Raw genomic sequence first — 110,025 nt, 5'->3', positions numbered from 1 at the left:
GCAGCACAATCCCATCCCGCAGACACTTACCGCTTAACCTGCAGAAACAGGATCACGCGAAGGTCAACTCATACACCACTTCGCTGGACGTGACCACGCGGCATCCCCAGACGTTCACCGGGAGCCCCCTGAGCAGCCTGAGCCGTCTGGGCTGCCTGCACTGCCTGCGCTGTCCGCGTCGTATGGGTCATTTGAAACGCCTGAACCGCCTGTGGCACCTGAGTCGCCTGGGTCCCGTCGGCCGCGTCAGACGTCCCAGCCGTCCTGGTCATTTCGGTCATCTCGGCTGTCTCAGTCATCTCAGTCGTCTCGGTCGTTCGGACCGCGTGCCGTCGGTCGCCGGGAGGGTTTCCTGTCATGGCCGCGACGCTAGGTCCGGACGCCCCGCGAGCACATCGAACGCGAGAGCGGCTTTCACCCCCCTCTCAAGACGGACCCCGGCCGCACCTCTCCCTCTTCGGACGGAGCCCTCTTCAAACAGAGCCCTCCTCGGACGGGGCCCGGTGCGGTCCCCCTCCGCGGGACCGGACACGACTCCACCCCAACGATCCCCCTGAATCCCCGGGACTCACCGGGCCGCTCATCCACGGACAGGTGATCCGTGGATAAGCGCGGCATGGATCCGTCCCGCGGCGTTTGCGACGCTTGATTTGACCGGAAATGCCATCTGACCAGGGAGTTAGTATGAAAGACGTGTCTGTGCCCGATCTGACCGGGAAGCTCGCCGTGGTGACCGGGGCGAGCGACGGTGTCGGCCTCGGTCTGGCCGTGCGCCTGGCCCAGGCGGGCGCCGATCTCGTGCTACCGGTCCGCAACCCCGTCAAGGGCGAGGCGGCCGTCGCGCGTGTCCGCGCGGCGGCTCCCGGGGCCGTGGTCTCCCTCCGTGAGCTCGACCTGGCCTCGCTGGACTCCGTGGCGGCGCTCGCGGAGAAGCTGAACGCCGAGGGGCGGCCGATCGACATCCTGATCAACAACGCGGGCGTCATGTCGCCGGCCACCCGGCACACCACGGCCGACGGCCTGGAGCTGCAGTTCGGCACGAACCACATCGGCCACGTCGCGCTGGTCGGCGGCGTCCTGCCGCTGCTGCGCGCCGGCCGGGCCCGTGTCACCACCATGTCGAGCAGCGCCGCCCGCACCGCCAAGATCGACTGGGACGACCTGCAGAGCGAGCGGAAGTACTCCCCGATCCGTTCGTACGGGCTGTCGAAGCTGGCCAACCTGATGTTCGGCCTGGAGCTCGACCGGCGCAGCCGGGCCGGCGGCTGGGGCCTCGTCAGCAACGTCGCGCACCCCGGCACGACCCTGACGAACCTCTACGCCTCGGGCCCCAACCTGGGCCGGACGCGTCCCTCGCCGCTTGAGGCGATCATGACGCGGCTCTCCCGCGTGGGCCTGTTCGTGCAGACCGTCGACAGGGGCGCGCTCCCCGCCCTGTACGCGGCCACCGACCCCCGGGCGCAGGGCGGCCGCTTCTACGGCCCCGACGGCTTCGGCCAGTTCACCGGGGGCCCGACCGAGCTGGCCGTCTACAAGCCGGCCCGTGACGAGGCCGCCGCCGCCCGGCTCTGGGACGTCTCCGAGCGGCTGGCCGGGGTCGGATTCGCCGCCTGAGGTCCGCACCGCGGCCGTTCCCGGAAAGGGGAGACTCACCACATGGACAGGGCTCAACTGGCCGAGTTCCTGCGCACCCGGCGGGAGGCGCTGCAGCCCGAGGACGTCGGGCTGCCTCGCGGGCGGCGGCGGCGCACCGGCGGGCTGCGGCGCGAGGAGGTCGCCGCGCTGTGCGGCATGTCCGCCGACTACTACAGCCGTATCGAGCAGCGGCGCGGGCCCAACCCCTCGGAGCAGATGCTCGCCGCGATCGCCCGGGGCCTGCACCTCTCCCTTGAGGAGCGCGACCACCTGTTCCGCCTCGCGGGCCACGCCACCCCGCGGCGGGTCCTTCGCGGCGACCACATCAACCCCGGGATGATGCGCATCTTCGACCGGCTGGAGGACACCCCCGCGCAGGTGATGAGCCATCTGGGCGAGACGCTCAGGCAGACCCGGCTCGCGGTGGCGCTGATGGGCGACGAGACCGTCCACACCGGGATGGCGCGCAGCACGCAGTACCGCTGGTTCACCGACCCGTCCTCGCGGCTGATCCATCCCGAGGAGGACCACCCGACACACAGCCGCCTCTTCACGGCCAGCCTGCGCGACGCGTACGCGCGGGGCGGCAAGGGGTCGCGCGCGGCCGCGCTGGTCGACGCGCTGCTGGCGGCCAGCCCGGAGTTCGCCGCGATCTGGCAGGAGCACCCCGTCCTGGGCCCGTTCTGCGCGTCGAAGCGCATCCTGCACCCGCGGCTCGGCCTGCTGGAACTGCACTGCCAGACCCTGGTCGATCCCGACCAGTCCCAGATGCTGCTGGTCTTCACCGCCGTACCCGGCAGCGAGAGCCACGAGAAGCTCCAGCTGCTCCCCGCCGCCGGCGACCTGCACGTCTGACCCGTCCCCCTGAAGAACCCGTCCCTCCGGGAGTGGGACGTGAGGCGACTCTCCGGATTTCTGTTGTCCCCGGCGCGCCCGCCGGTCTCCTGTACGGGAGCGAGCACGCCCGGACACCGGACACGACCGGTCCGGCACGCCTCCCGACACACCGACAACGTCCGATCCCCACTCCCCGTACGAAGGACCCCATCCATATGAGTGAGACTGTTCCGCGTGGTATCGCAGCAGGTCGCACGGCTGGTCGTCAGGTACGCCGGGCCGCGCTGGCGGGCGCGCTCGTGGCCGTCATGGGCGCCTCCGTGGTGTACGGCGCCCTGCCCGCGGGCGCGGCCGAGGCCCCCGTGTCGCAGGGCCGGGCGGCCGTCGCCTCCTCGGCCGAGCGGGGGGACCTGTCCGCCTCGGCCGCGGTCGACGGCAGGAGCGACACCCGCTGGTCCAGCAAGTTCAGTGACCCCCAGTGGCTGCAGGTGGACCTGGGCAGGTCCACCGCGATCAACAAGATCGTGCTGAACTGGGAGCGCGCCTACGCCACCGCGTTCCGGATCCAGACCTCCTCCGGCGGCGGCCAGTGGAAGACGATCCACAGCACGACCGCGGGCAAGGGCGGCACGCAGACCCTCAACGTCTCGGCCACCGGCCGCTACGTCCGGCTGCACGCCACCAAGCGGTCCAGCCAGTACGGTGTCTCGCTCTGGGAGTTCCAGGTCTTCGGCAAGGGCTCGGGCAACCCCGTCCCCAGCGCCACCCCGACCAGGCCTACGCCGAGTTCGAGCCCGAGCCGCACCCCGAGCGCCACCCCCAGCGCCACGCCGACCAGGCCGACGCCGAGCTCCACCCCGAGCACCACCCCGAGCGCGACCCCCAGCAAGACCCCGACCACGCCGGTCCCCGAGGTCCCTCCCACGGGAGACTCCGGTAAGAAGGGCGTGGGCGTGTGGCAGGCGCCCAACGTCAGCGCGGCCCTCGAAGCCTCCGGCGCCGACTGGTACTACACGTGGTCCACGAACCACAACAACATCACCACCCCCAAGGGGACGGAGTTCGTCCCGATGATCTGGGGAGCCGACAGCGTCACCGACCAGAACCTCGCCCAGGCGAAGAACTCCGGTTCCCCCTACCTGCTCGGTTTCAACGAGCCGGACTTCGCCGAGCAGTCCAACATGACCGTGGACAAGGCGCTGTCGCTGTGGCCGAGGCTCACCGCGACCGGCCTGAAGGTCGGCAGCCCGGCCGTGGCCTGGGGCGGCGACAGGGCGGGCGGCTGGCTGGACCGGTTCATGACCGGGGCGGCCCAGAAGAACTACCGCGTCGACTTCATCACGCTGCACTGGTACGGCGGCGACTTCCGCGCCGAGGCGGCGACCGGCCAGCTCAAGTCGTACATCCAGGCCGTGTACGAGCGCTACCGCAAGCCGATCTGGCTCACCGAGTACGCCCTGATCGACTTCTCCAACGGCGTCCGCTTCCCCACGGACGCGCAGCAGGCCGCCTTCGTCACCGAGTCCACCAAGATGCTGGCCTCCCTGCCGTACGTGCAGCGCTACGCCTGGTTCGGCCTGCCCTCCTCGGACACCGAGCCCAACAGCGGCCTGTTCCGGAGCAACGGCGTCGCCACCCCCGCGGGCCGCGCCTTCCAGGCGGCCGAGTGATCTAGGTCATCGCCAAGGACCCCGGCACGGGTCCGCGGCCTTCCCCCGGTCCGGCCCGCGCGAGTCCTGCTCTCGCGCGGGCCGGACCCGTTCGTACACCGACGCGAGCCCAGGCGGCGGCGGCCATGACCCGTGTACGCCCCCGCTCCCCTCGCCTCGCCCTCGCCTCGCCGGATCGGGGTCGGCGGGCGCACGGGTTGACGCAACCAGTTGATTGCCATAAGTTGAGTAGCAATCAACTGGTTGTGACAGGGAGACGACCATGACATTCCCCGACCGGATCGAACGCACGCTCCAGCTGCCCCACCCGCCGCAGCGGGTCTGGGAGGCGCTGACCACCGCCGAGGGCCTGGGCACCTGGTTCGGAAACCACGCCGAGATCGACCCGCGCGTCGGCGGCCAGGCCAAGCTCACCTGGGACAGCGGCGACACCGCCACCCTCACCATCGAACGCTTCGAACCGCCGCGCGTCTTCGGCTACACCTGGCCGATCAACGGCCTTCCCGGCGGCGACCCGCGACGCACCTACGTGGAGTTCACCCTGGAGCCCACCGGCACCGGCACCACGCTGACCATGGTCGAGAGCGGGTTCGCGCAACTGCCGGGCACCGGTGAGCACGAGGCCGCCTACTCGGGCAACACCAAGGGCTGGACGAACGAGCTGGGCGAGCTGGTCGCCTACCTCGATGGACGAGCCTGACCTGGAGGCGGTGGCGCAGGAGGTCTTCGCCGCCCTGGCCGATCCGAGCAGGCGGGGCATCCTCGCCGCACTCGCGGCCGGGGGGCCGGCCACCGCGACCGACCTGGCCGCCCAGCTGCCGATCACCCGGCAGGCCATCGCCAAGCACCTCGCCCTGCTGGCCGAGGCGGGGCTGGTGGTGGCCGAGCCGGGAGAGCGGCGCCGGGTCCGCTACCGCCTGGACTCCGCGCCCATGAAGGTGGCACAGCAGTTCCTCGCCGCGCTCGCCCGCGACTGGGACGGCCCGCTGGACGCCCTGCGGGACCGGCTGAGGTGAGAGCACGCTCCGGCGCGACTCCACCGGCCGGCCCCGCGTGACGCCGGGTCGCCCCGCCCGCCGGACCCGCCGTCCGGGCCCGGACCGCCCGCGGCGCCGACATCTCCGCGCCGACATTCTCGCGTCGGCGCCGTAACCGTTGGGAGAGATCGAGATGACGATGACCGGAAACCTGCCGGAAGTGGTGTCGCGCGAGGAGTGGCTCGCCGCCCGCAAGGAACTGCTGGTCAAGGAGAAGGAACTCACCCGGGCCCGTGACCGGGTCAACGCCGACCGCCGCCGGTTGCCGATGGTCCGCGTGGACGAGCCGTACGCCCTGGAGGGCCCGAAGGGGGCGGTGAGCCTGCTCGACCTGTTCGAGGGCCGGCGGCAGTTGGTGATGCACCACTTCATGTTCAGCCCCGAATGGGACGCGGGCTGCCCAAGCTGCTCCTCCGCCGCCGACGGGATCGGCGGGCTGCGGCGACTGCACGTGCGCGACACCACGCTCGTCGCGGTGTCGCGGGCGCCGTACGCCAAGATCGCCGCGTTCCGCGAGCGGATGGGCTGGACGTTTCCCTGGTACTCCTCGTACGGCAGCGATTTCAACCACGACTTCCACGCCACCCTCGACGACCGGGTCGTGCCGGTGCTGCTCCACTTCCGCACCGAAACCGAACTCGCCGAGGCCGGGACACCCTGGACGGGTGGACCGTGGACGGAGGGCATGCGCGGCGAGGAACTGCCGGGCATCAGCGCGTTCCTGCGGGTAGGCACGGAGGTCTTCCACACCTACTCCACGTACGGGCGCGGCATCGAGGAGTTCCACAACGGCTACCCGTACCTCGACCTCACCGCCCTCGGCCGGCAGGAGGCGTGGGAGGAACCCAGGGGACGCGCGGTCCCCCTCGGGCTGCAGGCCGGAGGCCCCAACATGCGCCTGCCCGACGAATACGACATCTGACACCGCGGCGGGAGCGGCGGGCCGACGTCGGCGGCTTCGGCCGGCGCTCTTCCCGGGTTCGGCCGGGGACACCACGACCGCACCCTCGCCCGGCATGGAGAACGTGGAACACCAAGAGCCCTTAACACGGAAAATCCGGATAAAAGGCCTATTTGGGTATGATTCACGAGATCAGATGCCACGATATTCGCATTCACCCCACTCTCCGTTGAGAGGATCATCCCCATGGACACCCCCTCCCGGACCGCTCGGCCCACCTTCCGCACGGCCACCGTCGCGGACGCGCCCGCCCTGGCGCTCCTGGTCGACTCGGCGTACCGGGGAGAGTCGAGCCGCGCCGGATGGACGACCGAGGCCGACCTGCTGAGCGGGCGGCGGACGAACCCCGAGAGCGTCGCCGCCGAGCTGGGGAAGCCGGGAAGCCACATGATCGTCATGGAGGCGGAGGAGGGGATCGTCGCCTGCTGCCAGGTGGAGCACCGGGGCGGGTACGCCTACTTCGGGATGTTCGCCGTACGCCCCACCCTGCAGGGCGGCGGTTTCGGCAAGGCGGTCCTCGCCGAGGCCGAGCGCTTCTCCCGCGACACCTGGGGGGTCGGCGAGATGCGCATGACGGTGATCTCGGCGCGCGAGGAACTCCTGGCCTGGTACGTGCGCCGCGGCTACACCCGCACCGGCGAGATGATCCCCTTCCCCTACGACGACGAGAGCGTCGGCGTACCGGCCAGGGACGACCTGGAAATGGAACTCCTGGTCAAGAAACTCGGCTGAGCGGGGGGCGCCGCCGTCGGATCCGCCCGTGACCGGCGGTCGCGGAGGTAGCGTGGCGAAGATGAGCGAGCCCTATCCCGACCCCGCCGCCTGGTACGCCACCCTGCCCAGCGTGTTCGTCTCGGCCTGCATGCTGCTCACCGACGCGGAGGACCGCGTCCTGCTGGTCAAGCCCAACTACCGGCCCGGCTGGAACTTCCCCGGCGGGATCGTCGAGGAGGGCGAGGCGCCCCACGACGCCGCCACGCGCGAGGTGGCCGAGGAGCTCGGCCTGTCCGTCAAGGCGGGCGAGCTGCTCGTGGTCCACTGGGCGCCGCCGACGAGGGAGCGCCCCCGAGCGATCATCAACTTCATGTTCGACGGTGGCGTCCTGGAGGATCCAAGCCTCGTACGGCTGCAGGTGGAGGAGCTCGACGAGGTGGCGTTCCTCCCCTGGGACGCCGCCGCCCCCCTCCTGCCCGCGCACATGGCGCCCCGCCTCGCCGCCGGGCGCCTGGCCCGCGAGAACCGGTCTCCCGTCTATCTGCCGGGCGAGCCCCTGGAGACCGACGGCTGAGGTCGTCCGGCCACGAATCCCACGGAGGCGCGACGGAGACCTGACCTGGGATTTAAGGCGATAAAACGGGTAGGGCGGCGGTATGACCGAAACACCCCCAGACCGCGAGGGTCTGAGCGACGAGCAGGCGATCGAGGTCGAGGAGTGGACCGACGACCTCGGCCTCAACCACGAGATCGTCGAACACGACGACGGGCACCAGGACAGCCTCGACGAGCGCCTCCGGCGCGAGGCCCCGGAGCGCGAGCGGGTCCCGCGCGACGGAACCCGCCTGGTGGCACCGGACGAGGGGCTGAGCCCCGACGAGACCTCCGAGGAGTACGCCTCGGAGGCGGGTTTCGACGGCGGCGACCTGTCCGCCGAGGAGCGCGCCGTCCACATCGAGCCCGACATCGAGTACCGCGAGACCTGAGAACCCCTCCGGGGCCGAGGATCCCGGCCCCTCGGCGAACCGAGCACGGATCACCGGCCGCGCCCCCGGACCTCACCGGCACGACGAGGTCCGGGGCGACCGGTCCGTGCGCTCCTCGACGACCTGCCTCACCGCCCCAACAGCACGACGAAGCCCGGGGCGACCGGTCCCCCGCGACACGCAGCACACCGGACCGGCTCACCACCCAGGCCCCCGCGCACCGGACACCGGACCAGCTCACCCCCGCGCACCCGCACACCGGGACCGGCTCACCACCCAAGCCCCCGCACACGGACACCGGACCGGCCCACCCCCCTGGTCCCCCTACGCCGGGATGATCCCCGCCCGCCGACCCGGGCCCGCGCCTGCACCCGCAACCGCGCCTCCCACCGGCGATCCCGGAGCATTGACAGAAACTTGTTGGAAACATAAACTCGGGCCCGTCTGGAAAGCGCTTTCCTAGCGCCTCGCCGGGAAGCGCCCCACCCGCTGGAAGGTGGTGATGCCATAGCCGCGCACTGACCCGAGCCCTCCCTTCTCCCGAGTGCGGTGACCACTCCCGCCTCACCTCCCACGCGCGCCGCGCGGCCTCACCCCGCGGACGAACCGGCCCGGCGAGACGACGACCGCCGCGCGATGGGAAAGCACCGCCCTCCACGCGACCGGCGCACCTTTTCCGTACCGGAGATCCGACCGCAGATCCGACCGAGGATCCGTACCGGAAACCGGGGCCGTCGCGCCGATGAGCCGCGCACCGCGGACGTCCCGTACTCCTCTCCCGGCTTCACGCTGCCGCCTGACCGCACGCCGCCGCGACCGCGACCGCGCGCAGAGAGCAGAGAACACGTGTCCCCCAGATCCGCCCTCCCCCCGATCCTCCCCCCTGGGACCCCGCGTCCCGTGCCCGGAAGCACCTGGCGCACGGCCCCCGTCCTCGTGGCCGTCGCCCTCCTGATCTCCGCCCTGATCGGCCCCGCCGTGGCCGAGACCAGGGCCGGGACCGGGGCCGCGCGGCTCGCGGACCCGGTCAACGCCCAGATCGGTTTCTCCACCGTCAACGCCCTCGGCCAGAACGGCACCACCGGCGGCCTCGGAGGCCCCACGGTCACCGCGACCACGACCGCGCAGTTCCTCGACTACATCTCCCGCCCCGGGCCGTACGTCATCCAGGTCACCGGCCGGATCACCCTGCCCACCGGCTCCAGCGACGGCATGCACAACGTCACGTCGGACAAGTCGATCATCGGGGTCGGCCCGAACGCCGCGCTGGTCGGCGGCGGGCTGAACATCGGCCTGCCGGTCAGCGACTCCGTCACCTCGCCGCCCGCGAACGCCGTGCACAACATCATCATCCGCAACATCGCGTTCTCCGGCGCCACCGACGACATGATCAACGTGCAGATGTTCAGCCACCACGTCTGGATCGACCACAACGACTTCTCCAACGGGGACGACGGGGCGGTCGACATCAAGCGCGGCTCGGACTACGTGACCGTCTCCTGGAACAGGTTCCACGACCACGACAAGACCCTGCTGCTCTCCCACGACGAGGACGCGGGCCCGCAGGACATCGGACGACTGCGCGTCACCTACCACCACAACTTCTTCGACGCCTCCGACCAGCGCCACCCCCGGGTCCGCTTCGCGAACGTCGTGCACGTCTACAACAACTACTACCGGGACAACAGCTACGGCATCGCGTCCACCTACAACGCCGGGGTGCTGGTCGAGAACAACTACTTCTACAGCGTCAACAACCCCGGACGGGTCGAGTTCAGCGGGGACCTCGGGCGCCTGGTCGAGCGCGGCAACATCCTGGTCGACTGCAACCACGCCATCGAGACGCGGGGCACCGTGACCGAGCCGCGCACCTACTACTCCTACAGCGCGGACCAGGCCTCCGCGGTGCCGACCATCGTGCCCGCCGGTGCGGGCGTCGGGAAGATCTGATGGAGACGACGATGAACCCCGGAAACCACCCCCGCCCCCGCCGCCGCTCGGCCGTCACCGCGCTGCTCCTGGTCGCCGCGCTCGCCTGCGCGGGTGGCGCCGCCAGCGCCGACACCACCGCCTCGGGTACGGCCGCCCCGCCGGCCGCGACCACCGGAGGGAAGCTCGCCGCGGCCTGCACCGGTACCCCGACCGGCTTCGCCACCGTCAACGCCCTCGGCCAGAACGGCACCACCGGCGGCCTCGGGGGCCCCGTCGTCACCGTGACCACGGCCGCGGCCCTGAAGGACTACGTCGGCCGGCCCGGCCCGTACGTGATCCAGGTCTCCGGCCGCATCCAGGTGTCCGGCATGCTCACCGTGGTCGCGAACAAGAGCATCCTGGGCGTGGGCACGACCGCCGAGATCACCGGCGGCGGGCTCCAGCTCGGCTCGACGACCCGGCCGGGCAACAACGTGATCATCAGGAACATCCGGTTCACCGGCGCCGAGGACGACTCGATCAGCGTCACGAACAAGGCCCACCACGTGTGGATCGACCACAACGACCTCTCCGACGGCTACGACGGCCTGCTCGACATCAAGCGGGAGTCGGACTTCGTCACGGTCTCGTGGAACCACTTCCACCACCACAGCAAGGCGGCGCTGCTGGGCCACTCGGACAACTACCCCGCCGACGTCGGGAAGCTGCGCGTCACCTACCACCACAACTTCTTCGACGGCACCGACCAGCGCCACCCCAGGGTGCGCTTCGCCGAGCCGGTCCACGTCCTCAACAACTACTACCGGAACAACGCGCTGTACGGCGTCGCCTCCACCGAGAACGCCGGGGTGCTCGTCGAGGGCAACTACTTCGAGAACGTCGCCCACCCGATCTACGTGGGCTACGACAAGAGCGGCCCCGGCCGGGTGGTCGAGCGCAACAACCGCTACGTCGGCTCCGGCACCCCGCAGACGGCCGGCACCGTCGTCGAGCCGCGCACGTACTACCAGTACACCGTCGACGACCCCGCGACCGTCCCGGCGACCGTGTCCGCCGGCGCGGGCGTCGGGAAGATCGGCTGCTAGCCCTCCCCCCGGATCGCCGCCCGCCGGCCTCCCCCCACCGGCGGGCGGCGCCCTCCCCTGAACGCTTTTTCGAGACGCCCTTCCCGGAACGCCCACGAGGGCGCCTCCCGGAATCCCCGCGAACGTTCCCGCACCAGGAAGGCAGACACCATGCCCCAGAAGATCATCGATCACGCGACCCGGCGGGGTACGGCCCTCCGCGCCGCCGCGGCCGCCGTGCTGGCCGCCGCCCTCGCCGTGACACCGGCCGCCGCGGGCACCGCCACCGGGACCGCCGCGGCGTTGCCCGCCCCGGTCGGCTTCGCGTCGGTCAACGCCCTCGGCCAGAACGGCACCACCGGCGGCGCGGGCGGGCGGACGGTCACCGTGACCGACGCCGACGCGTTCCTGGAGTACATCGACAGCAAGGAGACGCTCGTCATCCGGGTCGCGGGCACCATCGCGATCACCAGCAAGCAGGGGGTCCGGCCGAACAAGACCATCATCGGGGTGGGCACCTCGGGCCACATCACCGGCGGCGGCCTGGACTTCTACCGGTCCTACAACGTGATCGTGCGCAACCTCCGGTTCACCGAGGCCGAGGACGACGCGATCAACGTCGGCCAGCAGTCACACCACATCTGGATCGACCACAACACCTTCTCTGGCGCGGTCGACGGCTCGATCGACGTGGTGCGCGGCGCCGACTACGTCACCGTGTCGTGGAACCACTTCGACCACTCCGACAAGAGCATGCTGATCAGCCACTCCGACGGCGCCTCGGGCACCGACGTCGGCCGCCTCAAGGTGACGATCCACCACAACTTCTTCGACAACAGCCGCCAGCGCCACCCGCGCATCCGCTTCGGCGAGCCGGTGCACGTCTTCAACAACTACTTCCTGGGCAACGAGCTGTACGGGGTGGCCTCGACGGAGAACGCCGGGGTGGTCGTGGAGGGCAACTACTTCCAGGACGTGCCCCACCCGCTCTTCTCCGCGAGCGGCTACGCCGACAGCGGCCCGGGACGGGCGGTGCAGCGCAACAACGTCTACGTGAACTCGGGAACCCCCGAGACCTCGGGCACCGTCGTCGAGCCGCGCACCTTCTACGCGTACACGGTCGACGCCCCCTCCGGCGTCCCGTCGTCGGTACGCGCCGGCGCCGGCATCGGCGCGCAGTGGGGGAATCCCTGACCTTCCCCGTACGGCATCCGTGCGACAGACGACGGTCAGCGGGTGAGGGCGGCGACCAGGGCGTGCAGGTCGTCGACGACGTGGTCCGCCTCGGCGGCCTGGGGGCGCTCCGCGTGGAGGTGCCCCCAGGGACCCCGTCTGATCAGGGCGGTCCGCATGCCCGCCGCCCGCGCGGGGAGCACGTCGTTGTCCAGCCGGTCGCCCACGTAGAGGATCTCGCCGGGCTCGCGCCCCGACACCGCGACGACCTTGGCGAAGAACTCCGGGGCGGGCTTGGAGACACCCCAGCCGTCGGAGGTGTGTACCGCGTCGACGGGCAGGTCCATCGCGACGAGCGCGTCGCGCGCCTGCGGCGGCTGGTTGCCCGCGATGATCAGCTCGTGGCCGAGGTCGCGCAGCGCCGCCAGGGCGGGCCGCACGTCCGGATAGAGGTCGTCGGCGTCGAAGTCGACCCGCAACCCGTCCGGTTCGTCGCGCTTCCACGCCTCCTGCTCGGCCTCGACGTCGAAACCGGGCCGCAGGAGCCGGAAGGCGTCCTCGAACGACCTGTCGAGCGCGGCCATGCCGCCGAGCACACCGAGCATGGTGAACCGGGTGACACCCAGCCTGTCGGCCCAGCGCGACCAGATGCGCGTCTCGTCGATCAGCGTCTCGCCCACGTCGAACACCAGCGCCCGGACCACGGTGTCTCCCCTCTCCCCAAACCCGTCGATCCTAGCCCCGCCGACCGGGACGGCACCGGCCGGGCCCGCACGAGCGCGCCCGCTCACGGAAGAGCCGCACGCACCCGGACACCCCTCTCCATCGGCCCGTCCCATAACCGCAGGACATGCGCTTCGCCCCCGGACACGCTCGCGTGCGACACTCAGAGTGCTTGTCCGGACACGAAGGGATACAGGTCGATGGTGACAACGGCACGGGGACGCCCCTCCCGGCACGCCCCCTCCGAGAAGACGCCCCCCGCCCGCACGGCGCGGGATCTTCTCGAAACCCTGCCCCCCACCCCCGGCTTCCGCGCCGAAGTCATCGACGGGAACCTGATCGTGAGCCCTGTGGGCACCCCCGAGCACAGCTGGAGCGCGACACTCCTGTCCTACGCGCTGCAGCCGATCGTCATGGAGCGGAAGTGGCGCGCCCACGTGGGCGGGGTGAACGTCTGCATCGACGGCCCCCGAGACAGCCTCATCCCCGACTTCGTGCTCGCCCCCGCCGACTGCCCGCGCCGGGGCACCCTGGAACTGCGCTCCTCTGGGTTGATCATGGTCACCGAGATCGTCTCCCCGGGGAGCGCGCGGATCGACCGTGACGACAAGCCCCGCATCTACGCCGCGGGCGGAGTGCCCATCATGCTGATCGTCGGCCCGATCGCCACACCTCCGGCGGTCACCGTCCTCAGCGACCCCGGGGAGGGCGGCTACCGCGCCGTCACACGCGTCCAGCTGGGCAAGCCGCTCCGCATCCCCTCCCCCGTCGACTTCGACCTCGACACCTCGATCTTCCTGTAACACGACAACCGCCCGCCGGGCACCGGTCTCGGCACGCGCCCACTCCCCGGAAGGCCCACGCTCCGGCGCCGCTTCGCGGCCGGAGCCTGTTCTCCCCCGGCCCGCAGGGCTCCGTGAAACACTGCGAGTGCATGTTCGGACACGAAGGGATACAGGTCGATGGTGATGACAGCGTCTCAGCGATCCGCCCGGCGCACCGCGCCCCAGCCGCCCGCCCAGCCCGCGGTCCCCGACGACCGGCCACTCCCCCGGACCCCGAGGGAGATCTTCGAGTCCCTTCCCCCCATCCGTGGCCTCCGGGCCGAAGTCATCGACGGGAACCTGATCGTGAGTCCTTCCGCGACCCCCCGGCACGCACGCATCGCCAGATGTCTCAGCAGGGCTCTGATCCCCGTGGAGGACGAGAACGGCTGGGAAAGCTTCTCCGGTGACGTGGACATCTGTGTCGAAGGCCCCCGTGACACGATCGTCCCCGACTACTGCCTGGTCCCCGTAGACGCTCCGCTCTGGGGTGACCGCGAGATCCTCTCCTCCGGCCTCGTCCTGGTGGCGGAGATCGTCTCACCCGGGAGCATGGAGATCGACCGCGCCACGAAGCCCAGGATCTACGCGGGCTGTGGTGTCCCGATCATGCTGATCGTCGACCCGGTCGCCTCCCCGCCGGCGGTCACGGTCCTCAGCGACCCGGAGGAGGGCAGCTACCGGACCATGACCCACACCGAGATGGGCAAGCCGCTCCGCATCCCCTCCCCCGTCGACTTCGACCTCGACACCTCGATCTTCCTGTAGTCCCGGAGCTCAGAGCTTCTCCATCGCCTTGCGGATGCGCTTGTCGGAGATGGAGTACGGGGTCCCGAGGGTCTGGGCGAAGTAGCTCACCCTGAGCTCCTCGATCATCCAGCGGATCTGGCGGACGTCGTCGTCGGAGCGGCGGGCCGGGGGAAGCTTCTCGACCAGCTCGTGATAGTCGTCCTCGATGTCGTGCACCTTGTCCATCCGCTCCCCGTCGCGGAACGCGTCGTCGTGGACCTTCTCCAGCCGCCGCTCGGCCCCCTTGAGATAGCGGAGCAGGTCGGGCAGGCGTTTGTAGCCGGTGTCGGTGACGAAACCCGGGTAGACGAGGTTCGCCACCTGGTCGCGGATGTCCTCGATCGCGGGGGTGGAGCGCGACTCCGGCAGCAGGGTCGAGACGGTGTGCCAGACCCGAAGGATGCTCTCGACCCTGGCGACGACCTCGGCGGTGGTGTCGAACAGCTCGGCCCGGACCTTGTCGTGGAGCGTGGCGAAGGCGGACTCGTCCCAGACCGGGCCGCCGTACTCGATCATGAGGTGGTCGGCGGCGCAGGCGATGCAGTCGTCGAACAGCGCGGTGGCACCGGCGTGCGGGCTGCGGCTCAACGCGAGCTTGGCCTGGTTGCCGAGGCGGCCGAGCACCCACTTGGCCGGTGACGGGGTGTTGAGCAGCAGCAGCCTGCGGGTGCCCTCCCACATGGCCCGGCGCTGCTCGGCCTCGGTCTCGAACATCCGCACGGCCACGGTGGCGCCCTCGTCGGCGAGCGCCGGGTAGGCCTTCATCCTGCGCTGCTCGAACGTCCTGGGCAGCGCGCCCACGGTCCATCCCGTCAGGCCGGACTTCTCCAGGCCGTCGGCGGCCTTGGACAGCGTCTGGCGGAGCTTGGGGGCGAGCCTTCGTTTCAGCCCGGCCAGGTCCTTGCTCTCGGCCAGCTTCTGCTTGCGGCCGTCGACCACCCGGAAGGTGATCTTGAGGTGGTCGGGGACGAGGTCGGGCTGCCAGGCCTCGCGCGGCACCTGGACGCCGGTCAGGTTCAGCAGCTCGCGTTCCAGCACCGCGAGCAGCGGCTCCTGGGTGGGCTCGGCCCGCTCCAGGGCCTTCTTGGCGTAGTTGGGGGCGGGGACGAAGTTACGCCGGATGGGCTTGGGCAGACTCCGGATGAGCGCGGTGAGCAGTTCCTCGCGCAGCCCGGGGATCTGCCAGTCGAAGCCCTCGACGTTGACCTGGTTGAGCAGCGCGAGCGGGATGTGCGCGGTGACGCCGTCGGCGTCGGTGCCGGGCTCGAACTGGTACGTGAGGGGGAAGCGCAGGCCGCCCTGGCGCCACACGTCGGGGTAGTCGCGCTGGCTGACGTCGCCCGCCGTCTCGCTGATCAGCATCGACTTCTCGAAGCTGAGCAGGTCGGGCTGGTCGGCCCTCGCCTTCTTCCACCAGGAGTCGAAGTGGCGCCCGGAGACGACGTCGGCGGGGACGCGCTGGTCGTAGAAGTCGAACAGCGTCTCGTCGTCGACGAGGATGTCGCGGCGCCTGGCCCGCTCCTCCAGCTCCTCGACCTCTTCGAGCAGCCTGCGGTTCTCCTTGAAGAAGGCGTGGTGGGTCTCCCAGTCGCCCTCGACCAGGGCGTGCCGGATGAACAGCTCCCGGCTCAGCTCGGGGTCGATGCGACCGTAGTTGACCTTGCGCTGGACCACGATCGGGACGCCGTACAGGGTGACCTTCTCGTAGGCCATCACCGAGCCCTGCTTCTTCTCCCAGTGCGGCTCGGAGTAGGTGCGCTTGATCAGGTGCTGGGCGAGCGGCTCGACCCACTCGGGCTCGATCTTGGCGTTCACCCGGGCCCAGAGCCGGGAGGTCTCCACCAGCTCGGCGGACATCACCCAGAGCGGCTGCTTCTTGGCGAGCGCGGAGCCCGGGAAGATCGCGAACCGCGCGTTGCGCGCGCCGACGTACTCCGTCATGGGCCTGCGCGGCTCGTTCGGGGGACGGCGGCCCCCGCCCGCGTCGGCGGTCTTCTTGTCGATGTCCTTGACGCCGACGTGGGACAGCAGGCCCGACAGCAGGGAGACGTGGATCTTCTGCTCGTCGCCGGGGGTGCCGTTGAGGGTGACGCCCAGCGTCTTCGAGGTCTGGCGGAGCTGGCTGTAGACGTCCTGCCACTCGCGGACGCGCATGTAGTTGAGGAAGTCGGCCTTGCACAACCGCCGGAACGCGCTGGACGACAGCTCCTTCTGCTGCTCCTGCAGGTACTCCCACAGGTTCAGGTACGAGACGAAGTCGGACTCCTTGTCCGCGAAGCGGCGGTGCTTCTCGTCGGCGGCCTGCTGCTTGTCGGCCGGTCGCTCGCGCGGGTCCTGGATCGACAGGGCGGCGGCGATGACCATGACCTCGCGGACGCAGCCGTTGCGGTCGGCCTCCAGCACCATGCGGGCCAGGCGCGGGTCGACCGGGAGCCCCGCCAGCTTGCGCCCGAGCGGGGTCATCTGCCTGGCCTGGTCGAAGGCGCCCAGCTCCAGCAGCAGGTCGTAGCCGTCCCTGACCTGGCGCTGGTCGGGCGGCTCGACGAACGGGAAGGCCCCGATGTCACCCAGGCCGATCGAGGTCATCTGCAGGATGACCGAGGCGAGGTTGGTGCGCAGGATCTCCGGGTCGGTGAACTCCGGCCGGGTGACGAAGTCGTCCTCCTCGTACAGCCGGATGCAGACGCCCTCGGAGACGCGGCCGCAGCGGCCCTTGCGCTGGTTGGCCGAGGCCTGGGAGATCGCCTCGATGGGCAGGCGCTGGACCTTGGTGCGGTGGCTGTAGCGGGAGATCCTGGCGAAGCCGGGGTCGACGACGTACTTGATGCCCGGCACGGTGAGCGAGGTCTCGGCCACGTTGGTGGCCAGCACGACCCGGCGGCCGGTGTGCCGCTGGAAGACCCGGTGCTGCTCGGCGGCGGACAGCCTGGCGTACAGCGGCAGGATCTCTGCGTCCTTGCGCTTCGACAGCGCCTCGGCGGTGTCGCGGATCTCCCGCTCGCCGCTGAGGAAGACCAGGATGTCGCCGGGCCCCTCCGCGCACAGCTCGTCGACCGCGTTGCCGATCGCCTGGATCTGGTCGTCGTCCTCGGCGACCGGCCGGTAACGGACCTCAACGGGGTAGGTCCGGCCGGAGACCTCCACGATCGGCGCGTCGCCGAAGTGCTTGGAGAAGCGCTCGGGGTCGATGGTCGCCGAGGTGATGATCACCTTCAGGTCGGGACGGCGCGGGAGCAGCTGCTTGAGGTAGCCCAGGATGAAGTCGATGTTGAGGCTGCGCTCGTGCGCCTCGTCGACGATCAGCGTGTCGTACTGGTCGAGGTCGCGGTCGTGCTGCAGCTCGGCGAGCAGGATGCCGTCCGTCATGACCTTGACGAGGGTGCCGTCGCCCACCTGGTCGGTGAAGCGCACCTTGTAGCCCACGGCGTCGCCGAGCGGGGTGTCGAGCTCCTCGGCGACGCGCTCGGCCACGGTGCGGGCGGCGATGCGGCGGGGCTGGGTGTGCCCGATCAGGCCCTTGACGCCCCGGCCCAGTTCGAGGCAGATCTTCGGCAGCTGGGTGGTCTTGCCGGAACCGGTCTCCCCGGCGACGATCACGACCTGGTTGTCGCGGATCGCCTCCAGGATGTCGTCCCTGCGCTGGCTGACCGGCAGCGCCTCCGGATAGGTGATCTCGGGGACCCCGGCGCGACGCTGGGCGACCCGCCGCTCGGCCCGCTCGATGTCGGAGGTGATCTCCGCGGCGATCTTCTGCTGCGCGGCACGGTTTCTGACCCTGCGGGCCCCGTCGAGCCTGCGGCGGAGCCGCCGCTGGTCACGCAGCGTGAGCTCGGGCAGACGCGCGTGCAGGTCGGAGAGAGGCGATGTCAAAGGAGGCGTTCCCATACTGAGACCCAGGATACTTTCGGCCCACGTGTGCGGGCCCACCCGCCGCCGCGAAGGCGCCTGTGAGGCTCCACACCTGAATGCCCCCGCGTGCGGGGCCTTGCGTGCGGGACCCCGCGTGCGGGCCCAACCGCCCATGCTGCCCGAGCCACCGCCCCGCCGCATCCCAATATCCGGCCGGTACGGCGCCCCGGCTCTTTCAAGGAGGCCGGAAGGTTTTCGCAAGGAGAACGGGAGGCTCAAGGAGAACTGGAGGCTCAAGGAGAACGGGAGAGGAGAACGGAACGGCCCCGCCTCCCCGGGGCCGGGGTGACGGGGCCGTCGCGTTCGGGCCTCACCCGGGCCCCGCGGGAGCGGGACCCGGGATCAGCGGGTTACGGGAGCGCCGGGTAGGCGTTCTGGAGCAGCTGGCGGAACTGGGCGGAGAACCACTGGCCGGAGATCGGCGCGTCGGCCAGGGCACCGCTCATGTTGTTGCCGTTGCGCCCGTTGCCCTCGTAGGTCGGGTCGCACATCCGGTCGAAGCCCTTGCCCTCGTTGTTCGGGATCTCCCTGCTGGAGCCGTCGGACTCGCCCGGGGGCTTGATCCAGACGTAGGCGTCCAGACCGGTGGCGGGGCTGGCCTGCGGGCGCTCGCCCAGTCCGGCACCGCTCTGGTTGCACCAGTTGCCGGCGTGGATCCGGCGGTCGACGCGCGACTCGTTGACGAAGGTGTTCACGTTCGTCGAGGTGCTGGCGGCGGCCGGGCGGGCCGAGCCTCCCCAGCCGTTGCGGGAGGTGTCGATCAGCATGCCGATGTTGGACCTGAAGCCCTTCTGGATCAGCGTGTTCCTGAAGGCCTGGGCGAAGGAGAGCTCGTCGACGTAGAAGTTCCAGTCGAGCCAGGTGGACTGGCGGACGCTCTGGCCGTTGACGGTGGTGTTGATGGTGAAGTGCGGCTCACGCAGCGCCGAGTAGTTGGCGGTGTTGGTGATGAAGCCGTCCACGCTGTCGAAGCCCGCGGTGGTACCGGAGACGGTGCTCGCGAACAGGTCCGCGGCCGGGCCGTAGTTGCTGTCCCAGCCGAGCCAGCCGTGGTGCGCGGCGTCGACGTAGGTGTAGACGTTCGGGATCGCGTGCAGCTTGTTCAGGGCGTAGCGGACGCCGTCGACGTAGGCGTTGGTGTCCTTGGCCTCCTGGCACTTCGCCACGTTGAGGTTGGTGACCAGGTTCGGCAGCGAGTCGATCTCGACGATCGTGGAGATCCGCAGGTTCGCGTACTTCGACTCGCCCATGATCGCGGCGATCGGGTCGATGTACTCGGTCTTGTAGCGGTTCAGGCCGTTCTGCGCGATGAGCAGCTCACCGTTGGAGGCCAGGGCCGAGCAGTCGCGGTTGGGCAGGTTGTAGATGACGAACTGGATCGTGAGCGGCCTGCTGCCGTTGGCCGCGTCCTGCACCAGGGCCTCGTCCAGGTGGGCGCGCAGGCCCATCGCCGAGGAGGAGCCCGCGATGGCGGCGATGCGGTCCAGCCACACGCCGGTGGAGATGTCGGCGACCGCGTCACCACCGGGCTCGGCGGCGGCCTTGGCCGACCAGTCGGGGTTCACGTAGCCGTCGGCTCCGGCGTAGGGGTTGTCGACGTGCACGGGCGGCGTCGTGTCGCCGTCGTCGTCGGCCTCGGTCACCGCGACGGAGGCGCCGGTGTGACCGCTGGCGGCGGCCGCGATGGTGGCGGTGCCGTTCACCTCGTCGGAGTCCTGGGCCGCCGAGACCGTCACGTTCTGCGCCGTGTTCCAGTTGGCCGTGGTGAAGGTCAGCGTGGAGGGCGAGATGGTGACGTTGGTGTCACCCGTCTTGGTCAGGTTGACCGTGACGCTGCCGCTCGGCGCCTGGCTGAGCCTGAAGCCGACCGTCCTGGACGCGCCCTCGGGGACGCTGAGGGAGGTCGCGGAGGCGACGATCGACGGCGTCGAGGTGCCGCCCACGGTGAAGGGGACCTCGGCGGTCTGGGTGGAGAGCGCCGGGGAGGCGTTGTCGTACGCCTTCGCGCTGGCGGTGTGGGAGCCGGACGACAGGCCGGTCGCGGAGTAGGAGTACGGGGAGCTGGTGTCGGTGTTGACCAGCGTGCCGTCGACGTAGAACTCCACCTTGCTGACGGAGCCGTCGTCGCTCGCGGTCGCCGCGAGCGGCACGGCGGCACCGGCCTGGTGGGTGGAACCGGAGGCGGGGCTGGTCAGGCTGACCGTGGGGGGCTGGTTGACCGGCGGCTGCCCGCCACAGGTCACGCCGTTGACCGTGAAGGCGGCGGGCTTGGGGTTGCTCCCGGTCGACGCCCCGTTGAAGCCGATGCTGGTGGAGGCGCCGGTGGCGAGGGAGCCGTTCCAGGAGAGGTTCCTCGCGGTGACCTGGGTGCCCGACTGGGCCCAGGTCGCCGACCAGCCCTGCTGGAGGGTCTGCCCGGCGGTGAAGGCGAAGCCCAGGGTCCAGTTGGTGAGCGGGTCACCCAGGTTCTTGATGGTGACGCTGGCGGTGAATCCGCCCTGCCAGTCGTTGGTGGTGTAGGCGACGTCGCAGGCGACTGCGGCGTGCGCCGTGGCGGCCTGCCCGGTGGCGAGACCGGCGGCGGCCATGAGCATGGCCGCCATGGTCGCCACCCGGTTGCGCCAGGCATGGCGGCGCGGATTTACTGTCATTCGTGATCATCTCCAGGAGGACGGTGGGAGCGCTCCCATAGTCCGGATGTTTCACGGATGTGTACAGCTTGTTGCACGTCGGAGGCCCCCGAATAGGCCGCTCCCCGCCTCTGACCTCACCGAACGGATTTCGAGCACGATGAAAGTTTCAGATCCCTCCCGGGAGCCCCTCGCGAACGACACGCGCTAGCCGTCTCCGACCCTCGCCCCTCGCTCCCCTCGCCGCCCGCGCCTCACCCCCACACATCTAACGCCTCATGCCTGGCGTTCCATATGTCCGGCGTCCACGTGTCCGGCGCTCAACGTGTCTGACGCTCCACGCCCAGAACCCCGTGCCCGGCGTGCGCCGGCCTTCCCGGGCCGCCTGCGCGAAGCGCGCACCCGGGCAGGACCGGACCCCTACTTCATGGCCGCCATCGCGGCGCCCACGATGCCCGCCTCGTTCTGAAGGCCCGCGGGGACGATCGGGGTGCGCAACTTGATCTGGGGCAGGAACTTGTCGGCCTTCTTGCTCACGCCTCCGCCGATGATGAACAGCGACGGGGAGAACAACGCCTCGACGTGTTCCAGATACTCCTGCACCTTCTCGGCCCACTCGTCCCAGTCGAGGTCGTGCGCCTCGCGCGCGTGGTCGGAGGCGCGCTTCTCGGCCTCCTTGCCCCTGATCTCCAGGTGACCGAGCTCGGTGTTGGGCACCAGGCGACCGTCGATGAGCAGGGCGCTGCCGATCCCGGTGCCGAAGGTCAGCAGCATCACCACACCCGTCCTGCCCTTGGCGGCACCCGCCGCGACCTCGGCGAGGCCGGCCGCGTCCGCGTCGTTGAGCACCGTCACCGGCAGCCCCGTCGCCTCGGAGAACAGCTTCCGCGCGTCCGTGCCGATCCAGTCCTTGTCCACGTTCGCGGCCGACCTGGCGACCCCGTCGAGCACGATCCCGGGAAAGGTCACCCCCACCGGCCCCTGCCAGGCGAAGTGCCTCACGATCGCCGCCACCACCTCGGCCACCGCCTCGGGCCTGGAGGGGTCCGGCGTGGGGATGCGCAACCGCTCCCGCGTCAGCCGCCCCATCGCGACGTCCACCGGCGCGCCCTTGATCCCGGACCCGCCGATGTCGATTCCCAGCGCTTCCATGTGCTTACCTCCTGTTGACTCCCCCTTCCCCCCGATAGGCGGCTGATACTCGTTTGCAGCGAGCGGTCAACCCGGTTGAAAGCGGTCCATCACACACTGTGGGCACAGCAGCCGGAAAGGAAGCACTCCCATGACGATCAGCCGCCTCCTCGCGGGATCCGCCCTCGCCACCGCCCTCCTCGCCATCGTCCCCGCGACCGCCCAGGCGGCGACCGCCCCCACGAGCACCCCCGCGACGGCCCAGGCCGCCCCCGGCACGACGGCCACGCAGGGCGCCGGCCCGTGGGGCACCTACTACGCCCCCGGCAGGAGGGCCAAGACGCACGGCTCGCTGACAGTCTCCGGCGAGGACCACGCGGACATCCCCGCCGCCGAGCGGGGCAGGATCTCCGGCAAGGTCTACGACCTGACCCGGGGCCCCTCCTGCGGCTGGGCGGTCTTCCGCCTCACCTACCGCACCGCCGACGGCAGGAACCTGCCGTTCAAGCACCGCAGCGTCGTCGACTGCTCGTACCGCACCCCGAAGTCGTTCGCCTTCACCCAGCGCGACCTCTACCAGGTCGAGCTCAAGGTCTGCTCCGAGGCCAAGGCCTCCAAGCCCTCTCTGAACTGCCTGTACGCGGGCACCTGGAAGGTCCTCTACATCTCGAAGTGAGCAGGGGGGCGGGAGGACCCCGCCCGCCCGGCCCGGCCGCCGGGCCGTCTCCCCGACAGGAGCGTCAGCTCGTCGGGGCGGCGATCCGGCGCCTGCCACGATGCCGGGGGCTGTGACGGGCACTACCGACCCGGCGCCTGCGGCGCGCGAGGAGACCGAGGGCCGCGACTGGCACGACCACCCCGGCCACCAGCCCCACCAGGGACAGGTACTCCCCGTCGGGCTCGACGGAGAAGCCCGTGCCCTTCGCCGAGAAGGTGAGTGGGGCGGTGACCACCCGCTTCACCCTTCCGCTCATCAGGGTCAGCCTGCCCTTCCAGGGACCGTCGGGTATGCGCCCGTCCATGGTCACGGTCACCGGGGCGACGGAACCGGGAAGCAGCGTGACCCCCAGGTCGGCGGGGAAAGGCCCGGCCTTCAGGCCGCCGGGGCCCTCCTCCAGCGACAGTGCCCCGCTCATGTCCAGGGTCCGCTTCCCGGTGTTGTTGGCCAGTGCCTCCAGTCGCACGCTGCCTTCCGGAGTGCGCAGGGACGTCAGTTTCTCGATCCGGAAGTCCGACGGCGGTTCGCCGCCCGGCCCGACGTCGAGGTAGACGCGGATCCCGACCCGGTTGACGACGCGCACGGGGTGGGAGGCGTTTGGCTCGGTGGAGACCTCCGCCCAGACGGCGCCGAACCGCTCACCGCGCGAGGCGACGAGCGGCACCATGATCGTCACCTCGGCGACCGCCGTACGGCCCGGCGGCAGATCGACCGGGTCACGATCGAGCGACATCCAGCTCACCAGCTCGTTCTGGGGACGGCCCGCCGGTGCGTGGAAACTGTTCCGCACGATGGTGGCCGCGGCCGGGTACAGGCTGATGTGCTGGAGCTTCCTGGACGTGTTGGAGATCTCCACCTTCCGCCGGATGGTGGTGCCCGGGTTGAGATGGTCGACGATGTAGGAGAGCGCGCGGGGGTCGCCGCGATGGCTGACCGGCGCCTCGAGCAGGCGGATGCCGATCGTGCCCCGGGGGTCGGCGCCGGCCGACGCGCCGACCCCGCCGACCCCGCCGGCCCCGCCGGCCCCGCCGACACACAGCACGGCCAGCAGCGTCGGCGCGAACGATCCGGCGATCCGGTTACGCCACCTGATGTGTCACCGTCCCGGTGTAGTCGCCCACCTGAGCCGTGATGGGGATGTTGACGATCAGGGTGGGGTTCCAGGTCGCCGTGCTACCGCCGGTGCCGCCCGTGTGGGCCATGGCCGGGATGGCGGTCAGCGTCGTACCCGTCAGCGGGACGGCATCGGCCGCCGTGGGCTGTCCGGGGATGAAGACGCCACCGCCGGTGGTCTCGGTCGCCGGCCCGGACCAGTACTCGACGGAGCCGACGGGAATGGTCAGCGCGCCGGAGGTGAAGTCCGTCGCGAACACCGTCGCGGTCCAGACCGAGTCGGCTCCGCCCCGGGTGCCGGAGACCGACACGGGACCGATCTGCCCGGTGAGCGTGCCACCGGGAGGAGCGGAACCGAGGTCGATCGGGCCGGTCGGCGCGACGATGTCCAGGCTTCCCGCTTCGACGGAGAAGGTGACGATGGTGTCGGCGGTGGGAGCGGCCACCGCCGGTGCCGCCAGGATGACCATCAAGGCGCCTACGCCCGCTGAGGTGAGCGCGGCAAATCTCTTACGCAAGATCCCTTCCTTCCAAAGGATGAAGCATGTCTTCGGAGGGCGGCAAGCAATAGATCTTCCACACTTGTCGCGATAACTTTAAGAGATCAATAACTACTCAGAGTGACGAAAACGGCAAATGAAAAGCTCCGAGATGTTCCATTGAGAGCCAAAGCGGCGGATGGTGCCAACGGTGGCTTACGGCGTGACATCGGCACGTCCGTGAGGGGTCCGAGCCCGTCGCGCACACCACATCGGCGCGACACCGGGCTCGCGGGACGACCAGGTTTTCAGGAAGCCGAGAACACCTCGGCTTCTTATTCACGACATATGTTTGTAACTATCGAATGCAAACCCGGAAGACAGTGACGTCACAGACAGTGACGTCACATTGCCGGCCCGCCCGCGGACGGGGCTTCGGACGGGCACCGGAAACGCCCCCCGCGGCGCGGCGGACGCCGCCTCGGGCCTCGGGGCACCGGGCGGGGACGAGATGGGTGCCCCTTCAGGCCCCGGATCCGGGACGGCCTCCCCCGGGAACTCTCAGCGCTTGACCGGACCCGTCGAGGCCCTGACCACCAGCTCGGGCTCGAAGAGCAGCTCGTCGGCCGGGACCAGGGCCTTGTCGATCTGGGCTGCGAGCAGGTCGACGACCGCGCGGCCCATCGCGTCGATCGGCTGGCGCAGCGTCGTCAGCGGCGGGTCGGTGCAGTTCATCAGCGCGGAGTCGTCGTAGCCGATCACCGAGACGTCGTCGGGCACGGAGAGCCCCGCCCTGCGGGCCGCCCTGATCGCGCCCAGGGCCATCACGTCGCTGGCGCAGATGACACCGGTCACGCCCCTGCGGATCAGCCGCGCGGCCGCCGCGTGCCCCCCTTCCAGGGAGAACATGGTGTGCTCCACGAACTCGGGGTCGAGGTCGGCCGCGTCCAGCTTGCGCCGCGAGGGCACGTGGTCGGGGGGGCCGAGCACCATGCCGATCCGCTCGTGGCCCAGCGACCGCAGGTGGCCGAGCGCCATCTCGGCGGCGGCCACGTCGTCGCAGGAGACCTGGGGGAAGGCGAGGTGCGCGACCGCGGCGTTCACCAGCACGGTCGGCAGGCGCCGCTCGCGCAGCAGCTCGTAGTGCTCGTGGGGGGCGTCGGCCTGGGCGAACAGGCCACCGGCGAAGACCACGCCGGACACCTGCTGCTGGAGCAGCAGGTCGACGTACTCCGCCTCGGAGACGCCGCCCAGGGTCCGGGTGCACAGCACCGAGGTGAACCCCTGCTGGGCGAGCGCACCCCCGACGACCTCGGCGAAAGCGGGGAAGATGGGGTTCTGCAGCTCGGGGAGGACGAGCCCGACCAGCCGCGCCCTGTCACCCCGCAGCTGGGTGGGCCGCTCGTAGCCGAGCACGTCGAGCGCCGTCAGGACGGCCTCGCGGGTCGCCTCGGACACTCCGGGCTTCCCGTTGAGCACGCGACTGACCGTCGCCTCGCTCATCCCGACCTTCTTGGCCACTTCTGCAAGCCGTCGTGTCATGATGAAACTATAAGGCAAGGGAAGTAATTACTTGCGGCGACTTGCGAAAGTTACGTCAACAGTCAGGCCGGACGGGCCGTCCCGGTCAGGTCTCGGTGATTCTGCCGCCGTCGACGTGGACCCGCCGGGTGGTGTGCACCGCGTCCAGCATCCGGCGGTCGTGGGTGACCAGCAGCAGCGTACCGGGATAGGAGCCGAGCGCGGACTCCAGCTGTTCGATCGCGGCCAGGTCCAGATGGTTGGTCGGCTCGTCGAGCACGAGGAGGTTCACCCCGCGCGCCTGCAGCAGCGCCAGCGCGGCCCGGGTCCGCTCCCCCGGCGACAGGGTGGCGGCCGGTCGCGGCACGTGCGCGGCGCGGAGCCCGAACTTGGCGAGCAGCGTGCGGACCTCGCCGGGAACCATGTCGGGCACCGCGGCGCCGAAGGCCTCCACCAGCGGTTCGTCCCCGAGGAACAGCCCGCGCGCCTGGTCCACCTCTCCGACGACCACCCCGGGCCCCAGCGAGGCGTTGCCCTCCTCCAGCGGCAACCGGCCCAGGAGCGCGGCGAGCAGGGTGGACTTGCCCGAGCCGTTGGCACCGGTGACCGCCACCCGCTCGGCCCAGCCGATCTCCAGGCTCACCGGGCCGAGGGTGAACGCGCCGCGCCGGACCACGGCCTCGCGCAGCGTCGCGACGACGGCCCCCGACCTCGGGGCCACCGCGATCTCCATGCGCAGCTCCCACTCCTTGCGGGGCTCCTCGACCTCCTCCATCCGCTCGATCAGCCGCTCGGTCTGGCGGGCCTTCGCGGCCTGCTTCTCACTCGTCTCGGTACGGAGGTTGCGGCCGATCTTGTCGTTGTCGGTCGCCTTGCGCCGCGCGTTCTTGACGCCCTTCTCCATCCAGGCGCGCTGCATCCCCGCGCGCTGCTTGAGGGCGGCGACGGTTCCGGCGTACTCCTCGTACTCGTCGCGGGCGTGCCTGCGGGCGACCTCGCGCTCGGTGAGATAGGCCTCGTAGCCGCCGCCGTGCACCCTGACCAGCTGCTGGGCGAGGTCGAGCTCGACGACCCGGTTCACGGTCCTGGCCAGGAACTCGCGGTCGTGGCTGACCAGGACGGTCCCGGCGCGCAGGCCGGTGACGAAGCGTTCGAGCCGCTCCAGCCCCTCCAGGTCGAGGTCGTTGGTGGGCTCGTCGAGCAGGAAGACGTCGTAGCGGCTGAGCAGCAGGGAGGCCATCCCCGCCCGCGCGGCCTGGCCGCCGGAGAGCGCCGTCATCGGCCGGTCGAGCTCCACGGCGAGGCCGAGCTCGGCGACGACCTCGGCGGCCCGGTCCTCCAGGTCTGCGCCGCCCAGGGCGAGCCAGCGCTCCAGACCGGCGGCGTAGTCGTCGTCGGCCCCCGGGGTCCCGTCCACCAGTCCCTGGGTCGCGGTGTCCAGCGCGCGCTGCGCGGCGGCCACGCCGGTACGGCGGGCCAGGAAGTCCGCGATCGTCTCGCCCGCGCGGCGCTCGCGCTCCTGGGGGAGGTAGCCGACCGACGCCGAGGGCGGGCTGAGCCGCACGGAGCCGTGCTCGGCGGGGAGCAGCCCGGCGAGGATCCGCATCAGGGTGGACTTGCCCGCGCCGTTCACGCCGACCAGGCCGACGACGTCGCCGGGGGCGACCACCAGGTCGAGCCCGGTGAAAAGCGCTCGGTCGCCGTGTCCGGCGGCCAGGTCCTTGGCGACGATGGTGGCACTCATACTCAAACGCTATCCGCCCGCCGGCACCGCGACGCCATGTCCGATATGTCTGCTATGTCCCATTAAGGACCCCAAGACACCCCACCCGGACGCCACCACACGCCCCACCCGTGCTCGACAAGCGCTATTCCCGACAAAACGGACATATCACGCTTTTCACAGAAAATTTTTTGGCTCTCGACAATCAGCGGCTGACCTGCTCGTTCTCACCGGGAAACGTTACCTTACGGAGATCTAAACCCGCTTTTTTCGGCACTTCAGGCAACATCGGTCGCTTCCGTGCCGTCTTATGGGACGGAGACGGTCAACTGATCGCCTCCGAGGACGGGGAGAAAAGGAAAGCGTCTTGATGAAACGAATCGCCGTCGGTCTGCTGTCCGCGGCAGTGAGCGGCTCGATGCTCCTGTCCGCGGGAACGGCCTCCGCGGAGCGAGTCGCTCTCAGCGTGCGCATCGACAACGTCAGCCCGAACCCGATCGTCGTGAAGGGCGACGACGAGACCAGGGTCAGCATCGAGGTTCGTACCACCGAGGCCACCCGCGTCGAGCTCCGCCTCAGGCCGGTCTCCGACCGGGCCCGCACCCAGGCGGCGGAGGAGCCCAGGCTGCTGCACGAGGGTGACCTGTGGCGCTTCACGACCAGCTTCGACGAGAACGACTTCGAGGGCCGCTGGGTCGCGATCGCCGACGCGTACGACAAGGACGGCAAGAAGGTGACCGACGAGGTCAACTTCTCCGTCGTGCACGAGGAGGCCGAGAAGGCCGAGACCCGCATCTACCGGTTCTCCGCCAACCCCGAGAGGGTCCGCAAGGGCCGCTCGGTCTACTTCACCGGCCGTCTCCAGGTGGACGACGACCGCTGGAAGGGCGTGCGGGGCGAGGAGGTGGAGATCTACTTCCGCAAGCGCGGCTCCAACACGTGGAAGTTCGTGACCTCCCCCGAAACCGGCTGGAAGGGCACCTTCCGCGCCAAGGCCCGCGCGTACAGCAGCGGTGAGTACCGCGCGATCTTCGACGGCAACGACGAGCTCTCCGAGAGCCGCAGCCGGTCCGACCGGGTGCGCGTCTACACCCGCCGCTGGTAGTCCCGCCTGACGGTCGCGCCGCGACCGGACGGTAGCCGACGCGGAGGCCCGGGGCGACCCGGGCCTCCAGCGTTTCCGTCGTCTCCGGCATTCCCTGGCGAGGTCTCCCGCTTGATCCCCCGGCTTTCGGGCAGCGAAGGGGTACGACGACCGGAGGGAAGCCGCGCCGATGACGACGGGTGATTTCTACGACTACTCCGACCTGCTGGAGGAGCACGAGAAGGAGATCGTGCTCCGGGTACGGGAGTTCATGGCGCGCGAGGTCGCGCCCATCGCGAACGAGGCGTGGACCAACGCGCGCTTTCCCCACCAGGTGGTGCCCGAGTTCGCCAAGCTCGACATCGCGGGCCTGGCCTACCGGGGGGCGCGCAGCCTGCTGACCGGGTTCGTGGTCCTGGAGATGAACCGGGTGGACCCCTCGATGGGCACGTTCTTCGGTGTCCACGACGGCCTGGCGATGGGCAGCGTCGACCGGCTGGGCTCGGAGGAGCAGCGGGAGCGGTGGCTGCCGTCGATGGCGGCGATGGAGAAGATCGGGGCGTTCGCGCTGACCGAGCCCGAGGGGGGTTCCGACGTCTCGGCGGGGCTGCGCACGACGGCCCGGCGCGAGGGCGACGTGTGGGTGCTCAACGGGGCCAAGCGCTGGATCGGCAACGCCACCTTCGCCGACCTGATCGTGGTGTGGGCCAAGGACGAGGCCGACGGCCAGGTCAAGGGCTTCGTGGTGGAGAAGGGCACGCCCGGCTTCGCCGCCACGAAGATCGAGAACAAGATAGCCCTGCGGACGGTGCAGAACGCCGACATCACGCTCACCAACTGCCTGGTGCCGGAGATCAACCGGCTGCAGGGGGCCAACGGCTTCCGCGACACCTCCACCATCCTGCGGCAGACCCGGGGAGGCGTGGCCTGGCAGGCGGTGGGCTGCATGACGGGCGCCTACGAGCTCGCGCTGGAGTACGCCAAGACCCGCGAGCAGTTCGGACGGCCGATCGCGGGCTTCCAGCTCGTACAGGACCTGCTCGTACGGATGCTGGGCAACGTCACCTGCTCGCTGGGCATGGTGGTGCGGCTGGCACAGCTCCAGGACGCCGGTGTCTACAAGGACGAGCACTCGGCGATGGCCAAGGCCTTCTGCACGGCGCGGATGCGCGAGGCCGTGGGATGGGCCAGGGAGATCCTGGGCGGCAACGGCATCGACCTCGACTACGACGTCGGCCGGTTCGTGGCCGACTCCGAGGCGATCTACTCCTACGAGGGGACGCGCGAGATCAACACCCTGATCGTGGGACGGGCGATCACCGGCACGAGCGCCTTCGTCTGAGTTCCTTCGCCGAAGGGGCCGGGCGACGGCCCCGGTCAGTGGTCGCGGCGGGTGACGAGGCGGGCGAGCGTGGCCAGCTCGGCGGCGGGCCGGGCCAGCGCGCCCGCCGCCGTCAGGTGACGCAGGGCCCGGGCGAGCAGCTCGTCGGCCTCTACCTGGGTCCAGGCCCGCCCGCCCGCGGCCTCGACGAGCTCGGCCGCGCGGACCAGCTCGGCGTCGGAGAGCGGCCGCTCCCGGTGGTAGAGCCCGGCCAGCTCCCGTCCGGCCGGGGTGCCCGAGGTCAGGGCGGCGACGACCGGGATGGACTTCTTGCGGCTGCGCAGATCCGAGTGGACCGGCTTGCCGGTCGCCTCCGGGTCTCCCCAGACGCCCAGCAGGTCGTCGACGAGCTGGAACGCCAGCCCCAGGTCCCTGCCGAAGGCGGCGAAGTGCTCGACCTGCTCCGGGCCGCCACCGCCGAACAGGGCGCCGAGCCCGCAGGCACACCCCAGCAGGGCCCCGGTCTTGCCGGCCGCCATGCTCATGCACTCGGCCGGCCCGACGTCCTGACGCTCCTCGAAGGCGACGTCCGCGCTCTGGCCGTCCAGCAACTCCTGGACCGCGGCGCTGAGGATCCTGGTCGCCTCGGCGGTGACCGGGTGCCCCCCGGTCGCGAGCACGTCGAAGGCGAGCGTCAGCAGCGCGTCACCGGCCAGGATGGCCGGGCTGACACCGAAGACGGCCCAGGCCGTGGGGCGGTGGCGGCGGGTCCGGTCACCGTCCATCACGTCGTCGTGCAGGAGGGAGAAGTCGTGCACCAGCTCGACGGCGGCCGCCGGCCGGAGCGCCGAGGCGGCGGTGCCGCCGACCGCCTCGGCCGACAGCAGGGCGAGCGCGGGGCGGATCGCCTTGCCCCCGCCGGTCGTGGACGGCCGGCCCTGCTCGTCCCACCAGCCGAAGTGGTATCCGGCGATGCGCCGCATCGACGCGGGCAGCGTGTCGGCCGCCGGGCGCAGGGTCGCCTCGACCATGTCCCGGCTCCAGGCCAGCACCTCACCCGCGGACCGCCCGTCCGTCGACGTCTCGATGGTCGTCATAAACGCTCTCCCTCGCTCGGCGGCCCCGCGGCCCCCGCGTCCTCAGTGGCCGATCTCGACGTCTTCCAGGATCCCGAGCGCGTCGGGCACCAGGACGGCGGCGGAGTAGTAGGCGCTGACCAGGTAGGAGATGATCGCCTTCTCGCTGATGCCCATGAAGCGGACCGACAGGCTGGGCTGGTACTCGTCGGGAATGCCGGTCTGGTGCAGGCCGATCACCCCCTGGTTGTCCTCGCCGACCCGCAGGGCCAGGATCGAGGTGGTGCGGGTGTCGGTGATGGGGATCTTGCTGCAGGAGAAGATGGGGACGCCGCGCCAGGCGGGCACCCCGCTGCCGCCGACGTCGACGCCCTGCGGGTAGAGGCCGCGCGCGTTGCACTCGCGGCCGAAGGCGGCGATGGCGTGCGGGTGGGCGAGGAAGAAGCTCGTGCTCCTGCGGCGGCTGAGCAGCTCGTCGAGGTCGTCGGGGGTGGGCGGGCCGGTGCGGGTGTGGATGCGCTGCTTGAGGTCGGCGTTGTGCAGCAGCCCGAACTCGCGGTTGTTGATCAGCTCGTGCTCCTGCCGCTCGCGCAGCACCTCGATCGTGAGCCGGAGCTGCTGCTCGATCTGGTCCATCGGGTCGTTGTAGAGGTCGGCGACCCGGCTGTGCACCCGCAGGACCGTCTGCGCGACGCTCAGCTGGTATTCGCGCGGGGAGAGCTCGTAGTCGACGAACGTGCCCGGCAGGTCGGCCTCGCCCGCGTGCCCGGCGGCCACCTCGACGGCGGCCTCGCCGTACTTGTTGCGCGGTCCCTGGGCGGCCGTCTCCCGCTGCCGCAGATGGGCCTGGAGCGTCTCCGCCTGCTCGGCCAGCTCCAGGAAGGCCTGGCGGGGCAGGACCATCGCCGTGCCGCTGGTGACCGCCCTGGCGGTGAACGGCCACTCGCCCCCCTCGCCGACCAGGGCGTCGTCGCCGAAGTGGTCGCCCGCGGCGAGCACGGTCAGCACGATCTCGTCGCCGTACGGGCCGGTGCCGACCTTGTTGACCTTGCCGTGCGCGATGACCACGACCTCGTCCGCGGGCCGCCCCGCCTCCACGAGCACGTCACCGGCCTGGAAGTCGCGCTGGTCGAACCGGCTCGCCAGCGCGTCGAGGACGTCGGAGTCGTCGAACCCGCGCAGCAGGGGCAGCTCGCACAGCTCGGCCGGGATGACCGCCACCTGCGAGCCGGAGTTGGTGAAGCTCACCCGCCCGTCGCCGATCGTGTAGGTCAGCCGCCGGTTGACCCGGTAGGTGCCGCCCGAGACCTGCGTCCAGGGGAGCATCCGCAGCAGCCACCGTGAGGTGATCTCCTGCATCTGGGGGGTCGACTTGGTCGTCGTCGCCAGGTTACGCGCGGCGTCCGTACTAAGACTCAGCTGCGAGCGGCCGGCCTCGAACTCCGTCACAACACACCACCGATCCGTATTCGTACCTACAGGGGGATAAGACATGAATCAACCAGGGGGGAACGTCAATCACCCGCGACAGGAACGGCAGAATCGTTGACCCCCCGATGCGCGGAGCCGGATGCGGCCCGCCACCGTGGACGCCCCAAGTTTGGGTTGCCCTTAAATATCTTGTCAAGCATTGAATACGATCCGGCCGATAATCAGCAAAGCCGCCGCCGTCAAATGCCCGAAAAAGATTGAATGTCTTACTCATATCGGCGGCCGGTTCACGCGAGGGGCTCTATGAGCTGGGAATATCCGTTATTTCAGACATTGCACCACGCATCCCCTACGACCGACAGCACGCCACGGAGGCCTTCCTCCACGTGGCACGGAAAATCCCGCGGGCCATCCCGGCGGCAACCGTCGAAACGACAGCCGAAAATGGGAAATATCATCTCGCGCGACATTTCCCGTAAAAGATGAAAATCGGCAAGGACCGGTCAGCGCGGTCGTTCCGGTGCGCGGCCCAGGAGTTCGGCGAACAGGTTCTCCCAGAGCGGCATGATCACTTCGGGTGTGTAGTCACGCGCGGTGACGGCCGCGGCGGCCCCCATCCGCTCCCGCAGCCCCCGGTCCTCGATGAGCCGGATCATCGCCGCCGCCAGCGCGCCGACGTCCCGGGGCGGGACGAGCAGCCCGTCGATCTCGGGAGTGAGCACGTCGGCCGGGCCGGTCGGGCAGTCGAAGGCGACGACCGGCAGCGCCTGGGTCATCGCCTCGATCATCACCATCGGCAGCCCCTCGAACCGCGAGCTGAGCACGTAGAAGGAGGCCTTGGCCAGCTCCTCGTCCAGGCGGTCGGTCCGTCCCATCAGGGTGACGTTGTCACTCAGCCTGTGCTCCTCCAGGAGCTCGCGCAGCGCGTCCTTCTTCGGGCCGGTGCCGTAGATGCGCAGCCGCCAGTCGGGATGGCGGTCGACGACCTGCCGGAACGCGGGGATCAGCAGGTCGAAGCCCTTCTGCCCGACGAGCCGCCCGGCCGCGACCACGAGCCTGTCCTCCTGCCAGGAGGGCGGCCGCCGCAGGGGGCCGACCGCGTTGGGGATACGCACGACGGGGGTGCCGGGCAGGAGCGCCTGGTACTCCCGCCTGTCGGTCCCGGTGAGCACGGCCACCGCGTCCAGGGCCCCGTAGTGACGGGCGATCGCCCTGCGGACCGCCTCGGGGTGGGTGGCCAGGTTCATGTGCTCCTGGGCGACCCTGACGACGCTCGAGGGAGCGCGGCGGGCGGAGATGAGGTTCAGCGCGGGGCGGGTGGTGACCAGGACGCCGTCCCGGAGCGCGGAGACGTAATCGATGACGGCACGTTCCACCCGCTCGGTGAAGTAGGAGGCCGCGAACTCCCCCGCGGGCACGATCTTGCCCCGGATCCGCCGCCAGGCCCTGCGCCCCACCGAGTCGGCGGTCCTGCCGTCCCGCTGGTCCGACAGCGCCAGCAGGCGGACGCGTTCGTCGATCGGGAACTGAGGCCTCTCCCTGCGGCGCACCACGCTGACGATCTCGACCTCGTGCCCGGCCGCGGCCATCGCGTTCGCCTGGTTGATCACCGTGCGGATCGTCCCGCCCATGCCGTACGCGTGCAGGAGCAGGTAGCGGATCCTCATGGGTTCGGAACCCCCGGGGTTCCCGGGGGGCGTCACGTGGGCTCCGCGGCGCGCGGCAGGTATCCCCAGCTCTCGCACATCGGCCTGAGCGCCTCCGGGACCTCCTCCGCCCGCGGCAGGTCGCGCGCGGGCTGCACGCTCCCCGAGCGGATCTTGTCCTTCCAGTCGCCGAGCCCCTTCTCCAGCACGGCCTGCTCCCCGTACGCCAGCATCTCCGGCTCCCAGGGGACGCCGAGGAAGTCGCAGAGGCGGCGCGCCTCGGCCTCGGGGCCGGCGGTCAGGTCCTCGTAGCGCACGGTGCACCCGCTGAGCGCCCCCCGCGCCCGCTGCACGGCCTTCATGTAGCGCAGGGCGTCGAGCGCCGCCTCCTCGGGCGTCCTCTTGCCGGCTCCGGCCTCGTACCACGAGCTCGCGACGGACGCCGGGTGGCGCAGCAGGAAGACGAACCGGGCGTCGGGCCAGCACGCGGCGATGCGCCGGTACGCGAAGGCGTTGGCCGGCGTCTTGTCCACGACGAACGTCTTGCCGCTCCTGACCAGCTCGCGGTGGAGCACGCGGTCCCACAGCAGGTGCTCCAGGTCGGCCCGCTCGTGACCGAGGGCTCCCATCGCCTTCTCCGCCAGTGAGGTGCCGAACTCCACCCGGAGCCTGCGTACGTGCAGCTCGTGCGGGGCGTGCAGCATGGAGTGGGCGTTGAGCAGTGCCCTCAGGAGCGTGGAGCCGGACCTGACCGGCGAGAGGATGAAGATCGGGGCGACCAGCAGCCGGTCGACCTCCGGGTCCGCGGGCGGCCTGAACGACTCCTCCGGGGCCGCGGGTGCCTTCGTGATCGCCGCTGGACCCACTTTCCCTACCCGGTTAAGCTGGAATCCGGTCAGCCTGACCAGGGCGTCGTTTGCCTTGCGCTGCCAGTCCATGCCCAGGGAGGGTAGCCACCTTTCCTGGCATTTAACTGTGTGTTCACTTAGGAACACCTCTCCGTCCACGGACGCCCGCTCCGTCCCGGCCTCGGGCAAGGGTGACGAGCCGGCGATTCACCCTCCCCGCGCGGGGTAGTGACACGTTCTCACAGCTCAGAAGGCATGCGTGCCGACAGCGACCAGGTCTCGGCACGCCGCCCCGGCTCACCGTGTCCCGCGAGGAGAAGATCGAGTGACCCACGACGTACGACCGGATCCGGTCTCCCCGCCGGACGCCTCGGCCCGAGCCGCGACCCCCGACGTGGACGACGCCACCGCCGAGGCCCTGGGGAAGCTCTCCGAGGCGCTGGAGACGACCGAGAGGGCCCGCGGGCACCTCTACTCCTTCCACCAGCTGACCGGGCACGCCGACCTGCAGCTCGACGAGGCGGTGAGGCTGCTGCGCGCCGCGGGCCACCCCGAGGCGGCCGACCTGGTGACCCGCGAGCTGATCGGCCTCGACGTCATCCCCGGCCGGTGGACCTTCCAGGTCGTGGAGGAGTACGAGGACGGCTACCACAGCGTCTTCACCGGCCTGGAGAAGCGGATCAGGGACGAGCTGGCCGGGGGGCGCCGCCACATCCACGAGGCCCGGATGAAGGAACGGCGCCAGGGCTGACCGGCCCTCCCCGCTCCCGCCGCGCCCGGGACCCCGGCGCCGGGCGTCTCCGCCCCGGCTCGCGTCCGGCGTACGGCTCCCGCCGCGAGCCCCGTACAGTGTGAGGCATGGGGATGGTCAAGACCGTGGGGCTGGTGCTGCACCCGCGGCGCGATTCGAAGGTGGCCATCGACACGATCGTGGAGTGGGCTCGCGCCCGTGACGTCACGGTGCTGGGGCTGCCCGACGAGGTCGGCCGCATCGACTGCAGCGCGGTGTCGGTCGACGCCTCCACCCTGGTCGACCGCGCCGACCTGCTCGTCAGCCTCGGCGGCGACGGCACGATGCTGCGCACCATGCGGCTCATCTCGGGGCGCGGGACCCCCGTCCTCGGCGTCAACCTCGGCAAGCTGGGGTTCCTCGCGGAGATCGACGTCGACGAGCTGCCCCCCGCGCTGTCGGCCATCGACAACCACGACTACACGGTCGAACCGCGCATGGCGGTGCGGGCGACCCTGCCCGACGGCACGACGCTGACCGCGTTCAACGACATCGCCCTGGTGCGGATACCCGGGGACGGGCTGTCGGCGGTGTCGATCACCGTGGAGGGACACCCCTTCGTGCGCTACGCGGCCGACGCGGTGATCGTGGCCACCCCCACCGGCTCGACCGCCTACAGCTTCTCCGCGGGCGGTCCCATCGTGTCGCCGACGGTCGAGGGCTTCCTCGTGGTCCCCGCGGCGGCGCACTCGTCGTTCAACCGGGCCATCGTGCTGTCGGCCGACGAGCGGGTCGTGCTCGACCTGCTGCCGACGAGCGGCCGGCTGGCCGTGGAGGTGGACGGCGGGGTGGCCGCGCACCTCACGCCCGGCGACGGGCTCGGCGTCACCGCGATCCGCGCCGCCGCCTGGGTGGTCCGGCTCGGCCCGAAGAGCTTCTACGACCGCGCCCGCCGCAAGCTCCGGGTGAACGGCAGCGCCGAGGTCGACTAGGGCCTGTACGAGTTTGAGATCAGCTAGACCGTCCCGCGATCACCGCACCGCCCCCGCGCCCGCCGGATCGGGCTCCTTTTCGCTTTTCGTGGATTCGTGGTCCGTGAGCTCGCTGTCCGTGAGCTCGCTGTTCGTGGGCGTGCGGACGACATTCGGATGACAGTGCCGGTCATGAAACTTTCACGCCCCGCTTGACAGCGGGAAAGCGCTTACCTAGCTTGTGGGTTGTTCGCTCACATGTACGCGGATCGCACATGTGAACGGCGAGTGCTCGCTGGGGGGATTCCGACTCGCAGGTCGCGACCGGCCTGCCGGACCAGCAAGGAGCTCGACTGTGCTGTACAGAATCAACGGGAAGGCGGCCGGTGTCCTCGTCGCCGTCGCCGCCCTCGCCCTGTCGGGAACGGTGGCCGGCGTCTCCGCCGCCTCGGCCGCCGCCCCCTCCCCGGGGAACTACAACCTGGTCAACAACGGCAGCGGCCTGTGCCTGACCGTTCCCGGCGCCAGCTCGGCCTCCGGCGTCCAGCTCACCCAGAGCGGCTGCGGCGGCTCCGGGCAGTCCTGGACCGTGACCGGGAGCGGCACCCAGCTCAAGGCCGTCCACAGCGGTCTGTGCGCGGGCGTCCAGGGCGCGAGTACCTCCGCGGGCAAGGCCGTCCAGCAGGAGAGCTGCTCGGGCGCCTCCTCCCAGACCTGGAACCTGACCGAGTCGGGGTCCAACTACCGGGTGGTCAACGCCAACGGCGGCAAGTGCCTCAACACCAAGGACAACTCCACCTCCTCCGGCGCCCTCGTCCAGCAGAACTCCTGCGACTCGGTCGCCACCAAGCAGTGGCGGCTCGTCCCCGCGGGCGGCGGCAACCCTGACCCGACCCCGACCGTCACCCCCACGGTGACGCCTCCCCCCGGCAACCCGGGCGGCCTCGTCGGCTGGGCGACCCAGGGCGGCGGCACCACCGGCGGCGGCAACGCCTCGCCCACCACGGTGAGCAGCTCCTCGGCGCTGAGCAGCGCGCTCTCGTCGAGCGGCGCGGCCGTCATCCGGGTGTCGGGCACGATCTCCTGCTCCGGGATGCTCACGGTCGGCTCCAACAAGACGATCATCGGCAACTCGGGCGCCACCATCGCGGGCTGCGGATTCAACATCTCCCGGGCCTCCAACGTCATCGTCCGCAACCTGTCCTTCCGTGACTGGAACGACGACGGCATCCAGGTCCAGTACTCGACCCGGGTCTGGATCGACCACAACACCTTCAGCAACGGCTACGACGGCGCCGTGGACGTCAAGCGGGCCAGCGACTACGTGACCATCTCCTGGAACAAGGTCACCAACCACGACAAGTCCATGCTGCTCGGCCACGACGACGGCAACGGCGGCGAGGACCGCGGGAAGCTGCGCGTCACCTACCACCACAACTGGTTCGACGGCACCACCCAGCGCCACCCGCGCGTGCGCTTCGGCAACCCGGTGCACGTCTACAACAACTACTACGGGAGCGTCGGCGGCTACGGCGTGGCCTCCACCGAGGGCGCGGGCGTCCTGGTCGAGGGCAACTACTTCGAGAACACCGACGACCCCTACCACCTCGGCGAGGGTGACTCGGGACCGGGCACGCTGGTCGCCCGCAACAACCACTTCGTCAACTCCGGCAGCGGCCAGGCCGGTGGCAGCGTGGGCTCCATCCCCTACTCCTACTCCCTCGACAGCGCCTCCAGCGTCAAGTCGATCGTGACCGGCGGCGCCGGTGCCGGCCGTATCTCCATCTGACGCCGGCCCCCACCTGGATCCGGCCCGCACCTGACCCGGGTCCGATCCGGATCCGGTCCAGATCCGGATCCGAGAGGCGGCGACCGCCGAGTGTGGCCGGGCCCCCGACGGGGCCCGGCCACAAGCTTTCCGGCCGGGCCCCGTCGAGGGCCCGGCCACGGGCCTTCACGACGACCGCGCGGCGGGAGCGCCCCGCCGCGCGGCCGCGAGGATCACCGGCGATTCACCGACCCGGGCGAGGAGGGCATCGCCCTCATTGAGCACCCCACCACACGGCCGCAGGAATCACCGGCGATTCACCGACCCGGGCGAGGAGGGCATCGCCCTCATTGAGCACCCCACCACACGGCCGCAGGAATCACCGGCGATTCGCCAACCTGGACGAGGAGGGCATCGCCCTCCCGAAGCTTCCCGCCGCGCCGTCGCGGGGATCACCGGGGGGCGAACTGGGCGAGTGCGGGCAGCGCCCTGTCGGCGAAGTCGAACAGCGCCTGGTTCTCCCAGCCGTTGCCCGAGGACGGGTCGGCCGGGTCCCAGCCGTTGCCGGTCACCGCGGTCCAGGTGGGCTCCCAGTAGACGGCGCCGAGCCCGCGCCCGCCGGGCACGGCCTGCACGATGCTCATCACGTCGCGCAGCATCGCCGACTGGCCCGCCGGCGAGGCCGGGTATCCGGGGTACGGGGTGGCCGCGGTGATGATGTTGGTGAGGCCGTCGTCGTTGCCGGTGGTGAAGGGGTAGGCGGTCTCGGCGAGCAGGACGGGCCTGCCGTAGCGGGAGGCGATGTCGTTGACGTTGGCCTGGAAGGCGCCGAGCGTGCCGTGCCAGTAGGGGTAGTAGGAGACACCGATCACGTCGTAGTTCACGCCGTTGGCCGCGGCGCTGTCGAACCACCAGCGAAAGAGCGCGTTGTCGCCGCCCTCGGCCAGGTGCAGCACGACCTTGGTCGAGGACGAGACGGCCTTGACCGCGCTGTAGCCCGAGTTGAGGAGCTGGGCGAGGTTGCCGAAGCTGGAGCTGCGGCCCTCCTCCCAGAGCATGCCGTCGTTGATCTCGTTCCCGACCTGGACCATGTCGGCGGTGGTGCCCTGTGCCTTCAGCGCGTTCAGCACGTCGTAGGTGTGATCGTAGACGGCCGTCCTGAGCTGGGCGAACGTGTGTCCGGTCCACGCCGCGGGCTTGTACTGCTTGCCGGGGTCGGCCCAGGTGTCGGAGTAGTGGAAGTCGACCAGCAGGCGCATCCCCCGGGCCTTGACCCGCTGTGCCATGGCCAGCACCCGTGCCTTGTCGTTGTAGCCGTCGGCCGGGTTCACCCACACCTTCAACCGGACGTAGTTGGCCCCGGCCGCCGCCAGGATCGCGAGGGGGTCGCCCCGCGTGCCCGAGGCGTCGTGGTACCTGCCTCCGTACGCCTCCGACTTGGGCAGGCTGGAGGTGTCGGCGCCCCTGACCGCGAGCGTCGCCGACCCCGCCGCGAAGGTGACGTCGTCGAAGTTGGCCCAGCCGCCCGCCGCGGCGGCGGAGCCGAGGACGATCGTGCACCGGCCGCCCGTCACGGTCTGGGTGACGGCGATCTGGAGCCACTCGGACGAGCTGACCGGCACGTGGGTCCGCCTCTCGGCGGAGCCGCAGTTCCTCAGCGCGATCCAGCTCTGGCTCACGGCCCCGGACCTGACCCAGGCGCGGAGCGTGTAGGTGCCCGGGGCCAGTCCGGTCAGCGTCTGGTGGGTCTCGACGGTGTACGCGGCACTGGACCAGTGCGACAGGCGGTAGGAGCCCGCGTGGCCGCCGGCCTCGGTGAAGTCGGCGGCGGCGGAGCCCGAGGTGCTCCACGAGGGCGGCGCGGCGACGCCGCCCCCGCTCTCGAAGCCGCCGTTGGCGACCGTGGGGGCGGCCCGGGCCGGTAACGGCACCAGGACGGCGGCGGCACATGCCAGCAGTGCCACCAGGATCTTCTTCATGGGTCCTCACTTGGTCAGGAGTGATGTGGACGATCCCCGAAGACCCCAGGTGCGCGCCGCGGTCAGGTGGCCGGCGCGGCCCCGGGGACGATCATGTGTCCCCGGCGAGCTCGACGACCGTGACGCCGCCCGCGGGCACGGTCGCCGACCCGGCGTGCGCGGCGCCGTCGAACACCCCGGTCCCGCTCACCCCCCGGACGGTGACCGGCTCGTCGCCGTGGTTGAGGAGGAAGAGGTGCCGGCCCCGGCGTACGAGCTCCAGGGTGTCGGGCAGGTCACGCGGGCGGGGCACGCCCGCCAGGTCGAGGACCGGGCGGAGGAGCCCGCGCAGATCCCGACCGTTGTCCGTTCCGTCGGGAGCCGGGTCGAGGGCGGTGGCGACGTACCAGGCCGTGCCCGCTCCCAGCTCGTGGCGGGTCACCGCGGGGTGGCCCGCGTCCGGCCCGCCGGTGAAGGCGTGGACGGCGCGCGCCCCGGCGAGGCGGACCCGCTCGGACCAGATCCGGCCGGTGAGGCCGTCACCGTCACCATTACCGACACCGTCACCGTCGCCGACGGGCACCGTGCCGCCCTCCGGCAGCGGGTGGAACTCCTCCACCGACAGGCCGAGCACGTCGCGCAGCGCGCCGGGGTGGGCCCCGGGGTGGATGGTGTCGTTCTCGTCGACGATCCCGGAGAAGCAGGAGACGACCAGGTGCCCGCCCGCCTCGACGTAGCGGCGCAGGTTCTTGCCCGCGGCCTCGGTGAGCAGGTAGGAGCTGGGGACGACGACCATCCGGTACGCCGAGAGGTCGGCGGAGGGGTGCGCGAAGTCGACGGTGACGTGCTCGCGCCAGAGCGCCTCGTAGTAGGCCTCCACGCGCTCGCGGAAGCGCAGGTCGACCGAGGGGCGCCACTCCAGCTCCAGCGCCCAGTACGACTCCCAGTCCCACACGAGCGCGACCTCGGCCTCGACGCGGGAGCCGCGCACCCCGGCCAGCCCGCGCAGGTCGGCGCCGAGGGCGACCACGTCGCGCCACAGGCCGGAGTCGGTCCCGGCGTGCGGCAGCATCGCCGAGTGGAACTTCTCCGCGCCGTGGCGGGAGGCGCGCCACTGGAAGAACAGCACCGAGTCGGACCCGCGGGCGACGTGGGCGAGGCTGTTGCGCCGCATCTCCCCCGGCCGCTTGGCGAGGTTGCGCGGCTGCCAGTTGACGGCGCCGGTCGAGTGCTCCATGAGCATCCACGGCCGCCCCCCGGCCACCGAGCGGGTGAGGTCGGCCGCCATGGCGAGCTCGATGTGGTTGTCGGCCCGCCCGGCGTCGAGGTAGTGGTCGTTGGAGACGACGTCCACCTCGCCCGCCCACCGCCAGTAGTCCATCGGCTCGCAGTTGGGGATCATGAAGTTGGTGGTGACCGGCAGGTCGCAGAAGCGGCGGATGGCGTCGCGCTCGCGGCGGAAGTTGGCGATGTGCGCGTCGACGGAGAAGCGCGCGTAGTCGAGTTGCAGGGCCGTCAGCTGGCCGGCCGGCGCGATCCTGGGCGGCTCCACCTCCTCGAACGAGCCGTAGGCCAGCCCCCAGAACGTGGTCCCCCAGGCCGCGTTGAGCGCCGCCACGTCCCCGTGCCGCTCGCGCAGCCAGGCGCGGAACGCCTCGGCCGAGGTCTCGCAGTAGCAGCGCGCGTTGGCCCAGCCGTACTCGTTGTGGACGTGCCACATGGCGACCGCCGGGTGCCCGGCGTAGCGGGCGGCGATCCGCTCGGCGATCCGCTCGGAGGCGGCGGCGTACGCGGGGGAGCTGGGGCAGAAGCTGTGCCGGGAGCCGCCGGCGATGACGCGGCCCTCGCGGTCGACCAGGCGGGCGCCGGGGTGGGCCGTCCTGAACCAGGTGGGCGGGGACGAGGTCGGCGTCGCGAGGTCGATCATGATGCCCGCCGAGTCGAGCAGGTCGACGATCCTGTCCAGCCTGCCGAAGTCGTGGACGCCCTCGGCGGGCTCCAGCAGGCCCCAGTTGAAGATGCCGAGGCTGACCAGGTTCACCCCGGCCTCGCGCATCAGCCGCACGTCCTCGCGCCAGACCTCCTCCGGCCACTGCTCGGGGTTGTAGTCCCCGCCGTACGCGATGCCCCCTGGCAGGGCGGGATATCCGGGCAACGGCTCCCCCTCGGACAATTTCTGTGAACGTGCACAGTAATGTACGGCCGGATGCCGCGGAAGGCCACCCGCGAAATACTCGGCGCGTTCGCGGTTTAACAAGAACGTAACAGTCATTGACAGCAACCGCCGATGGATTTCAGTCTGTGAGCGTTCACAGATGTTCCCGGTGTCCTTCCCGGTATCCCCGGCGACCCGGCCGGGAGCTTCGCCGGTGACCGTCACGCGGTCTTCTCAGCGACCTTCGCCGGTGACCTCGCGGCAGCAGCCGCCCCCTGACATGAAATCCCCACACGGAACCCCCCACCCGGAGGAACACATGCAGACAAACCGGCTCGTAGCGGTGGCGGCCGCGCTCCTCGCCACCGCCCTGGCCGGGTGCTCCGGCACTCCCCAGGAGCCGGCCGCCCCGGACGCGCGGAGCTCGGCCCCCGCGGGGCCGGTCAAGCTCACCTACTGGACCTGGGTCCCCAACATGGACAAGATCACGGCGGTCTGGAACAAGGCCAACCCCGACATCCAGGTCACGGTCAGCAAGCAGGCCGGCGGCGACGACGCGGCCACCAAGTTCCTGACCGCCGCCAAGGCCGGCAACCCTCCCGACCTGGTCCAGGCCGAGTACCAGATGCTGCCCTCCTTCGTCGCCGCCGACGCGGTGGCCGACCTCACGGCCGAGGCCGGGCAGGCGAAGGGCGAGTTCGGCGAGGGCGTCTGGGGGCTGGTCACGCTCGGCACCGACGCCGTCTACGCCCTCCCCCAGGACAGCGGCCCGATGATGCTCTACTACCGCCAGGACCTGTTCGAGAAGTACGGCATCGAGGTCCCCAAGACCTGGGACGAGTACGCCGAGGCCGCCCGCGCCGTACGGAAGAAGGATCCCAAGGTCTTCCTGGGGACCTTCTCCAGCAAGGACCCCGGCTCCTTCACCGGGCTCGCCCAGCAGGCGGGCGCCCAGTGGTGGTCGATCAGCGGCGAGTCGTGGAAGGTCGCGATCAACGACGCGCCCACCACGAAGGTCGCCGACTACTGGGGCGGGCTCGTCAAGGAGGGGGCCATCGACGACCAGCCCTACTTCACCCCCGAGTGGAACAAGGCCCTGAACGACGGCAGGCTGCTGACCTGGCCCTCGGCGGTCTGGGCGCCCGGGGTGCTGTCCAGCAACGCCCCCAAGGGCAAGGGGAGGTGGGCCGTCGCCCCGCTGCCGCAGTGGAGCGCCGGCGAGAACGCCAGCGGCTTCTGGGGCGGCTCCTCCACCGCGGTCGCCGCCAAGTCGCCCAACCGGGCCGCCGCGGCGAAGTTCGCGACCTGGCTCAACACCGACCCCGAGGCGCTCGGCCTGCTCGTCAAGGAGGGGGCGGTCTACCCGGCCGCCACCAAGGGCGGCACCATGCTCGGCGAGGCCCCCGACTACTTCTCCAACCAGCCCGACTTCTGGCAGCGGGCCGCCACGATCGCCGGTGGTGCCCGGGGCTTCACCTTCGGGCCGAACGTCAACGTGACCTACAACGCCTTCAAGGACGCCTTCGACAAGGCCCTGCAGGACGGGTCGACATTCTCCGGGGCCCTCGTGAAGATGCAGGACGCGACGGTCGCCGACATGCGGAAGTCCGGATTCCAGCTCACCCCATGACACGGCTGACACGACTGACGCGACGTCCCGGTGGCGGCGCCCGCACCGCGAGCGCCGTCCCCTACCTCTTCCTCGCACCGGCCATGGCGCTGTTCACGCTCTTCATGGCCGTCCCCATCGGCTACACGGCCTACCTCAGCCTGCTGCGCACGAAGGTCTCCGGGCTGGGCCTGGGCAGGAACTCCCGCCGCGAGGTCTTCGTCGGCCTCGACAACTACGCGGCGACGCTCGCCGACGGAGAGCTGTGGGCCGGCTGGCTGCGCGTCCTGGGCTACGGCCTGCTGGTGCTGACGGTCATGCTCGGGCTCGCCCTGCTGTTCGCGCTGCTGCTGGACTCGGCGCACGTGCGGCTCGCGCGCTTCTCCAGGATCGCCCTCTTCCTGCCGTACGCGGTGCCGGGCGTGGCGGCCACCCTGCTGTGGGGCTTCCTCTATCTGCCGAGCCTCAGCCCGTTCCGCCAGGTGCTCGACGTCGACCTGCTCGGCCCGGACATGGTGGTGCCGTCCATGGCGAACGTGGCGGTCTGGGGCGGCGTCGGCTTCAACATGCTGGTGCTCTACACCGCCCTGCGCGCCGTCCCCGTTACCTTCTACGAGGCCGCCAGGATCGACGGGGCGAGCGAGTTCCGGATAGCACTGCGGATCAAGGTCCCGATCCTGCTGCCCGCGATCATCCTGACCACGGTGTTCTCCATCATCGCCACGATCCAGGTCTTCACCGAGCCGACCACCCTGCGGCCGCTGACCAACACGATCAGCTCGACCTGGAGCCCGCTCATGAAGGTCTACCGCGACGCCTTCGTCACCGGCGACCTCTACTCGGCCGCCGCCACCTCGATCGTCATCGCGGCGGTCTCCCTCGTCCTGTCGTTCGGTTTCCTGCGCGTCGTCCGCGACCGCGCCTTCGGGGAGGGCTGATGGCCACCACGACCCTCACCCCGGAGCGTCACCGGGCGGCCCGCAGGGGGCGTCGCCCGGCCGGGATCGCGCCGACCGCGCTCCTGCTGCTGGGCGCGCTCTACTGCCTGCTGCCGGTCAGCTGGGTGCTGGTGGGCGCGACCAAGTCGAGCGCGGAGCTGTTCTCCACCTCGACCTTCGCCCCCGGCACCGGTTTGCTGTCCAACCTGTCGGACCTGTTCGCCTACCGCGACGGCGTGTTCTGGCTGTGGATGCTGAACACGCTGCTGTACGCGGGCGGCGGCGCCCTGCTGTCCACGGCCGTCTCGGCCGTCTCCGGCTACGCGCTGGCCAAGTACCGCTTCCCCGGGCGGAACCTGATCTTCAACCTGCTGATCGGCGGCATCCTGGTGCCCGCCGTCGTGCTGGCCATCCCGCAGTACCTGCTGTTCTCGCGGATCGGGCTGGCCGACACCTACTGGTCGGTCCTGCTGCCGCAGATCCTGCACCCGTACAGCATCTATCTCGCGCGCGTCTACGCCACCGCCGCCGTCCCCGACGCCCTGCTGGAGGCCGGGCGCATCGACGGCGCCGGGCACTGGCTGCTGCTGCGCCGGGTGGCCCTGCCCCTCATGGTGCCGGGCATGGTGACCATCTTCCTGTTCCAGTTCGTCGCGATCTGGAACAACTTCCTGCTGCCCTTCATCATGCTGGGCGACGACCAGAGGTTCCCGCTCACCGTGGGGCTCTACACCCTGCTCGCCGCCGGGGCCAACCAGCCCTCGCTCTACAACCTGATCATCACCGGCACGCTGCTGTCGATCGTTCCGCTGATCGCGCTGTTCCTCACGATGCAGCGCCACTGGCGGACCGACCTGGCCGGTGGGGGCGTGAAAAGCTGACCGGCCGGACAACGCGGGGCCGGTCGAGGGGACAATGGGGAGCATGGCCAAACGTCCGACCATCCACGACGTCGCGGCGGTGGCGGGGGTGTCCCGGGGAACGGTGTCCCGGGTGCTCAACGACGACCGGTACGTCAGCCCCGCCGCGCACGCCGCCGTCAAGCGGGCCATCGCCGAGACGGGCTACGTGCTCAACCGGGCCGCCCGCAGCCTGGTCACCCAGCGGACCGGCTCGGTGGTGATGGTCCTGTCGGAGCCGCAGGAGAAGCTGTTCGAGGATCCGACGTTCAGCGTGCTGCTGCGCACCGCCAGCCGGAGGCTCGCCGAGCGGGACGTGTCGCTGGTGATGATGATCTCCGGGAACGACGGCGACCGCGACCGGGTGATCCGCTACCTGCGCGGCGGCCACGCCGACGGGGCCCTGCTGGTCTCCACCCACGCCGGTGACGGGCGGCTGGTGGACGCGCTGGTGGACATCCCGGTGGCCGCCGTCGCCCAGGGGGCCGTCATCGGGCGGGAGAACGCGATCCCCTACGCGGCGGCCGACGACCGCGAGGGCGCCCGGCAGATGACGCGCTACCTGGTGGGGCTGGGCCGCAGACGGATCGCCACCATCACCGGCCCGCTCGACACCCCCGGCGGCGCGCTGCGGCTGGAGGGCTTCGCCGACGTCCTCGGCAGGAAGGCGAGCAGGAGGCTCATCGAGCACGGCGACTACACCCAGCTGGGCGGGGAGAGCGCGATGGCCCGGCTGCTGGAACGCGCCCCCGACATCGACGCGGTGTTCGTCGCCTCCGACCTGATGGCCGCGGGCGCGCTCTCCGCCCTGCGCGCCGCCGGGCGGCGGGTGCCCGAGGACGTCGCGGTGGGCGGCTTCGACGACTCGGCGGTGGCGCTCACCACCCACCCGCCGCTCACCACCGTCCGGCAGCCCCTGGCACGGGTCGCCGAGGAGACCGTCCGCCTGCTGCTCGCCCTGATCGACGGCGCGGAGAACGTGGAACCGGTGATACTGCCCACGACCCTCGTCGTGCGCGAGTCGACCTGACCGGCCGATCCGGCCGGCCGGATCGGCCGTTCACGGCCTGACCGGCCGGCCTGGCCGACCTGCCCGGTCGCTTCGACCGGGCGAGCGAGCGGCGGGAGCGGTCCACTTTCCCGCCGCGAGACGTGAGACGGCGAGACGGTGAGACCGCGAGACCGCGAGACCGCGAGCTCAGCGGCCGGGTGAGGACCCGTTCACGGTCAGGACGTGCTCGGTCTCGATGGCGGGGAAGGTGCCGGTGTCCACGATCCCGTGCTCGCGGAAGGCGGCCTCCAGCAGCGCGTAAGCCTTGGGCTCCAGCTTCCACAGGGCCCGGCACTCGCGGGCGGTGGCCAGCGAGACGCCGGTCTCGTGGGCGATGTCGTCCGCGCGGGGCACGAACTTCCGCTCGATCTGCTTGTCCCAGTACTCCCGCGCAGCGCGTATCTGGGCCGCGCGCCGCGCCGTGTCGACGATCGGCGGCGGGGCGTCCAGCACGTGGAACTCCTCGTCGTCGTCGTCGAGCGGGGGCCGCAGCGCCGCGGGGCCCGCGGCCACCGCGGGGCGCCCGGACAGCCCCGCCGACGCCTCGGGCTCCGGCGCCCACGGCACCGGCGGGGTCAGGTCGATCAGCGCGGAGGTGTTGTAGAGGGCCCCGATCTGGGAGAGCAGGGCCTCCTGGCGCGCGGAGTCGACCGCGAGGCCGCTGTGCTCCACCGCCCGGTCCATGGCACGGTCCAGCTTGGTGAGGGCCACGCGCATCTTCCTCTCGGACGCCCCCGAGGCGCGGAGCGCGCGGGCGCGCTTGGCCGCCAGCGCGACCCGGGTCAGCCTGCGGTGGGCGTCCACCTCGCTGGCCGTACGGTCGCTGACCTCCGCCAGCCCGACGCGGACCAGCGCGCGCTCGGGGGTGATCCGCCAGTTGATGCGGGAACGCCCGGTGATGCGGTGGCGTTCGATCGCCATGCCGCGCTCCCACAGCCACGCCGCGACCAGGGGGGCGGCGAGCCGGAAGACGGCCTCGGCGACGCTGCGGGCGTCCATGCTCGACAGCACGGCCGTCAGGCCGGTGAGCGCCCACACGGCGACGCCGTCGATGCCCGCGGAGAAGTTCTCCCGCATGTTGCGGCGCGCCCGGACGGCGCTGGTGATGACGGCGACCTCGATGAAGGCGAAGAGCAGCAGCCGCAGGGGGCCGTCGAAGCCGAGCACGTCACCGGAGAAACGCCACATGCCCTGGGCGGAGACACCCGTCGCGATGCTGGCGGCGACGATGGTGAGGATGTCCTCGGCCGGACGGGGCGCGACATGACGATGGTAGAAGCGGACCGCCAGGCGCTGGACGGCGCGGAGCACGAAATACGCCACGCCCAGGAGGACGAGGGCGAACACGCCGATGATGACCGTGAGAACCGGCTGGTCCGATGCGAAGGTGGTGATTTGATCGATGGGGGGCATCAGTCACTGTCCGTCAGTGTCGATTCCGACAGGATATTCAGCGATCATTCCAGAATGTCGGCGGCCTGTTCGCGAAACGGGCGCCCACCCGCGTGACAGATGTGAACACAGTTGCGATGAAAACCAGTAAAGATCACGCTGCCCGGATCGAGTTGTCGGAACCCCGTGTCCGGAGACCGAGTCGCCGGAACCCCGTGTCCGGAGACGGCACCGGCGCGTTCTTCCCGCGATGTTCCTCTCGCGTCGGACCGCCGGTCTCGTTTCCGAACCCCGGGGCCATTACAACGGCAGTGACCGTCACCGCACGCCACATCTCGTTATTCGCCGGAAAACAGGGGTGGCAGGGGGCGGGTAAGGGGCGAAAATGTCGGTTCCCGGAGAGACGATGGAAGGCGAACACGGGCCGAACCACCGACGGGGACGCGATCGAAGTTCCGCAGGACCTCCGCGCCTCCCGGGAAAGGATCGCGTGATGACGACCCCGATGAACGTGTCCGACCTGGCGCAGGTTCTCTTCGCCTCCGAGCTGCAGGCTTCGGACGACCCCTCCCCCGATCAGGTGCGCCTGATCATCGAAGGCCGGATCCGTTCCTGCCACGCCGACCTCTCCGACTGCGCCGCCCTCGTCGCCCAGGAGGCCGGTGATCACCCCGAGGCGTACGCGAACCGGATGCGCTGGGCGCTGTGCGAGGCAGACCGGATCCACCTGTCCCTCTCCTCGACCTGACCACGACCGCCGGGAGACCGGCGGTTCTCAGGGCCGCAGAGCCGACCCGAGGTGCTCGACGACCCGGTCGAGGGTCTCGACGGGGGCGGTGTACGGCACCCGGAGCCGGCCGGTCAGGGTGCCGTCGGGTGAGAAGGCCGAGCCGGGGAGCAGGCTGAGCCCCGAGGTGGCCGCCCTGCTCACCAGGGTCTCACCCGATACGCCGTCGAGGCGAAGCCACAGCGCCAGGCCGCCCGGCGGCAGGGAGAAGCTCCAGGCGTCGCTCTCCCCCAGACGGCTCGCCAGATGATCTCGCTGGCGCCGTAGCTCACTCCTTCGCTGGGCCAGCAGCCCGTCCATCAGGGGAAAGATCTCGCAGGCCACGAGCTGTTCCATGGGCGGAGGGGCGTACAGGCCGCTGACGGGATCGAGGAGGAGCTCGCGGACCAGCGCCGCCGGGCCCCGGATCCACCCCACGCGCAGCCCTCCCCACACGGTCTTGCTCATGGAGCCGATCGTGACGGCCCGGCCGATCCTAGGCTCGGGTACGGGCCGGTCGCGCAGGTCCAGGTCGCGCATGGTCTCGTCCACGATCACGGTCACCCCGTGCCGGGCGGCCAGTTCCGCGACCTCCCGGCGGGCACGGGGGTCCATCAGCGCCCCGGTCGGGTTCTGGAAGTCCGGGGTCAGGAGGGCGGCTCCCCCCGCGGCCTCGCGGAACGCGGTGGCGAGCTGGTCGCCGTCCCAGCCCTTCGCGGTGACCCGCGCGGGGACGGTCCGGACGCCGAAGCGCCTGAGCGTGGCGAGGGTGTCGAAGAAGGCGGGGTTCTCCACGACGGTCCTGCGCGGGCCGAGGTGGGTGATGAGCATCGCCAGCGCCGCGCGGGCTCCGGAGGTGACCAGGATCTGCTCGGGCCGGGTGGCCGTTCCCTCGGCGGTGTGACGCCTGGCGATCAGCTCGCGCAACTCGGGCAGCCCGGCACCGGGCTCGCCGCTCTCCAGCAGCACCCCCGCCGACCTGGCGAGCGCGCGGGTGACGGCGCCGGTGACGATCTCGCGCGGGGCGGCGGGTACGGCACGCCGCAGGTCCAGGAGCGCGTCCCGGCCGTCCACCGACAGGGGCGCGTAGCGCTCACCGAGGTTGCGGGGCAGCCGGACCCTGCTGCCGCTGCCGTGCCCGGTGACGAGCCAGCCCTCCTCCCGCAGCCGGGAGAGGGCCGCGACGACCGTTCCCCGGCTCACCCCGAGCTCGGCGGCCAGGTGCCGCTCCGAGGGCAGCCGGTCCCCGACCCGCACCCGCCCGTCGAGCACGGCCTCGCGCAACGCGGCGGCCAGCGAGCTCGCGAGGGGGCGTCCGGGCTGTCGCCAGCCCGCGTGAACGTAGGTGGACACTGGTCCAGTTTGCCGCAATTGGACCATACCGTCACCGTGACCACCCCGTACCGTCGAAGAATGGACCCCAGACACGAAGCGAACACCCCGCCCAACCACGGACCGGCACACGACCCGCCAGAAACGCCGGGATCGCTCGGGGCCGACCACGCCCGCGTCCCCGAGCTGCTGGAGGCCACCCGCGCGTACGCCGTGCGCCTGCTCGGCGGGCTCGGCGACCGGCCGGTGGCGCGGACGCCGACGAGACCCGCGCCCGCGTCCCTGCCGGGGGCGGGGGCCGGCCTGGAGGGGGCGATGGCGGAGTTCGCGCGGCGCTGGGAGCCGGGCTTCGCGGCCGGGGCGGGCCCCCGCTATCTGGGCTTCGTCACGGGTGGCGTGACGCCCGCCGCGCTGGCGGGCGACTGGCTGACCGGCACCCTCGACCAGAACCCCAACTCGGGCCTTGACTCGCTCGCCCCCGACCTCGAACGGGAGACGGCCGCCTGGCTGCGCGACCTCTTCGGCCTGTCGCCCGAGCACCGGGGGGCGTTCGTGAGCGGCGCGACCATGTCCAACTTCGCGGGCCTGGCCATCGCCAGGGAGTGGCTGGGCGAGCGGCGCGGCATCTCGGTGGCCGAGGAGGGCGTGACCGCGCTCGGGCCGGTGACGGTGCTGTCGGGAAGCCCGCACTCCAGCGTCGCCAAGTCGCTGTCCATGCTCGGCCTGGGACGGTCGGCGCTCCGACGGGTCGGCGTGCTGCCGGGCCGGGAGGCGGTGGACGTGGCCGGGCTCGCCGAGGAGCTCGACCGGCTGGACGGCGCCCCGGCGATCGTGGTCGCCAACTCCGGCACGGTGAACACCGTCGACTTCGACGACCTGCGCACCATCGCGGCCCTGCGCGAGCGCCACCCGTTCTGGCTGCACGTGGACGCCGCGTTCGGGGCCTTCGCCGCCCTCTCCCCCGAGCACGCCCACCTCGTCGCGGGCCTGGGCGAGGCCGACTCGGTCTGCGTGGACCTGCACAAGTGGCTGAACGTGCCCTACGACAGCGCGATCCAGTTCACCCGCCGCCGCGACCTGCAGGCCCGCGTCTTCCAGAACTCGGCCGCCTACCTCGGCCCGGTGGGCGACGACCCCGACTTCGTGCACCTCACGCCGGAGAACTCCCGGCGCCTGCGCGCGCTGCCCGCCTGGTTCACCCTGGCCGCGTACGGGCGCGAGGGGCACGCGGAGATCGTCCGCCGCGACGCCGCCCTCGCCGCCGGGCTCGGCGAGCGGATCGCCGCGATGCCCGCCTACCGGCTGCTCGCCCCCGTACGGCTCAACGTGGTCTGCTTCACCCTCGCCTCCTCCCCGACCCAGGAGCGGATCGGCGAGGTCGTCGACGCGATCACCGCGTCCGGCGAGGCCTTCCTCACGCCGACCGTCTACGACGGAGTGCCCGCGCTGCGCGCCGCGTTCAGCAACTGGCGTACCACCGAGGCCGACGTGGAACGGGTCGCGAAGATCCTCCGGGAGGTCGCGCCCCGGCCGTGAACCCGGTTCCCCCGGCAGTGACGGTCGAACGGCTCCGGATCACACGGTGTCCGTCCTGGTCGTGGCCCCGTGTCCTATGAGCAGGGGAACACGACGGGGGCGGCCCGGCTCCGGGCCTTCGCTCATCCGAGCAGGCCTAAAACGGTGTGAAGAGCCTCGTCGATCTCTTCGATCTCGGCGGGATCCAGACGACCGGCGAAGTCGCCCAGGCGTTGCGGAGCGACAGCCATGGTCTGCTCGACCATGACCCGGCTCTGCTTGCCGAGCAACTCGACCTCGGGCCGGAAAGGGGCGGGAGGTGCGCTGGCCGAGGTCGGTGCGATGAGGACGGTGGAGATGTGGGAGAGGACATCCGACTGCAGGATCACGGCGAAGCGCTCACCTCGTTGCTCATGGGCCATCGCGTCACGCGGGGCGCGCAGGCGGTACACGTCACCACGCACGCAGGTGCTCCGTGTCCTTCATGATCGCTTCAGCTTCGGCCCTGTCGGCGGGATCCTTCGCCAGCCTCTCCGCTGCGATCCTGGCCTCTTCCATCCGGTGGAGTCGTTGGGCAACGACGAGTGCTTCACGAACCGCTTCGGTCACTGAGCGGCCGTCGGCGGTCAGCTCATGCAGAGCCTTCTCCGCCCTGGCGTCGAGGTCGACAGTCAACATGGCCATATCTTCACTGTACGACGGGGCGTCTCGCAGGTCTTCGACCGAATTCCGTGAGTACTCGAATACTTACCGTGATGGCGTTCCGGCGAATCGGACGGCGCCGGTTTCCGCACCCACCCTGTCCGTTCCGGCCGGGGAGCTGGAACGGACAGGTGCGGGCGGCGAGGCGATCCCGGTTCTCACGGAAGCGCCTCCGCATGGGTTCGCCCTCGCACAGGACCGCCATCGAGCGAGACCGCCAGGGAAACGAGACCGCCGGGGAAACAGGCCACCAGGGAAACGAGGCCGCTAGGGGATCGTGTCCGCGCCGCTGACGCCGGCGCCCGCCGACGGCGGGGTGGAGGAGGCGGATCCGGCCGAGTAGGAGTACGACGGCCGCGAGACGGATCCGTTCGCGCGCAGCCAGTCGCTCATGGTGCTGCCGCTGCTCTGCGCCCGCCGGATCGTGGCGATGTCGTAGTAGTTGCTGCTCGCCCAGGTGAGGCTCGCGTTGCCGAAGTCCTCGGTGATCGTCTTGGCGCCCTTCACGTGGTTGCTCTCGGCGTAGATCCTGCCGTTCACGCCCAGGCCGATGAAGTAGTCGTCGACGTCCACGTAGTTGGCGAACACGTGGGCGTACCCGAACCGCACCCTCGGGTGGCGGGTGTTGGACCCGTCGAACCAGTTGTGGTGGTAGGTGACGTTCAGGTATCCGGTGTCCTGGGAGCCGTTGCTGTCGCTGTGTCCCAGCAGCATCGACTTGTCCGTGCCGACATAGCGGTTGTAGGAGACCGTCGCCAGGTCCGACCCGCGCTTGATGTCCACCGAGCCGTCGGCGGACGGGTGGAACGTGTTGTGGTCGATCCACACGTGGTGGGAGTAGCACTGCACGTTGACGGAGTCGTCCGGGGAGTTCCTGAACGAGAGGTTTCGGATGATCACGTTCCGCACGTGGGTGAACCTGTCCCGCTCGGCGGGGTCGCAGATGTCACCGCCCCAGGCGACCTCCTCCGGGCCCCAGCCGTTGACGTCGAGCCCGAACCCGCTGATGGTCGCGTTCGTCCCGACGCCGATGACGGTCTTGTTCGACCCGACGTCCAGCATGTCCGCGCCGTTGCCGGTGATCGTGCCCGACACGCGGACGATCCGGGGCGTGTCGTCGGCGACGGCCGCCGCCAGCTGCGCGTAGTTGGTGACGGTCACCGTCTGGCCGCCCCTGCCGCCGTTCGTGCCGCTGCGGCCGTACTTGTCGAGGGTCGCGAAACCCACCAGGCCGGACGCGTTGCCCGGGGTGCCCGGGTCCCCTGGAGTGGGGGTGACCGTGGGGGTCGGGGTCGGGGTGGGGGTGGTCGTCGGGTCGGGGTTGCCGCCGCCCGCGGGGGCGAACCGCCACTGCTTGGTGGCGACCGAGTCGCAGGAGTTCTGCTGGACGAGGGCGCCGGAGGAGGTGGAGTTGTCCTTGGTGTTGAGGCACTTGCCGCCGTTGGCGTTGACCACCCGGTAGTCGGAGCCGGAGGCGGTCAGGTTCCAGGTCTGGGAGGAGGCGCCCGAGCAGCTCTCCTGCTGGACGGCCTTGCCCGCGGAGGTGCTCGCGCCCTGGACCCCGGCGCACTTGCCGCTGTGCGCGGCCTTGAGCTGGAACCCGCCACCGGCGGCGGTGAGGTTCCAGGTCTGGCCGCCGGCGCCGCAACCGGACTGGGTGAGCTGTACGCCGTCGGAGGCACTGGCCCCGGGCACGGTCAGGCACAGGCCGCTGCTCGCGTTGACGAGGGTGTAGGCGCCGGGTGCCGGATCGGCCGCGGCGGCGGAGGTGCCGAACGCCCATCCGGACGCGGCTACCGCGCCGACGATGACGACGGCCGCGACCTTCCTGTCGAATCTGTTCCTCAAAGCCGAACTCCTTGCTGGTCCGGCAGGCCCGCGCGGCCTGCGTTCCGGATCCCCCCAGCGAGTGCGCACGTCCGTACAGACGGACAGGCAACACGATAGGAAAGCGCTTTCCAACTGTCAACGAACCGGGAAACTTTCACATGGACGACGGGGGTGGTGGGAGTGGCGGGGGCGGGACGGACGGTGAAACGCACGGCGGAGGAGACGCGAGGCCGGGGCACCGGCACGGCGCCGCACCGACCTGGGCAGGAGAGCCAGAACGGCGCCGTACCGGCCAGGACGGGAGAGCCAGAACGGCGGGAACGGGCAAGGACGGGGAAACCAGCGCGATGACGAACCCGCGAAGCGGGAAAAACCAGCGGGGCGACGGCCGCGCGAAGCCGGGGAAACAGGTGCCCGGACGCCGTGACGGCCCCGGATCGGCGGGATTCTTCCCGCGAAAACAGGCGTTCGGACAGAGACGATCTACTGAGCCCTGGCGCTTCCGCCGCGGATGGCATCCTTGCGGGACACGAGCCTTCTACGGGAACCGGTAACCGAGTGTCACCGATCATCCCCCTTTCGCGCCGTTCCGCTACTTACGGGTAATCCGACCGCCCCAAGGCTTGGGGATCCGCTAGCAGACTCCGGCGGCTCCCCCCACCTACCGTGAGGTTAGGTTACGCATCGTGTCGGCGTCGTCCTCGACGCGGCACGGCGCTCCGCCAGCCCGGGCATCGCCCAGGGCGCGACCGATTCGACACCGATTCGACGTGGAGTGATCTGCCATGACCACAATCAGGAACGCCCTCGCAGCCGGAGCCGTGATGGCCTCCGCCCTCATCGCCCCCATGGCGATGCCGACCTCGTCCGCCGTCGCGAGCACCGTGGCCGTGACCACCCCGGCCGGCGCCTCCTCCGTCCTGAAGCCCTGCCGCGAGCACAAGAACCCCGACAGGTGCCGCGCCCGGCGCGAGTACCGGCGCGAGAGCGGGCGGGACTACCGGCGCGAGGACCGGCGTGAACGCAAGCGCGAGTACAGGAGCGAGCGCGGGCGTGAGCGCATGAGCGAGCGCGGGCGCATGAGCGGGCGCACCGGCACCGGCAGGGGCGCCGGTGTCGGCGGCGGCATCAGCGACAGCGTCGGCGGCAGCGGCACCGGCCGCGGGATCAACAACTGACAGACCATCGACGGACAGACGACCGACGGACAATCGACAAGGCCGACACTGCCGGAACGGCTGACATGGCTGACGCGGCTGACACAGTCACCGGCGGCCAGGAGGCCGCAAGGCCGTCACCGTGACCACGAGCCGCACGCTCGCGCCTCCTCATGAACGAGGCGGGCCCGGACCGCACACCCGCCTCCCCATGAGACGGATCCGGATCGCACTCGCCTCCCCGTGGGGCAGGCCCGACCAGGCTCACGGAGAACCCGTTTCACGACGGACGGCCCGACCCACCGAGCGTTCGGGGGCGGGCCGTTCGTCGCCTCCCGCTCGGCGAAATCACCCGCACGCGCCCGCAGTCGCGAAACGAAGCCGGTCACCGCCGGATCCCCGGCGCCCCCCGTACACGGAACAACCTGGAACCCCCGCGTACGCCCGGCTACGGCTGGAGGGCGGCCTCGTGAGCGTCGACGAGCCGTTTGGGAGCCGTCAGGCACCACGCCTCGGTGACCAGCTCGAACAGCTCGTCCGCGTCGATCTTCGCGAGGTGCACCACGACCCAGCCGAACCGGCCCGCGGTGAACTGGATCTCGAACACCTCCGGCCGCTCCGCCACCAGCGCGAGCTGCTCGTCGATCGTCGACTTGAGCCCCACGGTCTCCGTCTTCTCCCACAGGTAGCCGAAACCCTTGCCCCGCACCTTCAGCGAGACCCACTCACCACCGTCGCCCTGCTCGGTCTCGGGCAGTTGCTTCACCATCTCCAGGAACTCATCCACGCTCACAGCCATGGCCCACGGTTTACCAGAGCGCACCGACATTTCCACCGGTGTCCCTGTCGGACGTCAGCCCGTGATGCCGGGCTCGCCGTTCTCGATGTGTCCCATCAGGCGGCGGGCGAAGCCGGTGTCCCCGGCGACGGTGATCCACAGGTCGTACCATCCGGTCGCGGCCCGCCACTGCACCCGCGCGGTGCCCCGGGCCGCGAGCCGCAGCGTCCGTGCCGTCCCTCCGTAGGCCAGGGGCGAGATCGTCACGTCGGCCGGTTCGTCACCGGTGTTGACGAGGGCGATCTCGATCGTCCGCGTGGCCGCGTCGATCACGCTGGACAGTTCCACCGGGTCGTCCGTCCCGCCCCGGAACTCCCGGCGGAAGCCGTTCGGCCCGGTGAGGACGAGGGCGTACGTGGGACACGGGAAGTAGACCACCTCGCGGGCGTGGCCGAGCACGTCGAAGTGCAGCGGCCGGGCGAGCTCCCCCATGTAGCCGTACAGCGCCAGGTGCGCGCTCTCCGTGCCGGTGTTGCTCATCGTGATCTCGACGGCGCGGCCGCCGGTCCGCGCCGAGGCGTCGGGCCGGTACGGCAGCGCGCGGGCGGGCCTGACGCCCGGTTCCCCGCCGGGCATCCGCTGCTCGGCGGGGGCGTCGGGGTACCAGCGGCCGGTCGTGGCGCCCTGGGCGGGCTCCGGTATCCGCTGGGTGGACACCGGCACCCCCTGGGCGGCCAGGGCGCTCTGGGCGGGTGCTTCCGATGTGGGCCACGCCGCCGGCCGGGCGAAGTCGAAGGCGGAGGTGAGATCCCCGGCGACGGTCCGCCGCCAGGCGCTGATGTCGGGGGCCCGGATGCCGAGCCAGGTCTCCAGGAACCGGACCGTCGAGCTGTGGTCGAACGTCTGCGAGCAGACGTGGCCTCCCACGCTCCACGGCGACACGACGATCATCGGGACGCGCATGCCCATCCCGACGGGCCGTCCGGCGACGAACTCCCCCGGGGTCCCGTCCGGCGGTACGGGCGGGGGGACGTGGTCGAAGAAGCCGTCGTTCTCGTCGTAGGTGATGAACACCGCGGTGCTCGCCCACACCTCCGGGCTCGACGCGAGCGCGTCGAGGATCCGGTAGACGACCTTCCCGCTCTCCACGGCCGAGGAGCCCTCCGGGTGTTCGGAGTCGGCGAGCGAGGTCACGACGTACGAGACGGCGGGGAGGCGTCCGGCCGCCACGTCGGCGGCGAACCAGTCTCCCAGCCCGCCTGTCCGGGTGCGGCGCAGCGCCCGGTCGTGGAGCAGCCGGTCGGCCGGATCGAGGCGGGCCACCCTCTCCTCCAGCTCGGCGAGCATCGGCGCGGGGTCCTCGGACGCCCGTACCTTCTCGTAGAAGGAGTGCATGCTGCTCTGCCCGAGTTTCGCCATGACCGCCTTGTACGTGGCGAAGAACTCAAGGTTGTTGCACTGGTAGTTGTCCCACTCCTGGTAGACCTGCCAGGAGTGCCCGGCCCGGGTCAGCAGCTCGGGCACCGTGGTCCAGGAGTAGCCCGGGTGCCCGTCCTCCTCGCAGGCGCCGTTGTCGACGGCCCGCTGTTCGGTGCCGGGCTCGTGGCCCGTGTGACCGGAGACGTGGTAGTTGCGGTTCGGCGTCGTGGAGCTCAGCACCGAGCAGTGGTAGGCGTCGCAGATCGTGAACGCGTCCGCCAGCGCGTAGTGGAACGGGATGTCCTCGCGGTCGTAGTACGCCATCGTGGACGGGCCCTTGTTGGGCACCCAGGCGTCGTTCCAGCCCATCGCCCAGGCGTTCTGCGTGCCGAGCCAGCTGTGGTCGTGGGTGTCGAGCAGCATCGGGTCGGCTCCGGCGCGCCCCGCGGCCTCCCGTACGGAGAAGGGCAGGACCCCGTCCTGCTCGAAGACCGGCCGCAGCGCCCGGGTGGACACCGCGTTGCGGTCCTCATAGCCGCGCACCCCGCGCATCCGGCCGAAGTAGTGGTCGAACGACCGGTTCTCCTGCATGACGAAGACGACGTGCTTGAGGTCGGAGAGGGTTCCGGGAGGTGCGGGCCGCGCCAGCAGGCGCACGAGAGAGGGGGGAAGTACGGACGGTGCCGACATTGAGCATCCCTTTAACGGCATTTCAGGCGAGCCTCAACCTAACAACCCGGCCTCGCCCATTCCACACCCGGGATGCGGCCCCGCTGCCCCGTCCGCGCTCGCCGCCGCGCGGTCAGCATGGTCGGCGCGGTCAAGGGTCCGGCCGTTGCAGCCGCCGGATCTGGAGGCGCAACTCTCGCTCACGGTGCTCACGCCGTTGCTCCCGGCGTAGTTCCGATTCCTCGGCGCTCTTACGGTCCCAGCCCGCCCGAGTCCGCCGGATCTCGTACAGGATGACGCGGGACAGCAGGATGACGCCGATCACGACGGCCATGAGGATGGTCACGTGACCGGCGAAGAACAGCATGAAACCGACGACGAAACACATCCAGTACGCGGTCTTGACGGCGATTTCTATCGCGTCGATATGCTTTTCGAACAGCGACATACGTTAACTCCGGCGCTGGTGGGTGGAGTAGTCGCCCCGACATAAGAGGTAATGACCGAAATACCAATTCCGTCCGCTCGCGTGGCCATGACCCCACTGGCGGAAGCGCGATGCCGACCGGGTACGGGACTTGCCGACTTAGACGATCAATACCTACTCTGGTATGCGACTTTTTCCTTCGTTACGGGGTCATGAAAAGGGCGGGGGTGGCGTGGCCGAGCGGATGGTGCCCAGTCCCCGGCACGAACGGCTGAGACAATTGCTCGTCGAAGCCGAATACCGGGCCAACGAGGTGCGGCAGGCGTACCAGCGCGCCTCCTCGGCGATGCGGTCGGGGCAGGTCTGGACGGGGCCGACGGCCGCCACCTGGACCACCGAGCTGGAAGCCCGGCACCAACGGCTCGGACGGCTCGCCCAGAACGTGGTGGACGCGGTCGAGGAGGAGCTGCGCCGCTCCCCTCCCCTGGTGACCGAGGCCGAGGCGAACGCCATGCGCCGGGAGATGGCCGGACGCACGTGATCGTCGTGACCGTGAAGTCGTGATCGTGAAGGGGAACGTTCCATGACATCGACCGGCGAGTTCTGCGGCATCGACCCCGAGCAGATGGGGCAGCTCGCCACCTCCCTGCGCGGCGCCGCCGACAAGCTGACCGCTTTCAGCAGGGAGTTCGAGGGAAAGCTCCGCCAGAACGGGGTCGAGACCCCCGCGCTCCGGGAGATCACCGACATCGCCGACTGGGGCGGGAGGCAGGTCTCCATGCTCCACGGCCGGATCGACCTGATCAAAGCCCTGGGCGACGGCGCCCCCGAGCTGGGCGGAGCGGGCGGAGCGGCCTCCGTCGCGGCGGGCGGGCAGGGGCTCGTCCGCCTTCCCGACGAGCTGAAGGACTACGACCTCGCCCAGGGCCTGGCCAGGATGTACGGCGAGGACATCCTGGTGAACTTCCACAGCGACCTGCAGGCCAAGCTCATCCACGAGCACATCGACGACGTCGCCAAAATCGCCGAAAACCCCCAGGCCGCCGCCGCCTTCTTCGCCCTGCTGTCGCCGAAGGTTCGGGACGCGCTGCCCAGCATCGTCGCGGCCACCGGCAGCAAGACCGCCAAGCAGGACCTCGCCACCTTTAGCAAAGCCCTCGGTGCGGCCCTCAACGCTCCCACCCTCGTCCCGGCCTTCGCCAAGGTCAGGGACGACCTGGTCAAACCGGTCGACGGCAAGATCGTCGCGTGGAACCGGCTCGCGCTCCTCAAAGGCGCGAACGCTCCCTCGTCCATTCGCAGCGCGGCGGCCCGCGCGCTGGTCCTGGACGAGTTCGCGAAGAGGCCCGGGCAGGAGTGGCGCGCCGGATCCCTTGGCAGCAAGAAGTACGACCTGCCTGACGACCTGGTCGCCATGGGCCTGGAGGTGCTCGACGGAGACGGTGCGGCAGTGCGGGACGCCTTCGCCAAGATGGGCGGGAACGACGTCAAGCTCAGCCGGACCGACAAGATGAAGCTGTTCCTCGACTACGCCAAGGGCGTGGGCACCGGGGACGAGGTGGCCGACGCCTTCGGCCGGGCGATGGAGGCGGGTACCGAGGCCAAGACCGAAAAGGCCGGCCAGCACAGCCCTGAGGCCGCAGCCTTCGCCTTGGACCTGATAAAAGTCGCGGGCTCCTTCGGTGCCGACCTGCCATGGCCTGCCAAGGATTCCATGGGCGTGGTCGCGAACTCGTATGTCCATGAACTGGTCTCGGGCGGACGCTTCGACAAGGCCGCCGACCGTTCCTCCGGCATGCAGCTCCCCGAACATTGGAAATCCCTTCCTGGAGTGACTCCTACTTTCTATCTCAGCCCTGGTGACACCTCTCAATTCATGAAGACCTTCGTCGGCGAGGACAAGGTCGCCGATGCTTTTGACTCGACTGTGGCACGGTTCCGCCATGACACGCTGCTGACCGCTGCCCGTCTCGACGCGCAGAGCGACAATAACTATTTCCGCGATGTCTCGATGATGTTCGGCGACTTCGCCAGTGTCACGTTCAAGACAGCGGTAGACGTGCTCGGCGAAGAAGACGCTATCGCCGATACGACCCGAGACATCACTAAGAACACCGTCGGTTTGATGCTTGGCGGGGTTAGCTTCGTGAAGCCGGTATTCGAAGTCGGTTGGGAGTTCACCCAGGCTTACATTTTCAGCGACCTATCGGACAGGTGGGCCGATAGTTTCGAAACACAGGTCCAAGCTGCCACCGAGACTCGGGCCGACCTGGCCAAACGCATGAAGTACGAGATGGCGTATCTTCTCCATAGCGGCGGCTACTCGGCCAGCGAACCGCCCAAGGAACTCCTCAACAAAGCCACAGGCGCTCTCAAAACATATGACGAGTTCGTTGGCGAGGCTAAACATGAGGCCACTGGCAGTAAAAAATGGGAGCAGATACTCCAAGAGAAGCTAGCTGTTTACGATAAATGGATGGACGGCAACAGCAAGCTCGATGACAAGATTGAAAATTCCTCACGGGTTCAGACTAGCGACCTGGCCGCAAATCTCTTGCAGCTTCGAGCTCAGAACTGACGAGCCAATTCCATCAGCGCGGCAGGCAGGCGGTCTGCGCGTGCAATCGCCAGGTCGGAGCCTCTGGCGAGACATACACGTTCACGACAATCCCAGTTTCCTTGCTTCCATAAATAAACCGCCCTTCCGGGGCGTCAACTTGGCTGATGTCGTATTGCATGTCATAACGCAGGATTTGAGAAAGAGTATTTTCCATGAGCCTCTGGGCCCCGTCTAGATGGGAGTCCAGATCTTCTTCCTTGCCGCGCTGATAATCGGCCGTTGCCCGGAGCACTCGCTTGACGTTCTCTCCGCCACAAGGAAGATCCTTGTCTGGGCGCTGTAGAATCCGTAGTTTGTTGAGCGGGTTCTTGAAGACGTCGTCGGTTTCCAGGCGCTGCGTGTCCTTCTGCAACTCCGCTGCCGCGTCCTCCAAGGATGGACCGGAAGCACATCCCGCGATCACCGTCACCAGCGCCAGACCGACGGCGAGTAACCGGGTGGAGCGCATTCAGGACCTCCGGGGGCGGTAGGCGCCGGGACGTATCAATCTTTACCCACCTGGCCCGCCTTCGCCACACCCTTCCCATACTCGTTCGTCAGCTATGGGAAGTTTCCAGGTCACACCGACCACTGTCGTCAACCAGGGCAAGAACATGTCCTCGCGGACCAGGGCAGCGGCCTGTGCGGGCGGCGGCTCGCTCGTCGTCATGGTTTCACCTTTCGGATGCTTTCCTATGCTCGCGACAGGAGATCAAAAGAGGGTCATCTCATTCATGTCCGCTCCGATTCACCTCAAGCCGGGAACGTGGTTTACCGCTTTCTTGCCGACACTTTCGCGAGGAGGTTTCCTGTGCCTAGAATGCCCTGTCGGTAGGCGGCCGACCACTGAATCGGCAACCCAGGCCAGAGCGAATGATGACAGTCCCTGGTCTATCTGGACTGGATTCGATATCACCGGCCGACCATTAAGTCCGTTTTTTCTAATTCGGGAGGAAATGCAATGGATGAGGTGCTGCCCCTCGACCCCGGATCCCCTCGTGTGCGGTTCGGTGCCGAGATGCGCCGGTTGCGGGAGGCGGCGCAGCTCTCGCAGTCCTCCGTGGCCAGACGCCTCGGCTGCACCCAGACTCAGGTCAGCCGCCTGGAGGGAGCTACCCGCACACCGTCGAAATCCGACGCAGAGAAGCTGGACCAGCTCTTCGGGACGGCTGACGGCAATGCCTTCACTCGCCTCCGTCAGCGCATCCTGGCCCAGCCCGGCGGCCCGATCTGGTTCCAGAGCTGGGTCGAGGAGATCGAACCGACCGCCCTCGTCCTGCGCTCCTGGGATCCCCTCCTCATCCCCGGCCTTCTGCAGACAGAGTCCTACGCCCGGCATCTGTTCAGTCAGGCTCCTCAGATCACCTCCGACGAGGTGGAAGAACGGGTTCGAGCTCGCATGCAACGGCAGTGGATTCTCGGTCGGGAAAATCCTCCGCTTCTCCTTGTACTCGTCGATGCGGGCGTCCTGCGCCGCAAGGTCGGCGGGGTCGAAGTGATGCACGAACAACTCGGTCACCTACTGGAAATCACTCAGAGCCCGACCGTTTCCATCCAGATTGTCAGCCCGGAATGCCTCACAGGTTTGATGGGCGCTTTCACGATCGCCGAACTTCCAGACGGACAACCGGGTGCCCTCCATGCGGAATCTTCGGCGGAAGGGCAGATCATGACAGATCTTGATTCCGTGACCTCGATCTGGAAGCGCTATGAGGCGATACGACTCTGGGCCTATCCTGAGCACGTATCCCTAAAAATGATCGAGAAGGCGAGGCGGGGATGGACCTGAGCGGCGCCGTGTGGCGGAAGTCTTCACTTTCCGGAGACAGCGGTGGCCAGTGTATGGAAGTGGCCGCCAACCTGCCCGGGGTGGTCGCCGTTCGTGACAGCAAGAACCCTTGTGGCCACAAGCTGCTCTTCACCCCCGCCGAGTGGAGGTCGTTCATCGGTGGCGTCAAGACCGGCGAGTTCGACTCTTTGGCCTGATTCAAAAGCTCGCACCACAAGTTCTAGATCCACCCCCGCCGGGTGGCCTCCATCGCGACCTGGAACCTGGTCTGGGCCCCGACCCGGTTCATCAGCTTGGTGACGTGTCGTTGCACGGTGCGCTCGCTCCAGCCCAGGGCACGGCTGGCGGCCTTGTCGGTCGCTCCGGACGCCAGCAGGGTCAGCAGCCTCGCCTCCTCCTCCGAGAGCACCTCCGCGTCGGGTGAGTTCAGCTGGACCGGGACGCTGCGCGTCCACGTCGTCTCGAAGAGGGCGACCAGCGCGTCCAGGAGCGGGGAGGGGTGGATCACGTAGGACGCCGCGACCATGTCGTCCACGGGGCGGAGCAGCGGGATGATGGCGAGGCGGTCGTCGGAGATGGCGAGTTTCATCGGCAGGTCCGCGGCGATCCTGGCCTGCTCCCCGTGTCGCATCCCGGCCGTGACGTCGTCCAGCCAGCCGGGGAGCGCGAGCGCGCTCCTGTCGTAGATGACCCGGTACTTCACCCCCCGCTTCAGCAGGGCGAGCTCGACGTGGTTCGGCTCGGTGTGCGCCTGCGGGGCGGCGTAGGGCGGGCGGTCGAACCCGCGCATCTGGGTCCGGGTGTTCTGCTGCATCTGCACCCAATGGTGGTTGACCTCGTCGCGTCCCGAGACCACCTCGATCAGCTCGCCGGGATGGGCGAACCGGGTGCCCGCGCGGTACATCTTGACCAGCGTCCGGATGTGCAGGCGGACGTCGCGCAGCCCGGCCTCGCGCTCGCGCAGCACGGCCTCCAGCCCGCTGTCCGGCGAGACGGCGACGTAGCGGACGGGGCGTCCCGTCGAACGGGTGGCGAGACCGAGGTCGACGAGCGAGCGCAACGTCCGTCTCGCGGCGGCCTCCGGGAGATGACAGTCATGGACGAGCTCGGAGACCGTCGCCTGCGTCCTGCGGACGAGCGCGTCGTACACCGCCTCGTCCTGCTGGCTCAGCCCGATCGCCTCAAGCATTCACAATCTCCTCGCCTGTACGGTGAGCGTCCGGCGGCGGGGAGACCCCGTCGCTCCGCCTGTCGTTTTTACGTCACATGACAGGAACTCGCCTCTGACTCAGCTTGTCAGGCGACGACGGCTGATGCCAGCGTTCAGGAGCACCACAGCGCGCACTGAACGAAGGAGCCCCTCCATGTCGCTGTCCGCCCTGCGATCTCGCGGGCAACGCCTGTCACTCGCCGTACTGCTCGTCCTGGGCTCACTCACCACGGTCCTGCCGATGACCCCTGCCACGGCGGAGGAGAAGCCCCCCGCCGAGCCGGCCCGGCGCGGGAAGATAGCCCCCGAGCTGGTCGGCCGGATGAGAGCCGCCGTCGCGCGGGCCGACGAGCGCGTCGAGGCGGCCGTCGTGCTCCGCGCGGGCACCGGTCTCGCCCCGGCGGACCCGGACGAGGCGCGTAAGGCCCTGGCCGAGACGGCCAAGGCCGTGCAGGCTCCCGTCGTACAACTGGTCGAGGCTCACGGGGACCAGGTGCTCAACACGTTCTGGATCAAGAACATGGTCCTCGTCCGGGCCAGGCCCGCCACGCTGGAGGCGCTGGCCGCGCTCGACCTGGTGGACCGGATCATCCCCAACTTCGAGCTCAAGGCCCCGCCCGCGCCGCGCCGCACCGCGAAGGCCGGGGAAGGGAAGTCGGCCTGGGGCATCGAGAAGATCGGCGCCGACCGGGTGCGCGAGGAGCGCGGGCTCACCGGTGACGGCGTGCGCGTGGCGGTCCTCGACACCGGTGTCGACATCGCCCACCCCGACCTCACCGGCAAGCTCGTCACCGACGACGCCTCGGACCCGTCCTACCCGGGCGGCTGGATCGAGTTCGGCCCGGACGGGAAGCCGGTGCCCTCCTCGCCCCACGACAGCAGCTACCACGGCACGCACGTGGCGGGCACGATCGCCGGTGGGAACACCTCGGGCACGCAGATCGGTGTCGCGCCCGGCGCCGAGCTGATGGCGGGCCTGGTCATCCCGGGCGGCAACGGGACGCTCGCCCAGGTGATCGCCGGCATGCAGTGGGCGATCGCGCCGTACGCCGCCGACGGCAGTCCGGCCGGCAAGCCCGCCGACGTCGTCAGCATGTCGCTGGGCGCGGAGGGCTACGCCGACGAGATGGTCGAACCGGCCAGGAACATCCACCTCGCCGGCGCCTTCCCGTCCTTCGCCATCGGCAACGAGTGCCTCGAAGGCGGGTCGGGCAGCCCCGGCAACGTCTACGAGGCCGTGTCCGTCGGTGCCACGGACGACAAGGACGACGTGCCGGAGTTCTCCTGCGGCGGGGTGGTCCGCAGGACCGACTGGATCGACGCGCCCGCCGAGTGGCCCGAGTCCTACGTCGTCCCCGACGTCTCGGCGCCCGGCGTGGACGTGCTCTCGGCGCTGCCGGGTGGCGAGTACGGGCTGCTGAGCGGCACCTCGATGGCGACCCCGCACGTGTCGGGCACGGTCGCGCTGATGGTCGAGGCGCGCCGCGACCTCGGCGTCGACGAGACGCTGGGCATCCTGGCCGGTACGTCCTTCTTCGACGGGCGCTACGGCGAGCGCCCGAACGCGCGCTACGGCGCGGGCCGGATCGACGCGTACGCCGCCGTCACGGAGGCGGCTCTCACGAGCGGCGTCCGGGGTGTCGTCACCGACGAGAAGACCCGCAGGCCGCTCGCCGGTGTGACGGTCACCCGTACGGACAACGGCCGGGCCGTCGAGACGGACGAGCACGGTCGGTTCGAGATGCGGCTGGGCGCGGGCTCGTACGAGCTGAGGCTGTCCAGGTTCGGCTACCGGCAGGAACCGGTCACGGTCCGCGTCGCGGCGGACCGCTTCTCCGACGCCCCCGTCGCGCTGGAGCAGACCCGCAGAGGGAGGATCTCGGGGCGGGTGACCTACGGCCCGACCGGTTCGAGGGTGCCGGGCGCGACGGTCACGGTGCTCGACGTACCCGACAGTCTCGTGGCGACGACGGACGTCAACGGCAAGTACATGATCGAAGACGTGCCCGAGGGCGACTACCAGGTCGCCGTGGCGGCTCCCGGCGTGTCCAGGTCGGAGCCCGGCGAGGTCACCGTACTCGGGACGAAGACCGCCCGTGCCGACTTCGCCCTCCCCCGGCCCTCCGCCACCGAGCGCGTCTCGGTGACCTCGGACGGCCACCAGGGCAACGGCGAGGCGTGGTGGCCGAAGATGAGCGCGAACGGCGAGGCGGTGACGTTCGCCAGCCCGGCGTCCAACTTCGTCGCGGACGACACCAACAACGACCTCGACATCTTCGTGACCGACCTGCGCACCCTGGCGGTCGAGCGGGTCTCGGTGGCCTCCGACGGCACCCAGGGCGACGGCTTCTCACTGAGCCCGACCATCAGCGCGGACGGGCGCCTCGTCGGGTTCGGCAGCGGCGCCACCAACCTCGTGTCCGGTGACGCCAACGGCCAGACCGACGCCTTCGCGCACGACCGGCGGACGGGGAGGACCGAGCTGATCTCGGTGGCCTCCGACGGCACCCGGAGCGACGGGCTCTCCTCGTCCCCCTCGTTCAGCGCCGACGGCCGCTTCGCCGTCTTCAACAGCGACGCCACCAACCTCGTACCCGGTGACGCCAACGGACGGACCGACGTCTTCGTCCGCGACCGGACCACCGGGAGGACCGAGGCCGTCTCGGTCGGGACCGGCGGCCTTACGGGCGACGGGAACTCGCGCGAGCAGTCGATCAGCGCCGACGGCCGCTTCGTCGCCTTCGAGAGCGGGGCCACCGATCTCGTACCGGGAGACACCAACGGGCACGCCGACGTCTTCGTCCGCGACCGGCAGACCGGGAGGACCGAGCTGATCCCCGCGCCGGAGGCGAGGGAGGCGGGCAGCCCGTCGATCAGCGCCGACGGGCGGACGGTGGTCTACATCGCGAGTGGCGGGATGGAGGGGTACCAGATCTACGCGCACGACCGGCAGACCGGCACGAGGACGCTCGCGTCGGCGGCGTCCGACGGGAGCATGGCCAACGACTGGTCCTTCGCCCCGTCGCTGAGCGCCGACGGGCAGACCGTGGCTTTCTACACGTACGCCACCAACCTCGCCGCCGGTGACACCAACGGGCGGACGGACGTGTACGTACGCGACCTCAAGGCGGGCACCACCACGCGGGTCTCCGATGGTCCCGGGGGCGTCGAGGGTGACGGCTCGGCCGGCATACCGTCGCTCAGCGGGGACGGGCGGTACGTCGCCTTCGAGAGCAACTCCGCCAACCTCGTCGGTGACGACACCAACCGCAAGGCCGACATCTTCGTCCACGACCGGACCCCGGGCCCCGAGCCCCGCTTCGCCCTGGCCGACCTCGACGTCAGCCCGCCCACCACACGTCCGGACCTCCCGGTGCGGATCACCGCGCAGGTGAAGAACGTGGGCGAGAAGGCGGGCGGGTACGACGCCGTCCTGCGGATCAACGGCGAGGTCGAACAGCGGCAGACCGTCCAGGTCCGCGCCGACAAGGCGGTGCGGCTCTCGTTCGACGCGCGCCGGAGCGACGCGGGTACCTACACCGTGGAGCTGGGCCCGCTCACCGGCCGGTTCGTGGTGAAGGGCCATTAACAGGCCACTGACGAGCCGCTGATAGGCAACAGGGCCACGTCCCGGCCGGGGCGTGGCCCTGTTGCCTGTTTGTCCGCAGGGCGGTGGTGGCCGTACCGGCCTCAGGACTTCCTGTCGCGCCGCCGGGCGATCCACAGCGCGGTCATCGGGATCAGTGCACCCACGGCCGCGCCGCAGAGCAGGCCCAGGATGGTGCTCGCCTCGCCGTCCAACCGGCCGAACCGGAGCAGGACCGCCACCGCCAGTGCCGTCACGACGAGGATGCCCGCGACGAAGGCGTAGAACCCGGAGCTGAGGAAGATGCCGCGGTCGGGAGCCCGGGGAGGGGCGGTCAGCTCCGCCGCGGGCCCCAGGCTGGCGGCTCTGGGACGCTTGAAGTACTCGAAGCCCACCCAGGTGCCGCACGGTTCCCAGCCGTCCGGGGTGAGCCGGTCGAGCACGCCCCGGCGGCGACCGGCCGCGACCAGTTCCCTGCGGTACTCCCACTGCTGCGGGTACTCGGGGTCCCGGGCACAGACGAACAGGCCCCTCGCGTCGACCCTGTCGACCTCCCAGCCCTGCGCGCCGTACTCGTTGAGCAGCTTGACGTCGTGGAACAGGTCGGCGGTCCAGCTCCAGGTGCGGGCGTCCGCGGCGGGCTCGGCGGGCGGGGCCGACGTGCCGGCCAGCTCCCCGGCCAGGCCGGCCGCGGGGCCGAACTCCTCCTCGGGGTCGCCGCCACTCTCTGCGAGGTATCCGGCGAGCTCGTCGAGCATGGCGCCGGCCCGGTCGGCCGACATTCCCGCCTTGGCCAGGAGTACGGCGAGTTCGTCGAAATAGGCGCGGGCCTTCTCGGTCGTCTCACCAGGGGTCATCTCAGCCGTCCCTCCAGAGACCGTCTCGGCCGTTTTTATCGTCTCGGCCGTTTCAGCCGTCTTGGCCGTCTCACCGGAGTCGGGGTTCATCGGAGCTCCCCTTCGCGTTCTCGTTCCCGGTCGCTTTCCTGAGCACTTTTCTGAGCACTTTCCTGGTCGGGCTCCCGCGAGGTCGCGGGGCGGGACGCCTCGACGCCGCCCCTGACCAGCGCGGTGCGCACCGACTCGTCGAAGCTCAGCCAGAGCCCGCCCTGCTCCGCGAGCGTCTGCCTGCCCCGGTCGGTGAGCCGGTAGTAGCGGCGGCCCGGCCCGCGCTCGGTCACCCGGAACTCCGCGGTGACCAGCCCCGCCTCCTCCAGCCGGTTGAGCACCGGGTAGAGGGTGCCGCCCTTGATCTGACCGAGTCCCAGCTCGGCGAGGTCCTTGACGATCTCGTAGCCATAGTTCTCCCCGGCCGTCAGGCTGGCGAGAACCAGCAGGTCGAGCACGCCCTTGAGCCAGCTCGCGCGTCGGTCGCTCGTCATGCCGGCGATCCTACTTAGAGGGCGTTCCCACCTAGTCCCGGCCGGCTCCCGACCGGCTCTCCGACCGGCTCTCCAGCCGGCTCTCCGGTCGGCTCACGCCGCGGCCCCGGGGACAGCAGCAGGCCGCGAAGATCGATGAGGACGTGCAGCAGGATCGGCAGGAGCAGGCTGCCGGTCCTCAGGTAGAGCGAGGTCAGGGCGAATCCGACCAGGGTGACCGCCAACATGCCGCGCCACCCCTGGTAGAGATGCCCCGCGACGAACACCGCCAGCGCCGCGAAGGCGGCGACCTCCTCGCTCAGGCCGAACGCGCCCATGCCGACCGCGATGAGCAGCCCCCGATAGACAATCTCCTCGGTGACGCCTGCGGTCACCGACAGGCCCGCCGCGTACCAGCGCTCGGCAGTGGTACGCGGCAGCAGGTGGACGACGGCCTCCTGGCCGGGGACGGGCTTGCCCCTGGCCGCCAGCCGCCTGAGGACGAGCGCGCCGACCGTGGCGGTGACCAGGAAGCCGACGATCATCCCGAGGATCTCGTCCGGCGGTTCCTTGACCACCAGGCCGATGTCCGCGGCGTCGAGACCCGGCTCCCCCGCGACGACGAACAGCGCCACGGCGGCCAGTGCCCACAGCTCGACGCACCAGAACGCGCACATCCGGCGGTAGGCCATCGGATCCCGGTCCCGCGAATGGGCCAGCCTGTCGTAGGTGCGCTTGCCGAGCAGAGGGCTGACGAAGGCCAGATAGACGACGAGGACGGCCGAGACGAAGAGCGTCAGGGGGGTGAACGACATCGAGGGCTCCTTAGGTGCTGTGCCATCTAGACGGTAAAGCAAGCTAGTTAGATATACAACCTAGCTCGTTATCCAGCCCATGCTGATGGACGCAGGCCGGCGCCTGGTTCCCAGAGGGTCCGGCGAGCCGGGATACCCAAGCCGGGACACCTGAGGCGGTGAACCCGGAGGACCGGGCCCGCGCGGTCACGCGGTTCCGGTCACCGGGCCGGCGCACGGCCACCACGCCCCTCTGACTTGCACCTCTCCTGGAGGGAGGCACGCTGACTTGCGTCTCCCGTAGAGGGAGGCGCCAGGGTGAGGACATGAACGGCGACACGCTCTACTCGATCGGCGATCTGGCCCGGCGGACCGGGCTGACAGTCAAGACCGTCCGGTTCTACTCCGACCGCGGGATCGTGCCGCCGACCGGCCGCAGCCCGGCCGGTCACCGCCTCTACGGCATCGACGCCGTCGCACGCCTTGACCTCGTACGGACGCTGCGCGACCTGGGTGTGGACCTTCCCACGATCCGCAGGGTCGCGGACCGGGAGATCTCGCTTCCCGAGGTCGCCGCGGCGCACGCCGAGGCACTGGCGGTGCAGATCCGGACGCTGCGCCTGCGGCGCGCGGTGCTGACGGCGGTGACCAGGCGCGGGTCCACCCCCGAGGAGATGGATCTCATGCACAAACTGGCCAAGCTCTCCGAGGACGAGCGCCGTCGCCTGATCGGCGACTTCCTCGACACCGCCTTCGGCGACCCGGACGCCAACCCCGAATTCGCGGGGATCAGGCGCTCGATGACCCCCGAACTGCCCGACGACCCCGCCCCCGAGCAGGTCGAGGCATGGGTGGAACTCGCCGAACTGTCACAGGACCCGGAGTTCCGCGCGATCATGCGCCGCCTGATCGGGCAGCACGCGGCCGAGCGCGCCCGGGGCGGCGTCACGGGCCCGCGCCGCGATCCCGTCGCGATGGTCCGCGACCTGGCAGGCCCGTCCCTGGCGGCCGGCGTCGACCCGGCCGCACCCGAGACCGATCCGATCGTCGCGGCGGTCACGGGCCGGTACGCGCACACCGTCGGCCTCCCCGACGACGCCGACCTCCGGCGCCGGTTGCTGGTACGGCTGGAGAGCGCGAACGACCCTCGCAGAGAGTCCTACCTCCGGCTGCTCGCGGTGATCAACGGCTGGCCCGCACCGGAGAGCCTGACGCCGGTGCTCGACTGGTTCATCCGGGCCCTGAGCGCCCGGACACCGGCGTAACGGACCGCTCACGAGGACGTCACCGGGCCGTACGGGAGGGACGGGGACGAGAGAGACCGTGAACGCCGGATTTCCGGGTGGAACAATCAGCGCATGGCACGCTTCAAACGGCTCACCGTCGAGGAAGCCCGCACTCTCAGCCGCGAAGAACTCCTGCCCCTGATCGAGGACGAGCAGAAGCACTGGTGTCATTCCGGATATTCCCGTCGTGGGCCCCTCTCTGGTCGCCGGAAAACAGGGCCGATTCCCGGCCGGGCGGATCCCGTCTCCGGCCGCGACAATCAATGAGGTGATTTTCCGTCCCTGAATCTTTGAATTCGAGATCACCTGATCCGTCCATCCGGAATTACGGAAACAGATCTTCTCGACGTCAAAGGTTCACGGGGCGTTAACTTTCATTTACATCGATCTTGACTCAAGGCTGCAAACATCCTACCTTGATCTTCGAACACGGCGCGGAACACCGCGCTTTCTCAGGGACCGTGACCGTTTCACCCCCCAGCGAATCGACGGGAAGGTTCGATGCGAAGAATATTGTCCGGGGCGTCGCGGGAGGGCTCACCTCCGGCCGAAAGCAGGACCAGGGCCAGGAGCCGACGCCGGTACGGAAGGCCGTCGTTCGCGCTGCGCGCGTTCATGGCCGCCGTCGTGACGCTCTTCGTCTTCCCCGGTGTCGCCTTCGCGGCCCCGCCCTCCGCCCTCGACTGGGCGGCCCCGTGGCCCGACCGCATCTACGAGCCGGGTTTCGACTACGACGGCGACGGCTGCTATCCCACCCCGGCCATCGGGCGTGACGGGACGATCGCCCCGGGCCTGGCCCTGGGCGGCGCCGAGAACGGCCAGTGCCGCGACTCGTGGGACCTGGACAACACCAACGCCTACTCCCGCGTCAAGTGCAACAACGGCTGGTGCGCGTACATGTACGCGCTCTACTTCGAGAAGGACCAGGCGGCCCTTGGGCCTGGCAGCGCCGGGCACAGGCACGACTGGGAGCACGTCGTCGTGTGGGTGCAGGGCGAGTGGGGCATATACGTCTCGACGTCCGCGCACGGCAGGTACACCACCCGCCACAGAAACAACGTGCCGTGGGACGAGACCGGGAAACACCCGCTGGTCGTTTATCACAAGGACGGCATCAGCACGCACTGTTTCCGGCACGCGGGTTTCGGAGAGCGGCCGGAGAACCACAAGGGATCGTGGCAGTGGCCTCCGTTGATCGGCTGGGACAACTACCCGCCCGGATTCCGCGACAAACTGGTCAACCACAATTTCGGTAGCGCCAGTTTCGGGCTCAAGGACGGTTCGTTCGAATGGGAGCTCTCAAAGGCATTGCCCGCCGGGATTCCCTTCGATCCCTACGCCTGATCCGGACGACAACGGGTTGGTGCTGAGAGCGCGCACCTCGGATCCCCGCCCCTGGAAACGCCTCACTCTTTCATCGATCGAGAAGGCGGCCGAGGGGGCGGGAGAACGATCGGCGCTCTCCCGGCCATCAGTCCCGCAAAGCCACACCGGCCGTCCCGTACAGCCACGCCGTCTAGCGCACGTGGAGCTACGACGGTTGGTAGCAGCAGAGCCGTCCGGTCCGGATCGTCAGGCGCAGTTCCTCGCCCAGCACCGGGTCGGCGGCGGCGACACGGGTGACGGCGCGCCGGAGGGCCTTGCCGACCGAGACGCGGGCGCGTTCCTCGTTGCCGGTGAAGTTCCTGGCCCGTCCGGCCAGGCCGGTCGCGGACGCCAGCTCGTCGATCAGCCAGTCGCGCTCGGCCCGCACCCGCTCGGCCCGGACGACGTCGTTGGCCGCCTCGTACCCGTCGATCTCCTCCTGCAGCAGCGACAGCCGCCCGCGGTACGCCCTGACGGCCTCCTCGTCCAGGGTCGGCTGGGCGGTCGCGCCACCGGCGTCCACGGCCGCCGCGCCGTGCGGCACCGGGCCGGCGGCCAGCTCGACGGCCGGGATCTCGTACCGCGGATTGGCCAGCAGGACCGCCAGGTAGGCCATCCCCAGGCTGTGCTCGACGTGCGCGCTCCGCGCGCCCAGCCCGATCCGCCATCGGCGCCCCTCGCGCCGGCACTCCAGGAGGGGCCGCCGCCCGTCGCGCCCGGCAGCGGTGACCTCGGCGCGCGGTCCCAGTTCACCGGGCAGGACCATGCCCAGCTCGGCCGCCTCCCTCGTGGCGGCCTCCAGTTGCCTGCCCGCCTCGGCGGCGTCCCCGGCCCCGGCCCGGAGCGACAGCGCCCGGGCCTACCGCACGCGCGACAGGACCGCCGCCGGCCAGTGCCCCATGGCCAGGTTGTCCCGTACGGCCATCCGCAGATGCTCGGCCGCCCGCTGGGCGTCGCCCATGGTCAGCGCGGCCACGCCCAGCGCGTGCCGGGTGGAGCCGAAGCACGCGACACCGAGACTGGCGACCGCGGGAAGCCCTGCGAAAGGGCCGAGCAGCTCGTAGGCCGCCGCCGAGACCTCGGTGTCCCCCAGCAGGTGCGCGGCCTCCACGACACCGTGCATGGTCACCAGCCAGCTGCTGGACCGTGGCAGCAGGGCCAGGTCGCCGCCCCGCAGCCGTGCCAGCGCGCCGGCCGCCCGCCGGTGGTCCCCGGCGGTGGCCGCGGCGACCGCCGGCGCGGCCAGGTAGGAGTTGTCCACGGCGCTGAGCGTCGGCGAGTTCACCTCCTCGGCCAGCATCGGGACCAGCTCGGCGATGCGGCCCTGGTACCAGCGGATGGCCACCATCTGCGCGCCGTACCAGCCGGCGGCGTCGGCGTCACCGGCCCGCCTCCCCCGTTCGGCGCAGGCGGCCGCCTCGGTCTCGGTCTCCTCCAGCCGTCCCGCCCGGATGCCGAGCATCACGTCGATCGCCCGTACCACGAACCCGACCGCCAGGTGGTCCCGCCGGGCCAGCAGCCCGCGCAGCTCCGCCAGGTGGCGTTCCGCGTGCGGGTCCGCGTCGAGAACGTGGTCGACGGTGCGCCACAACAATCCCATCAGCAGGTCGCCGCTGCAGGAGGTCCGGAAACCCGCGGTGATCAGCTCCCGGGCGAGCCCGTGACGCGTCTCGCTCTGGCCGGGGCCCAGCAGGCAGTGGTGGGCCAGGCTGAGCGCCTCGCTCCACGCCGCCGGATCTCCCGACCGCCTGGCCTCCTCCAGCAGGGCGAGAATGCCGGCGTGCCCGCCCGACCGGTAGTCGGCCTCGGCGGCCAGCCGTACCCTGAGCCGGAGGGCGAGTGGCGACCGGGGTCCACCAGCGACAACGCGTGCCGCAGGCGCGCCTCGACCGACGCGGCGGCCATGACACCGCGGTGCTCGTGCACCCACAGGCCGGACAGTCCCAGCGCCGCGAAGGCCATCGCCCGGCCGTCGCCGTCGCTCTCGGCCACGCGGTACGCCGCGTCGAAGCACTCCCGGCCGGACCGCAGGTCACCCTCGGCGCACCGGGCCCGCACCCCGCCGAGGAACAGCGACCCGATCTCGCTCCCCGCCGTCGTCTCCCCGTGGTACGGCAGGCAGCCATCGGCACGGGACCCCCGGGAGTCGGGGCTCCTACGCCCTCTGCCGGCCTTGTCATGACCCGGGTCATGGACGGCACGAACGTCGTGGACGTCATAGGTGCCGTGGACGTCGTGGATGTCATGGGCGTCGCGGACGTCATAGATGCCGTGGATGTCATGGGCGTCGCGGACGTCATGGGCGTCGTGGACCAGGAGCAGCGGCCGGCGATCCACGGCGTGCCTCAGCTCGCGGTGAGGCGGGACACATGCCCCTCCGGGGCGGCGGGCGAGACGAGGGCCGCACGATCGGCGGCGACCGTGGCGATCTCCACAGCGGCGGGCATGTCGGTGACTCCTCGGATCGGCGTGCGATCAGGCTGCCGCCGGGTGGTTGCACTCGTCTTACAACATCCTTGCGGGGGAATCGTCATACCTGTCGCACGACCTCACCGGGGTCCGGGCACCCGTGGCACCCACCGTCCGTCCGGTTTCACGGTCTCGGGGACGGCATGCCGCGACGGCCCCGCGCCCCGGTACGTCCGGGCCCGCGAAGCCGTCGCCTGCCTGCCCCTCCCCGCTGACGGCTCAGTGGGGAGGGGCCGTTCACCCCCGGCCCGAGGTCCGGGATCAGTAACGGCCGTGCACCGTGTTCGTCCTCTTCGTCATGCGGGAGTACCCGGGGGCGGTGAGGATGACCTTGGCGTAGACCTCGTCGCCGGCACCCTCGAACGAGGAGTCGTCCTCGTCGAGGAGGGAGCACCGGATCGTGGGGACGGAGAGGATGATCAGCCCTCCCCCGTTCCGGTCCGATCCCACGCTCAGCTGCGCGTCGCCCGCCCTGTACAGCCGGTTGTCGTAGACGGCCTCCTCGCCCCAGATCTCGACCTGGGCCCTCGCGCCGTTGTCGACCAGGTACTGCGCCTGAGCCTGCGTCATTCCGACCTTGCCGAAGGTGAGGACCCGGCAACCGGCCGCCTCCTTGGTGATCGTCAGCCGGGCGGTCAGGACGCCCGGTATGTCATCGGCCTGGGCCGGCGTGGCCGCGAGACCCACGCCCAGCGCCGTGGCGACGCCCAGCGCGGCGGCCAGGCGGGCGATCCTCTTGACTGCGGACATCGTCGTTCCTCCGGTGTTCGTCAGGGCCGGGCCGGTGGTCATCCGGGCCGGGCCGGTGGTCATCCGGGCTGGATCGGTGGTCATCCGGGCTGGATCCGCGTTCATCCGGGCGGGACCGGTGCCCGCCGGAGCGGGAGCGGTGTCCGTCAGGACCAGGGTCGCGTTCATCCGGACCGCACCGAGGTCCGGCCGGGCCGGTGCCGGCGCGACTGCCTGCGCGCCTTGACGTAGCGGTTGGTCGCGGGAAACCAGCACGTCACGACGGCCGCCAACACGCTCAGGACGGCCAGGGCCGCGAGGCCCCCGTTGATCGGGGACACCATGTCCGTGAGGCCCCGTAACCCGAAGAGGACGACCGCGGGGGTGAGGACGCTCAGGACGACCCGGGCCCACGTCCTGCCCTCGCGGACGGGCAGCAGGAGCAGGAAGAGGATCACCCCGAGGAAGATCCAGACGTACGCCCTGGCCTGCAGGGAGCCGAACGCGGCCTCCACCGCGGTGTCCACGACGGAACTCATGGCCTCCGAGCCGGCCTCGATGCCGAGCTCGTCGCGCACGTAGTCCCGCAGCAGGCTCCTGCCCGCGATCAGGGAGAACGCCGCCGACGCCAGCATGGACACCGCCGTCACCGCGGTGGCCAGGGTGGCGGCCGACAGCGTCCCGGGCCTGCGGGGTTCGTACGCGCCACCGCCTGTCATCTGGTGCGCGGAGGGGATGTGGTCACTCATTCGTGTTCCTTTCAATGGTTTCGTGCGATTCACCCGCCCCACGGCCACCCGCCCTACGGACCACCACCCGCCGTACAGTCACCTGCCGTACGGAGAGGGGTCGTCGGAGACCTCGGAGCGGACGGCCGATGAGCACTCGACGGCGTCCATGCTCCTTGGGCGCGCGGGTCACCCCGCCGCCCGGGGCGGTGCGGTCCGCGAACGGTTCCCGGCCGGGAGGCCGCGCGGCACCGTCCCTGGAAACACGAGGGCCCTGACCTGTTCACACAGGTCAGGGCCCTCGGCGGAACGCGTTCGTCACCCGCCGGCCGCGTCACCGGCCTCCCCGGCGTCCACGGCCTCCCAGCGCAGCAGGTCTCCCGGCTGGCATTCCAGCACCTCGCAGAGCGCGGCGAGCGTCGTGAAGCGCACCGCCTTGGCGCGTCCGTTCTTGAGCACCGCCAGGTTGGCGGGCGTGATCCCGACGCGGTCCGCGAGCTCGCCCACGGACATCTTCCGCTTGGCCAGCATCACGTCGATGTCGACGGTGATCGGCATCAGATCACCTCCTCCAGCTCGGCCCGCATCTTCGCCGCCTCGACGTCGCGCGCGACGGCCTGGGCGAGCAGCGTCCGCAGCACGAGGACGATGAGCGCGACCCCCAGGATCGCCACGACGACGCCGCAGATCAGGAGGACCACGCCCGGGGCGACCGGTTCGCCCGGTGCCAGCAGGACCGCGAACGCGAACACCAGGAGGGCCGCCGCCACGAGCGCGCCGATCACGATGTGCACGTACCGGAAGGCCGCGTGGGAGAACACGGTGCCGCGTCGCACCATCGTCACCAGCCTCCACACGCAGACCAGGATGACCTGGACCGTCACGACGCCCAGGACCGTGAGCACGAGAAGCGGGGTGCGCAGGTACGCGAACTCCGCGTTGAGCCCCTCCAGGTCGGCGGCCAGCAGCGGCACCATCACCGTCTGCACGAACACCGACCCGGCGAGCAGCCCCACGAGCACGACGCGCAGCGCGAGCACTGTCAACTTCCCCATCATCTCCCCTTCGATCGACTAGCGATGGAAATGTATCGATATTCGATAGGAGAAGCAACACGAAGGGACGGCCGGGGAGGTGAGACTCCGGTACCGGAGCTCCAGGGCCTCGCTTTCCGAGATCGCCGAAACGCCCGCGCGAGTCCGGTCTCGCGCGGGCATCCGGGGACGGCCGGACCGGGAACCCTAGGGCGCCGTGACCCGCAGGTCGTCGAGGGTCGCGATGCTCGAGTGCATGCGGAGGCCGACCTTGCCGGTCGTCAGCTCGGCGGCGGGGGCTGTCCAGGTGAGTACCTGGTTCCCGTCGACGAAGCCGGTGACGGCCGAGCCGGACACGCTCACCTTGAGCGTGCGGAACGCGCCGGGGACGATCGGGACGGAGGCGCCGGCGACCTTGGTCAGCGTGCCGCCGACCTTCTTGTACAGGTCGGCGGTGTCGGTGCCGTCGTTGAGCCGGAACAGGTAGAAGTTGGCGGGGTCTGCGTACCGGAAGACCAGGCCCGCGTTGGCGCTCGCGTTGTCCAGCCGGACGCGCCCCTGGACGGTGTAGTCGGCCCAGGTGGCGGAGCCGGTGACGGCGAGGCTCTCCACGGCGGCGGTGGAGGTCTGGGAGTACGCGCCGTTCGCGACCGACCACGACCCGCCGCCGCTCGTCCAGCCCGCCGCGTCGCCGTCGCCGAAGTCGTCCGACAGCAGGGTGGTGACGGGGGCCGCGGCCGACTCGTGCGCGCCCCGGTCGGGAGAGCCCTGGTAGAGCGCGGTCCCGAAGAAGTCCTGGGCGCCGGGCGAGGGGACCGCGACGCCACTGTCGACCCCGGGCGAGCCCGGCTGGAGCCTGTAGGCGCCCGCGGAGGCCAGTCCGGACGCGCCGCCCGGCGTGACGAACTGCGGACTGGCGATGATCTTGTGCGGGTCGTTGGGCTGGCCGGCGTTGGTGCCCGAGTAGAGGTTGTGGTCGTAGGTGACGTTGCCGCTGATGCTGTAGGCGCCGCTCCCCTGGTTCACGAAGATGTTGTTCGTGTAGGCCACCTTGCCGGTCGACGTCCCGGTCATCTGGCCGGTCTGCCCGGCCGAGCGGTAGAAGACGTTGTTGTGGACCTTCAGGTCACCCGACCCGCTGACCAGGTGGAACACCCCGACGCTGCGGTCCAGGTCGTTCTGGGAGATGTTGTAGCGGAACACGTTGTCGTCGGTCTGGTCCATGACGAGCAGCGTGCCGCCCTCGTTGTCCTGGCTGTAGTTGTACTGGTAGACGCTGCGGTAGACCCGCTGGTCGAAGTCCCAGGGCTGGCCGTCGCCGTCGAGCTTGCGGGTGCGGAAGGCCTGGTTGAACTGGAAGACCGCGTCGGTCGTGGCGTACATCCACTGCGCGGCGACGACCGCGATGTCGTCGAGGTAGGGCAGGGTCGAGGTGGTCGACTCGCCGATCCGGTCGGTGGTGTTGCGCTCGACGAGCGGGGCGAGCCCGGACCGGACGAGGATCCCGTCGCGGTGGATCCGGGTGACGGTGTTGCCGCGGATCACCAGGTTCCTGAAGGCGTCGAGGTCGTGCGCCCAGGTGGTGTTGAGCAGCGCGTCGGTCATGGTCTGGATGCCGGTGTCGGCGACGTTGTCGACGGTGTTGCCCTCGATGAGCACGTCCGTCCAGGTGCTCTCGGGGCCGGTCGCGGTCCCGCGGGCGTGGAAGTTGATCCCGCCGGTCCGGCGGTCGGTGCCGAACACGTCGTGGATGTAGGTGTTCCTGACGTGGATGTGGGTGAAGTCCCCCGCCCCGGCGCCCTCGCCGACGACGAGGACCCCGCTGCGCCGCCGGTCGGTGGGCTGCTGCCCGCTGGTGATCTCCAGCCCGCCGATCTCCCAGTGCGAGACGTTCTTCAGCCGTACCCCGAAGCCCTCGCCGTCGACGGCCGTGTCGGCGAAGTCGATGCGGGGCTTCGCGCCGGTGCCGTACTGGCCGAGGACGATCGGCGCCCCGGCCGCGCCCGAGCCGCGCAGGTCGAGGTACTGGCCGGTCCACACGCCGCCCGACCTGAGCAGGATGCTGTCACCCGGGCCGAAGGTCTGGGCGTTGACCTTGCCGAGCGTCTTCCAGGCGGCCGAGGTCGAGGTCCCGGCCGCGCCGTCGGAGCCACCGGCCGCGTCGACGTAGTAGGTGGTCCCGGCGGCGCGGCGAGTGGCGCGGGAGGTGGTGTGGGAGACGGTTCCGGTGGCGTCGGTGCCGTGGACGGTCTTGGTCGTACGGGCGGCGTCGGCGCCGTGGACGGTCGCGGCCACCTGGACGGACTGGGCCGCGTGGGCGGACTGGGCCGCGTGGGCGGGCTGGGGCAGGAGCAGGGCGGCGGCGAGCGCCAGGACGGCCGAGGTGTTGGGGAGCCCCACGCTGATACCTCTGATTCGTATTAGTAATATCTGACCTGCGGAAACATCCGTGCCCCCGATTCGTAACGGGAAGATAATCCGCGATCTTCGCGGCCGTCAAGAGCAGATTTCCGGCACGTTTCAAGATTCTTTCGCCGAGAGTGTTGACAGCACCCCGTCCGGCTTGCAACGGTTTCGCCAATACGAATCAGCCAGCCACCCTCTCTTGGCTGTTCCCCCTCAACTGATACGAATCAGGAGATCGCGATGGACGGAGTTCGGCGCCGGGCCCGTCAGTCCGACGTGGCCAAGCTCGCGGGTGTCTCCCAGGCGACGGTCTCCGCGGTCATCAACGGCCGGGGCCCGGAGACCGGGATCCCGGAGCCGACCGTCCAGCGCGTCCTGGAGGCGGTACGCCAGCTCGGCTACGTCGCCAACCCGGCGGCTCGCAGCCTGCGCGGGAAGCGCAACCGGCTGCTCGGCGTCTACACCTTCGAATCCATTTTCCCGCTCGACCAGCTGGACTTCTACCACGAGTTCCTGGTCGGCATCGAGCAGCAGGCCGTCGCCGACGGCTACGACCTGGTGCTGTTCGCCTCCACCGAGGACCTGAACGGCCGCCGCCGGGTCTACAGCGACGGGGTGAACCGGCTCGCGCTCGCGGACGGCAGCGTGCTGCTCGGCGTCGAGCCCGGCTCCACCGAGCTGGCCAGGCTCGCCGCCGAGGGATATCCCTTCGTCCACATAGGGCGCAGGAGCGTTCCCGGCACCGAGGTAGCCTGGGTCGGCGCCGACTACGCCAGCGCCACCAGGGACATCGTGGGCAGGCTCGCCGCGCTGGGCCACCGGCGCGTCGCCTACATCACCGGACCCGACCGGATGGAGGTCTTTCTCGACAAGGAGGCCGGCTACCGGGCCGGCTGCGCCGACGCGGGGCTGCCCGAGCTGATGTACGTCATGTCGCAGCTCGACCCGGCCTGGGTCGACGCCGCGCACGCCGGCGGCGTCACCGCCGTCCTGGCCGAGAACGAGCCCCTGGCCAGGCAGCTCGTCGCCGCGCTGGGCGAGCGCGGCCTGGCCGCTCCCGCGGACATGTCGGTGGTCGTCCTGGTGACGATGACCGAGAGCGGCTGGAGCAACCTGCGGATCCCCCGCAACGAGATGGGGCGGGGCGCGGTGAAGATGCTCACCCGCATCCTGGCCGGTTCCGACACCCCCGACGCCCCCGGCGACCACCAGCAGCTGCTGCCCTGCGGCCTCCCCGAGGATCACATGATCGGCCCGCCCAGAACCTGACCACAGGCCACGTGATCGGCCTCGGAAACCGACCACAGGCCACGTGATCGACCTCAAAGCCCGACCACGGGTCGCATGATCGGCCTCGGAAACCGACCACGGGTCACGCGGCCCGACTCCCCCCAGAGCCTGACCCACAACCGAATACTCCCGGCTCCCGGCGGTCCAGCGCCGGGAGACGACCTTCCACACTCCAAAACCCCGTATTCCGAAACCCCCCATACTCCGAAACAGGAGAAAATCATGATCACCAACCGGTGGACAGCCGTCAACAGGCGTGGATTCCTCGCCGCCGCGGTCAGCGCGGGTGTTCTCATCGCCGCGACGGCCTGCGGGACGGGCGGCGGAGGCAGCGGGAGCGGCGGCGGGGACACGGCCGGCACGTTGACCGTCTGGTTCCCCGGCAACTCCGCCCCGGAGATCGAGCTCGTCACCAAGAAGCTGGTGCCGGAGTTCGAGTCGGCGAACAAGACGAAGGTCCAGGTGACCTTCGTCGACTGGGCCCAGATGTCGCCCAAGCTCAACGCCGGTTTCGCCGGCAACAACGCCCCCGACGTGTTCGGCCACGGCCCGGCCGTCGCCGCCGGTTTCGCCGCGGCCAAGCGGATCGAGCCGCTCGACGCCCGGATCGCCGCCCTGTCCGAGGAGGACAGGACCGACCTCGCGCCCTACCTGGCGGGTGGCCAGGTGGCCGGCGGACAGTACCTGATCCCGCTGGGCGGCAACGGCGTCCTCGTCGCGTACCGCAAGGACCTGCTGGAGAAGGCCGGGGTCGCCGAGCCGACCACCTGGGCGGAGGCCGCCGAGGCGGCGAAGAAGCTGACGGTCAAGGAGGGTGGAGCGATCCAGCAGTCGGGCCTGATGCTCCAGTCCGCCAAGATCCAGCGGGTGCAGAGCTTCCAGGCGCTGATCGGCTCGGAGGGCGGCGAGCTGCTCTCGGCCGACGGCAAGGAGGTCACCTGGAACTCGCCGGAGGGTGTGAAGGCGCTGGAGTACTTCGCCGGGCTCCACAACGGCGACGACAAGGTCAGCGACCAGGTCGGCCTCGACTTCGCCAACCAGCCCGCCGGGCAGAACCCGCTCGCCACCGGCAAGGCGGCGATGGTCACCGCGACCAACGGGCAGATGCTCCAGATGGTCAAGGCCGTACCCGACCTCGCCTCGAAGGTCGGGGTGCTGCCCCCGCTGAAGGCCGTCGACGCCAAGACCTTCGGCGGGGCGACCACCGGCCTGTTCGTCAACGCCGACTCGAAGAAGAAGGACCTCGCCTGGAAGTTCGTCGAGTTCATGGTCTCCAAGGGCGTGAACGAGCGGTACGCCGAGACCGTCGGCGGGCTGCCGGTGCGCGCCTCGGCCGCCCAGGGCGCGTACGTCACCGGGCAGCCGCTGCTGAAGCCGTTCATCGACGCCGCGCCCGCGTACGTGGGCAGCCCGAACGTCCCGGCCTGGGTGCAGGTCCGTGACGTGCTCGACAAGCACCTGGAGACGGCGCTCGCCGGGAAGGCGACCGCGAAGCAGGCGCTGGACGACGCGGCGGCCGAGGCCGGGCCGCTGCTCGCGGCCCAGTGATGGCGGCTCAGTGATGGCGCTCCTCAGCAAGCACGGCACCCAGCACGGCAAGTCCCGGCCCGTGGCGTCGCCGCGGGCCGGGTCCCGGGGAGGGGGCCCGACCGGCCGGCGCAAGCTCGTCGGCCTCGCCTTCACCGCCCCGGTCCTGGCGTACATGGCGATCTTCCAGCTGTTCCCGGTGCTGTACGGGTTCTACCTGAGCTTCACCAGCTACAGCCCGCTCGACCGCGGCGCGCCGCAGCTGGTCGGCGCCGACAACTACGCGGCGCTGTTCGGCTCGGCGGACTTCCTGAAGTCCCTGCGGGTGACCGCCCAGTTCGTCGCGGAGGTGCTGCCGTTCGCGGTCGGCATCGCGCTCGGGCTGGCGTTGCTGGCCAACCGGAAGATACCCGGCATCGGGCTGTTCCGGGCCGGGCTGTTCCTGCCCCGCATCGTCCCGCTGACGGCCGTCAGCCTGGTGTGGCTGTGGATGTACTCCCCCGACGGCTGGTTCAACGACCTCGCGGGCTCGCTGGGCCTCGCCCCGCACAACTGGCTCCTCGACGAGGACACCGCCCTGCACTCGGTCGCGGTCATGCGGATCTGGAAGGCCCTCGGCGGCAACATGGTGCTGTTCCTGGCCGGGCTCCAGTCGATCCCGGTCACCCTGTACGAGGCCGCGAAGATGGACGGCGCGAACGCCTGGGCCCGGTTCCGGCACGTGACGCTGCCCGGCCTGCGGCCGGTGATGGTCTACGTGGTCACGATCAACATCGTCTACCTGTCGCAGTCGTTCGCCGAGATCTTCATCCTCACCGGCGGCGGGCCGCTCGGCTCGACGACGACGACCAACTACCTGATCTATCAGGAGGCGTTCCAGAACAACCGGTTCGGCTCCGCCAGCGCCATGGCGTTCGTCCTGTTCGCGGCCATCTTCGCCTTCGCGCTCGTCGCGATGCGCGGGAACGGGCGGAAGTGATGCGCAGACCAGGATCGATCCTCGCGCTGGTCATCGCCACGGTGCTGGTGCTCGTGCCGTTCTGGTGGATGGTCTCGATCGCCTTCAAGCCCGAGTCCGAGGTGTTCTCCTCCGACCCGAGGCTGCTGCCGCAGAACCCGGTCCTCGACAACTTCTCGACCGCCCTGGACGCGGGCAACCTCGGCACGGCGATGACGAACTCGCTGATCGTCGCCCTGCTGGTCGTCGTCGCCAACTGCGTGTTCGCGCTGCTGGCCGGGTACGCCTTCGCCAAGCTGCCCTACCGGGGGAGCAACGCGATCTTCATGACGATCGTCGCGACCACGATGGTCCCGGTGGCGGTGACCCTCATCCCGCTGTTCCTGATCGCCAAGGGGATCCCGCTGGCGGGCGGGAACGACATCACCGGGCAGGGCGGCTCCGGGCTGCTCGACTCGCTGGCCGGGCTCACCCTGCCGCACCTGATCGGGCCGCTCAACGTCTTCCTCGCCCGGCAGTACTTCCTCGGGCTCCCCGACGAGCTGGGCGAGGCCGCCCGGGTCGACGGCGCGAGCGAGTTCAGGCTCTTCTGGAAGATCTACCTGCCGCTGGCGAAGCCGCTGGTCGCGACCGTCGCGGTGTTCGCCTTCACCGCCGTCTGGGACGACTTCCTCTGGCCGCTCGTCGTGACGAGCTCGCCCGAGACGCAGACCGTCCAGCTGGCGCTGAGCAAGTTCCTGACCGGCGGGAACGTCGCCTACGGGCCCGCCATGGCCGGTTCGGTGCTGGTACTGCTGCCGATCCTGGCCGTCTTCGTCTTCAACCAACGCAGTTTCGTCGCCGGCCTGTCCGAGGGCGGCGTGAAGGGATGATCATGCAGGAGACACACGCGCCGGTGCTGGTGGTCGGAGGGGGCCTCGGCGGTGTCGCCGCGGCGCTGACCGCCGCGAGGCTCGGCCGGCGGGTGGTGCTCACCGAGGAGACCGACTGGCTGGGCGGCCAGCTGACCAGCCAGGCGGTCCCGCCGGACGAGAACCCGTGGATCGAGTCGCGGTACGCCTCGCCGAGCTACCGCAGGCTGCGCCAGGGCGTCCGCGACCACTACCGCCGCAACTACCCGCTCCGCGCCTCGGTGGCCGCGCAGCGCCTGCTCAACCCGGGTCTCGGCGTGGTGAGCGGATTGTGCCACGAGCCGCGGGCGGCGCTGGCCGTGATCGAGGAGATGCTCGCGCCGTACCGCACCGCCGGGCTGCTCACCGTCCTGCTGCGGCACACGCCCGTGGCGGCCGAGGTGACGGGCGACCGGGTCGAGGCGGTCACCTTCACCCGGCCCGACGGGACCGAGCTGGTCGTGGCGGCCGACTACGTCGTGGACGCCACCGAGCTCGGCGACCTGCTGCCGCTGGCCGGGGTCGAGCACGTGATCGGCGCGGAGGGCGTCGCCGACACCGGGGAGCTCCACGCCGCCCCGGTGGCGAACCCCCTCGACCAGCAGGCCGTCAGCTGGTGCTTCCCGCTGGAGTACCGGCCGGGCGAGGACCACACGATCGACCGCCCGGCGGGCTACGACCACTGGCGTACCCACAAGGCCCCGTTCTGGCCCGGCCCCCAGCTGTCGTGGACGGACGTGGAGCCGATCGACCTTTCCGTACGATCGCGCGGCCTCTTCCACGACAACGGGCACATCCCCGGAAAGCACGACCTGTGGCACTTCCGCCGCATCGTCGCCGCGGAGCAGTACGAGCCCGGCACCATCTCGCACGACGTCACCCTGGTCAACTGGCCGCAGATCGACTACTGGGACCATCCGCTGATCGGTCCCGGCGCGGACCGGGAGGCCGCGCTGGCGGGAGCCCGCGACCTGTCGCTGTCGTTCCTGTACTGGATGCAGACCGAGGCCGGATACCCGGGCCTGCGGCTGCGTCCCGATCTCGTCGGGACCGAGGACGGCCTGGCCAAGGCGGTGTACGTCCGGGAGTCGCGGCGGATCAAGGCCGAGTTCACCGTGCTGGAGCAGCACGTCGGGGTGGAGGCGCGCGGCGCGCTCGCCGGGTCGGAGGTGTTCGCCGACTCGGTCGGGCTCGGCTCCTACCGGATCGACCTGCACCCCAGCACGTCCGGCCGCACCTACGTGGACGTCGACTGCTACCCGTTCCAGATCCCGCTCGGCGCGCTGCTGCCCCAGCGCGTCGACAACCTGCTGCCCGCCAACAAGAACATCGGCACCACCCACGTCACCAACGGCTGCTACCGGCTCCACCCCGTCGAGTGGAGCATCGGCGAGGCCGTGGGCGCGCTCGCCGTCCAGGCCCTCGCCACCGACCTGCCGCCGCGCAAGATCCGCGCCGACCCGGCCAGGCTCGCCGACTTCCAGCGGACGCTCACCGACACCCTCGGCGTCACCCTCGCCTGGTCGCAGGAGATCAGGTCCACCCCGTGCGGCCGCCAGCCCGCCGTACCCCAGCTCGTAGAGGACTGAGATGACCGCGCGACCACCCCGCGCGACCGCCGACCCGCAGCCTGTAGAGGACTGACATGACCGCAGCAACCGGCCTGGCCTTTCCCCCCGGGTTCGTCTGGGGCGCCGCCTCCGCCGCCTACCAGATCGAGGGCGCCGCCCGCGAGGACGGGCGCGGACCGTCGATCTGGGACACCTTCTCCCGTACGCCGGGACGGGTGGTCTCCGGGCACACCGGCGACGTCGCCTGCGACCACTACCACCGCTATTCCGACGACGTCGAGCTCATGAGGTCGCTCGGCCTGGCCGCCTACCGGTTCTCCGTCGCCTGGCCGCGCATCCAGCCGGACGGCTCGGGCCCGGTCAACCCGCACGGCCTCGACTTCTACGACCGCCTCGTCGACTCTCTGCTCGCCGCGGGCATCGACCCGTACGTGACGCTCTACCACTGGGACCTGCCCCAGGCGCTGGAGGACCGGGGCGGCTGGACGGCCCGCGACACCGCGTACCGCTTCGCCGACTACGCCTCGGCCGTGCACGCCCGCCTCGGCGACCGCGTCCGCACCTGGACGACGCTCAACGAGCCCTGGGTCGCGGCCTTCCTCGGGTACGGCAGCGGCGTCCACGCCCCCGGCAGGACCGACGCGGGCGACGCCTTCCGCGCCGCCCACCACCTGCTCCTCGCGCACGGCCTCGGCACCCGGGCGCTGCGCGAGGCCGGTGCCCGCGAGCTCGCCCTCACCCTCAACCTCTCCCCCGCCGTCGGCGACCCGGCCGCGGCCGAACGCGTCGACCTGCTGCTCAACCGCCAGTTCCTCGACCCGGCCCTGTGCGGGGAGATGCCCGAGGACCTGTTGAAGATCATCGACCGGCACGCGGGCCTCGACCACCTGCGTGACGGCGACCTCACGCTGATCCACCAGCCGATCGACCTGCTCGGCATCAACTACTACTGCCCCCAGTACGTCGCCGACGCCCCCGGCACCCCCGCCGACCCCGCCTGGCCGGGCAGCGAGGACATCTCGTTCGTCCACCCCGGCGGCCCCAGCACCGCGATGGGCTGGCCCATCGACCCGGCGGGGCTCACCACCCTGCTGACCCGGCTGTCCCGCGACTATCCCTCGGTGGGCCTGCTCATCACCGAGAACGGCGCGGCCTTCGACGACGCCACCCCCTCGGACGGCAGGGTCGCCGACCCGGACCGCGTCGCCTACCTCGACTCCCACCTCAGGGCGGCCCACGCCGCCCTGGCCGAGGGCGCGGACCTGCGCGGCTATCTCGTCTGGTCCATCCTCGACAACTTCGAGTGGGCCGAGGGCTACCACAAGCGCTTCGGCATCGTCCACGTCGACTTCACCACCCAGCGACGCGTGCCGAAGGACAGCGCCCTGTGGTACCGCGACCTCGTCACCACCGGGGTGATCCCCGACGTGGCCGCCGGCTGAGCATTGGCAGTGGGCAGTCCCTCACGGCGACCGGCGCGTCCACGTACGCGCCGGTCGCCACGAGGTCCTCGGCGACCACAGCCCCGCCCTCACCGTCATCATCACCGGCATCTACCACGAAGCCTGGCTCCTGGAGATCGAAGCGGTCGCGGCGGCCTGAGGGCGGACGGGACGCAGGCAGGACGGCAGGACGCAGCCCGAGCACGGACGGGACGCGAGCGGGCCAGGCCCGGCGCGGCCTGAGCGCGAGCGGGACGCGGGCGAGGTTCAGGTGAGGCGCCCTGCCGTTCGGGCCAGGCGAAACAGCCTCGAAAAGCGAATCAGGCCAGACGAAACAGCCTCGGGAAGCGAACTATCCGCCCGAAATATGGAGAAACGGTATCTCCTCACCCGCGGCACCCGGTGGTGCTCTGAAGGTGTTCTCCTTCCCGCCCCTGAGGAGCCACCTGTGAGGAGTCACCCGTGAAGACCCGCCGATTACACGCCGCAGCCGTGCTCGCCGTGGCACTGGGCGCCGCTACCCTGGCCGGCGCGGCCCCCGCCGTCGCCACCACCACCGCCCCTCAGACCGGCACCGCGTCCGCCGCCGGAGCGCACTTCCTCGCGATCCCGTCCATGGTCACGAGGGGCCCCTACCAGACCCCGGGCGAGTGCGAGGCGGCACGGCTGGCCGCGATCGCCCGCGGGGAGAACGTGCTGCCAGGCTGCTCCTACGAGGACAGGTGGGAAGACGTGCCGGAGTGGTCGCAGGACGGTTACTACTACTACGTGCTCCGCTGAGCTCCAGCAGGTGATCGGGCACGCCCTCGCCCGCTTTCCAGCCATCGGGAGTCCCCATGAGAATCCGCCGAACATCCGCCGCGGTCGCACTCGCAGTGGCGCTGGGCACCGGCGTCACTGTCACCGCCACACCCGCCGCCGCGTACACGCACGCGCACGCGTATGCCACCGTCATCGGCTACTACCCCAGCGCCGCCAGCTGCCACCAGTTCGGCCAGCAGGGCGTGACCAACGGCACGTGGCCCTGGTACACCTGCTTCCAGTCGGGCAGCGTCTGGGCCCTCCAGGTGCCCTGGTAGACCTTCGCGAGTCCCGGGCGAGCGGCGTGGATCTCCGGACGACCCCGCCGTCCGCCCGGCCATCGGCCGCGCGGACTCCAGGACGGCGGCCCACTCCACCGGGCACGCCCCGGGCACCGGCCCGGAACGACAACACCGCCCCACCCCATCAGCGGCGCGGCACGACGACGCCACCCCACCTCACCCCATCACCTATGCGGCACGACGACGCCATCCCGGCCCGAGTTCCGGTGTGTTCCAGGGGCCGTCGCGACAACGGCGAGCCGTTCTCGTGCCGTGGCACCTACGCGCCGGCGTCGTCGGCCAGGCGCTGGAGATAGCCCGCGAACCGCCGCCGGTCCTGCTCGGCCCAGGAGGCGGTCAGCTCCTCGAACACCCGGCGCTGCCAGTGCCTGGCCCCTTCCAGCAACTCCTGCCCGCTCTCCGTGAGCCGCAGGGAGGCGCGGCGCCGGTCGCGTTCGGAAGTGGCGCGGGCGAGGTAGCCCGCCTCGACCGCGTCCCTCACCATGCGGCTGGCGCCCGAATGGTCAAGCCCGAGCCGGTGCGCCACGGTGCCCACGGTGACCGCCTCATACGCTCCCGCGACGGGCGCCGTACCGGCCGGGTGCGCGTTCGTGGCCACGGCCTCGACGACCAGGATGTGCTGCACGTGGCCCAGCTCGCCGGTCAGATCCTCCGACGCCCGTCCGGCCCACCTGCGCGACCAGAAGCGCACCAGCCGGAACAGCGTGGGTCCTCCGTCGTCCCCCTCTTCCATGCGCTCACCCTACGGCAATTTGCATGCGATACGCACATATGATTGTGTGCGTATCGCATACGAATTCACCGAGGAGAGGAACTTCCATGACCATCGTCATGAACCACCTGATCGTCCCCGCCACCGACCGGAACGCGGCGGCCGCGTTCCTCGCCGACCTGCTGGGGCTGCGGGTCGGCCCGCCCTCCGGGCCGTTCGCGCCGGTAAGCGTCAACGACGACCTCACCCTCGACTTCGACGACCGCCACCGGCCCCAGCCCGGCCACTACGCGTTCCTGGTCGACGACGACACCTTCGACGCGGTCATGGAGCGGCTCGCACGGAACCCGGCGATCGACTACGGCTCCGGCCCCGCGAACGGCTGGGACCGCGACGTCAACCACCTCGGCGGCGGCCGCGGCGTGTACGTGCGCGACCCCGACGGGCACAGCTACGAGCTGTTCACCGCCGTGCCGCAGTGATCCCCCTTTTTCCGTCCGGCGCACCGGTCCCGCTCCGCCGTCATGGAGTTCTCGTCAACTGCGGCCGATCACGAAGGGAGCCAGGACGGCCACCAGGGCGGTTCGCAGTCACCGGTGATCCCTTCGGTGGCGACGTCATGAACGATCATGGCTGTCGGCCCGGCGATGGAGGTGAGGACGGCCAGAAGCATCAGAATCGCCTTCAGCCAATCGCGACGCGCGACCCAGGGAAGACGGGCGAGCAGAACGACCGGAAACGTGGCGAGCAGAGAGACCCCGGAAACAATCGGAAAGACAACAAAACGGCTCGCCGCCCAAATCAATCCGGCCAAATTCTCTCCAGCGCTTGAATCGCCGAGACAGTAGCCTTGCGTCCTGGCCACCAGGAGAATGTCCAGGACGGTTCCCAGCGTCGCGCACATCAACGCGACAACCGCCGAGACCCCGCAGCCCGTGGCCCAGAGCACGTCACTTTCCGCTGAGGTGTTCCGCTCGGTCACGGCGCAATCAAAACAGGCGCCCATGCGCTTCGAGCGCAGAGAATGTGAAGATACGGTGCACGCCCTCAAAGGGATCTCGCGTATCCGGCGACCCCGCCGATCGTCGGGTGAGGGTTTCTCGGTGCCCTGCCCTCGACGAGCCCCTGGTTGATCTCGGATACCATAATCCGGCCATGGATCACAGAAGAGTTCACGAAGCGGTCGTCAAGAGCTGGAACGAGGACGTGCTGCCCAGCCTTTCCGGTCTGGTGGAGATCCCCGCGTTGTCGGCCGCCTTCGACGCCGCCTGGGAGCGGAACGGCCACCTGCGAGCCGCCGCCGACCACGTGCGTGACTGGATCGCCTCGCGTGGCCTGCCGGGCGCCCGGTGCGAGGTCGTCCAGTTCGACGGCCGCGCCCCGCTGCTTCTCGTGGACGTGCCCGCGACCGCCGGCGCCGTGGCGAGCGGCACCGTGCTGCTCTACGGTCACCTCGACAAGCAGCCCCCGCTCGGCGACTGGTCCGACGGGCTGGGTCCGTGGCAGGCGGTGGTGCGCGACGGACGGCTCTACGGCCGAGGCGCGGTCGACGACGGATACTCGGGCTACGCGGCCACGACCGCGCTGACCGCGATCCACGCGGCGGGGGGCGAACACGCCCGGACGATCCTGCTGCTGGAGACCGGTGAGGAGTCCGGCAGCCCGGACCTGCCCGCCTACCTGGAGCACCTGTCCGGCCGCCTCGGCGACGTGTCCCTGGTGATCTGCCTGGACGGCGGCGGTGGCGACTACGAGCGGATGTGGCTGACCGAGAGCCTGCGCGGCGGGGTGCAGGCGACCGTAACGGTGCGGGTCCTGGAGACGTCCGTACACTCCGGGGTCGCCAGCGGTATCGTGCCGAGCTCCTTCCGCGTCATGCGCCGGCTGCTCGACCGGGTGGAGGACTCCGTGACCGGCGAGGTCACCGTCCCCGAGATGAACGTGCCGATCCCCGAGAAGGCACGGGCCGAGGCCGAGGCGCTCGCCGCGCTGGAGCCGGGAGCCGCCGCGCGCCGTTATCCGCTCGTCGACGGGATGCGCGCGACCTCGGACGACGACGTCGAACTCATCCTCAACAACACCTGGCGGCCGACGCTGTCGGTGATCGGCGCGGCAGGGCTCCCGGACCCCGCGGTGGCGGGAGCCGTGCTGCGCGCCTCGACGTCCCTGCGGCTGAGCTTCCGGACCCCGCCGACGGTCGACGCCGAGGTCGCGCGAGCCGCGCTGGTGAGGATCCTGACAACCGACGTGCCGTACGGCGCACGGGTCGAGGTGGGCGACTTCCTCCTGCTGAACGGCTGGCAGGCCCCGGCGATCGCGCCCTGGCTGGCCGCGGCGCTGGAGGAGATCGGCGACCGGGTGTTCGGCAAGCCGTGCCGCGGTTTCGGCCTCGGTGGCGGGATCCCGTTCATGGAGATGCTCAACCGGCGCTATCCGGACGCCCAGTTCGTCGTCACCGGCGCGCTGGGAGCGGACTCGAACATGCACGTGCCCGACGAATGGCTGAACATCGCGTTCGCCGAGCGGGTGACCGAGGCCGTCGCGCACATCCTCGACGCGCACGCCCGCAACTGACCCCTCGCCGAGGCGACCGGCGCCGGGAAAGAGGCAGGCCCGGGACAACTACCCGCCGGACACACCAAAGATCATTTCCCCAGGACCGCCTGGTCGTCCACACCCCGTTCCGAGGATCAGGAACGGGGTGTTCCGGCTGCCGAGGATGCGTCCGGGCCGGGAGAGCCGTGCGGGATCCCAGCTGTCTAGCGCTGCTTGAGGCGGAGTGCTTCCTTGCGGACCTCGACCTGGAGGGCCTGCTCGCGCTCCAGCCATTCCGGGTTCTCCGCCTTCAGCGCATCGATCTCTGCGGTGGTGAGCGGTCCGGTGATCCCGCCTCTGAGCAGGCCGGCAACGGAGACCTTGAGCTTCGCGGCGATGACCTGCTTGGTGTGCGGGCCGTTGCGGCGCAGGTCGGCGAGCCAGGCGGGGGGCGTCGCCTGCAACTCGTTCAGCTCGTCCCTGGAGACGACACCCGCCTGGAACTCGGCGGGAGTGGCCGAAAGGGGGACACCCAGCTTCTTGGCCGCGGTCGCGGGCTTCATCGTCTGGGTCGTCTTCGGTTTGGGCGAGGTCATGGCATCAAGGGTAGCCAGCCGGAACAGGTTCCCCTGACATCGATACCCTGAGGAAGTGACTGATGGAGAGACCGGCAGGACGTTTCGACTGGCCTACGTGCCCGGGGTGACCCCCGCCAAATGGGTCAACGTCTGGACCGAGAGAACGCCCGACGTGCCGGTCACCCTGGTCGCGGTCCCGGCCGCCGAGGCGGTGGGGCTCCTGCGGAACGGCGGCGCCGACGCCGGATTCGCCAGGCTGCCGATCGACCGGGACGGGCTCAGCGCGATTCCCCTCTACACGGAGACCACGGTGGTCATGGTCCCCAAGGACCACACGGTGACCGCCGCCGACGAGGTTTCCGTCGCCGACCTCGCCGACGAGGAGGTGTTCCATCCTCTGGACGACACGGTCGAGTGGACGGTACGGCCCGGCCTGCCCGCGTTCACCCGCCCGGCCACGACGGCGGACGCGGTCGAGCTTGTGGCGGCCGGCACCGGGATTCTCCTGGTTCCGCTGTCGCTGGCCCGCCTCCACCACCGCAGGGATCTCACCTACCGGCCGGTGACGGACGCTCCGCAGTCTCAGGTCGCGCTGGCCTGGCCCACGGACGCGACCACCGACCTGGTGGAGGATTTCATCGGCATCGTCCGCGGCCGGACGGTGAACAGCTCGCGTGGCCGTACCCCCGCCTCCCCCGCCGCTCCCGCCTCCCCCGTCTCCCCCGTCTCCCCCGTCTCCCCCGCGAAGAAACCGGCACAGCGGCAGGCACAGAAACCCGCGCAGAGCGGCTCCGGTCGCCGGGCCGTACCGGCCGGCCGCAAGAAGAAGGGCAACCGGCCTCGATAGCCAGGGGCTCGGCGGTCGGGATCTTGATGGCCTGGATCTTGTCGGCCAGGACAGGGGGGCGGGAACGGTTCTGCTCTGCGCGAAGCAGGCGGAACGCGAACGCACTGTCTATTTATGGTGAGACATGGCCTTCTCTGTCCCGCCGCTGCGCCCGGTGATCGATCGGACCGACCCCAAGCCGTCTCCGGCTCGCGAGCCGCTGTGGCGGCACGCGCTCGGTGAGTGTCTCAGGGGTCTTCGTCACGAGCGGGGCGAGAAGCTGAGCGAGACGGCGCGTCGCGCCGGCGTCTCGCCGCAGTATCTCTCCGAGATGGAACGAGGCCTCAAGGAGCCGTCGAGCGAGATGATCGCCGCGGTCGCCGGCGCGCTGGACGTCACCCTGATCGATCTCACCCTCGCCGTCGCCGAGAACCTGCGGTCCGCCCAGAGCAGCAGCGCGTCGACAGGTGCCACCTGCTCGGCGGCGTACGCCCTGGCCGCGTAGCGCGGCCTGCCGGGCTCATCTGTGAGCCGGTGAGTGCTCCTCGATGATCTCGTCGAGGAGCCCGTACTCCAGGGCGGCGGTCGCGGTGAACACGCGGTCGTGATCGGTGTCGGCACGCAGGGTCTCGATGCTCTGGCCCGTGTGCCGTGACAGTATGCGCTCGATGTCCGCCCGGACACGTACGACCTCGTCGGCCTGCAGGATGAGGTCGGGGATCGTTCCGCGCCCCTGGGCAGCCGGTTGGTGCAGGATTATCCGTGCGTGCGGGAGGGCGGCACGTTTTCCTTCGGCGCCCGCGGCGAGAAGGACGGCACCCACCGCGATGGCCTGTCCGACGCAGGTCGTCTCGACCCGCGGGCGGATATAGCGCATGGTGTCGTAAATCGCGAGCATCGCGCTCGGGTCCCCGCCCTCGCAGTTGATATAGAACTGTATGGCGGCATCGGGGTTGTCCGACTCCAGGAAAATGAGCTGCGCGACAAGCGCGTTCGCGACGCCCGCGTCGATCGCGGTTCCCAGATAGACAATTCGCTCGGTGAGCAGGTGCGAGTAGACATCCATGATCCGCTCACTACGGGAATTCCGGGCGATGACGTTGGGGATCGTGTACGTGGTCACTGGCCGACTCCTTCGGTGACGCCGAATCCGGGCCGCGGGCGAGTGTGCGGTGCGATTTCGTCGAAGCTCTGGACGATTCCGTCTATGAAGCCGTAGTTCAGCGCCTCCTGCGCCGTGTACCAGCGATCGTGCAGAGAGTCCTCGAATATGCGCTCCACGGACTGGCCCGTGTCCTGCGCGATGAGACCGAGCACCGTGTCGCGAGTGTGCCGGAGGTCCCCGGCCTGCAGCTCGATGTCGACCGCGGTGCCGCCGATTCCGGCCGAACCCTGGTGCATCAGGACACGTGAGTGCGGCAGGGCCCGGCGCTTCCCCCGGGCGCCCGACGACAGCAGGAACTGCCCGGCGCTGTAGGCGATTCCCAGAACAAGGGTCGAAACGTCACAGGGAATGAGCCGGATGATGTCGCGGATCGCGAGCATCGACGGAACCGAGCCGCCCGGGGAGTGAATCCACAATGCGATGTCGGCCGACGCGTCCTGCGTGGCGAGTGCCATCAATTGCGTGGCGAGCAATGTCCCGTTGTCGTCGTTGAGAGGGCCGTCGAGAACGAGCACACGCTGCTCGTAAAGCTGATGTCTCACCCGCGCGTTGAACAGTGGAATTTTCGATTCTTCACTCATGCGTCCATCATGTGGGGCGGTCCGGATCGAAATCGACGCGATCTGCCCGGGGCGGATCTGCTCTGAGCAGAGTGAACTCGGTCTCCGGCCGGATTCGTAGCATCGCGGCCGGGAACCGGCCGAGCCTCGTTTCCGCTGCCCGCGCTTTCCCCTGCCAGCGCGTGATGCCCGCCCGGCCGGGCCGCACCGGGTCCCGCGCGATGGCCGATCACGGTGCGGCGCCGCGCCCGGCTCCCTGGGAATGATCGTGGCCGCCCGGCAGATCACCTCGTCCGGCCGCCCAGCCGCTCGTACGCCGACCCGGTCATCAGCGACAACACGCTCACCATCGACCTGGACGAAGGCCCGCGCGCAGTGCGCCGCACCACCGGTCCGCAATGTCAGAGCCAACCCCTGCCGACCAAGAGCACCACCACAAGGACAAGATCTTCAGTAGCCTTCCAGGCGTTGTGCGGAGTCGTGATCGATCTGGACACGCGGCCTCGACCCGGGCCACGGTGGTGAGGCCCGACCGGCATGCCGGACTCTCATGAGCCCGGGTGAAAGGACACCGCATGACGCCTTCCCGCAACCGGGTCACCCCCATGGGGGACATCGTGGCGATCTCGCTGCGCGGCGCCTGGACGGGGAACCGCGGCATCATCCATTCGGGCGAGCACATCGTCCGCTTCCACGCGGGCGACCTGTGGATCACCTGTGCGCTCAGGTTCAAGGAACGGCGGCAGGAACAGTGGCGCCCCGATCACTACACCTTCCTGTACTTCCACGACGAGGCCGTCTCGTTGGCGGCCGGGCATCGCCCGTGCGCGGAATGCCGCAGGGACAGCTACAACGCCTACCGCTTCGCCTGGGCCGAGGGGCTACGGGTCGACGTGCCGTCCAGCCGGGCGATGAATCGGCAGCTGCACGGCGAGCGGCTCGTCCGGGGCACGCGCCAGAGGCGTATCCACGAGGCCCCCTGGGCCGGCCTGCCCGACGGTACCTTCGTCCGGCTCGACGCCTCCTCCGCCGTCGTCATCGGCCCTCGGCTCGTCAAATGGACGTCCGAGGGATACCGGACCCGCCACCCACGGCCCGTACGGGGACTCGCCGACGTCATCACCCCGCCCTCGACCGTCGCCGCGTTGAACGCCGGATACCCGGTGCAGATCGACGACTCCGCGCGTGAGTGACGCCATCCCCGCCTCACCGCTTCAAGGGTCGCCGGGACCGCCGAAACTGCGAGCATCCCTCATGGGCACGATCACCCCGTACGACGACCGCGAGGCGTATCGAGCACCATGGCCGAGTCGCCGAAGTCGGCCACGATCTTGAGCTGACCTCCGAGCGCCGTCACGTAGGCGGCCAGGGTGGCCACTTCGCTGATCACTCCGCTCTCGATCTGTGAGATACGGGCCTGTGACACGCCCATCGCCTGAGCGACATCCTCCTGCCGTAGACCGAGCTTGCGTCTGGCTTCAGCGAGTTGGTAGGCACGCTGGCGGGCTACGAGCCCGTCGCGGAGTTGAGCGACCTCCTGCTCATCGCCGGGCTCGACAAGCTCGGCACGCAGTTCCTCCCATGTCACTGCCTGATCGCTCATTGCTTCCTCTCCTTGAGATACCGGGCAAACCGCACCTCTGCCGTTTTGATCGCCACGTCATACCAACCGCTCCAGTCGCCGGACCTGTCCCCGGCGACCAGGAACACAGCTTGACGCCAAGGGCCGAAGACGAAGAGCATCCGCACCTCGCTCCGCCCACTGGATCCAGGTCTCAACTCCTTGAGGTTACGGATGGTCGATCCTTGAAGCGTGTCCACCAAGGGCCGCCCCAAACCGGGACCTTCCTCGGCGACCCGATCCAGGGCCGCAGCTATCAGCAACAGCGTCTGCCGATCCGTTTTCCGTAGCTCGTGAAGCCGGTCACGGACCTCCGGGACGATCAATATCTGCCAGCTCACCCCAGCATAAGAAATTTCTTATGCTGATCCAAGAGGAGCTTTGGCCACTCAGTGTGCCGACGTCGCCACGATCGCCTTTGAGGTTGGAGCGCCCCCTGCTCAATGAGACATATGACGCGTCTCGCAGGTCCCATCTGCCGTGTGTGGCCGTCACGTTGCGCGGAGATCGGCGATGACACGGAAACGTTCCAAGACCACCGAGGTGGCGTCGTCCACGGCGAAGGTGGCATCACCCAGCGCCGAACGCATCTCCTGACCATGCCAGAACGCCTCATGAGCCGCACGCCACTGCGCGATGGTCGCATGGCCCTCGCCCTCATCCAGCGCATGGGCCGCATCCACCTCCCCCAGCGGTACGACCCGAACGCTCGTCACCTCGATAACGGCCACCGGCCGGTCGGCGGAGTCCACCACCACAGACCGCCCACCCCTCTCGGGCAGCGGCAGCCCCTCGCGCTCGTACTCGACGGCCAGACTGGTCGTAGCGATCTTGCGACCGCCGAGGATCGCGGCGACAAGCGTGTCGCGCAGCGGGCCGGGGAAGGCGAACTCCGCCTTCGGCAACAACGCGGGATCGATCGGCGTGTTGAAGCCAGACGTCATGCTGCATCACTGTAACGACTGGAAACGCCGCTCGATCACGACGGTGATCCGCGACAGGGTTCGGTGCTGATCGGGCCAACCGTGCGCGATCGGCCCCTTGGCCGGCTCCTGCTCCAGCGCGGCGAGTTGCCGCTCGCCGAGCCGGGACAAAGAGGCAGACCCGTGCGAGCGCAACGCCTTGGCCCCGCTGACCCGCCACTGCCCGGGCCATCGCTGAACGGACCGGACATTGATCCGCAGATCCCAGGTGATGACCGTGCTGGATTCGTCTCGGGCGAACCTCTCGGCTGCCTGCAGCCACGCCCTTTCACGGAACGCCCTTCGCTCGAAGGACAGTTCCCCGCCTTGTGCGTACCTCATGATGCGGTGCACCCGGAAATCAACGCATGTCAGAAGCCACGACGCCACGAGTTCAACCCGGTAGTCACTAACGCCCCGTTCCGAAGATCGGATACGGGGCGTTCTGGCTGGTGGGCACTACTGGGTTCGAACCAGTGACATCTCGCTTGTAAGGCGATCCGAGCGGGGGCGCGACCAGGGCCGATACCGCACCTGACCTGGGCGTACGGTCCACGACCGTCCACCGGCGTCCGCCCCCGTCCGGGGTCGTTGTCACCCAGTTGGTCACTCATCGATTCAGAAGTTCTCGTTCCACAGATACCAGGAACCCTGGTAGTGCTCGACGTCGGCTTCAAATTCTTCCTCCTCGGGCAGTTGAGGCTCCCCCTGCGGGCTCCATATGACGCCACGCTCATAAATGCCGTCCCACCCACCGGCCAGTGCGAAGCGCACGGTGTTCCCATACCGTTCGGCCCAGGAGACGTCGAACAGCCCTAGCGTTCCAGGCCCCATCTTCCAGTCTGCGTTTCCCGCCAACACCGACCGTGCGACCTTTTCGAAACTCCCCTCGGACAACGCGAACCTGGATCTCTCCGGTTCTCCTAGGGCACCCAGCGCCAACAGCGGGATCACGACGACCACTGGCGCCGCCCAGCGCAGCAGGTTTCGCCTGACTCCCGGCCGCCGCTCCGGAACGAAAAGTTCTACGGCGAGGCGCGCAAACCAGACCACGCCAAGTACGAAGAACGCGAGAAGAGCGGGCAGGGCCCACAGAGGGCCGATGCCAGGAAAACTCCCCGCGTACAGGAGCAGGGTGCCCAGGACCGTCAGCGAGCCGATCAGAGGCAGCCCCGGTGCTCCGATCGAACTTCTCAGGGACCGCTCTTGCAGAGTCACGGCAACTCCAACCAGGGTCGATCAAGGCATCCCATGATCCATTCGAATCTTATCCATAGACCCCAATAAGCGCAGAGCACCGGAAACCGGGAGTTCTACCCAGAGTGACTGCCGCCTGATTCGTCACCCAGAGCTCACGCTCTCCCGCGGGTCATCCGCCCAGACGTCCCAGCCGGTGCTCCACAGCTCTGAGGCGTGATAGCCGAACCGGTCGAACAGGCCGTCGTCCTGGTAGCGACACAAGCGCATCATCGACGATTCTCCTCCGCGGTCACGGCGCAGGCGGACCGGTCAATCTTGTGAAGGAGTCTTTCCAACCTCGTCGAAGCTCCACTCCAAATATGAGCCAGAGGTTATATTCTGAAGATGACCTGGGAGATCGTCCTGCTGGAACCCGTAGAGTCCTGGTTCCTCAAACTCTGTGAGAGTGATCCGGACTCGGCGGCCCTCGTCGAAAAGGCGATCGACCGGCTCGCCGAGGTCGGCCCCGCCCTCGGGCGCCCCTTGGTGGACACGTTGGAGGACGACGACCTGAACAACCTGAAGGAGCTTCGTCCAGGGTCGCGAGGACGGTCAGAGATTAGAATCATCTTCATCTTCGATCCCGACAGAGAAGCGGTCTTCCTCGTGGCAGGAGACAAGGCAGGCAAGTGGTCGCGCTGGTACGACGAAGCGATCCCGCTGGCCAAGTCTCGCTACATGGAGTACCGCGTGGAGAAGAAGGCCGAGCAGAGCAAGGAGGACAGGCGATGAGCCCTGCGCGCCGCTGGCAGGAGGTCAAGGCTGAGGCCCACCGGCTTCACCCCGAGCTGGCCACTCCCGAGCGACAGGCTGCCGCTGAAGCCGAACTGGATGCGTACGTGGCGGGGTATCACCTGAAAGAGCTGCGTAAGTCGCTGGGCAAAACCCAGGCCGAGGTCGCTGCCGCGCTCGGCATCTCCCAATCACGGGTCTCTCAGATCGAAAACGGCGACCTTGACGCCATGGAGCTGGAAACTCTCCGGGCCTACGCGGCTGCGCTGGGCGGGCACGTCGAGGTGACGATCAGTGTCGGCCCACACTCCGTCAAGGTCGCCTGAAATCAGCCGAGCCCATTCGAGACAGCTGCCCAACGGGGGCATCTCACGCGTGAAGGCGACATCTGTCCAACCGACGCTGCGATGCGCGTGGCGGGCAAAAAAGAGTCCTTGACCTGTTTTTAGCAGGTCAGGGGCTTGTGGTGGGCACTACTGGGTTCGAACCAGTGACATCTCGCTTGTAAGGCGATTCGAGCGGGGGCGTGACCAGGGCGGATACCGGCCCTGACCTGGGCGTACGGTCCACGGCCGTCCACCGTTGTACGCCCCCGTCCGGGGTCGTTGTCACCCAGTTGGTCACTCACGTATGCCGTCTTCCTCGGCGAGGTCACTCTCGACCTCGAAGGAAGCAAAGAACGGAAGTTCCCGCTCGGCCGACCGCCTCGACAGGCTCGGCTCCAGAACTAGGTGAGACTCCGTCTCTGACCGCCGACCTGCTGGGTGATGTACTTCCTCGCGCCTCGCTCTCACAGCTGCGAGTTTAGGCTGGCCCACCTCCACGAGCAGGGCTGATCCAACCGATCACCCTGCGTCGGGCATTGGGCTACCGTGATATCTATGAAGCGCGTCCGGCAGTATCAAGCCGCCTCCATCTCGGTGCTCGCAGGCTGGCTGGCCGATCATCCCAACGAGGAGACACGCTGGCGTCTGGTCGCCGAATTCCTGGAGGAGTACCGGCACGAGCCATCTGTGGTCCGGCTCGACCTGTTGTCCCTGGAGCCCTCCAGCGTGGGTGATATTCACTGGGACGTCTTCCTTGCCGCGCTCGCCGAGCATCTCGCCGCGAAAGACGGTCATGCCGGCCCCTCCTGGGCCGAATCACGGCGACTCCACCAGTTCTGGTTCCCCTTCAACACTCCAGCAGCCCGTGTCGACGCATTCGTCCACGCACCTGCTTCCTTCCGCCGCCGTGGAGTCTTCATCCACCCCCAGGAGCTAGAGGTCGCATGAACGACGCTCCTCTCCTCGATCGGGCTGCGATCGAGGACGCGTTCCGACGCCTCGGTGATCGCCTTGCTCGCCGCGGGGTCATCGCCGATCTTTACATCTTTGGTGGAGCAGCCATGGCATTGGCCTACGACGCTCGCCGGTCCACCCGCGACATCGACGCCGTCTTCGAACCGCACGGGATCGTCCTTGACGAGGCACGCGCGGTCGCCTCAGAGCTTGGGCTGCCGTCATGGTGGCTCAACGAGCAGGCCAGTGCCTACGTCGCTCCGGGCGGAGACAGTTCGGCCCGACGCGTCTTCGACCATCCTGGGCTGCGTGTATCCGCAGCATCGCCGGAACATCTATTGGCGATGAAAGTTCTGGCTGCCCGCCGAAGGGATATCGGCGATATTCAAGCTCTTGTCGAGCGCCTCGCCCTTGGCTCAACCGATGAGGTCCTTGCTCTGTGTGCGGAGATCTTTCCCGACGAACCTGTCCCTGATCGGGCTCGTCTCATGCTGGAAGATCTGTTCGACGAAGGCTGAGCACGCTGGGCTTGATCCGGACTGACGGACATCCGAGATCAAGGGCTCGTTTCGGAAGGATGTCCAGAAACCGTCCTACAAGCAGGACCACCTCATGCTCATGTATGGCACGGAGGCCATGGACGACATCTTCGAGAGTTAGTCACTCACGCCCCGTTCCGAAGATCGGATACGGGGCGTTTTGGCTGGTGGGCACTACTGGGTTCGAACCAGTGACATCTCGCTTGTAAGGCGATCCGAACGGGGGCGCGACCAGGGCCGATACCGACCCTGACCTGGGCGTACTGTCCACGGTCGTCCACCGTTGTCCGCCCCCGTCCGGAGTCGTTGTCACCCAGTTAGTCACTCATCGATTCAGAAATTCTCGTTCCACAGATACCAGGAACCCTGGTAGTGCTCGACGTCGGCTTCAAATTCTTCCTCCTCGGGCAGTTGAGGCTCCCCCTGCGGGCTCCATATGACGCCACGCTCGTAGATGCCGTCCCACCCGCCGGCCAGTGCGAAGCGCACGGTGTTCCCATACCGTTCGGCCCAGGAAACGTCGAACAGCCCTAGCCTCCCAGGCCCCATCTTCCAGTTTGCGTCTCCCGCCAACACCGACCGTGCGACCTTCTCGAAACTTCCCTCGGACAACGCGAACCTGGATCTCTCCGGCTCTCCCTGGCTACCCAGCGCCAACAGCGGAAAAACGATGATCAGTGGCGCCACCCAGCGCAGCAGGTCTCGCCTGACTCCCGGTCGCCGCTCCGGAGTGAAAAGTTCCACGGCGAGGCGCACAAACCAGACCACGCCAAGCACGAAAAACGTAAGGAGAACAGGCAGTATCCACAGAGGGCCGATACCAGGAAAACTCCCCGCGTACAGGAGCAGGATGCCGAGGATCGTCAGCGAGCCAATCAGAGGCAGGCCCGGTGCGCCGATCGAACTTCTCGGGGACCGCTCTTGCAGAGTCACGGCAACTCCAACCAGGGTCGATCAAGGCATCTCATGATCCGCTCGAATCCTATCCATGGACCCTGATAAGCGAAGAGCACCGGAAACCGGGAGTTCTACTTAGAGTGACTGCCGTCTAATTCGTCACTCAGAGCTCACGCTCTCCCGCGGGTCGTCCGCCCAGACGTCCCGCCCGTTGCTCCACAGCTCGGAGGCGTGGTAGCCGAACCGGTCGAACAGCCCGTCGTCCTGGTAGCGGCGCAGGTGCATCATCGGCGAATCGTGACCGACGAGCTTGGCCAGGTGCGGCGTCACGAGCATCTCGGAGTCGAAGCGGAAGACGCTCATCGCGATGTGCTCGTCTCCGAACCTCGCCTCGATACCGGGTACGTTCCGAACCTCCTCGATCTCTGAGAGGGTGATCCGGATGCGGGTGGAGACCGTCAGGGGGACGTTCTCCACCTCCTCCCGGCGGCGGGTGACCTCGCTGTCCGGGTCCCCGATCAGGAACCGGATCTTGCACCCCTGCTCGGCCTTGCGCTTGAGAACCTTGGCGAGGTTGGGGTGCTCCAGCCACAGGAAATAGTTGGTGTACCCGGCGAAGACGATCTCGTTGCGGGCCGAGGTGATCAGGTTGCGCCAGATCGACTTGGGACAAGCCGACCGATAGGGGTAAACGGTCAGAACCTCTCGATCCGGGCCGGTCTTCACGGTGTTACGGATAGCTTCTGGCCACAACACGGACGTATCAACTCCTAATGCCTCGGCGGCGGCCAACTGGTGCCGGAGGTGCGGAACTCGTGCCTCATCCTGTAACCAGCGTTCCACCGTCTTAACATCCACTCCGCAGCGATCCGCCAGGTTCTGGTTGCTCAGCTTCGCATCGAGCATGGCGCGACGTAAGGGGACGTTGGCCACGGTGCACCTCGCGGAGTGAGGACGTCAGGGACGTTTTCGACTCTAACTTTGAAACGTCCTGGACGTCTCTGGAACGCGGTGGGTTCGTCACCCAAATGGAATGACGCTTACTCCATGTCAATCCCCGTGATTCTGGAGGACCTCCAGGCGGCTTTTCCCGGATGGTGTATTTGGCGTAGTTCTGCGGGTCGTTTGTGGGCCACCCGGAACGGCCGGCACCTTACCGACGAGGAGGTGAATCGCGGCCTCTATCGGACAATCGACGCCGACGGCGTTGCCGAACTCGCTCAGCAGCTCCGCGACCAGGAGGGGCTGGAGTCATGAGCACCCTCGACAGGAAAGAGCTGGCTCAACGATGCCCGGCCGCCCTGGCTGCTGAGCGCCTGCGGATCGGTCTCGAACACTGCGGCGTCGCGGCCGACGTCCACCAAGGGCACGGGGTCTCCCTGGTCTCCGTCTGGACCAATCTCGTGGTCTGGACGGACGGGCTTGCCTACCGATGGTGGACGGGGAAGATCTCAGCGAAGACGGGCCGCCGCTTGTACCGGGTCTACGGCGTGGACAATCCGATCACCGTCGCTCACTGCGTCGCTCAGCGGTACGAAGAACTTCGTAAGGTTTCCAACTGGTCCAAGGACGTCGCGGAGCGCACGTCGTGATTCTGCTCGATGAGTGCCTGAGCCCGCATGTGGTGATGCCGCAGCGAGATCACATCCGTCTGGACTGGCGAGAGCCGTACCCGACGCTTGAACGGGCACGCTCGGTGGCCTGGACCTGCTGGTGCCGTGCCACGGTCTACGAACTGTGCGAGGGCGCCGGTCAGGCGTTCATCCGGCGAACCATTCAACTCGACAACGGCCATCAGGTCCGAGAAACCCTTCCCTGGCCAATCAATGAGGCTCGGGCGATCTGGACGGCGCTGCTGTCCGGAAAAGCCCGGTAGAACGGGCGTGGCGGCGTGGGATCTGGAGGGACCCGTGTCGCCACGCCTCCAGCAAAAAGAAATACGACCGTCCGCTTTTCAGGTGAATCAATCACCCTGGTCGGGGAGCGTAGACCGTGCTGTTCGGCGAACTCTCCGGTCCATACTTGGAACGCCTCGTACAGGTTGACGAGCGTATTGTCTAGATCGAAGAGCGCAAGCCGTTGCATGGCGGCATCATTACGAATCTAAGTGCCTGCTTGCAAACGGCAGGCGGTCACAGCACAGAGCAGGCTCGCTGCGCTCAAGCAGCATATGCAGTTTAGGGCGTGTGTTCAGGTAAAGCGCCGATGCCGTGTCCCATGTACACAGTGCCCCGGCCAATGACCCGCCCTGCCATCCGACGGCAAGTGGACCCGTACCGCAGGGCCGTCAGGCCCGAGGAACGGAAGCCGCGCGGCAGATTCACATCTCTTAACTAAATCTCAAGCTCAAAGGAATTAAACTTTTTAAGCCAGTCACTTAATAAGATCGCAAGCCCAAACTTCGCGCCCCATTTTACGCCCCCATGCACCCACTTCTGCATAGAGAATAGTGCGACATAATAGATCGCAAGAAAAAGCTGCTCTGAAAGCGCGCTCAAGAGTGTCAGGACGCATAGACACACCGCTCTTCTTTCGAAGAAGGACCGATAGTGATCGCACTAGATCATGCCCTGAACACATCCGCTTTGGGTCAGATATATCAAGTAATTCTGTCATGAGATCTGCAGCTAGATCTTTGGGTCCACGCGCAACCTGATCATTAGACCTTTGGATTGCCTTCACAGTAAGTTGTTCAATATCTACCATTCTGCAATCGTCAGCGACCACCTCACCAAGAGGAAAATCTTGTAGGCGTAGGCCAAGTCCGTCTCTTACAGATATGAGTCGAAGCACTCCCAAAGGAAGAGCGAGCGAAATTACCGCCTGCTCGATACTTACACAGCCTAATGACACTGTAATCGAGCGTACAGCATCTACACTGCTGAAATTATTAGCCACCCGTTCACAAAGTGAACCCGATAGAAATATTGTCGCATCGAGATCATACATATCGCTGTAAAATGTGTTAAGCGGGGGAGAGTCACCAGTTACTATATCCCCAAAATCCCTATCGAGAACTGCGCCAACTTCTCGCATGCCAGCATCATTCACCATTGACATTACTCGCTCAATGATTCCCTTCCCATATCCAGGTATAACATTAACTTCATCATCATTTATATGACCAGCGAGTGCCGCGTCATCACTGTCACCTTCAACAATCAGGATGGCACGTTTCTCAACAGGCTTAAGCATTAAAACGTAGGCATAAAGATCATCGGCAGTTAGACGTTCACGCATCGGGGGGCTCTATAGTCCTCTAGTCTTGGGGGGCAAGCGCGACCGCTCGTGACCACCATGTATGAATTATTTGAGGAGAGTGGGTCGCGATAATAAACCTAAGCGAAGTAAGATTAGCAATACGTATAATATCGCTAAGGAACGCCTGTTGCCAGGAAACATGCAGTGAGATCTCTGGCTCGTCGATAAGAACTAGACTGTTCTCTTTCGTATTAAATAGAAGGTCATAGACGAGAACCAGCTCATGCTGCTCTCCGGAAGAGAGCTGATCCGGGACTATTGTTGTCCCAGTTTGCGTCGTTATGAACGTTAGTCCCCTGTCGCGGTCGATAACAATTTTCTTGTGAAGGAAGCGAGAGTTAACAATTTCAGTAAATAGCTCTACCCGGTCCAGGAGTGGACTGAAGGTCGCCAGTTTCTTCTGGGTGTCGTCCAAATAATTCCACAGAACCAGGCATTGCCAGTCATCCATCTTTCCTTCAGGGAGAGGTAGCTCATCTGATGTATCAAGGAGGGAAACGGCGGCGAGACGTTTCCTAAGCTCTCCCTGTTCGTTGTATCTTTGCCTAATGTTCTCCTCAGTAGCCTCTATCGGCCTAATCCGATTATGTAGCAGTCTTCGCGGAAATTTTCGGTCCAACTGTTGCGATATGCGAGAATTTTGCGCCTGAGCTTCCTTAATGCGCCGAATAAGGTCTTGCGAGAATTCCAGCACAGTTGCTTGCTGAGGATCCGATTCGTCCCGTCTACGAGGTCTCGGATGTGCATTTAATAGACGCTGAGTTTCGATCAAATGAATTTCTAGTGATTCTAGAAATTTCTTAATTGGGCCTGGCATAGTACTTGCAGCATCTCGCATTTCCCGCAAAGCTCGCGGAGTAAGTCGCAAGTTCTTATAGGATAGCTCTTGGATATCTACTATTTCACCCGTCCTTGCATCACGCCAAATATTTGGCCCTATACGAATGAGATCATTTTCGCGTTCTAGCATACGGATATAGCGAGGATCCAGGTCGCCATACATGCCAGCATTCCAAACAATGTCTTCAGTGCCAGGAAGAGACAACCTAAACACAATGGGGCTTTCCTCGGGGACGTCAATTAACGCCAGCTGCTCCCCTTCGCCCTTACTAACAACAAGCAGAGTTCCATCAGAGAACGCGAACCGCGCGGAACTAAATGGAATAGACCTCAACTTGCCGACTTTGGGCGAGAAAGTTGCCGCGATCAGTTCAAGAAATTTTGTCTTACCGACCCCATTCGGCCCATGTAGAATTACGAACTCCGAGTCAGCATTAAACTTCACTATGTGATTAAACTGACCCAGCAATCCACTAACTTCTATTCCGGTTAGGGTTGGTGGCGGAGCTTCCGATTCCTCATCTGCCCTCATCGTCTGTATCACTGCCATGGCATGATCCTAGAACAGGACGGCTCCGAAAGGAACAAGGCATAGAAGTAAGCAAGGAGGGGCTAGGAATAAATGACCGCAATGGGTTGTAGTGTTCCATTTTGCTTGTGAACGCCCAACAAGCTCGCGTGGGCGGCGCTGGTCGCGACCGGCCGGAGAGCCGCAGCGCGGCCAGCGACGGCCCGACGCGCGCAGGCCGCCGCAGGCGGACTGCCTTGAACCAGTAAAGAAACTCTGAGCCCACTACACCCTGAGTGAGACCTGTCCATCTGATCCGGCCTGGTCATGCTCACTGGCTGCTGCGGCTTCAAAGCGATCGCCAGGGGCTTCGATCTCGGTGAACTCCAGCGGGCGGCCGTCCTTGCTGAGCATCAGCCGGCGGACCAGCAACAAGGGTGTGCCGATGGGCTCCATGTTGAGGTCCTCGTAGGTCTCGCCGTAGGGCATCTGGGTGTGGACCGAGGTGATCCAACGCAGCGGTCCGTGGGTGCGCTCCAGGTGGGCGTAGTAGTCCTCGGGTTCGATCTCGGAGTCGATCTCCATACCTCTGCCCTCGCCGGTGATCGTGGCGACCTGGTCGGCCAGGAGGTAGGAGTACAGGTGGATGCGGGCGCGGGTCTTGGTGTGCTGCCAGTAGGCGTAGCGGTAGACGCCCATGCGGCCTCGGCGCACGCCCAGAACGTCGGCCTTGCTGCCCTCGATGGTCATGAACAGTGCCGAGTTGGGAGTGACGCGGCCTGCGGTGCGTTCGGCCTCGCTGGCGACGGTTACGTGTTCCCATCCCTGCTTGGCGGGGTCGTACGTGGGGCTGAGCAGGTCTTCGCGCTCCGAGCCGCCCATGAGGATGAGGCGGCGGTCAGGGGTGGGGCGGACGAAGGTGCCCCGGCCGTGGGCGACGGTGAGCAGCCCTTCCCCGACGAGCTGGGCGATGGCCTTGCGGATCGTCGGGCGTGAGGTGGCGTACTCGTTGGCGAGGAACGCTTCACCGGGAAGTGCCTGTCCTGGCTGGTAGTGGTCCTGCACCACGTCAGAACGCAAGAGGTCGGCGATGATTCGCCACCGGGCGGCGCCCTTGTCATCGGTCATGCCGAGTTCTCCTTCTTCCACGTTTGCTCTTTACAAGAGGTAGCACGTGTTGTTTACCATGTCCACATGGGCCAAGACGTAGCACGTGTTGGAGTACCTGTCGGGAGCGAGCGAAGGAGGACGTCATGAACAGCAAGGAGAAACCGCAGCACCGCACCGCCGACCAGCAGCCGGAATGGCTGGTCGATCTCGCACGGGTGATCAACGATCCGGGCTACGACCGGTGGCGCTCGATGGTCACGGCGACCGGAGGGTGCGCCCACCCGGTGCACCTGGCGGGCGAGTCATTGACCGTCAATGCGACCAGCGGTGAGGTGCTGCACAGCTACCGCACGACGGATGAACCGTCCGGGCATCTATTGGTGGCCTGCGGCAACCGGCGGGCCTCGGTGTGTCCGTCCTGCTCGGAGGTCTACCGGGCCGACACTTTCCAGTTGATCCGGGCGGGCCTGTCCGGCGGCAAGGGTGTCCCGCAGGAGGTGAGCAGGCATCCACGGGCGTTCGTCACGCTCACCGCTCCCTCGTTCGGGCCGGTGCACACCCGACGAGAGAAGGGTGGGACGGTGCGGGCCTGCCGCCCCCGTAAGCGCGACAAGGTCTGTGAGCACGGGCATCCGGTCGGCTGCCATGCTCGCCACGAGCCAGGAGACGCACGGCTCGGGCAACCCATCTGCGGCCGGTGTTACGACTACGTGGGCGCGGTGCTGTGGCAGGCTCACGCGGGCGCGTTGTGGCACCGCTTCACCTTGGAAGTGCGGCGCACCCTCGCCAGCGAGGCGGGGCTGAGCCGTCGGGAGTTCGCCAGGCGGGTCCGGGTGTCGTTCGCCAAGGTCGCCGAGTACCAGCGGCGCGGCCTGGTGCACTTCCACGCCATCGTCAGGCTCGACGGTCCGGGCGGCGGGAGTGAGGTCCCTCCGGGCTGGGCTGATCACGGCCTGCTCACTCGGGCGATCCCTCCAGCGGTCCAGCGGGTCACGGTCACCTCTCCCCCGAGCGATCTCGGCCGGTGGGACCTGGTCTGGGGTGATCAGCTCGACATCCGACCCATCCTGCTCGACCAGGCGGCGGACGGGTTGAGCGAGCGGGCGGTGGCCGGCTACATCGCCAAGTACGCCACCAAGGGCGCCGAAGCCTCCGGCACCGTCGACCATCGGCTGTCGTGCCCGGCCTGCGGCGGTCGTGGGCGGTTGAGCCTGATGGCCTCCTGCGGTCGCTGCCGCGGAACGGGCTTGAAGCCGGGCCTGCACCTGGACGCGCTACCCGTCAGTGAGCATGCCCGGCGGATGATCCACACCTGCTGGGAACTGGGCGCACGTCCCGAGTACAAGGCGCTCCGGCTGCGGCCTTGGGCGCACATGCTGGGATTTCGCGGCCACTTCTCGGATCTGGCAAGATTTTCGTGATGGGTGACGGTGAGTGTTCGCGGTTATGCAAGCAGGACCCGTTTTCGTAAGAGCAAGAACCC

General features: G+C 69.1%; 104 protein-coding genes and 1 pseudogene. 55 read left to right on the top strand and 50 right to left on the bottom strand.

The window, feature by feature from the left end; all coding sequences use genetic code 11:
- Positions 1-684: 684 nt before the first annotated feature.
- The 12 genes from ACFYWM_RS37600 to ACFYWM_RS37545 all read left to right on the top strand — a co-directional run bounded on the left by ACFYWM_RS37600 (position 685) and on the right by ACFYWM_RS37545 (position 12,030).
- Positions 685-1,614 (top strand): SDR family oxidoreductase, encoded by a 930-nt coding sequence (locus tag ACFYWM_RS37600; protein ID WP_389924264.1) that lies wholly within the window; start codon positions 685-687, stop codon positions 1,612-1,614.
- Positions 1,615-1,656: 42 nt separating this feature from the next.
- Positions 1,657-2,490, top strand: coding sequence for a helix-turn-helix transcriptional regulator (locus tag ACFYWM_RS37595; protein ID WP_389924260.1), 834 nt, complete (start codon positions 1,657-1,659; stop codon positions 2,488-2,490).
- A gap of 197 nt (positions 2,491-2,687) precedes the next feature.
- The gene (locus tag ACFYWM_RS37590) at positions 2,688-4,142 is read left to right on the top strand and encodes a glycosyl hydrolase (RefSeq protein WP_389924257.1); all 1,455 of its coding nucleotides are present in this window, start codon (positions 2,688-2,690) and stop codon (positions 4,140-4,142) included.
- Positions 4,143-4,404: 262 nt separating this feature from the next.
- On the top strand, positions 4,405-4,842 hold the full coding sequence (locus ACFYWM_RS37585) for an SRPBCC domain-containing protein (protein ID WP_389924254.1): 438 nt from the start codon (positions 4,405-4,407) through the stop codon (positions 4,840-4,842).
- Entirely contained in the window at positions 4,829-5,158 is a 330-nt protein-coding gene (locus ACFYWM_RS37580) for an ArsR/SmtB family transcription factor (protein ID WP_389924251.1), read from the top strand. The genes ACFYWM_RS37585 and ACFYWM_RS37580 overlap by 14 nt, the downstream gene beginning before the upstream one ends.
- A 154-nt stretch (positions 5,159-5,312) precedes the next feature.
- Entirely contained in the window at positions 5,313-6,101 is a 789-nt protein-coding gene (locus ACFYWM_RS37575; protein ID WP_389924248.1) for a DUF899 domain-containing protein, read from the top strand.
- Between the two features lie 225 nt (positions 6,102-6,326).
- Positions 6,327-6,872, top strand: a complete 546-nt coding sequence (locus ACFYWM_RS37570) for a GNAT family N-acetyltransferase (protein ID WP_389924245.1) — start codon at positions 6,327-6,329, stop codon at positions 6,870-6,872.
- A 61-nt stretch (positions 6,873-6,933) separates the two neighbouring features.
- A complete protein-coding gene (locus ACFYWM_RS37565) occupies positions 6,934-7,428 on the top strand; it encodes an NUDIX domain-containing protein (RefSeq protein ID WP_389924242.1) in 495 nt (164 codons plus the stop codon).
- Positions 7,429-7,510: 82 nt separating this feature from the next.
- Complete coding sequence (locus ACFYWM_RS37560; protein ID WP_389924239.1) at positions 7,511-7,840, top strand: DUF5709 domain-containing protein; 330 nt, start codon at positions 7,511-7,513, stop codon at positions 7,838-7,840.
- Positions 7,841-8,740: 900 nt separating this feature from the next.
- Entirely contained in the window at positions 8,741-9,790 is a 1,050-nt protein-coding gene (locus ACFYWM_RS37555) for a polysaccharide lyase family 1 protein (protein WP_389924236.1), read from the top strand.
- Positions 9,790-10,857 (top strand): polysaccharide lyase family 1 protein, encoded by a 1,068-nt coding sequence (locus ACFYWM_RS37550; RefSeq protein ID WP_389924234.1) that lies wholly within the window; start codon positions 9,790-9,792, stop codon positions 10,855-10,857. The genes ACFYWM_RS37555 and ACFYWM_RS37550 overlap by 1 nt, the downstream gene beginning before the upstream one ends.
- 150 nt (positions 10,858-11,007) lie before the next feature.
- Positions 11,008-12,030, top strand: a complete 1,023-nt coding sequence (locus tag ACFYWM_RS37545) for a polysaccharide lyase family 1 protein (RefSeq protein ID WP_389924231.1) — start codon at positions 11,008-11,010, stop codon at positions 12,028-12,030.
- Positions 12,031-12,065: 35 nt separating this feature from the next.
- Here ACFYWM_RS37545 and ACFYWM_RS37540 read toward each other — a convergent pair whose 3' ends face one another.
- Positions 12,066-12,713, bottom strand: a complete 648-nt coding sequence (locus ACFYWM_RS37540) for an HAD family hydrolase (RefSeq protein WP_389924229.1) — start codon at positions 12,711-12,713, stop codon at positions 12,066-12,068.
- Between the two features lie 219 nt (positions 12,714-12,932).
- Between ACFYWM_RS37540 and ACFYWM_RS37535 the strand changes: the two genes are divergently transcribed.
- Together ACFYWM_RS37535 and ACFYWM_RS37530 are read left to right on the top strand one after the other, a co-directional pair.
- Positions 12,933-13,535 (top strand): Uma2 family endonuclease, encoded by a 603-nt coding sequence (locus ACFYWM_RS37535; RefSeq protein WP_389924226.1) that lies wholly within the window; start codon positions 12,933-12,935, stop codon positions 13,533-13,535.
- A 165-nt stretch (positions 13,536-13,700) separates the two neighbouring features.
- Positions 13,701-14,324, top strand: a complete 624-nt coding sequence (locus tag ACFYWM_RS37530) for a Uma2 family endonuclease (protein ID WP_389924224.1) — start codon at positions 13,701-13,703, stop codon at positions 14,322-14,324.
- A gap of 9 nt (positions 14,325-14,333) precedes the next feature.
- Here ACFYWM_RS37530 and hrpA read toward each other — a convergent pair whose 3' ends face one another.
- From hrpA to ppgK, 3 genes are all read right to left on the bottom strand, one after another.
- Positions 14,334-18,230 carry an ATP-dependent RNA helicase HrpA gene (gene hrpA, locus ACFYWM_RS37525; RefSeq protein ID WP_389924221.1) on the bottom strand — a complete coding sequence of 1,299 codons (3,897 nt, stop codon included), beginning with the start codon at positions 18,228-18,230 and terminating at the stop codon, positions 14,334-14,336.
- 374 nt (positions 18,231-18,604) lie between these two features.
- On the bottom strand, positions 18,605-20,905 hold the full coding sequence (locus ACFYWM_RS37520; protein WP_389924218.1) for a glycoside hydrolase family 6 protein: 2,301 nt from the start codon (positions 20,903-20,905) through the stop codon (positions 18,605-18,607).
- A gap of 399 nt (positions 20,906-21,304) precedes the next feature.
- Positions 21,305-22,036 carry a polyphosphate--glucose phosphotransferase gene (gene ppgK, locus ACFYWM_RS37515; protein ID WP_389924215.1) on the bottom strand — a complete coding sequence of 244 codons (732 nt, stop codon included), beginning with the start codon at positions 22,034-22,036 and terminating at the stop codon, positions 21,305-21,307.
- Between the two features lie 130 nt (positions 22,037-22,166).
- Between ppgK and ACFYWM_RS37510 the strand changes: the two genes are divergently transcribed.
- On the top strand, positions 22,167-22,691 hold the full coding sequence (locus ACFYWM_RS37510; RefSeq protein WP_389924212.1) for a hypothetical protein: 525 nt from the start codon (positions 22,167-22,169) through the stop codon (positions 22,689-22,691).
- A 64-nt stretch (positions 22,692-22,755) separates the two neighbouring features.
- Here ACFYWM_RS37510 and ACFYWM_RS37505 read toward each other — a convergent pair whose 3' ends face one another.
- The 4 genes from ACFYWM_RS37505 to ACFYWM_RS37490 all read right to left on the bottom strand — a co-directional run bounded on the left by ACFYWM_RS37505 (position 22,756) and on the right by ACFYWM_RS37490 (position 27,590).
- Positions 22,756-23,775 carry a hypothetical protein gene (locus ACFYWM_RS37505; RefSeq protein ID WP_389924209.1) on the bottom strand — a complete coding sequence of 340 codons (1,020 nt, stop codon included), beginning with the start codon at positions 23,773-23,775 and terminating at the stop codon, positions 22,756-22,758.
- Between the two features lie 37 nt (positions 23,776-23,812).
- Complete coding sequence (locus tag ACFYWM_RS37500) at positions 23,813-24,364, bottom strand: hypothetical protein (protein WP_389924206.1); 552 nt, start codon at positions 24,362-24,364, stop codon at positions 23,813-23,815.
- 522 nt (positions 24,365-24,886) lie between these two features.
- Complete coding sequence (locus ACFYWM_RS37495; protein WP_362871686.1) at positions 24,887-25,867, bottom strand: LacI family DNA-binding transcriptional regulator; 981 nt, start codon at positions 25,865-25,867, stop codon at positions 24,887-24,889.
- A gap of 85 nt (positions 25,868-25,952) precedes the next feature.
- Entirely contained in the window at positions 25,953-27,590 is a 1,638-nt protein-coding gene (locus tag ACFYWM_RS37490; protein ID WP_389924202.1) for an ABC-F family ATP-binding cassette domain-containing protein, read from the bottom strand.
- A gap of 349 nt (positions 27,591-27,939) precedes the next feature.
- Here ACFYWM_RS37490 and ACFYWM_RS37485 point away from each other — a divergent pair, with 349 nt between their 5' ends.
- Positions 27,940-28,674: a hypothetical protein gene (locus ACFYWM_RS37485; RefSeq protein ID WP_389924199.1), complete on the top strand. Its 735-nt coding sequence runs from the start codon at positions 27,940-27,942 to the stop codon at positions 28,672-28,674.
- A 169-nt stretch (positions 28,675-28,843) separates the two neighbouring features.
- The gene (locus ACFYWM_RS37480; protein WP_389924197.1) at positions 28,844-29,995 is read left to right on the top strand and encodes an acyl-CoA dehydrogenase family protein; all 1,152 of its coding nucleotides are present in this window, start codon (positions 28,844-28,846) and stop codon (positions 29,993-29,995) included.
- 35 nt (positions 29,996-30,030) lie between these two features.
- Here ACFYWM_RS37480 and ACFYWM_RS37475 read toward each other — a convergent pair whose 3' ends face one another.
- From ACFYWM_RS37475 to ACFYWM_RS37460, 4 genes are all read right to left on the bottom strand, one after another.
- The gene (locus ACFYWM_RS37475) at positions 30,031-31,071 is read right to left on the bottom strand and encodes a family 2 encapsulin nanocompartment cargo protein polyprenyl transferase (RefSeq protein WP_389924194.1); all 1,041 of its coding nucleotides are present in this window, start codon (positions 31,069-31,071) and stop codon (positions 30,031-30,033) included.
- A 42-nt stretch (positions 31,072-31,113) separates the two neighbouring features.
- The gene (locus ACFYWM_RS37470) at positions 31,114-32,544 is read right to left on the bottom strand and encodes a family 2B encapsulin nanocompartment shell protein (protein ID WP_389924191.1); all 1,431 of its coding nucleotides are present in this window, start codon (positions 32,542-32,544) and stop codon (positions 31,114-31,116) included.
- 440 nt (positions 32,545-32,984) lie between these two features.
- Complete coding sequence (locus tag ACFYWM_RS37465) at positions 32,985-34,148, bottom strand: glycosyltransferase family 4 protein (RefSeq protein ID WP_389924189.1); 1,164 nt, start codon at positions 34,146-34,148, stop codon at positions 32,985-32,987.
- Positions 34,149-34,180: 32 nt separating this feature from the next.
- Positions 34,181-35,065 (bottom strand): sulfotransferase family protein, encoded by an 885-nt coding sequence (locus tag ACFYWM_RS37460; RefSeq protein ID WP_389924187.1) that lies wholly within the window; start codon positions 35,063-35,065, stop codon positions 34,181-34,183.
- A gap of 235 nt (positions 35,066-35,300) precedes the next feature.
- Here ACFYWM_RS37460 and ACFYWM_RS37455 point away from each other — a divergent pair, with 235 nt between their 5' ends.
- The 3 genes from ACFYWM_RS37455 to ACFYWM_RS37445 all read left to right on the top strand — a co-directional run bounded on the left by ACFYWM_RS37455 (position 35,301) and on the right by ACFYWM_RS37445 (position 38,465).
- Positions 35,301-35,726, top strand: coding sequence for a hypothetical protein (locus ACFYWM_RS37455; RefSeq protein ID WP_389924184.1), 426 nt, complete (start codon positions 35,301-35,303; stop codon positions 35,724-35,726).
- 107 nt (positions 35,727-35,833) lie between these two features.
- Positions 35,834-36,697: an NAD(+)/NADH kinase gene (locus tag ACFYWM_RS37450; protein WP_389924180.1), complete on the top strand. Its 864-nt coding sequence runs from the start codon at positions 35,834-35,836 to the stop codon at positions 36,695-36,697.
- 334 nt (positions 36,698-37,031) lie between these two features.
- Positions 37,032-38,465: an RICIN domain-containing protein gene (locus ACFYWM_RS37445; protein WP_389924177.1), complete on the top strand. Its 1,434-nt coding sequence runs from the start codon at positions 37,032-37,034 to the stop codon at positions 38,463-38,465.
- A gap of 431 nt (positions 38,466-38,896) precedes the next feature.
- Here ACFYWM_RS37445 and ACFYWM_RS37440 read toward each other — a convergent pair whose 3' ends face one another.
- Together ACFYWM_RS37440 and ACFYWM_RS37435 are read right to left on the bottom strand one after the other, a co-directional pair.
- Complete coding sequence (locus tag ACFYWM_RS37440; protein WP_389924174.1) at positions 38,897-40,423, bottom strand: glycosyl hydrolase 53 family protein; 1,527 nt, start codon at positions 40,421-40,423, stop codon at positions 38,897-38,899.
- Positions 40,424-40,514: 91 nt separating this feature from the next.
- Positions 40,515-42,557, bottom strand: coding sequence for a beta-galactosidase (locus ACFYWM_RS37435; protein WP_389924171.1), 2,043 nt, complete (start codon positions 42,555-42,557; stop codon positions 40,515-40,517).
- Positions 42,558-42,876: 319 nt separating this feature from the next.
- On the opposite strand from ACFYWM_RS37435, the gene ACFYWM_RS37430 reads away from it, so the two are divergent.
- The 4 genes from ACFYWM_RS37430 to ACFYWM_RS37415 are packed head-to-tail and all read left to right on the top strand — an operon-like array spanning position 42,877 to position 47,033.
- The gene (locus tag ACFYWM_RS37430; RefSeq protein ID WP_389924168.1) at positions 42,877-44,187 is read left to right on the top strand and encodes an ABC transporter substrate-binding protein; all 1,311 of its coding nucleotides are present in this window, start codon (positions 42,877-42,879) and stop codon (positions 44,185-44,187) included.
- Positions 44,184-45,104 carry a carbohydrate ABC transporter permease gene (locus tag ACFYWM_RS37425; RefSeq protein WP_389924165.1) on the top strand — a complete coding sequence of 307 codons (921 nt, stop codon included), beginning with the start codon at positions 44,184-44,186 and terminating at the stop codon, positions 45,102-45,104. The genes ACFYWM_RS37430 and ACFYWM_RS37425 overlap by 4 nt, the downstream gene beginning before the upstream one ends.
- Positions 45,104-45,985 carry a carbohydrate ABC transporter permease gene (locus ACFYWM_RS37420; RefSeq protein WP_389924163.1) on the top strand — a complete coding sequence of 294 codons (882 nt, stop codon included), beginning with the start codon at positions 45,104-45,106 and terminating at the stop codon, positions 45,983-45,985. Before ACFYWM_RS37425 ends, ACFYWM_RS37420 begins: the two co-directional genes overlap by 1 nt.
- Before the next feature lie 43 nt (positions 45,986-46,028).
- Positions 46,029-47,033, top strand: a complete 1,005-nt coding sequence (locus ACFYWM_RS37415) for a LacI family DNA-binding transcriptional regulator (RefSeq protein ID WP_389924160.1) — start codon at positions 46,029-46,031, stop codon at positions 47,031-47,033.
- A gap of 168 nt (positions 47,034-47,201) precedes the next feature.
- Here the strand turns inward: ACFYWM_RS37415 and ACFYWM_RS37410 are convergent, their stop codons facing one another.
- Complete coding sequence (locus ACFYWM_RS37410) at positions 47,202-48,467, bottom strand: hypothetical protein (protein WP_389924157.1); 1,266 nt, start codon at positions 48,465-48,467, stop codon at positions 47,202-47,204.
- A gap of 472 nt (positions 48,468-48,939) precedes the next feature.
- Here ACFYWM_RS37410 and ACFYWM_RS37405 point away from each other — a divergent pair, with 472 nt between their 5' ends.
- Positions 48,940-49,194 carry a hypothetical protein gene (locus ACFYWM_RS37405; RefSeq protein ID WP_389924154.1) on the top strand — a complete coding sequence of 85 codons (255 nt, stop codon included), beginning with the start codon at positions 48,940-48,942 and terminating at the stop codon, positions 49,192-49,194.
- A gap of 27 nt (positions 49,195-49,221) precedes the next feature.
- Here ACFYWM_RS37405 and ACFYWM_RS37400 read toward each other — a convergent pair whose 3' ends face one another.
- Entirely contained in the window at positions 49,222-50,565 is a 1,344-nt protein-coding gene (locus ACFYWM_RS37400; protein ID WP_389924152.1) for a PLP-dependent aminotransferase family protein, read from the bottom strand.
- Between the two features lie 60 nt (positions 50,566-50,625).
- Between ACFYWM_RS37400 and ACFYWM_RS37395 the strand changes: the two genes are divergently transcribed.
- Entirely contained in the window at positions 50,626-52,080 is a 1,455-nt protein-coding gene (locus ACFYWM_RS37395) for a pyridoxal phosphate-dependent decarboxylase family protein (protein WP_389924149.1), read from the top strand.
- Positions 52,081-52,202: 122 nt separating this feature from the next.
- On the opposite strand, the gene ACFYWM_RS37390 is transcribed toward ACFYWM_RS37395, so the two are convergent.
- The 3 genes from ACFYWM_RS37390 to ACFYWM_RS37380 all read right to left on the bottom strand — a co-directional run bounded on the left by ACFYWM_RS37390 (position 52,203) and on the right by ACFYWM_RS37380 (position 54,609).
- The gene (locus tag ACFYWM_RS37390; RefSeq protein WP_389924146.1) at positions 52,203-52,523 is read right to left on the bottom strand and encodes a type II toxin-antitoxin system PemK/MazF family toxin; all 321 of its coding nucleotides are present in this window, start codon (positions 52,521-52,523) and stop codon (positions 52,203-52,205) included.
- Positions 52,513-52,743 (bottom strand): hypothetical protein, encoded by a 231-nt coding sequence (locus ACFYWM_RS37385; RefSeq protein ID WP_389924143.1) that lies wholly within the window; start codon positions 52,741-52,743, stop codon positions 52,513-52,515. The genes ACFYWM_RS37390 and ACFYWM_RS37385 overlap by 11 nt, the downstream gene beginning before the upstream one ends.
- Before the next feature lie 285 nt (positions 52,744-53,028).
- Positions 53,029-54,609: an RICIN domain-containing protein gene (locus ACFYWM_RS37380; protein ID WP_389924140.1), complete on the bottom strand. Its 1,581-nt coding sequence runs from the start codon at positions 54,607-54,609 to the stop codon at positions 53,029-53,031.
- Positions 54,610-55,376: 767 nt separating this feature from the next.
- Between ACFYWM_RS37380 and ACFYWM_RS37375 the strand changes: the two genes are divergently transcribed.
- Positions 55,377-55,769: a hypothetical protein gene (locus tag ACFYWM_RS37375; RefSeq protein WP_389924137.1), complete on the top strand. Its 393-nt coding sequence runs from the start codon at positions 55,377-55,379 to the stop codon at positions 55,767-55,769.
- A 427-nt stretch (positions 55,770-56,196) separates the two neighbouring features.
- Here the strand turns inward: ACFYWM_RS37375 and ACFYWM_RS37370 are convergent, their stop codons facing one another.
- From ACFYWM_RS37370 to ACFYWM_RS37360, 3 genes are all read right to left on the bottom strand, one after another.
- Entirely contained in the window at positions 56,197-56,547 is a 351-nt protein-coding gene (locus ACFYWM_RS37370; protein ID WP_389924135.1) for an MmcQ/YjbR family DNA-binding protein, read from the bottom strand.
- A 54-nt stretch (positions 56,548-56,601) separates the two neighbouring features.
- Complete coding sequence (locus tag ACFYWM_RS37365; protein ID WP_389924132.1) at positions 56,602-58,635, bottom strand: phosphocholine-specific phospholipase C; 2,034 nt, start codon at positions 58,633-58,635, stop codon at positions 56,602-56,604.
- Positions 58,636-58,765: 130 nt separating this feature from the next.
- A complete protein-coding gene (locus tag ACFYWM_RS37360; protein ID WP_389924130.1) occupies positions 58,766-59,062 on the bottom strand; it encodes a hypothetical protein in 297 nt (98 codons plus the stop codon).
- Positions 59,063-59,273: 211 nt separating this feature from the next.
- On the opposite strand from ACFYWM_RS37360, the gene ACFYWM_RS37355 reads away from it, so the two are divergent.
- Both ACFYWM_RS37355 and ACFYWM_RS37350 read left to right on the top strand, forming a co-directional pair.
- On the top strand, positions 59,274-59,582 hold the full coding sequence (locus tag ACFYWM_RS37355; RefSeq protein ID WP_389924127.1) for a hypothetical protein: 309 nt from the start codon (positions 59,274-59,276) through the stop codon (positions 59,580-59,582).
- Positions 59,583-59,624: 42 nt separating this feature from the next.
- The gene (locus tag ACFYWM_RS37350; RefSeq protein WP_389924124.1) at positions 59,625-61,619 is read left to right on the top strand and encodes a hypothetical protein; all 1,995 of its coding nucleotides are present in this window, start codon (positions 59,625-59,627) and stop codon (positions 61,617-61,619) included.
- Positions 61,620-61,632: 13 nt separating this feature from the next.
- On the opposite strand, the gene ACFYWM_RS37345 is transcribed toward ACFYWM_RS37350, so the two are convergent.
- Complete coding sequence (locus ACFYWM_RS37345; RefSeq protein ID WP_389924121.1) at positions 61,633-62,109, bottom strand: hypothetical protein; 477 nt, start codon at positions 62,107-62,109, stop codon at positions 61,633-61,635.
- A 492-nt stretch (positions 62,110-62,601) separates the two neighbouring features.
- Between ACFYWM_RS37345 and ACFYWM_RS37340 the strand changes: the two genes are divergently transcribed.
- On the top strand, positions 62,602-63,429 hold the full coding sequence (locus tag ACFYWM_RS37340) for a helix-turn-helix domain-containing protein (protein WP_389924119.1): 828 nt from the start codon (positions 62,602-62,604) through the stop codon (positions 63,427-63,429).
- Positions 63,420-63,626: a DUF397 domain-containing protein gene (locus tag ACFYWM_RS37335; protein WP_389924116.1), complete on the top strand. Its 207-nt coding sequence runs from the start codon at positions 63,420-63,422 to the stop codon at positions 63,624-63,626. The genes ACFYWM_RS37340 and ACFYWM_RS37335 overlap by 10 nt, the downstream gene beginning before the upstream one ends.
- A gap of 23 nt (positions 63,627-63,649) precedes the next feature.
- On the opposite strand, the gene ACFYWM_RS37330 is transcribed toward ACFYWM_RS37335, so the two are convergent.
- Positions 63,650-64,618, bottom strand: coding sequence for a helix-turn-helix domain-containing protein (locus ACFYWM_RS37330; protein WP_389924114.1), 969 nt, complete (start codon positions 64,616-64,618; stop codon positions 63,650-63,652).
- Between the two features lie 175 nt (positions 64,619-64,793).
- On the opposite strand from ACFYWM_RS37330, the gene ACFYWM_RS37325 reads away from it, so the two are divergent.
- A complete protein-coding gene (locus tag ACFYWM_RS37325) occupies positions 64,794-68,228 on the top strand; it encodes a S8 family serine peptidase (RefSeq protein ID WP_389924111.1) in 3,435 nt (1,144 codons plus the stop codon).
- A gap of 101 nt (positions 68,229-68,329) precedes the next feature.
- On the opposite strand, the gene ACFYWM_RS37320 is transcribed toward ACFYWM_RS37325, so the two are convergent.
- From ACFYWM_RS37320 to ACFYWM_RS37310, 3 genes and pseudogenes are all read right to left on the bottom strand, one after another.
- Positions 68,330-69,082 (bottom strand): hypothetical protein, encoded by a 753-nt coding sequence (locus tag ACFYWM_RS37320; protein ID WP_389924109.1) that lies wholly within the window; start codon positions 69,080-69,082, stop codon positions 68,330-68,332.
- A gap of 191 nt (positions 69,083-69,273) precedes the next feature.
- Positions 69,274-69,606: pseudogene (locus tag ACFYWM_RS37315) on the bottom strand (PadR family transcriptional regulator); the annotation flags it as partial.
- Positions 69,607-69,620: 14 nt separating this feature from the next.
- On the bottom strand, positions 69,621-70,400 hold the full coding sequence (locus ACFYWM_RS37310; RefSeq protein WP_389924106.1) for a CPBP family intramembrane glutamic endopeptidase: 780 nt from the start codon (positions 70,398-70,400) through the stop codon (positions 69,621-69,623).
- A gap of 305 nt (positions 70,401-70,705) precedes the next feature.
- On the opposite strand from ACFYWM_RS37310, the gene ACFYWM_RS37305 reads away from it, so the two are divergent.
- The 3 genes from ACFYWM_RS37305 to ACFYWM_RS37295 all read left to right on the top strand — a co-directional run bounded on the left by ACFYWM_RS37305 (position 70,706) and on the right by ACFYWM_RS37295 (position 73,009).
- On the top strand, positions 70,706-71,644 hold the full coding sequence (locus ACFYWM_RS37305) for a MerR family transcriptional regulator (protein ID WP_389924103.1): 939 nt from the start codon (positions 70,706-70,708) through the stop codon (positions 71,642-71,644).
- A gap of 93 nt (positions 71,645-71,737) precedes the next feature.
- On the top strand, positions 71,738-71,932 hold the full coding sequence (locus ACFYWM_RS37300) for a hypothetical protein (protein ID WP_389924100.1): 195 nt from the start codon (positions 71,738-71,740) through the stop codon (positions 71,930-71,932).
- A 234-nt stretch (positions 71,933-72,166) separates the two neighbouring features.
- Positions 72,167-73,009 (top strand): NPP1 family protein, encoded by an 843-nt coding sequence (locus tag ACFYWM_RS37295; protein ID WP_389924097.1) that lies wholly within the window; start codon positions 72,167-72,169, stop codon positions 73,007-73,009.
- Between the two features lie 187 nt (positions 73,010-73,196).
- Here ACFYWM_RS37295 and ACFYWM_RS37290 read toward each other — a convergent pair whose 3' ends face one another.
- The 7 genes from ACFYWM_RS37290 to ACFYWM_RS37260 form a co-directional block, all read right to left on the bottom strand.
- Positions 73,197-73,796, bottom strand: coding sequence for a hypothetical protein (locus ACFYWM_RS37290; protein ID WP_389924095.1), 600 nt, complete (start codon positions 73,794-73,796; stop codon positions 73,197-73,199).
- 93 nt (positions 73,797-73,889) lie between these two features.
- Positions 73,890-74,960: a hypothetical protein gene (locus tag ACFYWM_RS37285; protein WP_389924093.1), complete on the bottom strand. Its 1,071-nt coding sequence runs from the start codon at positions 74,958-74,960 to the stop codon at positions 73,890-73,892.
- Positions 74,961-75,760: 800 nt separating this feature from the next.
- On the bottom strand, positions 75,761-76,249 hold the full coding sequence (locus tag ACFYWM_RS37280; RefSeq protein ID WP_389924091.1) for a hypothetical protein: 489 nt from the start codon (positions 76,247-76,249) through the stop codon (positions 75,761-75,763).
- 164 nt (positions 76,250-76,413) lie between these two features.
- Positions 76,414-76,977, bottom strand: a complete 564-nt coding sequence (locus ACFYWM_RS37275) for a hypothetical protein (RefSeq protein WP_389924089.1) — start codon at positions 76,975-76,977, stop codon at positions 76,414-76,416.
- 297 nt (positions 76,978-77,274) lie between these two features.
- The gene (locus tag ACFYWM_RS37270) at positions 77,275-77,514 is read right to left on the bottom strand and encodes a helix-turn-helix domain-containing protein (RefSeq protein ID WP_389924088.1); all 240 of its coding nucleotides are present in this window, start codon (positions 77,512-77,514) and stop codon (positions 77,275-77,277) included.
- Entirely contained in the window at positions 77,514-78,011 is a 498-nt protein-coding gene (locus tag ACFYWM_RS37265) for a DUF2975 domain-containing protein (RefSeq protein ID WP_389924085.1), read from the bottom strand. Before ACFYWM_RS37265 ends, ACFYWM_RS37270 begins: the two co-directional genes overlap by 1 nt.
- 186 nt (positions 78,012-78,197) lie before the next feature.
- Positions 78,198-80,390: a family 16 glycoside hydrolase gene (locus tag ACFYWM_RS37260; RefSeq protein WP_389924083.1), complete on the bottom strand. Its 2,193-nt coding sequence runs from the start codon at positions 80,388-80,390 to the stop codon at positions 78,198-78,200.
- Between the two features lie 246 nt (positions 80,391-80,636).
- Here ACFYWM_RS37260 and ACFYWM_RS37255 point away from each other — a divergent pair, with 246 nt between their 5' ends.
- The 8 genes from ACFYWM_RS37255 (at position 80,637) to ACFYWM_RS37220 (ending at position 89,153) form a co-directional block, all read left to right on the top strand.
- Positions 80,637-81,665, top strand: a complete 1,029-nt coding sequence (locus tag ACFYWM_RS37255) for a LacI family DNA-binding transcriptional regulator (RefSeq protein ID WP_389924080.1) — start codon at positions 80,637-80,639, stop codon at positions 81,663-81,665.
- Positions 81,666-81,908: 243 nt separating this feature from the next.
- On the top strand, positions 81,909-83,234 hold the full coding sequence (locus ACFYWM_RS37250; protein WP_389924077.1) for an extracellular solute-binding protein: 1,326 nt from the start codon (positions 81,909-81,911) through the stop codon (positions 83,232-83,234).
- A 13-nt stretch (positions 83,235-83,247) separates the two neighbouring features.
- Positions 83,248-84,192, top strand: coding sequence for a carbohydrate ABC transporter permease (locus ACFYWM_RS37245; RefSeq protein ID WP_389924075.1), 945 nt, complete (start codon positions 83,248-83,250; stop codon positions 84,190-84,192).
- Positions 84,192-85,043 carry a carbohydrate ABC transporter permease gene (locus ACFYWM_RS37240; RefSeq protein WP_389924072.1) on the top strand — a complete coding sequence of 284 codons (852 nt, stop codon included), beginning with the start codon at positions 84,192-84,194 and terminating at the stop codon, positions 85,041-85,043. The genes ACFYWM_RS37245 and ACFYWM_RS37240 overlap by 1 nt, the downstream gene beginning before the upstream one ends.
- A gap of 2 nt (positions 85,044-85,045) precedes the next feature.
- Entirely contained in the window at positions 85,046-86,650 is a 1,605-nt protein-coding gene (locus ACFYWM_RS37235; protein WP_389924069.1) for an FAD-dependent oxidoreductase, read from the top strand.
- Positions 86,651-86,706: 56 nt separating this feature from the next.
- The gene (locus ACFYWM_RS37230) at positions 86,707-88,074 is read left to right on the top strand and encodes a GH1 family beta-glucosidase (RefSeq protein WP_389924065.1); all 1,368 of its coding nucleotides are present in this window, start codon (positions 86,707-86,709) and stop codon (positions 88,072-88,074) included.
- Positions 88,075-88,536: 462 nt separating this feature from the next.
- Positions 88,537-88,854, top strand: a complete 318-nt coding sequence (locus tag ACFYWM_RS37225) for a hypothetical protein (RefSeq protein ID WP_389924062.1) — start codon at positions 88,537-88,539, stop codon at positions 88,852-88,854.
- Between the two features lie 56 nt (positions 88,855-88,910).
- Complete coding sequence (locus tag ACFYWM_RS37220; RefSeq protein WP_389924058.1) at positions 88,911-89,153, top strand: hypothetical protein; 243 nt, start codon at positions 88,911-88,913, stop codon at positions 89,151-89,153.
- A 283-nt stretch (positions 89,154-89,436) separates the two neighbouring features.
- On the opposite strand, the gene ACFYWM_RS37215 is transcribed toward ACFYWM_RS37220, so the two are convergent.
- Positions 89,437-89,910 (bottom strand): MarR family winged helix-turn-helix transcriptional regulator, encoded by a 474-nt coding sequence (locus ACFYWM_RS37215; protein WP_389924055.1) that lies wholly within the window; start codon positions 89,908-89,910, stop codon positions 89,437-89,439.
- 86 nt (positions 89,911-89,996) lie between these two features.
- Between ACFYWM_RS37215 and ACFYWM_RS37210 the strand changes: the two genes are divergently transcribed.
- Complete coding sequence (locus ACFYWM_RS37210) at positions 89,997-90,371, top strand: VOC family protein (protein ID WP_389924052.1); 375 nt, start codon at positions 89,997-89,999, stop codon at positions 90,369-90,371.
- A gap of 68 nt (positions 90,372-90,439) precedes the next feature.
- Here ACFYWM_RS37210 and ACFYWM_RS37205 read toward each other — a convergent pair whose 3' ends face one another.
- The gene (locus ACFYWM_RS37205; RefSeq protein ID WP_389924049.1) at positions 90,440-90,871 is read right to left on the bottom strand and encodes a hypothetical protein; all 432 of its coding nucleotides are present in this window, start codon (positions 90,869-90,871) and stop codon (positions 90,440-90,442) included.
- 173 nt (positions 90,872-91,044) lie between these two features.
- Between ACFYWM_RS37205 and ACFYWM_RS37200 the strand changes: the two genes are divergently transcribed.
- The gene (locus tag ACFYWM_RS37200; RefSeq protein ID WP_389924046.1) at positions 91,045-92,463 is read left to right on the top strand and encodes a M20/M25/M40 family metallo-hydrolase; all 1,419 of its coding nucleotides are present in this window, start codon (positions 91,045-91,047) and stop codon (positions 92,461-92,463) included.
- A gap of 185 nt (positions 92,464-92,648) precedes the next feature.
- On the opposite strand, the gene ACFYWM_RS37195 is transcribed toward ACFYWM_RS37200, so the two are convergent.
- Positions 92,649-93,020 (bottom strand): DUF5997 family protein, encoded by a 372-nt coding sequence (locus ACFYWM_RS37195; RefSeq protein ID WP_389924043.1) that lies wholly within the window; start codon positions 93,018-93,020, stop codon positions 92,649-92,651.
- Positions 93,021-93,075: 55 nt separating this feature from the next.
- Here ACFYWM_RS37195 and ACFYWM_RS37190 point away from each other — a divergent pair, with 55 nt between their 5' ends.
- On the top strand, positions 93,076-93,849 hold the full coding sequence (locus ACFYWM_RS37190) for a LysR family substrate-binding domain-containing protein (RefSeq protein ID WP_389924040.1): 774 nt from the start codon (positions 93,076-93,078) through the stop codon (positions 93,847-93,849).
- A 124-nt stretch (positions 93,850-93,973) separates the two neighbouring features.
- Positions 93,974-94,333, top strand: coding sequence for a helix-turn-helix domain-containing protein (locus ACFYWM_RS37185; RefSeq protein WP_389924037.1), 360 nt, complete (start codon positions 93,974-93,976; stop codon positions 94,331-94,333).
- Positions 94,334-94,348: 15 nt separating this feature from the next.
- Here the strand turns inward: ACFYWM_RS37185 and ACFYWM_RS37180 are convergent, their stop codons facing one another.
- Together ACFYWM_RS37180 and ACFYWM_RS37175 are read right to left on the bottom strand one after the other, a co-directional pair.
- Positions 94,349-94,951, bottom strand: coding sequence for a ClpP family protease (locus tag ACFYWM_RS37180; RefSeq protein WP_389924034.1), 603 nt, complete (start codon positions 94,949-94,951; stop codon positions 94,349-94,351).
- Positions 94,948-95,574 carry a ClpP family protease gene (locus ACFYWM_RS37175; RefSeq protein ID WP_389924032.1) on the bottom strand — a complete coding sequence of 209 codons (627 nt, stop codon included), beginning with the start codon at positions 95,572-95,574 and terminating at the stop codon, positions 94,948-94,950. Before ACFYWM_RS37175 ends, ACFYWM_RS37180 begins: the two co-directional genes overlap by 4 nt.
- A gap of 554 nt (positions 95,575-96,128) precedes the next feature.
- Here ACFYWM_RS37175 and ACFYWM_RS37170 point away from each other — a divergent pair.
- Complete coding sequence (locus tag ACFYWM_RS37170) at positions 96,129-96,746, top strand: hypothetical protein (RefSeq protein WP_389924030.1); 618 nt, start codon at positions 96,129-96,131, stop codon at positions 96,744-96,746.
- A 71-nt stretch (positions 96,747-96,817) separates the two neighbouring features.
- On the opposite strand, the gene ACFYWM_RS37165 is transcribed toward ACFYWM_RS37170, so the two are convergent.
- The 6 genes from ACFYWM_RS37165 to ACFYWM_RS37140 all read right to left on the bottom strand — a co-directional run bounded on the left by ACFYWM_RS37165 (position 96,818) and on the right by ACFYWM_RS37140 (position 99,606).
- A complete protein-coding gene (locus tag ACFYWM_RS37165) occupies positions 96,818-97,156 on the bottom strand; it encodes a helix-turn-helix domain-containing protein (protein WP_389924028.1) in 339 nt (112 codons plus the stop codon).
- The gene (locus ACFYWM_RS37160) at positions 97,153-97,515 is read right to left on the bottom strand and encodes a type II toxin-antitoxin system RelE/ParE family toxin (protein WP_389924026.1); all 363 of its coding nucleotides are present in this window, start codon (positions 97,513-97,515) and stop codon (positions 97,153-97,155) included. The genes ACFYWM_RS37165 and ACFYWM_RS37160 overlap by 4 nt, the downstream gene beginning before the upstream one ends.
- A gap of 150 nt (positions 97,516-97,665) precedes the next feature.
- Positions 97,666-98,118, bottom strand: a complete 453-nt coding sequence (locus ACFYWM_RS37155) for an ASCH domain-containing protein (RefSeq protein WP_389924023.1) — start codon at positions 98,116-98,118, stop codon at positions 97,666-97,668.
- A gap of 6 nt (positions 98,119-98,124) precedes the next feature.
- Entirely contained in the window at positions 98,125-98,526 is a 402-nt protein-coding gene (locus ACFYWM_RS37150; protein WP_389924020.1) for a hypothetical protein, read from the bottom strand.
- Positions 98,527-98,754: 228 nt separating this feature from the next.
- On the bottom strand, positions 98,755-99,354 hold the full coding sequence (locus ACFYWM_RS37145) for a hypothetical protein (RefSeq protein WP_389924018.1): 600 nt from the start codon (positions 99,352-99,354) through the stop codon (positions 98,755-98,757).
- A 123-nt stretch (positions 99,355-99,477) separates the two neighbouring features.
- On the bottom strand, positions 99,478-99,606 hold the full coding sequence (locus ACFYWM_RS37140; RefSeq protein WP_389924015.1) for a hypothetical protein: 129 nt from the start codon (positions 99,604-99,606) through the stop codon (positions 99,478-99,480).
- A gap of 114 nt (positions 99,607-99,720) precedes the next feature.
- Between ACFYWM_RS37140 and ACFYWM_RS37135 the strand changes: the two genes are divergently transcribed.
- The 4 genes from ACFYWM_RS37135 to ACFYWM_RS37120 all read left to right on the top strand — a co-directional run bounded on the left by ACFYWM_RS37135 (position 99,721) and on the right by ACFYWM_RS37120 (position 101,905).
- Positions 99,721-100,107: a type II toxin-antitoxin system RelE/ParE family toxin gene (locus ACFYWM_RS37135; RefSeq protein WP_389924012.1), complete on the top strand. Its 387-nt coding sequence runs from the start codon at positions 99,721-99,723 to the stop codon at positions 100,105-100,107.
- A complete protein-coding gene (locus ACFYWM_RS37130; RefSeq protein ID WP_031170124.1) occupies positions 100,104-100,433 on the top strand; it encodes a helix-turn-helix domain-containing protein in 330 nt (109 codons plus the stop codon). Before ACFYWM_RS37135 ends, ACFYWM_RS37130 begins: the two co-directional genes overlap by 4 nt.
- A gap of 555 nt (positions 100,434-100,988) precedes the next feature.
- Positions 100,989-101,381 (top strand): hypothetical protein, encoded by a 393-nt coding sequence (locus tag ACFYWM_RS37125; RefSeq protein ID WP_389924009.1) that lies wholly within the window; start codon positions 100,989-100,991, stop codon positions 101,379-101,381.
- Positions 101,378-101,905 (top strand): DUF6036 family nucleotidyltransferase, encoded by a 528-nt coding sequence (locus ACFYWM_RS37120; protein WP_389924006.1) that lies wholly within the window; start codon positions 101,378-101,380, stop codon positions 101,903-101,905. Before ACFYWM_RS37125 ends, ACFYWM_RS37120 begins: the two co-directional genes overlap by 4 nt.
- 354 nt (positions 101,906-102,259) lie before the next feature.
- On the opposite strand, the gene ACFYWM_RS37115 is transcribed toward ACFYWM_RS37120, so the two are convergent.
- On the bottom strand, positions 102,260-102,859 hold the full coding sequence (locus ACFYWM_RS37115; RefSeq protein ID WP_389924003.1) for a hypothetical protein: 600 nt from the start codon (positions 102,857-102,859) through the stop codon (positions 102,260-102,262).
- A 123-nt stretch (positions 102,860-102,982) separates the two neighbouring features.
- Positions 102,983-103,549, bottom strand: coding sequence for a hypothetical protein (locus ACFYWM_RS37110; protein ID WP_389924000.1), 567 nt, complete (start codon positions 103,547-103,549; stop codon positions 102,983-102,985).
- A gap of 527 nt (positions 103,550-104,076) precedes the next feature.
- Here ACFYWM_RS37110 and ACFYWM_RS37105 point away from each other — a divergent pair.
- Both ACFYWM_RS37105 and ACFYWM_RS37100 read left to right on the top strand, forming a co-directional pair.
- Positions 104,077-104,415 carry a hypothetical protein gene (locus ACFYWM_RS37105; protein ID WP_389923998.1) on the top strand — a complete coding sequence of 113 codons (339 nt, stop codon included), beginning with the start codon at positions 104,077-104,079 and terminating at the stop codon, positions 104,413-104,415.
- A complete protein-coding gene (locus ACFYWM_RS37100; RefSeq protein WP_389923996.1) occupies positions 104,412-104,699 on the top strand; it encodes a hypothetical protein in 288 nt (95 codons plus the stop codon). Before ACFYWM_RS37105 ends, ACFYWM_RS37100 begins: the two co-directional genes overlap by 4 nt.
- A 497-nt stretch (positions 104,700-105,196) precedes the next feature.
- Here the strand turns inward: ACFYWM_RS37100 and ACFYWM_RS37095 are convergent, their stop codons facing one another.
- From ACFYWM_RS37095 to ACFYWM_RS37085, 3 genes are all read right to left on the bottom strand, one after another.
- Positions 105,197-106,063 carry a hypothetical protein gene (locus tag ACFYWM_RS37095; protein ID WP_389923994.1) on the bottom strand — a complete coding sequence of 289 codons (867 nt, stop codon included), beginning with the start codon at positions 106,061-106,063 and terminating at the stop codon, positions 105,197-105,199.
- A 19-nt stretch (positions 106,064-106,082) separates the two neighbouring features.
- Positions 106,083-107,474, bottom strand: coding sequence for an AAA family ATPase (locus ACFYWM_RS37090; protein ID WP_389923991.1), 1,392 nt, complete (start codon positions 107,472-107,474; stop codon positions 106,083-106,085).
- A 243-nt stretch (positions 107,475-107,717) separates the two neighbouring features.
- Positions 107,718-108,560 carry a GntR family transcriptional regulator gene (locus tag ACFYWM_RS37085; protein WP_389923988.1) on the bottom strand — a complete coding sequence of 281 codons (843 nt, stop codon included), beginning with the start codon at positions 108,558-108,560 and terminating at the stop codon, positions 107,718-107,720.
- 125 nt (positions 108,561-108,685) lie between these two features.
- Between ACFYWM_RS37085 and ACFYWM_RS37080 the strand changes: the two genes are divergently transcribed.
- Positions 108,686-109,963 (top strand): replication initiator, encoded by a 1,278-nt coding sequence (locus tag ACFYWM_RS37080; protein WP_389923985.1) that lies wholly within the window; start codon positions 108,686-108,688, stop codon positions 109,961-109,963.
- Positions 109,964-110,025 lie beyond the last annotated feature (62 nt).

The sequence above is a fragment of the Streptosporangium sp. NPDC002721 genome, assembly GCF_042888905.1.
Classification (GTDB): domain Bacteria; phylum Actinomycetota; class Actinomycetes; order Streptosporangiales; family Streptosporangiaceae; genus Streptosporangium.
The sequence above is the reverse complement of the archived record's forward strand: the minus strand, read 5'-3'. Positions and strand labels throughout refer to the sequence as shown.

Excerpts from the sequence above, each read along its gene's own strand:
- ACFYWM_RS37330 (WP_389924114.1), bottom strand. The coding sequence starts at position 64,618 with ATGCTTGAGGCGATCGGGCTGAGCCAGCAGGACGAGGCGGTGTACGAC.
- ACFYWM_RS37600 (WP_389924264.1), top strand. The coding sequence starts at position 685 with ATGAAAGACGTGTCTGTGCCCGATCTGACCGGGAAGCTCGCCGTGGTG.
- ACFYWM_RS37480 (WP_389924197.1), top strand. The coding sequence starts at position 28,844 with ATGACGACGGGTGATTTCTACGACTACTCCGACCTGCTGGAGGAGCAC.
- ACFYWM_RS37210 (WP_389924052.1), top strand. The coding sequence starts at position 89,997 with ATGACCATCGTCATGAACCACCTGATCGTCCCCGCCACCGACCGGAAC.
- ACFYWM_RS37250 (WP_389924077.1), top strand. The coding sequence starts at position 81,909 with ATGATCACCAACCGGTGGACAGCCGTCAACAGGCGTGGATTCCTCGCC.
- ACFYWM_RS37130 (WP_031170124.1), top strand. The coding sequence starts at position 100,104 with ATGAGCCCTGCGCGCCGCTGGCAGGAGGTCAAGGCTGAGGCCCACCGG.
- ACFYWM_RS37430 (WP_389924168.1), top strand. The coding sequence starts at position 42,877 with ATGCAGACAAACCGGCTCGTAGCGGTGGCGGCCGCGCTCCTCGCCACC.
- ACFYWM_RS37175 (WP_389924032.1), bottom strand. The coding sequence starts at position 95,574 with ATGAGTGAAGAATCGAAAATTCCACTGTTCAACGCGCGGGTGAGACAT.
- ACFYWM_RS37245 (WP_389924075.1), top strand. The coding sequence starts at position 83,248 with ATGGCGCTCCTCAGCAAGCACGGCACCCAGCACGGCAAGTCCCGGCCC.
- ppgK (WP_389924215.1), bottom strand. The coding sequence starts at position 22,036 with ATGGAAGCGCTGGGAATCGACATCGGCGGGTCCGGGATCAAGGGCGCG.
- ACFYWM_RS37590 (WP_389924257.1), top strand. The coding sequence starts at position 2,688 with ATGAGTGAGACTGTTCCGCGTGGTATCGCAGCAGGTCGCACGGCTGGT.
- ACFYWM_RS37360 (WP_389924130.1), bottom strand. The coding sequence starts at position 59,062 with ATGTCGCTGTTCGAAAAGCATATCGACGCGATAGAAATCGCCGTCAAG.
- ACFYWM_RS37215 (WP_389924055.1), bottom strand. The coding sequence starts at position 89,910 with ATGGAAGAGGGGGACGACGGAGGACCCACGCTGTTCCGGCTGGTGCGC.
- ACFYWM_RS37325 (WP_389924111.1), top strand. The coding sequence starts at position 64,794 with ATGTCGCTGTCCGCCCTGCGATCTCGCGGGCAACGCCTGTCACTCGCC.
- ACFYWM_RS37385 (WP_389924143.1), bottom strand. The coding sequence starts at position 52,743 with ATGGCCATGTTGACTGTCGACCTCGACGCCAGGGCGGAGAAGGCTCTG.
- ACFYWM_RS37295 (WP_389924097.1), top strand. The coding sequence starts at position 72,167 with ATGCGAAGAATATTGTCCGGGGCGTCGCGGGAGGGCTCACCTCCGGCC.
- ACFYWM_RS37450 (WP_389924180.1), top strand. The coding sequence starts at position 35,834 with ATGGGGATGGTCAAGACCGTGGGGCTGGTGCTGCACCCGCGGCGCGAT.
- ACFYWM_RS37530 (WP_389924224.1), top strand. The coding sequence starts at position 13,701 with ATGACAGCGTCTCAGCGATCCGCCCGGCGCACCGCGCCCCAGCCGCCC.
- ACFYWM_RS37575 (WP_389924248.1), top strand. The coding sequence starts at position 5,313 with ATGACGATGACCGGAAACCTGCCGGAAGTGGTGTCGCGCGAGGAGTGG.
- ACFYWM_RS37345 (WP_389924121.1), bottom strand. The coding sequence starts at position 62,109 with ATGCGCTCCACCCGGTTACTCGCCGTCGGTCTGGCGCTGGTGACGGTG.
- ACFYWM_RS37290 (WP_389924095.1), bottom strand. The coding sequence starts at position 73,796 with ATGGTCCTGCCCGGTGAACTGGGACCGCGCGCCGAGGTCACCGCTGCC.
- ACFYWM_RS37570 (WP_389924245.1), top strand. The coding sequence starts at position 6,327 with ATGGACACCCCCTCCCGGACCGCTCGGCCCACCTTCCGCACGGCCACC.
- ACFYWM_RS37155 (WP_389924023.1), bottom strand. The coding sequence starts at position 98,118 with ATGACGTCTGGCTTCAACACGCCGATCGATCCCGCGTTGTTGCCGAAG.
- ACFYWM_RS37280 (WP_389924091.1), bottom strand. The coding sequence starts at position 76,249 with ATGTCCGCAGTCAAGAGGATCGCCCGCCTGGCCGCCGCGCTGGGCGTC.
- ACFYWM_RS37105 (WP_389923998.1), top strand. The coding sequence starts at position 104,077 with ATGAGCACCCTCGACAGGAAAGAGCTGGCTCAACGATGCCCGGCCGCC.
- ACFYWM_RS37550 (WP_389924234.1), top strand. The coding sequence starts at position 9,790 with ATGGAGACGACGATGAACCCCGGAAACCACCCCCGCCCCCGCCGCCGC.
- ACFYWM_RS37080 (WP_389923985.1), top strand. The coding sequence starts at position 108,686 with ATGAACAGCAAGGAGAAACCGCAGCACCGCACCGCCGACCAGCAGCCG.
- ACFYWM_RS37125 (WP_389924009.1), top strand. The coding sequence starts at position 100,989 with ATGAAGCGCGTCCGGCAGTATCAAGCCGCCTCCATCTCGGTGCTCGCA.
- ACFYWM_RS37085 (WP_389923988.1), bottom strand. The coding sequence starts at position 108,560 with ATGACCGATGACAAGGGCGCCGCCCGGTGGCGAATCATCGCCGACCTC.
- ACFYWM_RS37460 (WP_389924187.1), bottom strand. The coding sequence starts at position 35,065 with ATGGACTGGCAGCGCAAGGCAAACGACGCCCTGGTCAGGCTGACCGGA.
- ACFYWM_RS37585 (WP_389924254.1), top strand. The coding sequence starts at position 4,405 with ATGACATTCCCCGACCGGATCGAACGCACGCTCCAGCTGCCCCACCCG.
- ACFYWM_RS37230 (WP_389924065.1), top strand. The coding sequence starts at position 86,707 with ATGACCGCAGCAACCGGCCTGGCCTTTCCCCCCGGGTTCGTCTGGGGC.
- ACFYWM_RS37440 (WP_389924174.1), bottom strand. The coding sequence starts at position 40,423 with ATGAAGAAGATCCTGGTGGCACTGCTGGCATGTGCCGCCGCCGTCCTG.
- ACFYWM_RS37495 (WP_362871686.1), bottom strand. The coding sequence starts at position 25,867 with ATGACACGACGGCTTGCAGAAGTGGCCAAGAAGGTCGGGATGAGCGAG.
- ACFYWM_RS37485 (WP_389924199.1), top strand. The coding sequence starts at position 27,940 with ATGAAACGAATCGCCGTCGGTCTGCTGTCCGCGGCAGTGAGCGGCTCG.
- ACFYWM_RS37185 (WP_389924037.1), top strand. The coding sequence starts at position 93,974 with ATGGCCTTCTCTGTCCCGCCGCTGCGCCCGGTGATCGATCGGACCGAC.
- ACFYWM_RS37275 (WP_389924089.1), bottom strand. The coding sequence starts at position 76,977 with ATGAGTGACCACATCCCCTCCGCGCACCAGATGACAGGCGGTGGCGCG.
- ACFYWM_RS37420 (WP_389924163.1), top strand. The coding sequence starts at position 45,104 with ATGGCCACCACGACCCTCACCCCGGAGCGTCACCGGGCGGCCCGCAGG.
- ACFYWM_RS37170 (WP_389924030.1), top strand. The coding sequence starts at position 96,129 with ATGACGCCTTCCCGCAACCGGGTCACCCCCATGGGGGACATCGTGGCG.
- ACFYWM_RS37415 (WP_389924160.1), top strand. The coding sequence starts at position 46,029 with ATGGCCAAACGTCCGACCATCCACGACGTCGCGGCGGTGGCGGGGGTG.
- ACFYWM_RS37535 (WP_389924226.1), top strand. The coding sequence starts at position 12,933 with ATGGTGACAACGGCACGGGGACGCCCCTCCCGGCACGCCCCCTCCGAG.
- ACFYWM_RS37320 (WP_389924109.1), bottom strand. The coding sequence starts at position 69,082 with ATGACCCCTGGTGAGACGACCGAGAAGGCCCGCGCCTATTTCGACGAA.
- ACFYWM_RS37335 (WP_389924116.1), top strand. The coding sequence starts at position 63,420 with ATGGACCTGAGCGGCGCCGTGTGGCGGAAGTCTTCACTTTCCGGAGAC.
- ACFYWM_RS37270 (WP_389924088.1), bottom strand. The coding sequence starts at position 77,514 with ATGCCGATCACCGTCGACATCGACGTGATGCTGGCCAAGCGGAAGATG.
- ACFYWM_RS37255 (WP_389924080.1), top strand. The coding sequence starts at position 80,637 with ATGGACGGAGTTCGGCGCCGGGCCCGTCAGTCCGACGTGGCCAAGCTC.
- ACFYWM_RS37410 (WP_389924157.1), bottom strand. The coding sequence starts at position 48,467 with ATGCCCCCCATCGATCAAATCACCACCTTCGCATCGGACCAGCCGGTT.
- ACFYWM_RS37370 (WP_389924135.1), bottom strand. The coding sequence starts at position 56,547 with ATGGCTGTGAGCGTGGATGAGTTCCTGGAGATGGTGAAGCAACTGCCC.
- hrpA (WP_389924221.1), bottom strand. The coding sequence starts at position 18,230 with ATGGGAACGCCTCCTTTGACATCGCCTCTCTCCGACCTGCACGCGCGT.
- ACFYWM_RS37265 (WP_389924085.1), bottom strand. The coding sequence starts at position 78,011 with ATGGGGAAGTTGACAGTGCTCGCGCTGCGCGTCGTGCTCGTGGGGCTG.
- ACFYWM_RS37305 (WP_389924103.1), top strand. The coding sequence starts at position 70,706 with ATGAACGGCGACACGCTCTACTCGATCGGCGATCTGGCCCGGCGGACC.
- ACFYWM_RS37425 (WP_389924165.1), top strand. The coding sequence starts at position 44,184 with ATGACACGGCTGACACGACTGACGCGACGTCCCGGTGGCGGCGCCCGC.
- ACFYWM_RS37470 (WP_389924191.1), bottom strand. The coding sequence starts at position 32,544 with ATGTCTTATCCCCCTGTAGGTACGAATACGGATCGGTGGTGTGTTGTG.
- ACFYWM_RS37140 (WP_389924015.1), bottom strand. The coding sequence starts at position 99,606 with ATGATGCGCTTGTGTCGCTACCAGGACGACGGCCTGTTCGACCGGTTC.
- ACFYWM_RS37395 (WP_389924149.1), top strand. The coding sequence starts at position 50,626 with ATGGACCCCAGACACGAAGCGAACACCCCGCCCAACCACGGACCGGCA.
- ACFYWM_RS37350 (WP_389924124.1), top strand. The coding sequence starts at position 59,625 with ATGACATCGACCGGCGAGTTCTGCGGCATCGACCCCGAGCAGATGGGG.
- ACFYWM_RS37580 (WP_389924251.1), top strand. The coding sequence starts at position 4,829 with ATGGACGAGCCTGACCTGGAGGCGGTGGCGCAGGAGGTCTTCGCCGCC.
- ACFYWM_RS37465 (WP_389924189.1), bottom strand. The coding sequence starts at position 34,148 with ATGAGGATCCGCTACCTGCTCCTGCACGCGTACGGCATGGGCGGGACG.
- ACFYWM_RS37300 (WP_389924100.1), top strand. The coding sequence starts at position 71,738 with ATGGCACGCTTCAAACGGCTCACCGTCGAGGAAGCCCGCACTCTCAGC.
- ACFYWM_RS37560 (WP_389924239.1), top strand. The coding sequence starts at position 7,511 with ATGACCGAAACACCCCCAGACCGCGAGGGTCTGAGCGACGAGCAGGCG.
- ACFYWM_RS37240 (WP_389924072.1), top strand. The coding sequence starts at position 84,192 with ATGCGCAGACCAGGATCGATCCTCGCGCTGGTCATCGCCACGGTGCTG.
- ACFYWM_RS37595 (WP_389924260.1), top strand. The coding sequence starts at position 1,657 with ATGGACAGGGCTCAACTGGCCGAGTTCCTGCGCACCCGGCGGGAGGCG.
- ACFYWM_RS37310 (WP_389924106.1), bottom strand. The coding sequence starts at position 70,400 with ATGTCGTTCACCCCCCTGACGCTCTTCGTCTCGGCCGTCCTCGTCGTC.
- ACFYWM_RS37135 (WP_389924012.1), top strand. The coding sequence starts at position 99,721 with ATGACCTGGGAGATCGTCCTGCTGGAACCCGTAGAGTCCTGGTTCCTC.
- ACFYWM_RS37340 (WP_389924119.1), top strand. The coding sequence starts at position 62,602 with ATGGATGAGGTGCTGCCCCTCGACCCCGGATCCCCTCGTGTGCGGTTC.
- ACFYWM_RS37090 (WP_389923991.1), bottom strand. The coding sequence starts at position 107,474 with ATGGCAGTGATACAGACGATGAGGGCAGATGAGGAATCGGAAGCTCCG.
- ACFYWM_RS37475 (WP_389924194.1), bottom strand. The coding sequence starts at position 31,071 with ATGACGACCATCGAGACGTCGACGGACGGGCGGTCCGCGGGTGAGGTG.
- ACFYWM_RS37405 (WP_389924154.1), top strand. The coding sequence starts at position 48,940 with ATGACGACCCCGATGAACGTGTCCGACCTGGCGCAGGTTCTCTTCGCC.
- ACFYWM_RS37510 (WP_389924212.1), top strand. The coding sequence starts at position 22,167 with ATGACGATCAGCCGCCTCCTCGCGGGATCCGCCCTCGCCACCGCCCTC.
- ACFYWM_RS37490 (WP_389924202.1), bottom strand. The coding sequence starts at position 27,590 with ATGAGTGCCACCATCGTCGCCAAGGACCTGGCCGCCGGACACGGCGAC.
- ACFYWM_RS37565 (WP_389924242.1), top strand. The coding sequence starts at position 6,934 with ATGAGCGAGCCCTATCCCGACCCCGCCGCCTGGTACGCCACCCTGCCC.
- ACFYWM_RS37120 (WP_389924006.1), top strand. The coding sequence starts at position 101,378 with ATGAACGACGCTCCTCTCCTCGATCGGGCTGCGATCGAGGACGCGTTC.
- ACFYWM_RS37375 (WP_389924137.1), top strand. The coding sequence starts at position 55,377 with ATGACCACAATCAGGAACGCCCTCGCAGCCGGAGCCGTGATGGCCTCC.
- ACFYWM_RS37545 (WP_389924231.1), top strand. The coding sequence starts at position 11,008 with ATGCCCCAGAAGATCATCGATCACGCGACCCGGCGGGGTACGGCCCTC.
- ACFYWM_RS37365 (WP_389924132.1), bottom strand. The coding sequence starts at position 58,635 with ATGTCGGCACCGTCCGTACTTCCCCCCTCTCTCGTGCGCCTGCTGGCG.
- ACFYWM_RS37220 (WP_389924058.1), top strand. The coding sequence starts at position 88,911 with ATGAGAATCCGCCGAACATCCGCCGCGGTCGCACTCGCAGTGGCGCTG.
- ACFYWM_RS37235 (WP_389924069.1), top strand. The coding sequence starts at position 85,046 with ATGCAGGAGACACACGCGCCGGTGCTGGTGGTCGGAGGGGGCCTCGGC.
- ACFYWM_RS37165 (WP_389924028.1), bottom strand. The coding sequence starts at position 97,156 with ATGAGCGATCAGGCAGTGACATGGGAGGAACTGCGTGCCGAGCTTGTC.
- ACFYWM_RS37095 (WP_389923994.1), bottom strand. The coding sequence starts at position 106,063 with ATGCGTGAACGTCTAACTGCCGATGATCTTTATGCCTACGTTTTAATG.
- ACFYWM_RS37195 (WP_389924043.1), bottom strand. The coding sequence starts at position 93,020 with ATGACCTCGCCCAAACCGAAGACGACCCAGACGATGAAGCCCGCGACC.
- ACFYWM_RS37520 (WP_389924218.1), bottom strand. The coding sequence starts at position 20,905 with ATGACAGTAAATCCGCGCCGCCATGCCTGGCGCAACCGGGTGGCGACC.
- ACFYWM_RS37200 (WP_389924046.1), top strand. The coding sequence starts at position 91,045 with ATGGATCACAGAAGAGTTCACGAAGCGGTCGTCAAGAGCTGGAACGAG.